This is a genomic window from Streptomyces sp. NPDC043867, assembly GCF_056435845.1.
In genome coordinates this window covers 55,789-150,375 of sequence record NZ_JBWKDS010000021.1, presented here as the reverse complement: position 1 = coordinate 150,375, position 94,587 = coordinate 55,789, and the positions used below count along the sequence as shown (strand labels likewise).

At 72.1% G+C, this 94,587-nt stretch carries 96 protein-coding genes and 1 rRNA gene (1 of these 97 only partly in view); 48 read left to right on the top strand and 49 right to left on the bottom strand.

Annotation, left to right across the window (positions count from 1 at the left end):
• A 5S ribosomal RNA gene (gene rrf, locus AC069T_RS21985) occupies positions 1 to 87 on the top strand; the annotation flags it as partial.
• A 103-nt stretch (positions 88 to 190) separates the two neighbouring features.
• Positions 191 to 736: an N-acetyltransferase family protein gene (locus AC069T_RS21980; RefSeq protein ID WP_478784351.1), complete on the top strand. Its 546-nt coding sequence runs from the start codon at positions 191 to 193 to the stop codon at positions 734 to 736.
• A 33-nt stretch (positions 737 to 769) separates the two neighbouring features.
• Here AC069T_RS21980 and AC069T_RS21975 read toward each other — a convergent pair whose 3' ends face one another.
• From AC069T_RS21975 to AC069T_RS21935, 9 genes are all read right to left on the bottom strand, one after another.
• Entirely contained in the window at positions 770 to 2,284 is a 1,515-nt protein-coding gene (locus AC069T_RS21975) for a type IV secretory system conjugative DNA transfer family protein (protein ID WP_478784350.1), read from the bottom strand.
• A 1-nt stretch (position 2,285) separates the two neighbouring features.
• A complete protein-coding gene (locus tag AC069T_RS21970; RefSeq protein ID WP_478784349.1) occupies positions 2,286 to 3,710 on the bottom strand; it encodes an ATP-binding protein in 1,425 nt (474 codons plus the stop codon).
• A gap of 14 nt (positions 3,711 to 3,724) precedes the next feature.
• Positions 3,725 to 5,266, bottom strand: coding sequence for an SCO6880 family protein (locus tag AC069T_RS21965; protein WP_478784358.1), 1,542 nt, complete (start codon positions 5,264 to 5,266; stop codon positions 3,725 to 3,727).
• 14 nt (positions 5,267 to 5,280) lie between these two features.
• Positions 5,281 to 6,603, bottom strand: a complete 1,323-nt coding sequence (locus AC069T_RS21960; RefSeq protein ID WP_478784348.1) for a hypothetical protein — start codon at positions 6,601 to 6,603, stop codon at positions 5,281 to 5,283.
• Positions 6,593 to 7,438: a DUF8175 domain-containg protein gene (locus AC069T_RS21955; protein ID WP_478784347.1), complete on the bottom strand. Its 846-nt coding sequence runs from the start codon at positions 7,436 to 7,438 to the stop codon at positions 6,593 to 6,595. The genes AC069T_RS21960 and AC069T_RS21955 overlap by 11 nt, the downstream gene beginning before the upstream one ends.
• Before the next feature lie 184 nt (positions 7,439 to 7,622).
• Positions 7,623 to 7,931 (bottom strand): hypothetical protein, encoded by a 309-nt coding sequence (locus AC069T_RS21950; RefSeq protein ID WP_099503752.1) that lies wholly within the window; start codon positions 7,929 to 7,931, stop codon positions 7,623 to 7,625.
• A 418-nt stretch (positions 7,932 to 8,349) separates the two neighbouring features.
• On the bottom strand, positions 8,350 to 9,252 hold the full coding sequence (gene bla / locus AC069T_RS21945) for a class A beta-lactamase (RefSeq protein ID WP_478784357.1): 903 nt from the start codon (positions 9,250 to 9,252) through the stop codon (positions 8,350 to 8,352).
• Positions 9,246 to 9,617 carry a DUF397 domain-containing protein gene (locus AC069T_RS21940; RefSeq protein WP_478784346.1) on the bottom strand — a complete coding sequence of 124 codons (372 nt, stop codon included), beginning with the start codon at positions 9,615 to 9,617 and terminating at the stop codon, positions 9,246 to 9,248. The genes bla and AC069T_RS21940 overlap by 7 nt, the downstream gene beginning before the upstream one ends.
• Before the next feature lie 10 nt (positions 9,618 to 9,627).
• On the bottom strand, positions 9,628 to 10,479 hold the full coding sequence (locus tag AC069T_RS21935) for a helix-turn-helix domain-containing protein (RefSeq protein ID WP_478784345.1): 852 nt from the start codon (positions 10,477 to 10,479) through the stop codon (positions 9,628 to 9,630).
• A gap of 200 nt (positions 10,480 to 10,679) precedes the next feature.
• On the opposite strand from AC069T_RS21935, the gene AC069T_RS21930 reads away from it, so the two are divergent.
• From AC069T_RS21930 to AC069T_RS21915, 4 genes are all read left to right on the top strand, one after another.
• Positions 10,680 to 11,126, top strand: coding sequence for an ATP-binding protein (locus AC069T_RS21930; RefSeq protein ID WP_478784344.1), 447 nt, complete (start codon positions 10,680 to 10,682; stop codon positions 11,124 to 11,126).
• Between the two features lie 90 nt (positions 11,127 to 11,216).
• Positions 11,217 to 11,981 carry a trypsin-like serine peptidase gene (locus AC069T_RS21925; protein ID WP_478784343.1) on the top strand — a complete coding sequence of 255 codons (765 nt, stop codon included), beginning with the start codon at positions 11,217 to 11,219 and terminating at the stop codon, positions 11,979 to 11,981.
• 218 nt (positions 11,982 to 12,199) lie between these two features.
• Entirely contained in the window at positions 12,200 to 13,207 is a 1,008-nt protein-coding gene (locus tag AC069T_RS21920; protein ID WP_478784342.1) for a bifunctional lytic transglycosylase/C40 family peptidase, read from the top strand.
• 225 nt (positions 13,208 to 13,432) lie between these two features.
• Positions 13,433 to 14,137, top strand: coding sequence for a phosphatase PAP2 family protein (locus tag AC069T_RS21915; protein ID WP_478784341.1), 705 nt, complete (start codon positions 13,433 to 13,435; stop codon positions 14,135 to 14,137).
• A gap of 28 nt (positions 14,138 to 14,165) precedes the next feature.
• Here the strand turns inward: AC069T_RS21915 and AC069T_RS21910 are convergent, their stop codons facing one another.
• The gene (locus AC069T_RS21910) at positions 14,166 to 15,737 is read right to left on the bottom strand and encodes an FAD-binding oxidoreductase (protein ID WP_478784340.1); all 1,572 of its coding nucleotides are present in this window, start codon (positions 15,735 to 15,737) and stop codon (positions 14,166 to 14,168) included.
• 523 nt (positions 15,738 to 16,260) lie between these two features.
• Between AC069T_RS21910 and AC069T_RS21905 the strand changes: the two genes are divergently transcribed.
• Both AC069T_RS21905 and AC069T_RS21900 read left to right on the top strand, forming a co-directional pair.
• On the top strand, positions 16,261 to 17,103 hold the full coding sequence (locus AC069T_RS21905) for an SCO4651 family lipoprotein (RefSeq protein ID WP_478784339.1): 843 nt from the start codon (positions 16,261 to 16,263) through the stop codon (positions 17,101 to 17,103).
• Positions 17,104 to 17,222: 119 nt separating this feature from the next.
• Complete coding sequence (locus AC069T_RS21900) at positions 17,223 to 17,447, top strand: hypothetical protein (RefSeq protein ID WP_478784338.1); 225 nt, start codon at positions 17,223 to 17,225, stop codon at positions 17,445 to 17,447.
• Between the two features lie 34 nt (positions 17,448 to 17,481).
• On the opposite strand, the gene AC069T_RS21895 is transcribed toward AC069T_RS21900, so the two are convergent.
• The gene (locus AC069T_RS21895; protein ID WP_358854559.1) at positions 17,482 to 17,838 is read right to left on the bottom strand and encodes a metal-sensitive transcriptional regulator; all 357 of its coding nucleotides are present in this window, start codon (positions 17,836 to 17,838) and stop codon (positions 17,482 to 17,484) included.
• 237 nt (positions 17,839 to 18,075) lie between these two features.
• Between AC069T_RS21895 and AC069T_RS21890 the strand changes: the two genes are divergently transcribed.
• Positions 18,076 to 18,696, top strand: a complete 621-nt coding sequence (locus tag AC069T_RS21890; RefSeq protein ID WP_358854558.1) for a DUF47 domain-containing protein — start codon at positions 18,076 to 18,078, stop codon at positions 18,694 to 18,696.
• Positions 18,697 to 18,703: 7 nt separating this feature from the next.
• Positions 18,704 to 19,702 carry an inorganic phosphate transporter gene (locus AC069T_RS21885; protein ID WP_476754318.1) on the top strand — a complete coding sequence of 333 codons (999 nt, stop codon included), beginning with the start codon at positions 18,704 to 18,706 and terminating at the stop codon, positions 19,700 to 19,702.
• A 169-nt stretch (positions 19,703 to 19,871) separates the two neighbouring features.
• Here the strand turns inward: AC069T_RS21885 and pstB are convergent, their stop codons facing one another.
• From pstB to AC069T_RS21830, 11 genes are all read right to left on the bottom strand, one after another.
• Complete coding sequence (gene pstB, locus AC069T_RS21880; protein WP_358854556.1) at positions 19,872 to 20,648, bottom strand: phosphate ABC transporter ATP-binding protein PstB; 777 nt, start codon at positions 20,646 to 20,648, stop codon at positions 19,872 to 19,874.
• Between the two features lie 45 nt (positions 20,649 to 20,693).
• Entirely contained in the window at positions 20,694 to 21,758 is a 1,065-nt protein-coding gene (gene pstA / locus AC069T_RS21875; RefSeq protein WP_478784337.1) for a phosphate ABC transporter permease PstA, read from the bottom strand.
• On the bottom strand, positions 21,755 to 22,762 hold the full coding sequence (gene pstC, locus AC069T_RS21870; protein ID WP_478784336.1) for a phosphate ABC transporter permease subunit PstC: 1,008 nt from the start codon (positions 22,760 to 22,762) through the stop codon (positions 21,755 to 21,757). Before pstC ends, pstA begins: the two co-directional genes overlap by 4 nt.
• A 101-nt stretch (positions 22,763 to 22,863) precedes the next feature.
• Positions 22,864 to 23,994, bottom strand: coding sequence for a phosphate ABC transporter substrate-binding protein PstS (gene pstS, locus AC069T_RS21865; protein WP_478784335.1), 1,131 nt, complete (start codon positions 23,992 to 23,994; stop codon positions 22,864 to 22,866).
• Positions 23,995 to 24,526: 532 nt separating this feature from the next.
• Entirely contained in the window at positions 24,527 to 24,940 is a 414-nt protein-coding gene (locus AC069T_RS21860; RefSeq protein WP_478784334.1) for an NUDIX hydrolase, read from the bottom strand.
• 65 nt (positions 24,941 to 25,005) lie between these two features.
• On the bottom strand, positions 25,006 to 26,196 hold the full coding sequence (locus AC069T_RS21855) for a CHAD domain-containing protein (protein WP_478784333.1): 1,191 nt from the start codon (positions 26,194 to 26,196) through the stop codon (positions 25,006 to 25,008).
• Positions 26,177 to 28,543, bottom strand: a complete 2,367-nt coding sequence (locus tag AC069T_RS21850; RefSeq protein WP_478784332.1) for an RNA degradosome polyphosphate kinase — start codon at positions 28,541 to 28,543, stop codon at positions 26,177 to 26,179. Before AC069T_RS21850 ends, AC069T_RS21855 begins: the two co-directional genes overlap by 20 nt.
• Before the next feature lie 173 nt (positions 28,544 to 28,716).
• Positions 28,717 to 29,694: a hypothetical protein gene (locus AC069T_RS21845; protein WP_478784331.1), complete on the bottom strand. Its 978-nt coding sequence runs from the start codon at positions 29,692 to 29,694 to the stop codon at positions 28,717 to 28,719.
• Positions 29,691 to 30,716, bottom strand: a complete 1,026-nt coding sequence (locus AC069T_RS21840) for an ABC transporter permease (protein ID WP_478784330.1) — start codon at positions 30,714 to 30,716, stop codon at positions 29,691 to 29,693. Before AC069T_RS21840 ends, AC069T_RS21845 begins: the two co-directional genes overlap by 4 nt.
• The gene (locus AC069T_RS21835) at positions 30,713 to 31,612 is read right to left on the bottom strand and encodes an ABC transporter ATP-binding protein (RefSeq protein WP_478784329.1); all 900 of its coding nucleotides are present in this window, start codon (positions 31,610 to 31,612) and stop codon (positions 30,713 to 30,715) included. Before AC069T_RS21835 ends, AC069T_RS21840 begins: the two co-directional genes overlap by 4 nt.
• Positions 31,609 to 32,025: a GntR family transcriptional regulator gene (locus tag AC069T_RS21830; protein ID WP_478784356.1), complete on the bottom strand. Its 417-nt coding sequence runs from the start codon at positions 32,023 to 32,025 to the stop codon at positions 31,609 to 31,611. Before AC069T_RS21830 ends, AC069T_RS21835 begins: the two co-directional genes overlap by 4 nt.
• A 302-nt stretch (positions 32,026 to 32,327) precedes the next feature.
• Here AC069T_RS21830 and AC069T_RS21825 point away from each other — a divergent pair, with 302 nt between their 5' ends.
• The 5 genes from AC069T_RS21825 to AC069T_RS21805 are packed head-to-tail and all read left to right on the top strand — an operon-like array spanning position 32,328 to position 36,796.
• Complete coding sequence (locus AC069T_RS21825; RefSeq protein ID WP_478784328.1) at positions 32,328 to 32,870, top strand: RNA polymerase sigma factor; 543 nt, start codon at positions 32,328 to 32,330, stop codon at positions 32,868 to 32,870.
• Positions 32,867 to 33,727: a cupin domain-containing protein gene (locus AC069T_RS21820; protein WP_478784327.1), complete on the top strand. Its 861-nt coding sequence runs from the start codon at positions 32,867 to 32,869 to the stop codon at positions 33,725 to 33,727. The genes AC069T_RS21825 and AC069T_RS21820 overlap by 4 nt, the downstream gene beginning before the upstream one ends.
• Positions 33,724 to 34,605: an ABC transporter ATP-binding protein gene (locus AC069T_RS21815; protein ID WP_478784326.1), complete on the top strand. Its 882-nt coding sequence runs from the start codon at positions 33,724 to 33,726 to the stop codon at positions 34,603 to 34,605. Before AC069T_RS21820 ends, AC069T_RS21815 begins: the two co-directional genes overlap by 4 nt.
• On the top strand, positions 34,602 to 36,146 hold the full coding sequence (locus AC069T_RS21810) for an ABC transporter permease (protein WP_478784325.1): 1,545 nt from the start codon (positions 34,602 to 34,604) through the stop codon (positions 36,144 to 36,146). The genes AC069T_RS21815 and AC069T_RS21810 overlap by 4 nt, the downstream gene beginning before the upstream one ends.
• A complete protein-coding gene (locus tag AC069T_RS21805; protein WP_478784355.1) occupies positions 36,143 to 36,796 on the top strand; it encodes an ABC transporter in 654 nt (217 codons plus the stop codon). The genes AC069T_RS21810 and AC069T_RS21805 overlap by 4 nt, the downstream gene beginning before the upstream one ends.
• A 137-nt stretch (positions 36,797 to 36,933) precedes the next feature.
• Here AC069T_RS21805 and mshD read toward each other — a convergent pair whose 3' ends face one another.
• Complete coding sequence (gene mshD, locus AC069T_RS21800; protein WP_478784324.1) at positions 36,934 to 37,860, bottom strand: mycothiol synthase; 927 nt, start codon at positions 37,858 to 37,860, stop codon at positions 36,934 to 36,936.
• A gap of 234 nt (positions 37,861 to 38,094) precedes the next feature.
• Here mshD and AC069T_RS21795 point away from each other — a divergent pair, with 234 nt between their 5' ends.
• From AC069T_RS21795 to AC069T_RS21785, 3 genes are all read left to right on the top strand, one after another.
• Positions 38,095 to 39,894: a bifunctional metallophosphatase/5'-nucleotidase gene (locus AC069T_RS21795; RefSeq protein ID WP_478784323.1), complete on the top strand. Its 1,800-nt coding sequence runs from the start codon at positions 38,095 to 38,097 to the stop codon at positions 39,892 to 39,894.
• 320 nt (positions 39,895 to 40,214) lie between these two features.
• Positions 40,215 to 40,346 carry a hypothetical protein gene (locus AC069T_RS21790; protein WP_478784322.1) on the top strand — a complete coding sequence of 44 codons (132 nt, stop codon included), beginning with the start codon at positions 40,215 to 40,217 and terminating at the stop codon, positions 40,344 to 40,346.
• Between the two features lie 83 nt (positions 40,347 to 40,429).
• Positions 40,430 to 42,199, top strand: a complete 1,770-nt coding sequence (locus AC069T_RS21785) for an ABC transporter ATP-binding protein (RefSeq protein ID WP_478784321.1) — start codon at positions 40,430 to 40,432, stop codon at positions 42,197 to 42,199.
• 19 nt (positions 42,200 to 42,218) lie between these two features.
• Here the strand turns inward: AC069T_RS21785 and AC069T_RS21780 are convergent, their stop codons facing one another.
• From AC069T_RS21780 to AC069T_RS21750, 7 genes are all read right to left on the bottom strand, one after another.
• The gene (locus tag AC069T_RS21780; protein ID WP_478784320.1) at positions 42,219 to 43,079 is read right to left on the bottom strand and encodes an immunity 49 family protein; all 861 of its coding nucleotides are present in this window, start codon (positions 43,077 to 43,079) and stop codon (positions 42,219 to 42,221) included.
• Positions 43,079 to 45,658 carry a hypothetical protein gene (locus AC069T_RS21775; RefSeq protein WP_478784319.1) on the bottom strand — a complete coding sequence of 860 codons (2,580 nt, stop codon included), beginning with the start codon at positions 45,656 to 45,658 and terminating at the stop codon, positions 43,079 to 43,081. Before AC069T_RS21775 ends, AC069T_RS21780 begins: the two co-directional genes overlap by 1 nt.
• Positions 45,655 to 46,077: a DUF6507 family protein gene (locus AC069T_RS21770; protein WP_476754338.1), complete on the bottom strand. Its 423-nt coding sequence runs from the start codon at positions 46,075 to 46,077 to the stop codon at positions 45,655 to 45,657. The genes AC069T_RS21775 and AC069T_RS21770 overlap by 4 nt, the downstream gene beginning before the upstream one ends.
• A 116-nt stretch (positions 46,078 to 46,193) precedes the next feature.
• A complete protein-coding gene (locus tag AC069T_RS21765; RefSeq protein ID WP_478784318.1) occupies positions 46,194 to 47,636 on the bottom strand; it encodes a HAMP domain-containing sensor histidine kinase in 1,443 nt (480 codons plus the stop codon).
• On the bottom strand, positions 47,633 to 48,364 hold the full coding sequence (locus tag AC069T_RS21760; protein WP_478784317.1) for a response regulator transcription factor: 732 nt from the start codon (positions 48,362 to 48,364) through the stop codon (positions 47,633 to 47,635). Before AC069T_RS21760 ends, AC069T_RS21765 begins: the two co-directional genes overlap by 4 nt.
• 115 nt (positions 48,365 to 48,479) lie before the next feature.
• Positions 48,480 to 48,671: a hypothetical protein gene (locus tag AC069T_RS21755; RefSeq protein WP_478784316.1), complete on the bottom strand. Its 192-nt coding sequence runs from the start codon at positions 48,669 to 48,671 to the stop codon at positions 48,480 to 48,482.
• A gap of 38 nt (positions 48,672 to 48,709) precedes the next feature.
• Positions 48,710 to 49,888 carry a S1C family serine protease gene (locus AC069T_RS21750; RefSeq protein WP_478784315.1) on the bottom strand — a complete coding sequence of 393 codons (1,179 nt, stop codon included), beginning with the start codon at positions 49,886 to 49,888 and terminating at the stop codon, positions 48,710 to 48,712.
• Between the two features lie 371 nt (positions 49,889 to 50,259).
• Here AC069T_RS21750 and AC069T_RS21745 point away from each other — a divergent pair, with 371 nt between their 5' ends.
• Positions 50,260 to 52,017 (top strand): trypsin-like serine protease, encoded by a 1,758-nt coding sequence (locus tag AC069T_RS21745; protein ID WP_478784314.1) that lies wholly within the window; start codon positions 50,260 to 50,262, stop codon positions 52,015 to 52,017.
• Between the two features lie 52 nt (positions 52,018 to 52,069).
• Here the strand turns inward: AC069T_RS21745 and AC069T_RS21740 are convergent, their stop codons facing one another.
• Positions 52,070 to 53,092: a LacI family DNA-binding transcriptional regulator gene (locus AC069T_RS21740; RefSeq protein WP_478784313.1), complete on the bottom strand. Its 1,023-nt coding sequence runs from the start codon at positions 53,090 to 53,092 to the stop codon at positions 52,070 to 52,072.
• 23 nt (positions 53,093 to 53,115) lie between these two features.
• Positions 53,116 to 53,922: a winged helix-turn-helix transcriptional regulator gene (locus tag AC069T_RS21735; protein WP_478784312.1), complete on the bottom strand. Its 807-nt coding sequence runs from the start codon at positions 53,920 to 53,922 to the stop codon at positions 53,116 to 53,118.
• 278 nt (positions 53,923 to 54,200) lie between these two features.
• On the opposite strand from AC069T_RS21735, the gene AC069T_RS21730 reads away from it, so the two are divergent.
• The 8 genes from AC069T_RS21730 to AC069T_RS21695 all read left to right on the top strand — a co-directional run bounded on the left by AC069T_RS21730 (position 54,201) and on the right by AC069T_RS21695 (position 59,920).
• Positions 54,201 to 55,061 (top strand): alpha/beta hydrolase, encoded by an 861-nt coding sequence (locus AC069T_RS21730; protein WP_478784311.1) that lies wholly within the window; start codon positions 54,201 to 54,203, stop codon positions 55,059 to 55,061.
• Between the two features lie 98 nt (positions 55,062 to 55,159).
• Entirely contained in the window at positions 55,160 to 55,414 is a 255-nt protein-coding gene (locus tag AC069T_RS21725) for a MoaD/ThiS family protein (RefSeq protein ID WP_358854177.1), read from the top strand.
• 8 nt (positions 55,415 to 55,422) lie between these two features.
• Positions 55,423 to 57,054 carry a hypothetical protein gene (locus AC069T_RS21720; RefSeq protein ID WP_478784310.1) on the top strand — a complete coding sequence of 544 codons (1,632 nt, stop codon included), beginning with the start codon at positions 55,423 to 55,425 and terminating at the stop codon, positions 57,052 to 57,054.
• 127 nt (positions 57,055 to 57,181) lie between these two features.
• Positions 57,182 to 57,925 (top strand): LmeA family phospholipid-binding protein, encoded by a 744-nt coding sequence (locus AC069T_RS21715; RefSeq protein ID WP_478784309.1) that lies wholly within the window; start codon positions 57,182 to 57,184, stop codon positions 57,923 to 57,925.
• Positions 57,926 to 58,162: 237 nt separating this feature from the next.
• Entirely contained in the window at positions 58,163 to 58,243 is an 81-nt protein-coding gene (locus AC069T_RS21710) for a putative leader peptide (RefSeq protein ID WP_350310325.1), read from the top strand.
• 153 nt (positions 58,244 to 58,396) lie between these two features.
• Complete coding sequence (locus AC069T_RS21705) at positions 58,397 to 59,236, top strand: sulfurtransferase (RefSeq protein ID WP_478784308.1); 840 nt, start codon at positions 58,397 to 58,399, stop codon at positions 59,234 to 59,236.
• 43 nt (positions 59,237 to 59,279) lie between these two features.
• Positions 59,280 to 59,567 (top strand): DUF1416 domain-containing protein, encoded by a 288-nt coding sequence (locus AC069T_RS21700; protein WP_054232391.1) that lies wholly within the window; start codon positions 59,280 to 59,282, stop codon positions 59,565 to 59,567.
• An 89-nt stretch (positions 59,568 to 59,656) separates the two neighbouring features.
• Positions 59,657 to 59,920: a DUF3099 domain-containing protein gene (locus tag AC069T_RS21695; RefSeq protein ID WP_478784307.1), complete on the top strand. Its 264-nt coding sequence runs from the start codon at positions 59,657 to 59,659 to the stop codon at positions 59,918 to 59,920.
• A 57-nt stretch (positions 59,921 to 59,977) separates the two neighbouring features.
• Here the strand turns inward: AC069T_RS21695 and AC069T_RS21690 are convergent, their stop codons facing one another.
• Positions 59,978 to 60,340, bottom strand: coding sequence for a DsrE family protein (locus tag AC069T_RS21690; protein WP_358854172.1), 363 nt, complete (start codon positions 60,338 to 60,340; stop codon positions 59,978 to 59,980).
• Positions 60,341 to 60,650: 310 nt separating this feature from the next.
• Between AC069T_RS21690 and AC069T_RS21685 the strand changes: the two genes are divergently transcribed.
• From AC069T_RS21685 to ygfZ, 3 genes are read left to right on the top strand one after another with little or no spacing between them, the layout of a single operon-like run.
• Positions 60,651 to 61,226 carry a heme-binding beta-barrel domain-containing protein gene (locus tag AC069T_RS21685; RefSeq protein ID WP_476754351.1) on the top strand — a complete coding sequence of 192 codons (576 nt, stop codon included), beginning with the start codon at positions 60,651 to 60,653 and terminating at the stop codon, positions 61,224 to 61,226.
• Positions 61,227 to 61,275: 49 nt separating this feature from the next.
• A complete protein-coding gene (locus AC069T_RS21680) occupies positions 61,276 to 61,713 on the top strand; it encodes a Fur family transcriptional regulator (protein WP_478784306.1) in 438 nt (145 codons plus the stop codon).
• Between the two features lie 10 nt (positions 61,714 to 61,723).
• Positions 61,724 to 62,698 carry a CAF17-like 4Fe-4S cluster assembly/insertion protein YgfZ gene (ygfZ, locus tag AC069T_RS21675; protein ID WP_478784305.1) on the top strand — a complete coding sequence of 325 codons (975 nt, stop codon included), beginning with the start codon at positions 61,724 to 61,726 and terminating at the stop codon, positions 62,696 to 62,698.
• 25 nt (positions 62,699 to 62,723) lie between these two features.
• On the opposite strand, the gene dtd is transcribed toward ygfZ, so the two are convergent.
• Entirely contained in the window at positions 62,724 to 63,161 is a 438-nt protein-coding gene (dtd, locus tag AC069T_RS21670) for a D-aminoacyl-tRNA deacylase (protein WP_478784304.1), read from the bottom strand.
• Positions 63,162 to 63,334: 173 nt separating this feature from the next.
• Here dtd and AC069T_RS21665 point away from each other — a divergent pair, with 173 nt between their 5' ends.
• The 4 genes from AC069T_RS21665 to AC069T_RS21650 all read left to right on the top strand — a co-directional run bounded on the left by AC069T_RS21665 (position 63,335) and on the right by AC069T_RS21650 (position 67,447).
• Positions 63,335 to 63,979, top strand: a complete 645-nt coding sequence (locus AC069T_RS21665; RefSeq protein ID WP_478784303.1) for an RsiG family protein — start codon at positions 63,335 to 63,337, stop codon at positions 63,977 to 63,979.
• Positions 63,980 to 64,098: 119 nt separating this feature from the next.
• The gene (locus tag AC069T_RS21660) at positions 64,099 to 65,052 is read left to right on the top strand and encodes an asparaginase (RefSeq protein WP_478784302.1); all 954 of its coding nucleotides are present in this window, start codon (positions 64,099 to 64,101) and stop codon (positions 65,050 to 65,052) included.
• A gap of 204 nt (positions 65,053 to 65,256) precedes the next feature.
• The gene (locus tag AC069T_RS21655; protein WP_478784301.1) at positions 65,257 to 66,513 is read left to right on the top strand and encodes a GNAT family N-acetyltransferase; all 1,257 of its coding nucleotides are present in this window, start codon (positions 65,257 to 65,259) and stop codon (positions 66,511 to 66,513) included.
• 199 nt (positions 66,514 to 66,712) lie between these two features.
• Entirely contained in the window at positions 66,713 to 67,447 is a 735-nt protein-coding gene (locus AC069T_RS21650; RefSeq protein ID WP_478784300.1) for an HAD family hydrolase, read from the top strand.
• Positions 67,448 to 67,466: 19 nt separating this feature from the next.
• Here AC069T_RS21650 and AC069T_RS21645 read toward each other — a convergent pair whose 3' ends face one another.
• On the bottom strand, positions 67,467 to 68,438 hold the full coding sequence (locus AC069T_RS21645; RefSeq protein WP_478784299.1) for a zinc-binding dehydrogenase: 972 nt from the start codon (positions 68,436 to 68,438) through the stop codon (positions 67,467 to 67,469).
• Between the two features lie 118 nt (positions 68,439 to 68,556).
• On the opposite strand from AC069T_RS21645, the gene AC069T_RS21640 reads away from it, so the two are divergent.
• Together AC069T_RS21640 and AC069T_RS21635 are read left to right on the top strand one after the other, a co-directional pair.
• Positions 68,557 to 69,180 carry a TetR family transcriptional regulator gene (locus AC069T_RS21640; RefSeq protein WP_478784298.1) on the top strand — a complete coding sequence of 208 codons (624 nt, stop codon included), beginning with the start codon at positions 68,557 to 68,559 and terminating at the stop codon, positions 69,178 to 69,180.
• A 31-nt stretch (positions 69,181 to 69,211) separates the two neighbouring features.
• Entirely contained in the window at positions 69,212 to 71,278 is a 2,067-nt protein-coding gene (locus AC069T_RS21635) for a HelD family protein (RefSeq protein WP_478784297.1), read from the top strand.
• A 50-nt stretch (positions 71,279 to 71,328) separates the two neighbouring features.
• On the opposite strand, the gene AC069T_RS21630 is transcribed toward AC069T_RS21635, so the two are convergent.
• Positions 71,329 to 72,183, bottom strand: a complete 855-nt coding sequence (locus AC069T_RS21630) for a nitroreductase/quinone reductase family protein (protein ID WP_478784296.1) — start codon at positions 72,181 to 72,183, stop codon at positions 71,329 to 71,331.
• Positions 72,184 to 72,504: 321 nt separating this feature from the next.
• Positions 72,505 to 73,197: a TetR/AcrR family transcriptional regulator gene (locus AC069T_RS21625; RefSeq protein WP_478784295.1), complete on the bottom strand. Its 693-nt coding sequence runs from the start codon at positions 73,195 to 73,197 to the stop codon at positions 72,505 to 72,507.
• 53 nt (positions 73,198 to 73,250) lie between these two features.
• Between AC069T_RS21625 and AC069T_RS21620 the strand changes: the two genes are divergently transcribed.
• From AC069T_RS21620 to AC069T_RS21605, 4 genes are all read left to right on the top strand, one after another.
• Positions 73,251 to 74,375 (top strand): FAD-dependent oxidoreductase, encoded by a 1,125-nt coding sequence (locus AC069T_RS21620; protein WP_478784294.1) that lies wholly within the window; start codon positions 73,251 to 73,253, stop codon positions 74,373 to 74,375.
• 120 nt (positions 74,376 to 74,495) lie between these two features.
• Positions 74,496 to 75,017 carry a helix-turn-helix domain-containing protein gene (locus AC069T_RS21615; protein WP_478784293.1) on the top strand — a complete coding sequence of 174 codons (522 nt, stop codon included), beginning with the start codon at positions 74,496 to 74,498 and terminating at the stop codon, positions 75,015 to 75,017.
• A gap of 72 nt (positions 75,018 to 75,089) precedes the next feature.
• Entirely contained in the window at positions 75,090 to 75,686 is a 597-nt protein-coding gene (locus tag AC069T_RS21610) for a hypothetical protein (protein WP_478784292.1), read from the top strand.
• Positions 75,687 to 75,812: 126 nt separating this feature from the next.
• A complete protein-coding gene (locus AC069T_RS21605; RefSeq protein WP_356169599.1) occupies positions 75,813 to 76,157 on the top strand; it encodes a DUF2516 family protein in 345 nt (114 codons plus the stop codon).
• Between the two features lie 196 nt (positions 76,158 to 76,353).
• Here the strand turns inward: AC069T_RS21605 and AC069T_RS21600 are convergent, their stop codons facing one another.
• The 3 genes from AC069T_RS21600 to AC069T_RS21590 all read right to left on the bottom strand — a co-directional run bounded on the left by AC069T_RS21600 (position 76,354) and on the right by AC069T_RS21590 (position 80,162).
• The gene (locus AC069T_RS21600) at positions 76,354 to 77,658 is read right to left on the bottom strand and encodes a PP2C family protein-serine/threonine phosphatase (protein WP_478784291.1); all 1,305 of its coding nucleotides are present in this window, start codon (positions 77,656 to 77,658) and stop codon (positions 76,354 to 76,356) included.
• Positions 77,659 to 78,049: 391 nt separating this feature from the next.
• A complete protein-coding gene (locus AC069T_RS21595) occupies positions 78,050 to 79,138 on the bottom strand; it encodes a C40 family peptidase (RefSeq protein WP_478784290.1) in 1,089 nt (362 codons plus the stop codon).
• Positions 79,139 to 79,370: 232 nt separating this feature from the next.
• Entirely contained in the window at positions 79,371 to 80,162 is a 792-nt protein-coding gene (locus AC069T_RS21590; protein ID WP_478784354.1) for a class I SAM-dependent methyltransferase, read from the bottom strand.
• A 265-nt stretch (positions 80,163 to 80,427) separates the two neighbouring features.
• Here AC069T_RS21590 and mshA point away from each other — a divergent pair, with 265 nt between their 5' ends.
• Together mshA and AC069T_RS21580 are read left to right on the top strand one after the other, a co-directional pair.
• Positions 80,428 to 81,765, top strand: a complete 1,338-nt coding sequence (gene mshA / locus AC069T_RS21585; protein WP_478784289.1) for a D-inositol-3-phosphate glycosyltransferase — start codon at positions 80,428 to 80,430, stop codon at positions 81,763 to 81,765.
• 194 nt (positions 81,766 to 81,959) lie between these two features.
• Positions 81,960 to 82,451: a type III secretion system chaperone family protein gene (locus tag AC069T_RS21580; protein ID WP_478784288.1), complete on the top strand. Its 492-nt coding sequence runs from the start codon at positions 81,960 to 81,962 to the stop codon at positions 82,449 to 82,451.
• 27 nt (positions 82,452 to 82,478) lie between these two features.
• Here AC069T_RS21580 and AC069T_RS21575 read toward each other — a convergent pair whose 3' ends face one another.
• The gene (locus tag AC069T_RS21575; RefSeq protein ID WP_478784287.1) at positions 82,479 to 83,276 is read right to left on the bottom strand and encodes an AraC family transcriptional regulator; all 798 of its coding nucleotides are present in this window, start codon (positions 83,274 to 83,276) and stop codon (positions 82,479 to 82,481) included.
• Positions 83,277 to 83,325: 49 nt separating this feature from the next.
• Between AC069T_RS21575 and AC069T_RS21570 the strand changes: the two genes are divergently transcribed.
• On the top strand, positions 83,326 to 83,814 hold the full coding sequence (locus AC069T_RS21570) for a DUF2000 family protein (RefSeq protein WP_478784286.1): 489 nt from the start codon (positions 83,326 to 83,328) through the stop codon (positions 83,812 to 83,814).
• Between the two features lie 64 nt (positions 83,815 to 83,878).
• Here AC069T_RS21570 and AC069T_RS21565 read toward each other — a convergent pair whose 3' ends face one another.
• Complete coding sequence (locus AC069T_RS21565; RefSeq protein ID WP_478784285.1) at positions 83,879 to 85,432, bottom strand: MDR family MFS transporter; 1,554 nt, start codon at positions 85,430 to 85,432, stop codon at positions 83,879 to 83,881.
• A 148-nt stretch (positions 85,433 to 85,580) separates the two neighbouring features.
• Between AC069T_RS21565 and AC069T_RS21560 the strand changes: the two genes are divergently transcribed.
• Positions 85,581 to 86,339, top strand: coding sequence for a phosphoglyceromutase (locus AC069T_RS21560; RefSeq protein ID WP_478784284.1), 759 nt, complete (start codon positions 85,581 to 85,583; stop codon positions 86,337 to 86,339).
• Between the two features lie 589 nt (positions 86,340 to 86,928).
• On the opposite strand, the gene AC069T_RS21555 is transcribed toward AC069T_RS21560, so the two are convergent.
• From AC069T_RS21555 to AC069T_RS21540, 4 genes are all read right to left on the bottom strand, one after another.
• On the bottom strand, positions 86,929 to 87,249 hold the full coding sequence (locus AC069T_RS21555) for a type II toxin-antitoxin system PemK/MazF family toxin (RefSeq protein ID WP_478784283.1): 321 nt from the start codon (positions 87,247 to 87,249) through the stop codon (positions 86,929 to 86,931).
• Positions 87,246 to 87,695: a hypothetical protein gene (locus AC069T_RS21550; protein WP_478784282.1), complete on the bottom strand. Its 450-nt coding sequence runs from the start codon at positions 87,693 to 87,695 to the stop codon at positions 87,246 to 87,248. The genes AC069T_RS21555 and AC069T_RS21550 overlap by 4 nt, the downstream gene beginning before the upstream one ends.
• Before the next feature lie 232 nt (positions 87,696 to 87,927).
• On the bottom strand, positions 87,928 to 88,638 hold the full coding sequence (locus AC069T_RS21545; protein ID WP_478784281.1) for a DUF2637 domain-containing protein: 711 nt from the start codon (positions 88,636 to 88,638) through the stop codon (positions 87,928 to 87,930).
• A gap of 129 nt (positions 88,639 to 88,767) precedes the next feature.
• On the bottom strand, positions 88,768 to 88,989 hold the full coding sequence (locus tag AC069T_RS21540) for a hypothetical protein (RefSeq protein WP_478784280.1): 222 nt from the start codon (positions 88,987 to 88,989) through the stop codon (positions 88,768 to 88,770).
• A gap of 410 nt (positions 88,990 to 89,399) precedes the next feature.
• On the opposite strand from AC069T_RS21540, the gene AC069T_RS21535 reads away from it, so the two are divergent.
• A complete protein-coding gene (locus AC069T_RS21535) occupies positions 89,400 to 89,777 on the top strand; it encodes a hypothetical protein (protein ID WP_478784279.1) in 378 nt (125 codons plus the stop codon).
• Positions 89,778 to 89,838: 61 nt separating this feature from the next.
• On the opposite strand, the gene AC069T_RS21530 is transcribed toward AC069T_RS21535, so the two are convergent.
• Together AC069T_RS21530 and phoU are read right to left on the bottom strand one after the other, a co-directional pair.
• A complete protein-coding gene (locus AC069T_RS21530; protein ID WP_478784278.1) occupies positions 89,839 to 89,991 on the bottom strand; it encodes a hypothetical protein in 153 nt (50 codons plus the stop codon).
• Positions 89,992 to 90,169: 178 nt separating this feature from the next.
• On the bottom strand, positions 90,170 to 90,859 hold the full coding sequence (gene phoU, locus AC069T_RS21525; RefSeq protein ID WP_476754395.1) for a phosphate signaling complex protein PhoU: 690 nt from the start codon (positions 90,857 to 90,859) through the stop codon (positions 90,170 to 90,172).
• A 224-nt stretch (positions 90,860 to 91,083) separates the two neighbouring features.
• Between phoU and phoR the strand changes: the two genes are divergently transcribed.
• Positions 91,084 to 92,364, top strand: a complete 1,281-nt coding sequence (gene phoR / locus AC069T_RS21520; RefSeq protein WP_478784277.1) for a two-component system sensor histidine kinase PhoR — start codon at positions 91,084 to 91,086, stop codon at positions 92,362 to 92,364.
• 5 nt (positions 92,365 to 92,369) lie between these two features.
• Complete coding sequence (gene phoP / locus AC069T_RS21515; RefSeq protein ID WP_478784353.1) at positions 92,370 to 93,041, top strand: two-component system response regulator PhoP; 672 nt, start codon at positions 92,370 to 92,372, stop codon at positions 93,039 to 93,041.
• 106 nt (positions 93,042 to 93,147) lie between these two features.
• Here phoP and AC069T_RS21510 read toward each other — a convergent pair whose 3' ends face one another.
• Positions 93,148 to 93,807: a copper chaperone PCu(A)C domain-containing protein gene (locus AC069T_RS21510; protein WP_478784276.1), complete on the bottom strand. Its 660-nt coding sequence runs from the start codon at positions 93,805 to 93,807 to the stop codon at positions 93,148 to 93,150.
• A 732-nt stretch (positions 93,808 to 94,539) separates the two neighbouring features.
• On the opposite strand from AC069T_RS21510, the gene AC069T_RS21505 reads away from it, so the two are divergent.
• On the top strand, positions 94,540 to 94,587 hold the 5' end (the start) of the coding sequence (locus tag AC069T_RS21505; RefSeq protein WP_003953493.1) for a CarD family transcriptional regulator. The gene runs 435 nt beyond the window's last position; only the first 48 of its 483 coding nucleotides appear in the window; the start codon lies at positions 94,540 to 94,542; its stop codon lies off the right edge, out of view.

Sequence of the window (94,587 nt, the reverse complement as noted above, 5' to 3'; positions counted from 1 at the left end):
GGTTACATTCCGAACCCGGAAGCTAAGCCTTACAGCGCCGATGGTACTGCAGGGGGGACCCTGTGGGAGAGTAGGACGCCGCCGAACAAATTTTGGAGAAAACCCCCGTACCGGGATACCGGTACGGGGGTTTTCTGCGTTGTGCGGAAATCGTTTCCCGTTCCGGGGCGTCGGCATTACGGTGGCCCGCATGAACCACGTGATCCGGCCCATCCGTGCGGACGAGTGGCGTGCCGTGAAGGCGCTCCGGCTTGTCGCTCTCCAGGATCCCGCCGCCTCCATCGCGTTCCTGGAGACGTACGAGGACGCCGTGGCGCGGCCCGACTCGTACTGGCAGGAGCGGGCGGCCGGCGCCGCCGAAGGGACGAAGGAACGGCAGCAGTTCGTCGCGGAAGGACCGGACGGTCAGTGGGCCGGCTCTGTCACCGTGCTCGTCGAACAGGCCGGGACGCGTGATCCCTTCGGGGGGCCGGTCGAGCGGGCCCAGGGGCACGTGGTCGGGGTGTTCGTGCGGACCGGGCAGCGCGGGAACGGGCTGATCGGCGCGCTGCTCGACGCGGCCCTGGAATGGTCCTGGGGACTCGGTCTGGAGCGCGTGCGGCTCTTCGTCCACGAGCGGAACTCCCGTGCCGACGCCGCCTACCGCAAGGCCGGGTTCGCGCCGACCGGAGTGAGCGCGACCATGCCCGGGAGCACCGATGAGCTGGAGCTGGAGTTCGCGGTCGAGCGTCCCTGACGGCGCCGGCGGCCTCGCCGCCGTCCGGAGCCCTCAGACCGGCAGGTCGTACTGCGGCCAGCGCGCGCGGCTCTGTTCCTGGGAGCGCAGAAGCGCCAGGGTGGGCAGGCCCCGGTCCGCTCCGCCGGTCAGCAGCTCCGGGAGCTGGGGGAGCGGGGCGACCGCGGCCACGTCGTCCAGGACGAGCGAGAATGGTGGGTCGAGGCGACCGGAGGATGACCGTTCGGCCATGCGCCGGCCGCGCTCGACCACGCTCGAGGCGAGGGCCGTCAGGAGCGGCATCGCGCCGGGATTCGCCTTGGGGTCCTCGATGGGTTCACCGACCACATAAAGCGTGCCCCCTTCGTTGACGAAGGAATCCAAGGTGAGCGCATCAGTTCGGTTGGGAGTGCAGGACTCGCGGACGTTGACCGTGAAGAGCGAGGACAGCGCGCGTGCGGTCAACTCCTGTGCGATGTCGCGGCGTTCGGGGTGCGAGGTGAGCGCCGCCTCCAGCTCGCCCGCGGAGCCTCCGGCGGCCTTCGGGTTGGTACGGAGAGTTCGTACGGCGTCCTGGACCTGACTGCCCTGTGCCCAGCGGTGGACGTGACGCAGAGCCCTGCCCTCCACCGCGGCGGCGTGCAGATAGCTCCGCAGGAGGATTTCCGCGACGTCCGCCATCGCCTGGTCCACCTTCGCGCCCGGGCGTACCGGGGCGAGGAGGGCGGCGGCTCTCGCCGTGGCCGTGGCGCGGTCCTCGCAGCCGGCGACGGGGGACCAGTGGAGGCGGGCCGGGGTGTCGCACAGGTGCGCGGGGTCGTACAGGAGGACGGGGCCGAGTTTGGCGCGGGCGTCCTTGGTCTCCGACCAGACGGCCGGGTTGGAGGTGACGACCAGGGCCGGGCCCTCCGCGTCTCGGACCGCCTGGACGGCGAGGGGGTGGCGGGTGGCCGGGGGGCCCAGCACCACGGGGGCGCGTTGGAGCGGTACCAAGGAGGGCTGGGGGGCCCAGGCCCCGGGTTCTGCCGTCTTTTCTGGCTGCGGCTCCGCCTGGGGGATTTCCCGCCCGCCCACCCGTTCGGTCTGTTCAAGCGGCTGCGCCGCCACCGTTGAGGAGTTTTCCCGCCCGCCTGCCCGTTCGGCCCGTTCGGCCCGTTCCAGCGGCTGCGCCGCCGCCGTCACAGCGGCGTTCTCCGTCCTCCGGTTTGTTCTGCCCGCTCTCCACCGGGCCACCGTGCTTATGACGAAGACGGACAGCACCAGCAGGATCATCAGCTGGCCGATGAACAGGCCCCAGACGAGGCCGTAGCCGGAGAGACCGTCGGCGGGGGTGTCGGGCCAGGCGCCCGGGATGTCGTGGGGCCGTGCGACCAGGCGGCGCATGGCCAGCGGCGTACGGCCGAAGGTGACGCCCTCCGGCCAGCTGCCGTGGGCGAACAGACCGGCGAGGCCCGTGGCCGTCCACACCATCAGCGTCATGCCGAGGAGGAACGCGAGCAGCCCGACCAGCAGGCCGTCCGGGATGCCTCCGTCGGGCTCCGGGCGGCGCGCCTTCTCGTCCCGTCCCATGTCAGGCCACCGTGGACTCGGACGAGTCGTCGAGGTCGTTCAGGTGCTGCTCCATGAAGGCCGCCGCCCGCTCCTCCGCCTCCAGTTCCGCGGCACGCAACGCGTCGTGCGCGAGGTGGTCCTCGGACGACTCGGTCATCGCGCGGTCCGTGAAGACGAGCGGCCGTTCGGTCTCCGTGATCAGGTGCTTGACCACCTGGACGTTGCCGTTCACGTCCCAGACGGCGATGCCGGGTGTCAGGCTCGGGATGATCTCGACGGCCCACCGGGGCAGCCCCAGAACCCGGCCCGTCATCCGGGCCTCGTCCGCCTTCTGGGCGTAGATGGTCCGGGTCGAGGCCATCTTCAGGATCGCCGCGGCCTCCTTGGCCGCCGCCCCGTCCACCACGTCGGACAGGTGGTGGACCACCGCCACGAAGGACAGGCCCAGCCGGCGGCCGAACTTCAGCAGGCGCTGGAAGAGCTGCGCGACGAACGGGCTGTTGATGATGTGCCAGGCCTCTTCGACCAGGAAGATGCGCTTCTTGCGGTCCGGCCGGATCCACGTGTGCTCCAGCCACACACCCACGATGGCCATCAGGATCGGCATCGCGATGGAGTTCCGGTCGATGTGGGACAGGTCGAAGACGATGAGCGGGGCGTCCAGGTCGATGCCGACCGTCGTCGGACCGTCGAACATGCCCCGCAGGTCACCGTCGACCAGCCGGTCCAGGACCAGGGCGACGTCGAGGCCCCAGGCGCGTACGTCGTCTATGGCGACGTTCATCGCCTCCGCCGACTCCGGCTCGGGGTGGCGCAGTTGCTCGACGATGTCGGTGAGCACCGGCTGGCGCTCGACGATCGTCTCGTTCACATAGGCGTGCGCGACCTTCAGCGCGAAGCCGGACCGTTCGTCGAGGCTGTGGCCCATCGCGACCTCGATGATCGTCCGGAGCAGCGCGAGCTGCCCGGTCGTCGTGATCGCCGGGTCGAGCGGGTTGAGCCTGATGCCCATGTCCAGGGCGGCCGTCGGGTCGAGCCGGATGGGGGTTATACCCAGCTCCTCGGCGATGAGGTTCCACTCGCCGACGCCGTCCTCACCCTGGGCGTCGAGGACGACGACCTGCCGGTCGCGGAACCGCAACTGGCGCATGACGTACGTCTTCTCGAGCGCCGACTTGCCGTTTCCGGACTCGCCGAGCACCAGCCAGTGCGGAGCCGGGAGCTGCTGCCCGTACATCTGGAAGGGGTCGTAGATGTAGCCCTTGCCGGAGTACACCTCGCGGCCGATGATCACACCGGAGTCGCCGAGTCCGGGTGCGGCGGTCGGCAGGTAGACCGCCTGGGCCTGGCCCGTCGACGTACGCACCGGGAGGCGGGTCGTCTCGACCTTGCCGAAGAGGAAGGACGTGAAGGCGTCCGTGAGGACGGAGAGCGGATCCCGCATCAGTGCATCAGCCCCTACCTGCGGATTCCGGTGGCGAACGGCAGTGTGTTCACGAAGGCGCGGTGGTGCTCGCGGTCGCACCACTCCAGCTTGAGGTACGACTTGCCGGCCGAGGCGCGGATCGTCCGCTTGTCGCGGGCGAGCGCCTCGGGGTTGCGCGAGGAGACGGTGATGTAGCCGACGAGGTTCACGCCGGCGGCACCGCTCGCGAGGTCCTCGCCGCGCTGGTCGAGCCGGTTGTGGGAGGCGATGTCCCGCGGGTCCACGGTCCGGTTCATCTTGGCGGCGCGGCTGGCGTCGGCCTGGTCGTTCGTCTTCTCGGTCAGCATGCGCTCGATGGCGACCTCGGTGGGTTCGAGGTCCATCGTGACGGCCACGGTCCGGATGACGTCCGGGGTGTGGACCAGCAGCGGGGCGAGGAAGTTGACGCCGACCGGGGTCATCGGCCACTCCTTCACCCAGGCCGTGGCATGGCACCAGGGGGCGCGGGTGGAGGACTCGCGGGTCTTCGCCTGGAGGTACGTCGCCTCCATCGCGTCCAGCTCGGCCGGCCAGGCGTTGCGCTTCGTCATCGCCTGGATGTGGTCGATCGGGTGGTCCGGGTCGTACATGGAGTGCAGGAGCGAGGCGAGGCGGCCCTGTCCGAGCGGCTGCCGTACGCGGATGTCGGCCTCCTGGAGCCGGGAGCAGATGTCGGTCAGCTCACGTGCCATGACGACGGCGAGCCCCGCGTCCCGGTCGAGCTTGCGGCCGCCTTGCGGCCGGGCGGCCCGCGCCATGGCCTGGGCCTCGGCGGCGAGCTCGCGGGAGTAGTGCATGCAGGCGACGAGGTACGCGCGGTGCTGCTCGCTGCTAGTGGACACCATCGACTGGAGCTGGTCGTACGACTGCTGGAGCCAGCCGGGGGCCCGGTCGTCACCGCGGGTGGCGACGTCCTTGGCGTGGGCGTCGGGGTCGGCGGGGAGGGTGCGGGCGAGCATCTGGATCCTGGTGACGAAGCCGTCGCCGTTCGCGACGTGCTTGAGCAGGGTCCCGAAGCGGTCGACGAGGGCTTCCTGGTCCTCGCTGTCCCGCAGGCCGACGCCCGGGCCCTCGATCTCGATCGCGGCCGTGACCGTACGGCGGTCGGCGTGCAGCAGTACGGCGATCTCGTCCGGTCCGAAGGGGGCGGCGAGCCAGTTGATCCGGCCGATGCCGGGCGGGGGGCCGACCTCGACCTCGCGCCCGTCGATGTGGGTGCCGGCCTCCATCACGGGGGACCGGTAGGCGGCCCCGCGGCGCAGCGACCGCTTGTAGCTCCGGTTGATCTCGAACCACTTGTAGAACGTCCGCCGCTTGTACGGGACGTACACCGCGGCGAGCGCCAGCAGCGGGAAGCCCATCAGGAGCACGATGCGCAGGGAGAGGACGGGGACGAGGAGCCCGCACATCATGCCCAGGAACGCGCCCACGATGATGAGCGCGATCTCGCCTGACTCGCGGTTCCGGCCGACGATCGCGTTCGGCCGGGCGCGGCCGATCAGATATGTACGGCGGGGCGTGACCGGATGGGACATGTGGGACTCGGTCGTCAACGCCCTTCACCTCCCGTGCGGTTGGTACTGCTGTTGCGGGTGTTGCCGGCGTGCGGGGTGTTGGCCGGGCTGGTGCGCGGCGGGGGTGCGGCGGAGGGGACGGATCCGCCGCCGCCCGACGGCGTACGGGTGCTGTGCGCGGCCATACCGCCGCTCGCCTGGTTGGCGGGCCGGGCGGCGGACGACTGGCCGCCGCCTCCGCCGCCGTTGTCGGCGCGGGTGCTGTGGGTCTTGATGCCCTGGGCGACGAGCGTGGCCGGGGAGCTCATCACGGCCGCGGCCTTGCCTTCGGCGCCCTGCATGATGCGGTTGTTGCGGGAGTTCGCGATCTCGTCGCCGAAGCCGGGGACGAAGCGGTAGATCATGCCGCTGGCGAAGATGGCGAGCAGGATGATGGCGAGGCCGGAGACGATCGCGGCGACCGAGTCGGGGCCGTTGTCGGAGGCGAGGGCGCCGGCGAGGCCGAGGACGATCACGATCACGGGCTTGACGAGGATGACCGCGATCATCACTCCCGCCCAGCGGCGGACGTGTCCCCAGAGGTTCTTGTCGACGAGGCCCGCGTAGACGACGACGCCGAGCAGGGCGCCGACGTACAGCAGGACCGCCCGGAGGTACAGCTCCAGGTAGAGGACTCCGGCGGCGACGATGGAGACCAGGGACACCAGCATCAGCATGATGGGGCCGCCGCCGACGTCGTCGCCCTTGTCCAGGGCCTCGGAGAACGTGCCGAAGAACGCGTCCGTCTGATTGCCCGTCGCCTTCGCCAGGACCTCGCTGACGCCGTCCGTCGCCGAGACGACGGTGTAGAGGATCAGCGGGGTGAACGCCGACGCCAGCACCGTCAGCCAGAGGAAGCCGACCGCTTCCGACAGGGCGGTGGTGAGCGGGACACCCCGCACCGCCCGCTTCGCGACCGCGAGCAGCCACAGCAGGAGGGTGAGGATCGTCGACGCGGCGAACACGACGGCGTACTGCTGGAGGAACTTGGGGTTCGTGTAGTCGACGTTCGCCGTTTCCTTCACGGCGTCCGACAGCTTGTCGACGGTCCAGGAAGCGGCGTCGGCGCAGCCCTTGGCCAGGGAGGAGAGGGGGTCGAGGGTCGTGGTGAGATCGTTCGGCTCACTGCTCGGGGCCCGCCGGGTGTTGCTGCCTCGCTCGCAGTACTGCTTGGCGGGGCCGGCGATCAGGGAGCAGGGGTCGTCCGAGGGTTTCGGCGTGGGAGCCGCATAGGCGTGCGACGCCATCAGTACGGCTGTGGTCTGTACGGCCGCTACGACGCCGGTGAGCTTGAATGCGCGGTGCGAGCTACCGGGCATACGTGAACCCTCCGAACTCCTCGACCGCCTTGCCGATCTCGTCGGCTCCGGAGACGGGGTTGTCTCCGTTGACGGGGGTTGGGCCGGTCCTCTGGCTGGTTTCCAGGACCTTCCAGTCGCCGTTCCAGTGCAGCTTCATGGTCACGGTGAACCAGCTGCTGGTCACGGGCTTGGTGGAGCGCTCACCGGTGAGCCCGAAGAGGCTGTTGCACCAGACCTCGACCGTGGCCGCGGTATCGCCGAACGACGTGACCTTGGTGCCCACGGGCAGCGTGCGGTAGACGAATGTGTTGCCCGCGGGTGCGCTGCCGTTGTCGTTGAGGCCGATCTTCTTCAGCAGGTCCTTCGAGTAGTCCGCGTCGAAACCGGACTGCAGTTGGGTCACCGCTGTGGGATCTGCGATCGTCTGCACGATGTCGTGACGCTGGGCCGTGGTGAACATGTCGTCAGACCCCAGCGCCACCGCGTAGTTCGCCGCCGCGCTCTGGGCGCCCAGAGCGCTGTGGCTGTACCCCGACGGGATCGCGCCCGTTTTCGACCGGACCGGGCGTTCTCCGGACGGTGCCGTCGGCGCGGACTCCGCCTTGTCGCCGCCGTCCACCCCCGCAGAGGCATCGTCCTCGCCGCGGTTCGCGAAGGCGATCGCCGCGATCAGCAGGACGACGACACCGACGACGGTGATCAGGCTCCGGGACGAGGACCGGCCCCGCCGGGCACCGCCGTAGACGTCACCGCCCCGGTCCGGCAGCCGCGTGCGGGTCTGCCCCGACCCGCCGTACCCGCCGTCGTCACCGCGCGAAGTGTCACCGTAACCATGATCGTCACCGAGACTCATACCGCGCACGCCCCCTCGATCTCGTACCGAAACGCCTCGTACCGAAACGCGTGACAGTACGACGGTAGCCGTGCTGGTTCCCGCGCGGGCGCGGTGTGGTGACTCGACATCAGGGAAACGCAACCTCAGCCGGTGAGCACGACGGACAGGTGGGTCGGGGGGCACCGGGCGTGCCCGGCCGGGCCTACACAGCCATGCCGTACACGATGGTGAAGAGCGTGCCGAGGGAGCCGATGATGAAGACTCCGGTCAGGCCCGCGATGATGAGGCCCTTGCCCTGTTCGGCGCTGAAGGTGTCGCGCAGCGCCGTCGCGCCGATGCGCTGCTTCGCGGCACCCCAGATCGCGATGCCGAGGCACAGCAGGATGGCGACCGCCATCACGACCTCGATCATCACCTTCGCCTCGTTGCCCAGGCTGCCGAAGGGCCCCCAGTCCGGAGCGATCCCGCCGATGATCGTGGTGATGTCGCCCTTTTCGGCTGCGAAAAGCATGTAAGTCACCGCCCCTTGTGGGTAGTTCTCCACCCCCTGCCACTGCGCGCAGGGGTCAGCTCATTCTCGCCGACAAAGACGCTGTCGTATGTCGACTTGACGTCATTGGTTGGCGGGTTTCGTGCGAATCCCTTGCCGCCGCCCCGCGGGGCACCCTCTCGGGAGCGCGGGACGGGTAGGCGTGGGGTCGTATGGTCACTCTGTGTATCACGGCAGGTCACGCCGGGCAATGAAGGCGAACCGGAACCTGTCGTGTGGTTCTGTCGTTAACCCCTTTTATGCCTCGGTGGCCCTCCCGGGCGATCCTGGGTGCGGACGGCACCGGTCCGTCCCGTTCCGGGCGGTGTCTGTCCGATACAGAGGTTATCTCCGTACCCGGGTCCGGACGACCCGGGTACGGAACCTCCTTGACGCCGGCTCAGGTCACGGCGTCCGCCAGGACCGACGCCGTCCTCGCGACCAGCGCGTCGTCGGGGGTGGCGTCCCGGTCGGGTTTCGTGGTGAGGACGGCGAGGACGACCGGGTCGCCGTCCTCGGTCCAGGCGATGCCCACGTCGTTCGCGGTGCCGTACGAACCGGTGCCGGTCTTGTCCGCGATCGACCAGGTGTCGGGCAGGCCCTCGTGGAAGCGCTTGGCGCTGGTGGTGTTGCCGAGCAGCCAGGCCGTCAGCCGCGCGCGGTCCCCGGCGTCCAGAGCTGCGCCCAGCGTGAGACGGGCGTACGTACGGGCGACGGCCGCCGGCGTCGTCGTGTCCTGCCGCTGCCACGGCTCCGCCGAGTTCAGCTCCGGTTCCCAGCGGTCCAGGCGGGTTCTCGGGTCCCCGACCGAGCGGCAGAAGCGGGTGACGGCCGCGGGGCCGCCGAGTTCCCGCAGGAGCAGGTTGGCGGCCAGGTTGTCGCTGTACCGGATCGCCGCGTCGCACAGCTCGGCGATCGTCAGGCCGGCGGCCACGTTCTCCGGCTTGCCGGTGATCGCTCCGCCCCCGGCGGCCTTTACGTCCGCCGCCGTGTAGTGCAGGCGCCTGGCCAGCGTCTCGCCGTCGCGGTCCAGGTCCCGCAGCACGGCGGCGACCGCCAGGGTCTTGAACACCGAGCACATGGGGAAGCGCTCCCCGGCCCGGTGGCTCATCGTCCTCCCGGTGCCCAGGTGGTGCGCGTACGCGCCCACTCTCGCGCCGTGCCGGTCCTCCAGCTCCCGCAGGCGGGCGCGGGCGTCCCGCGTACGGGCGTCCGCGTGCGCGGGGCCCGCGGTCAGTGCGAGGGCGGCCGTGGACGCGGCCGTGGTGAGCAGTGTGCGGCGGGTCGTCGTCGAACCTAAGATCGCTCTTCCTCCTGTACCTGCGCGAAGTGGTCGAACTCGCCTGCCCGTACGCCCCGTACGAACGCGTCCCACTTCTCCTGAGTGGTAGTGACGACCGTCTTGGGGTCACCGGTTTCACACAGGTGTACGAGGCCGGTGTCCCCGGTGGTCAGGTGGATCCCGGAGTCGGTGCGCACGGCCGCGCCGGGGGACTTGAGGGCCCGGAGGAAGGTGCGGAAGGTGTCGGGGGCGGCGGTGAGTATCGCGCCGGTGGGGTCACCGCTCTCGGTGAGACGGATCGTTCCGGCGGCGGTGTCGCCGGCCACGTGGACGCAGGAGTTGCCTTCGGGGCAGTAGGACGACTTCTGCCAGGTGAGCGCGGGCATTGGGGTCTCCTCATAGGTCCTTGGCGACGGTGTGGATGAAGGTCTGCGACTTCTCGGTGCTGAGGGCGGCGGACTCCATGCGGTCCAGCAGCACGCGGTACTTGCGCAGCTGGGCCTCGGCGTCCAGGAACACCGGGCCGTGCGACTGATCGAGGTTCACCGTGTCCAGTTGCGGCACGGGTCCCTCCACGTAGTAGATCGACTGGCCGGAGCCCGGGAGGACACCGGTCTCGAACGGGATCACCTGGATCTCCACGTGCTCCCGCTCGTTCATGTCCAACAGGTACTTCAGCTGCGCGCGGGTGACGTCCGCACCGCCGAACCTCATCCGCAGAGCGGCCTCGTGGATGAAGATCTGATGCGGTGTCGGAGGGTCACGGAACAGGATGGTCTGCCGCTTGAGCCGGAAGGAGACCCGGTGCTCGATGTCGGGCTGCGGCAGTTCGGGTACGGCCTGGCGGAAGATCTCGCGGGCGTACTCCGTGGTCTGCACGAGGCCGGGGATGTGGATCGTGACGGCACTGCGCAGTCGGGTGGCGTGGTGCTCCAGCTCGGCGAGGTCCAGCAGCCCGGCGGGCAGGATCTCGCGGTACTCCTCCCACCAGCCCCGCTTCCGCTCGCCCGTCATGCCTGCGATGGCCTCGATGAGGGCCTTGTCCGAGCAGTCGTAGTGACAGGCCAGGGTGCGTACGCGCTCGGCGCTGACCCCTAGGCGACCGGTCTCCATATTGCTGACCTGCGCCTGCTTCATGCCGAGCAGTTGAGCGGCGCCGGTCGAGGTCAGGCCCGCCTGCTCGCGGAGTTTGCGCAGTTCCGCGCCGAAGCGGAGCTGCCGCCCTGTCGGGTTGGTTCTCACGGGCATCCCCGCCGCTCCTCCGCAGCTTTGTCACCCACACGGGTGGTTGCTTTTAGTATCGCCCTGAAACGGGTCAAGAATATATCCAGCACCGCTACTGTGAAGCGCAGGCGCCTCGCCCCAGAAGCACCCCGCTCGACGGAGCGGCATGGTCACTGGGCCACGTAACCAAACCACCCAACTCCCCTCCGAACCGGGAGACTTCCATGGCAACCGTATCCCCGTCCTGGGACTACACCCTGCACCTTCCGCACGATCCCCGTGCCCCCGGCATCGCCCGCGCCACCCTGCGCACCGTGCTGGCCGCCCACGAGTTCACCGAGCTGACGCCCACCGCCGAACTGCTCGCCGCCGAGCTGCTCACCAACGCGCATCTGCACACGCGAGGCCCGTACGCGCTCCGGGTGCGGTCGGCCGGGCCGGACCGGCTGGTGGTGGCGGTCTGGGACACCGACCCGCGGGTCCCGGCCGGGTTCCGGGCGGACGTCCCCGCCGACGTCCCCCCGGACGACGCGGAGAACGGCCGGGGTCTGCACCTCGTGCGGGCCTGCGCGGACGCGTGGGGCGTTTCCGTGCTGCGGGAGCTGGGCGCGTCGAAGGGCGGGAAGCTGCTGTGGGCGGAGTGCGCGCGGACGGGCCTGTCAGGGGCGTGAGGCGCCGAAGGGGCTTACCCGGACCGCGCAGGCCTTTGCCTGCCGGGTCCCGGAGATTTTTCCGGGGCCGTGGGTCACAGTGGACGGGTGATGCGGCGCACCACTCGTCCCGGGAGACCACGGCGGCACACCCTGTCCGCCGTGGTCCTGCTGCTGGCCGCCACGACCTCCTCGGTGGCGGCGGCCGACGACGGGACCGGACCGCTCGGAGTGACGGCGGAGGCCACCAGGGGCCTGCCGAGCGCCCGCGTGGGCGCCCTCTTCGGCGGTTCCGGCGACCTCGTGGGCGGGCACTTCTGCACGGCGTCCGTGGTGCACAGCGCGGGACGGAACCTGATCGTCACCGCCGCGCACTGCCTGGACGGCGGCGGGGCGTTCCGGTTCGTGCCCGGCTACCGGGACGGCAGGGCGCCGTACGGGGTCTGGAGGGTGGCGAAGACGTACGTCTCCGAGGTGTGGCGACGGGACCGGGACGAGGACGGCGACCTCGCCTTCGCCGTCGTCGACGACCTGGCGGCCGGGCCGGCCCTGGAGGACGTCGTCGGCGGCAACTCCCTGGCCACCGGGCAGGCCACCGGGGCGACGGCCGTGACGGTCACCGGATACCCCAGGTCCCGTGAGGTGCCGATCACGTGCACCAACAGGCCGACCGCGCACAGCGCCACCCAGCAGCGCATCGCGTGCCCCGCCTTCACCGGCGGCACGAGCGGCAGCCCCTGGGTGAACGGGGACGGGCAGGTCGTCGGCGTCATCGGCGGCCACGAGGAGGGCGGCGACACGGCCGACGTCTCCTACAGCGCGGTCCTCGGCGAGGAAGCCGCCGCGCTCCACCGCCGGGCCACCGCCGAGGAGTGACCCCCGGGGGTTCGGCGCGGTGAACCGGCTTCGGCCATCGGCGCGCTTCGGGCGGTTTTGGCGCGTAACCGTCTTGTGCGGCACGGGGGTTGCTCTCGGCGAGCCGAGGGCGCCGCCCACCGGTCGCCACGTGCGGCTTCTTCTTGCGCGTGATCATCCCGCGGCGGCGGGGCCGCCTCTACACTGACGTCGGCGGACTCCTGTGCGGTGAGGGGCGGTTGACGGTGCGTAAGGCGTTGATCCTGGCGACCGCTGCCGCGGGGGCGGGACTGGGCTTCGTGATGCTGCTCGTCGTCGGCGTCTACATGGTCGCCGGCAACCTCACCAACGGCGTCGGCGGCGGCTCGGTCGGACTGGCCAAGGGAGCCGTGCCGGCCGCGTACCAGCCGCTCGTCAAGAAGTGGGGCAACCTCTGCGGAGCGATCAACCCCGCGCTGCTGGCCGCCCAGCTGTACCAGGAGAGCGGGTTCAACCCGCGGGCGAAGAGCCCGGCCGCCGCCCAGGGGATAGCGCAGTTCATCCCCGGCACCTGGGCCACGCACGGGATCGACGGCGACGGGGACGGTGACCGGGACGTCTGGGATCCGAACGACGCCATCCCGTCGGCGGCCTCGTACGACTGCCAGCTCGCCTCGTACGTGAAGGACGCTCCCGGGAACCAGACCGAGAACATGCTCGCCGCCTACAACGCGGGCGCGTACGCGGTCATCAAGTACGGAGGCGTGCCGCCGTACAGGGAAACCCAGAACTACGTGAAGACGATCACCACGCTGCAGAAGAGCTTCGCCGCGCCGGTCACCCGCGTGGATCCCTCCAAGCAGGCCGCCGGGGCCATCTACTACGCGCAGAAGAAGCTCGGCACGCCCTATCTGTGGGGCGGCACCGGCACCGCCGACCAGGGCGGACGCTTCGACTGCTCGGGGCTGACGAAGGCCGCGTACGAGAGCGTGGGCGTCACGCTGCCCCGCGTCGCCAACGACCAGTACAACGCCGGGCCGCACCCCAGCCGTGACGAGCTGCTGCCGGGGGACCTGGTCTTCTTCTCGGACGACCTGACCAATTCGCGGGCCATCCGGCACGTGGGCATCTACGTCGGTGGCGGCTACATGATCGACGCGCCGAGGACGGGTGCCGTGATCCGCTTCGACCCCGTCGACACCCCGGACTACTTCGGGGCGACGCGGGTGACCGAGGATGGCGCGAAAGCACTCCCCACGACGGTCTGAAGCCTGCCGGAAACCGCCCCCTGAGCTGCGGTGATGGATCTCTCTTCGATAACGTCTGCGTGATCATTCGGTGGAGGGTGGAACGTAGTGAAGGGGAGTGTGCGTTCCTGTTAGACGTAGCCCGGGCCAGGCAAGCGGAACGCGGTTCTACGACCACGGGGGTGGCACTGAGCGGCGCACGAGCGTGTGCGGTCGCGGTAAAGACGACGAAGGGGCCGCAGCGCAATGGCTGGACTCGCCGATTCCGGTTCGAACCCCGACGTCAGCCTGCTCTACGACATCAATGGCCTGGCCAAGGACGCCCCGCACTGGTTCGACCGCGGCATGGAGTTCGTGGGTGAGTACGGGCTCCTGCTCGCCATGGTGCTGCTCGTGCTGTGGTGCTGGTGGACGGTACGGCGGCGCGGCGGGGAGAACGCGGCGCCGTCCGTGGCCGCGCTCGTCTGGGCGCCGCTCGCGGCGGGCATCGCCGTCCTGGTGAACGTGCCGATACGCGGTTTCGTCGAGCGTCCCCGGCCCTTCGTCGACCACCGGGGCCTGGAGGTCCTGGTCTCCGGCAAGAACGACTTCTCGTTCGTCAGCGACCACGCCACGCTCACGATGGCGATGGGCGTCGGACTGTTCGTCGCGAACCGCAGGTTCGGGCTCGCCGGCATCGGGCTCGCGCTCCTCGAAGGCTTCTGCCGGGTCTACATGGGCGTGCACTACCCGACGGACGTCGTCGGCGGCTTCGCGCTCGGCACCGCGGTCGTCCTGCTGCTTTCGCCGCTCGCCATGGCCCTGCTGACGCCCGTCGTCCGGGCGGTGGAGCGGTCCCCGCGGGCCGGCCGGCTGGTCCGGGCGCGCGGCGCGCTCCCCGCGGAGCAGGACGCGCTCCTCCCCGGGACGGCCGTCACCGAGCGGCCCGAGGACCGGGACCTGGCGGCCTGAGCGCCCGTGGCCCCGGCCGGGGCAGCCCTCAGAGAGCCTGCGGGAAGGTGAAGAAGCGGTCGGGGTCGTACTGCTTCTTGACCGCCGTGAGGCGGGTGGCCGCGTCGCCGTAGTACGCCTTGCGCCAGTTCGTGAGGGTCGGGTCGGTGTAGTTCTGGTAGGCGGCGCCCGAGGCGTGCCGCGCCATCGCCCGGTGAGCGGTGTCCAGCCACGCCTGGGCGGTGGTTCCTGAGGTGCCCGCCCGCCACGAGGCGATGTACTGGGCGAGCATCCGTGAGCGGCGGTGGACGAAGGCCGTCGCGGTGGGCGAGACACGGTTCACGGCTCCGCCGAGCGCGGTGAACGCGATGCTGCCGGAGCCGCCGCGCACGCCCGACATCTGGTTCAGGAGCGCCTGGATCCCCGCCGAGGACACCGAGCGGTCGAAGAAGTCCGAGCGGGCCGCGTAGGTCTCCCGGCCGAGGGCGCCCTGCGGGCTGCGGCCCGGGGTCGAGCCCGGCAGATGGCACATGGCGTCCTCGGCGTACGCCGAGCACCCCGCGTACACCTCCATCGACTCCTCGTACGAGCGCCTCTTGAGGGACACGCTGCGGGCGGGCGCGCCGATCCTGTCGGCCAGCCGGTCCACGGCGTTCTGCAGCTCGCCGTAGGTGCCCAGGGAGAACGCGGAGACGGAGACCGTGGGGGTGCCGCCCGCCGCGCTGGCGAGGTGGCACGAGGACCAGATCTCGTCCGCCTGGGCCGGCCCCCACTCCTGCCAGGCCTTCACCACGGCGGCGGCCCGCGACCACGGCCAGGACATGTACGCCGTCACGGCCTGGGGCGCCGGGTGCGTTGTGAAGCGCAGCTCGGTGACGACGCCGAAGTTGCCGTTGCCCGCGCCGCGCAGGGCCCAGAAGAGGTCCTTGTGCTCCGTCGCGTTCACGGTGAGCCGCTTGCCGTCGGCCGTGATCACGGTCGCCCCGGTGAGGCTGTCGCACGTCAGGCCGTACGCCCGGGAGACGACGCCGTGGCCGCCGCCGAGGGTGAGGCCCGAGACGCCGACGGTCGGGCAGGAACCGGCGGGGATCGTGACCCCCTTCGCGGCGAGCGCGCGGTACACGTCGATCAGCTTGGCGCCGGCACCGATGACGGCCTCGCCGCCCGAGGCCCGGATCCGGCTCAGCCGGGAGACGTCGAGGACGAGCCTGCCGTTGCCGGAGGACCAGCCGGCGTAGGAGTGGCCGCCGTTGCGGATCGACACCTTGACGCCGTGGGCGCGGGCGTAGGAGAGGGCGCTGCGGATGTCGTCGGTGTGGGCCGCGTACGCGACGGCGGCGGGCTTCAGGGAGTCGAAGCGGGTGTTGTAGAGCTGGTGGGCGGTCGGCCAGGAGCCGTCGCCCGGGCGTATCAGGGGGCCGTCGAGGTCCCGGGCCAGGGCGGTCCAGTCGGCCGCGGTGGCGGCCGCGGCGCGGGTGGCCGTGGTGGGGGAGGCGGCGCCGGCCCGGCGGGTGGCCTTCGTGGTGCCGCCCGCCGGTGCGCCGTCGTCGCCGTTGCAGGCGGTGGTGGCCGTGGCCGTGAGTGCGGCGGTGGCTCCGCCTATGAACGTGCGCCGGTGCATGTGTGCCTCCCGTTGGCTCCCGTTGGCTCCCGTGGGACGAGACGGGGTGGCGGATCCGGGGGTTCCCTCCAGGACGGTACGGGTGCCGCCGCGAGGTGTTTTCGCCCCCTCCGCCCCTTCCCGTCCCGTCCCGGCCCGGGGGCTCCGCCCCGGGCCCCCGTGCCGCGCTGCGCGCTCGTCCTCGAAATGCCGGACGGGGTGAATACGTCTCGGCCGGCTGCATACGTCCCGCCGGGCTAGAAGGGGGCTTCCGCGTGCGTCTGCGCGTCGGTTCTCGCCAGGCTGCGGGCTCTTCTTGCCGGGCCGCGCCAGCCGCAGGTGCAACGGGCCAGGCAGAAGGGGCCCTGTTCGATCGTCGTCGTGCGGTGTTCCGAGGGAGTGTCCATCTCGCTCTGCTGCGCCACGCGACAACGTTACCCAAGGCAAGTGAACGGTTGGAGTACGCGTGACGGGGACTGGTACCGGTCGTTAACCGGCACAGGGGGCCCGTGGACGGACGGACCGGCTTGGGGGTAGGCAGGCGATGGTGGAGCGGGAGCACAGGCGGACCCGACCGGCGCTCGTCGCCGCCCTGGCCGCGCTCGGGATCGGGGTCTGCGGTACGGGATGTTCGGGCGGCGGAGCGGCGGCGGAGGACGGGCGCGCCGGTGCCGACGCCGTGCGGGTGCTCCACCGGTCCGCCGCCACGCTGGTGCGGGCGGGCAGCTCCAAGACCCGTACGTCCATGCAGATGGCCACCGGCGGCACCCGCGTCACCATCCGCGGCGAGGGGGTGTACGACTTCGAAGGGCGCCTGGGGCAGCTGAAGGTGATGCTCCCTCAGGACCCGGCCGGGACCGCCCGGCACCGGCCCATCACCGAACTCCTCGCCCCTGGCGCCCTGTTCATGAAGAACCGGGGTGCCGGGGTGCCCGCCGACAAGTGGGTGCGCGTGGACACGGCCACCCTCTCCGACGGGAATCTGGTGACGGGCGGCGCCACCGACCCTTTCGCCGCGGCCGAGTTGCTGCGCGGGACGCGTAAGGCGACGTACGTCGGGGAGACCGAGGTCGCCGGGACCAGGGTCCGGCACTACCGCGGCACCGCCGACCTGGGTGTCGCCGCGAAGGGCGCCTCCGACGGGCACCGGCAGGCGCTGGCGGCGGCGGCGAAGGGGTTCGCCACGGTCGAGGTCCCGTTCGACGCCTACCTCGACGAGCAGGGCCGCATCCGCAAGGTCCGGCACCGGTTCAGCTTCGTCAACGGCGTGCGCAAGGACGCGGTCGCGGTCGCCTCGACGACTCTGCTGTACGACTTCGGGGTCCCCGTCGACGTACGGCTTCCCGGGCCGGCCGACATCTTCGCGGGCAAGATCGCCGAGCCGTAGGACGCCGTTCCTGGGCGGGAAAGGCCGGAATGTGCGGGGCCGGAAATGGTCCGTTGGTGCCATGCGCGTTGCGTAGGCCGCTCCCTACTCTAGGAAGCCGGTGACGGCGGGAAGAGGTGGTGTACGTGGCTCCGGTCGGCGGTACGGCGGTTCAGGACCACGTGGCCCTCGCCGAGATCGAGCTGTGCGGTGACCTGATCATCGCCGCGTCGGCCGCCGGGGAGGACCGGCTCAGCATGGAGAGCATCGACGAGGTGCTGAAGGTGGCGGAGGAACGCGTCCGCGGCAGAGAGGCGCGCTCCTCCCAGGGCCTGTCCGACGGCGAAGTCCGCTCTCGGTGCTGATGTCCGCCGGGCCGCTTGCCCGGCGCCCGCGCGCTCAGGTGCGCAGCAGGCGGCCGATGGCCTTCGTGGCCTCCTCCACCTTCGCGTCGATCTCGGAGCCGCCCTTGACGGCCGCGTCCGCGACGCAGTGGCGCAGGTGCTCCTCGAGAAGCTGGAGCGCGAAGGACTGCAGAGCCTTGGTGGAGGCGGAGACCTGGGTGAGTATGTCGATGCAGTAGACGTCCTCGTCGACCATGCGCTGCAGGCCGCGGATCTGGCCCTCGATGCGGCGCAGCCGCTTGAGGTGCTCGTCCTTCTGCTTGTGGTACCCGTGCACACCCCGGTCGTGGTCCGTCACGGTCTCCCGCGGCTGGCCGGAGGGCGCCGTCGCGCCGGCCTCGGTGGTCGTCATCGCGTCCTCCTGCTGCTCCGGCGGCAAACCTGTCTGGTTCGCCGCTTACATATACCCCTGGTGGGTATATGGTATCGAACTTCGCCGGGTATGTGGCCCTTGCCCGGCGCCGGGACCGGGACCCCGTGCCGAGCACTGTGCATGATGGGCGACACTGGGGGACGGCCGGTTAGCCGTGGCCGGATGATGCGCCTAGCATCAGCCTGACCGAAACAAAAGGACCCCGAGGACCCCACCGTGCGCTTTCGTCTGACCCCCAGGGAGACGAGCTTCTACGACATGTTCGCCGCGTCCGCGGACAACATCGTCACTGGCTCGAAGCTCCTCATGGAACTGCTCGGGGCGGACTCCTCCGCCAGGGCCGAGATCGCAGAGCGTATGCGGGCCGCGGAACACGCCGGTGACGACGCCACGCACGCGATCTTCCACCAGCTGAACTCCTCGTTCATCACGCCCTTCGACCGCGAGGACATCTACAACCTCGCCTCGTCCCTCGACGACATCATGGACTTCATGGAGGAGGCCGTCGACCTGGTCGTGCTGTACCAGGTCGAGGAACTCCCCAAGGGTGTGGAGCAGCAGATCGAGGTGCTGGCCCGCGCGGCGGAGCTGACCGCCGAGGCCATGCCGCACCTGCGGACCATGGACAACCTGACCGAGTACTGGATCGAGGTCAACCGCCTCGAGAACCAGGCCGACCAGATCCACCGCAAGCTGCTCGCCCAGCTCTTCAACGGCAAGTACGAGGCCATCGAGGTGCTGAAGCTGAAGCAGATCGTGGACGTGCTGGAGGAGGCGGCGGACGCGTTCGAGCACGTGGCGAACACGGTCGAGACCATCGCCGTCAAGGAGTCCTGACCTCTTCATGGACACCTTCGCACTGATCGTGACCATCGGGGTCGCGCTCGGATTCACGTACACGAACGGCTTCCACGACTCGGCGAACGCCATCGCCACGTCGGTGTCGACGCGGGCGCTGACCCCGCGGGCGGCGCTCGCCATGGCCGCGGTGATGAACCTCGCGGGCGCGTTCCTCGGCAGCGGGGTCGCCAAGACGGTCAGTGAGGGGCTGATCCAGACCCCCGAGGGCTCGAAGGGGATGGGCATCCTCTTCGCGGCACTCATCGGCGCGATCACCTGGAACCTGATCACCTGGTACTTCGGCCTGCCGTCGTCGTCCTCGCACGCGCTGTTCGGCGGCATGGTCGGCGCGGCACTGGCCGGCGGCACGGAGGTCTACTGGCACGGCGTGGTCGACAAGGTCATCATCCCGATGTTCGTGTCGCCGGTGGTCGGTCTGGTCGCCGGTTATCTGGTGATGACCGCGATCATGTGGATGTTCCGCCGGTCCAACCCGCACAAGGCCAAGCGCGGTTTCCGGATCGCGCAGACCGTGTCGGCGGCCGGTATGGCGCTCGGTCACGGTCTTCAGGACGCGCAGAAGACGATGGGCATCGTGGTGATGGCGCTGGTCATCGCCGACGTGCAGGGACCGGGCGATCCGATCCCGGTCTGGGTGAAGATCGTCTGTGCGGCGATGCTGTCGCTCGGCACGTACGCCGGCGGGTGGCGCATCATGCGGACGCTGGGGCGGAAGATCATCGAGCTCGACCCGCCGCAGGGGTTCGCCGCGGAGACGACCGGTGCGTCGATCATGTTCGCGTCGGCCTACCTCTTCAAGGCGCCGATCTCCACGACGCACGTCATCACGTCCGCGATCATGGGTGTCGGTGCCACCAAGCGCGTCAACGCGGTGCGGTGGGGTGTCGCCAAGAACATCATCCTGGGGTGGTTCATCACCATGCCGGCGGCCGGGGCCGTGGCCGCGGTGAGCTTCTGGATCGTGAATCTGGCGGTGCTGTAGCCCCCCTTCGCGCCGAGCGCTCGTCCTCGGACGCAGGACGGGCCGGAAGATCCGCGCCGGACGTGCTGCACGCAGCAAGCGGGCCCTTCCCTGGATACAGGGGAGGGCCCGCTTTCTTTGGCCTCGCGGTGGCACCGCCATGCAGCACCGCGAGGGGCTGGGGGGCGGCTCAGCCGAAGCGGCCGGAGATGTAGTCCTCGGTGGCCTGGACGGACGGGTTGGAGAAGATGCGCTCCGTGTCGTCGATCTCGACGAGGTTGCCGGGGCGGCCGACCGCGGCCAGGTTGAAGAAGGCGGTGCGGTCGGAGACGCGGGCGGCCTGCTGCATGTTGTGCGTCACGATGACGATCGTGAAGCGCTCCTTGAGCTCGCCGATCAGGTCCTCGATGGCGAGGGTGGAGATCGGGTCCAGGGCCGAGCAGGGCTCGTCCATCAGCAGGACCTGGGGCTCGACCGCGATGGCGCGGGCGATGCACAGGCGCTGCTGCTGACCGCCGGAGAGGCCGGAGCCGGGCTTGTTCAGGCGGTCCTTGACCTCGTTCCAGAGGTTCGCGCCCTTGAGGGACTTCTCGACGACGTCGTTCAGCTCGGACTTCTTGTACGAGCCGTTCAGACGCAGGCCCGCAGCCACGTTGTCGAAGATGGACATCGTGGGGAAGGGGTTGGGGCGCTGGAAGACCATGCCGACCGTGCGGCGCACGGCGACCGGGTCGATGCCCTGCCCGTACAGGTCCTCGTCGTCCAGGAGGACCTTGCCCTCGACACGGCCGCCGGGGGTGACCTCGTGCATCCGGTTCAGGGTGCGCAGGAAGGTCGACTTGCCGCAGCCGGAGGGGCCGATGAACGCCGTCACCGAGCGCGGCTCGACCGTCATCGAGATGTCTTCGATCGCCTTGTGGGCGCCGTAGTAGGCGGTCAGCCCGCTTACGTCGATTCGCTTGGCCATGAGGATCACTGCTTCTTTCGAGGGTTCGGGTCGCTGATGGCCGCGTCAGCGGCCCGTCTTCGGGGCCTTCCAGCGGGCGATGCCGCGGGCCGCGAGGTTCAGGATCATGACGAAGGCGATGAGGGCGAGTGCCGCCGCCCAGGCCCGGTCGTAGGCCGCGCCGGAACCGGCGCTGTTCGCGTACTGCTGGTAGATGTACAGCGGCAGCGAGGCCTGCGGGTCCTGGAAGGGGTTGGTGTTGATGAACCCGGTACCCCACACCAGGAGCAGCACGGGAGCGGTCTCACCGGTGATGCGGGCCACCGCGAGCATCACGCCCGTGATGATGCCGCCGATGGAGGTCGGCAGGACCACCTTGATGATGGTGCGCCACTTCGGGACGCCCAGCGCGAGGGAGGCCTCGCGCAGCTCGTTCGGGACGAGCTTGAGCATCTCCTCCGTGGAGCGGACCACCACGGGCATCATCAGGATGGACAGGGCGAGCGCGCCGGCGAAGCCGGAGTAGCCCATGTCCAGGATCAGGATCCAGAAGCTGAGGACGAAGAGGCCGGCCACGATCGACGGGATGCCCGTCATGACGTCGACGAAGAAGGTGACGGCCTTGGCGAGCCCGCCCCGCCCGTACTCGACCAGGTAGATCGCGGTGAGGACACCGACCGGCACGGCGATCAGGGTGGCGATGCCGACCTGCTCCAGGGTGCCGAGGATGGCGTGGTAGATACCGCCGCCGGGCTCGGTGTCGGTGACCACGCCCATCGAGTGGGTCAGGAAGTAGACGTCGAAGACCTTGATGCCGCGCTTGGCGGTCTCCCACATCAGGGAGGCCAGCGGGATGACGGCGATCAGGAAGCAGACCCAGACCAGGCTGGTGGCGACGCGGTCCTTGGCCTGGCGGCGGCCCTCGACGCGCGCGGCGATGACGTACGTGCCGAGGACGAACAGGAGCGCGGCGATCAGGCCCCACTGGACCCGGCTGTCGAGGCCGCCGGCCAGGCCGATGACCGCGGCGAGGGCGACCGAGCCCGCGGCGATCCCCCACGGGGACCACTTCGGCAGCTGCGCGCCGCGCAGGGTGGCCGGGCGCTTGCCGGTGACGGGTGCGTGGCTCATGCGTTGGCCCCCGAGTACTCCTTGCGGCGGTTGATGATCATGCGCGCCGCGCCGTTGACCAGCAGGGTGATGACGAACAGGACCAGACCGGACGCGATCAGCGCGTCCTGTCCGAGTTCGGTGGCCTCGCTGAACTTGCTGGCGATGTTCTGGGCGAAGGTGCCGCCGCCCGGGTCGAGCAGGCTGGCGTCGATGTCGAAGGTCGGCGAGAGGACCGTGGCGACGGCCATCGTCTCGCCGAGCGCGCGGCCGAGACCGAGCATCGAGGCCGAGATCACACCGGAGCGGCCGAAGGGCAGCACCGACATGCGGATGACCTCCCAGCGCGTGGCGCCGAGGGCCAGCGCGGCCTCCTCGTGCATCTGCGGGACCTGCCGGAAGACCTCACGGCTCACGTTGGTGATGATCGGCAGGATCATGATCGCGAGCAGGATGCCGACGGTGAGCATCGAGCGCGGGGCGCCGCCCTGCCACTCGAAGACGCCGGTCCAGCCGAAGTAGTGGTCGAGCCAGCCGAACAGGCCGTTCATGTGCGGCACCAGGACGAGGGCGCCCCACAGGCCGTACACGATGGACGGGACGGCGGCGAGCAGGTCGATCACGTACGCGATGGTCCCGCCGAGCTTGCGCGGCGCGTAGTGCGTGATGAACAGCGCGATGCCGACCGCCACCGGGACCGCGAGGGCCATGGCGATGATCGCCGAGACGACCGTGCCGAAGGCCAGCACCGCGATGCCGAAGACCGGCGGCTGGAGGTTGGTGTTCCACTCGAACGTGGTGAAGAAGTTGCCGTGGTCCTCGCTGATCGCGAGGGACGCGCGGTAGGTGAGGAAGGCCGCGATGGCGGCCATGATCACCAGGAGGAAGATGCCGGACCCGCGGGAGAGGCCGAGGAAGATCCGGTCTCCGGCGCGGGTGGCGCCGCGGGCGGCGTTCTTCTGCTCGGCCGCGGAAGGCTGGGGGGCAGGAGGCGGTGCCTCTGCGGTACGTGTCGATATGTCCATCAGGATTCTCCGGTCTGCGGAGCCGGATCGGGTGGCGGCTCCAGGCGGCGGTGCACCGGACGGTGCGGCCCGCCTCGGGGGAGGCGGGCCGCACACTCAGGTCAGCTCAGGCCCGAGATGGTCTCGCGGACCTTCGTGATGATCTCGTCGGGGATCGGCGCGTACTTGGCCTCGGCCAGCTGCTGCTGTCCGGCCTCGCTCGCGACGTAGGTGAGGAAGGACTTGGTGGCGGCCAGGGTGTTGGCCTTGTTGCCCTTCTCGCAGACGATCTCGTACGTGACCAGGGTGAGCGGGTAGGCGCCCTCCTCGGTCGGCTTGTAGTTCAGCTCCAGCGCCAGGTCCTTGCCGGTGCCGGCGACCTTGGCGGTGGCGATGGCCTTGGTGGCGTTCTCCACGGTGGCCTTGACGGGCTCGGCGGCCTCGGTCTTGAGGTCGACGGTGTTGATGCCGTCACCGGCGTAGGAGAGCTCGAAGTACGAGATGGCGCCCTCGGTCTGCTTCACCTGCTGGGCCAGGCCGGAGGAGCCCTGCGCGGACTGGCCGCCCTTGGCCTGCCAGGCCTTGCCGCCCGAGTACTTCCAGTCGGAGGGCGCGACGGCCTTCAGGTACTTGGTGAAGTTGTCCGTGGTGCCGGAGTCGTCCGAGCGGTGGAACGTCTGGATCTTGGTGCTCGGCAGCTTGGCGTCGGCGTTCAGCTTGGCGATCGCCGCGTCGTTCCACTTGGTGATCTTGCCGTCGAAGATCTGGGCGAGCGTGGCGGCGTCCAGGGTCAGGCTGTCGACACCCGGGACGTTGTAGCCGACCGCGATCGGGCCGCCGACCATCGGCAGGTCGATGGCCGCGTTGTTGTTGCAGGCCTTCTTGGCGGCCGTGACCTCTTCGGGCTTGAGCGGCGAGTCGGAGCCGGCGAAGGCCGTCTGGCCCTGCGTGAACGCCGTGATGCCGGCGCCCGAGCCCGTCGGGTTGTAGTTGATCTGGACGCCCTTGCAGGAGGCCGAGTACGCCTTGATCCAGGCGTCGATCGCGTTCTTCTGCGCGGAGGACCCGGAGGCCTGCAGCTGTCCCTTGGCGTCGTCGCACTTGATGGCGCTGTTGCCGGCCGTGGCCGAGCTGCCGCCGTCACTGCTCTTGCCGGTGTCGTCCGAGCCGCACGCCGTGAGGGCCAGGGCGCCGGAGACGGCGACAGCACCGAGGGAGAGGGCGCGGAGCCGGTTCTTGCGCTGAAGCTTCACTTTCGGGAGTTCCTTCCAAAGGCCGCCCACAGATGGCGGCGCGCGAAGTCGGTGTATGCGGGCGCCACATCCAGAAAGGCGTTCCGCACCGGGTAAGGCCGAAATTAGGCAGAACAGGTGAAGCCGCCGACTGGCGTGAGTGAACGGGGGGTGAACCCCTGAGGGCGGTGTGGTGAGGTCACGGAACGCTTACGTCGAGGACACGGGCCGGTTTCGGACAACTCGGGTGACAACGGTCGCCCTGGTAACAGTAGGCATCCGGACGGCGTCGTCCGGGTTTCCACGCACACCGACGGCCTCGGACACCTCCGAATGCCTGCGGGCGCGCGCCGTACGCGGACACGGTCTAGGGCCTGTCGTTTGGATCAGGCTGGCTGTGACCGACGGTTGGTCCTGACCGACCCGAGCGGGGTCTGGCGCGTGCAGCTGCAAGGCGGAGGAGGGAGTCGACGCGGAGCGTCGGCGACCGACGACAACGCCGCAGATGTGCGTGCCGGACCCCGCGACGCCGGCGTGATCCAAACGACAGGCCCTAGGGCAGGCGCAGGGCGGCGAGCAGGGCGTCGACCAGGTCGCGGTCGCGCGGCTGGGTGAGGTGCTCGCGGGCCGCGGCCGGGGAGAGCCACAGGATCCGGTCGACCTCGCGGTTCGGCGTGAAGCCGCCCCGTGTCGCCTCGGCGGCCCAGTAGCGGACCTCCTTGGGGCGGTCGTCGACCACGTAGTGCTGGACGGGCAGCACGGCGCCCGGCTCGGCGGCGTACCCCGTCTCCTCCCCGACCTCGCGCAGCGCGCCGGCCAGGGGGTCCTCGCCGGGCTTCAGCTTGCCCTTCGGGTGGGACCAGTCGTCGTACTTCGGCCGGTGGACCAGGCAGAGCCGCAGTTCGCCGGTGCCGGGCGCGCGGCGCCACAGGACGCAGCCCGCCGCCCGGATCGTGGTGTCCGTCATGGGGTGCTCGGCCTCCTTCCGCCCGCCGCGGCCGGTGCGGCCGTGCGCGGCTCGGGTCTCCGCGGTCAGGCGGTGCCCACCGCGGTCTTCTGCCAGGACTGCTGGAACGCGAACCGGGCCGCCTCCACCTCGTGCCGCTGGTCGGCGTGGAGCACCCCGAGGGCGTACGCCGTCGCCGGGGCGATGCGCGGGGTGCGGGCCGCCGTCGCCGCGGCCGCGGCCGCCTCCGCCGCGTCCCGGTGCTGGTTCAGGGCCCGGCCCGCGTTCAGCAGGCGGACGTCCACCGGGCCCTGCGCGCCGTACAGGACCTCACGCGCGTAGCGGTGCAGCCGCAGCAGCAGGCGCACCTGGTGCCAGGGGGCGTCCTGCGGCTGGGGCGCGGTGTCGGCGGACAGGCCGTGCACGAGGGCCTCGGCGTTGTAGGGGTGGCCCGCGGTGATCAGGGGCAGCGCGGTGACCGCGTCGCACAGCCGCTCCTCGGCGGCGGCGGCCGGGCGGCGCAGGTCGGCCGCCGCCGCCCCGGGTGTCAGCGGGACCTCGCTGGCGAGGACGGCGACGTGGTCGGCGACCGCGTGGAAGCGGCTCGAACCGAGCGCCTGGAGGGCCGCCGAGTGGGCCCTCGTCCGGGCGAGGGTCAGCTGGCGCTCCAGCAGCGCGCCCGCCTTCGCGGCGCCCACGGTGAGGTGGCCGCGCTCCGGGACGCCGGGGCTCGGGACGACCTGGCCTGCGGCACCCTCCGGGCTCCCCGCGGGCCGGCCCGCCACGGCGGCGGTGGCCGGCCTGGCGGAGTGGGCCGGCGCAGGGAAGGCCGCCGAGCCCGAGAGGCGGTGCAGGGCAAGGAGCAGGCGCTCCAGCCGGGCCGCGTACGCGTGCTCGTGGGCCAGGGTGCCGGACAGCCAGGCGAGTTCGGGGCGCATGGACTCGGACCACTCGGCGTCGAGCAGCGGCCGGAAGGTGTGCAGGGTGCCGCTGATGCGGCGGGCCGAGCGGCGCAGGGCGCGCGCCGCGTCGACGGAGTCCTGCGAGCCGTTCTCCGCGCCCTTCGGCCGCGCCCGTGCCGCGGGGCCGCCGTCGCCGCCGGCTTCCCGGTGCTGGCGCAGCGAGCGCAGGAACTCCGTGGCCTGGGCCCGCAGATAGCCCGCGAGGGCCTCCCCGGTGGGGGCGCCCCGCAGCTCGTCGAGGTCCCCGCCCGCGGGGGCCGGGCGTGCGGAGGGCCCGGTGGCGGGCCCTGCGGGGTCAAGGTGTCGCTGTGCCACGCCGGCGCCTCCGGGCGTCTATGAGCATCTCCTGGACGTTGCGCAGGGGCTGGCCGTCCGCGTCGGTCGCGTGCCGGGTCCACTCGCCGTCGGGGCCCAGGTGCCAGGAGGAGGTCGTGTCGGACATCCCGGTCTCCAGCAGCCGGTTCAGGGCCGCCCGGTGGGCCGGGTCGGTGACCCGGACCAGCGCCTCGATCCGGCGGTCGAGGTTACGGTGCATCATGTCGGCGCTGCCGATCCACACCTCGGGTTCGCCGCCGTTGCCGAAGCCGAACACCCGGGAGTGTTCGAGGAAGCGGCCGAGTATGGAGCGGACCCGGATGTTCTCGGAGAGTCCGGGGACGCCCGGGCGGACGGCGCAGATGCCGCGGACCCACACGTCGACCGGGACTCCGGCCTGCGACGCGCGGTACAGGGCGTCGATGAGTGCCTCGTCCACCATCGAGTTGACCTTGATGCGGATGTGGGCGGGACGTCCGGCGTTGTGGTGCTGGACCTCCTTGTTGATCCGCGAGATCAGGCCGTCGCGCAGGGACTTGGGGGCGACGAGGAGCCGGCGGTAGGTCTCGCGGCGCGAGTAGCCCGAGAGGCGGTTGAAGAGGTCCGAGAGGTCCGCGCCGACCTGCGGGTCCGCGGTCAGCAGCCCGAGGTCCTCGTACAGGCGGGCCGTCTTCGGGTGGTAGTTGCCGGTGCCGACGTGGGAGTAGCGCCGGAGCGTGTCGCCCTCCTGCCGGACCACCAGCGACAGCTTGCAGTGGGTCTTCAGCCCGACGAGCCCGTAGACCACGTGGCAGCCCGACTCCTCCAGCTTGCGGGCCCACTTGATGTTGGCCTGCTCGTCGAAGCGGGCCTTGATCTCCACCAGGACGAGGACCTGCTTGCCGGACTCGGCCGCGTCTATCAGCGCGTCCACGATCGGCGAGTCGCCCGACGTCCGGTACAGGGTCTGCTTGATCGCCAGCACGTCCGGGTCGCCCGCCGCCTGCTCCAGGAAGGCCTGGACGGAGGTGGAGAAGGAGTCGTACGGGTGGTGCAGGAGGACGTCGCGCTCGCGCAGGGCGGCGAAGATGTCGGGCGCGGACGCCGACTCGACCTCCGCGAGGTCGCGGTGGGTGCCCGCGATGAACTTCTGGTACTTCAGCTCGGGCCGGTCCAGGTGGCTGATGCCGAAGAGGCCGGTGAGGTCCAGGGGGCCGGGCAGCGGGTACACCTCCGCCTCGCTGATCTTCAGCTCCCGGAGCAGGAGGTCGAGCACGTACCGGTCGATGGACTCCTCGACCTCCAGGCGCACCGGCGGCCCGAAGCGGCGCCGCATCAGCTCCTTCTCCAGGGCCTGGAGGAGGTTCTCGGTGTCGTCCTCCTCGACCTCCAGGTCCTCGTTGCGGGTGAGCCGGAAGGTGTGGTGCTCCAGGACCTCCATGCCCGGGAAGAGCTCTTCCAGGTGCGCGGCGATGACGTCCTCGATGGGGACGTAGCGGTCCGGGGAGGCCTCGAGGAAGCGGGAGAGCAGCGGCGGGACCTTGACGCGGGCGAAGTGGCGGTGCCCGCTGACCGGGTTGCGCACGATCACCGCGAGGTTCAGGGAGAGGCCCGAGATGTACGGGAAGGGGTGTGCCGGGTCGACCGCGAGGGGGGTCAGGACCGGGAAGATCTGGTGGCGGAACAGCGTGAAGAGGCGGGCCTGCTCCTTCTCGGTCAGTTCGCTCCAGCGGACCAGGTGGATGCCCTCCTCGGCCAGCGCCGGGGCGACGTCCTCCTGGTAGCAGGCCGCGTGCCGGGCCATGAGCTCGCGCGAGCGGGCCCAGATCATCTCCAGCACCTCGCGGGGCTGGAGGCCGGAGGCGGAGCGGGTGGCGACGCCGGTGGCGATCCGGCGCTTGAGGCCGGCCACCCGGACCATGAAGAACTCGTCCAGGTTGCTGGCGAAGATCGCCAGGAAGTTCGCGCGTTCCAGGAGCGGCGTGTTCGGGTCCTCGGCGAGTTCGAGGACCCGCTCGTTGAACGCCAGCCAGCTGCGCTCCCGGTCCAGGAACCGGCCCTGGGGCAGCTGGATGCCGTCCTGCACGGTGTCCTCGTAGACGTCGAGATCGGCGTCGAGGTCCGGTTCGAGGTCCGAGACGTTCGCCGCGACGGTGTGCGGCCGGTGGGCGGCGATGGAGCCGACGGAGGGCTGCGGGTGCTGGACCTGTGCCTTGGCGCTGGACTGGTTCATGGACCCATTCTTCCGCGCCGGGGGCGGGACGGGCGCGTCGGAGCGGGCGGGCGGGAGCGTGAGCGCGAAACGGCTGCTCCCCCGGGCCTTCCCGTTCTCCGGGGGAGGCGAGGGCTCGGGCACGGAGGGGTTCATTCGGTGAGGGTCGCAAGCCTGTCTGAATCGATGGTTACGGCGACATGACGTGCGGGATATCGCGGGGCGGCTCCCGGACGTCCGCGCGGACGGGAACAGGTGCCGCGGGGGCCCGTGAGCCCGGGTGCGTCCCGTCTCCGTGCGGGGCGTGCGGGACGTACGGGCGGGAGGGCTCAGGCCGTCCGGTGCCTGAGCACCGCGTGGGCCGCGGCCACCGCCAGGGCGGCGAGCGCGAGGACGATCCCGGACTCCACGAGCTGGAGGGGCCAGAAATGGGACGGGGGGTGGTAGGTGACCCAGAAGTCGCTGATCCGGCTGTTCGCCATGCAGCGTTTGATCTCGGCCGGGTCGCCGTACCGCGTGCAGGCGGTGTTGTTGCCGATGCGGGTGCCGTCCGTGGTGATCACGCCGTGTTCGAGGGTCTGGACGCCCGCAGGCGGGTCGAGGGCGCCCCGGCCGGTGAGGGTGTCGGTGGGCCACAGGCTCGGGCGGTACGCGTTGCCAAGGACGTACACGACGAGCAGGGCGGCGAGGGCGGCGGCCAGGGCGGGCAGCGAGCGGCGCAGCAGCAGGCCCGCGAGGGCGCCGAGGGCCAGGCCGCACAGGGCGTGGGCGACCGTCACGGTTCCGTTGGCGTGGAAGGCGTCGGCGTCGTACCAGAAGACCCCGAGCCATCGCAGTTCCCCGCCGCCGCTCCACATCGTCCGGTGCAGCAGGACCAGGAGCGTGGTTCCTGCGGTGACGAGGAGAGCCGGGACGGCGAGCTTGGCGGTCAGCCAGCGGGCCGGGGTGACCGACTGGGTCCAGGCGAGCTGCGCGGTGCCGCTCTCCAGCTCCCGGGCGGTCAGCGTGGCGCCGGCCCACACGGCGACCAGCAGCGGCAGGCAGCCGACCGTGAGGGTGCTGACCGCCATGACGGCATGGTACGGGTCGAGCCAGGGTCCGGAGACGTCGTCGCACAGGTCCGTCGCGGCGGGACAGGCGGTGCGGTCCCTCGCGAGGGCGCTGTCGAAGCCGGGTCCGCGGGCCCACAGCATCGCCGCGGAGACCACGGTGACCAGCCCCAGCCAGCACCACAGCGCGGGGCGGTGCAGCCGCAGCACGGTCCAGGGCAGGCCACGGACGGTGCCCCGGACCGTGGACGCGCTCATGCGGCGGCCTCCGCAGTGATGGCACCGGTGCCTGCCGTGCGCCGCTTCAGCACCCGGAAGGCGGCGAGGGCCGTGAGCCCGGCGAGGGCGAGGGCGGCGCCGGTCGCCGTGAGCTGGAGGAGCCAGTAGTGCGAGGCGGGCTGGACGTCGCTGTAGTAGCCGGTGACGTGGAGCCGCTCGAAGGTGTCCGCGCAGGCCCGGGCGGGGTCCCAGGCCGAGGTGCAGCGCGGCAGGGGCAGCCGGGCGCCGGCGGAGTCGAGGACGCCGCGGCCGGTGGCGAGGCCGCCGTACCAGGGGCCCTCCTCCAGGGAGGTGGTTCGCGTGACGGGCGGCCAGAACCAGGCGCGGTATCCGTTGAGCGCCCACCACAGGGCGCCGGTGGCCGCGGTGGTGACGGCGAGGGCGGCCAGGGAGCGGCGCAGCAGCAGACCGGTGAGGGCGCCCGCGGCCAGGGCGAACAGGGCCAGCGCGACCGTGGTCGGGCCGTTGGCCTGGAAGACCAGGAGGTCGTGCCAGGCGAGGCCGTTGCCGCCGCGTCCCGCGTCCCACATCAGGTGGTGCAGCAGGACCAGGAGCGTGGTTCCTGCGGTGACGAGCAGGGCAGGGACGGCGAGCTTGGCGGTCAGCCAGCGGGCCGGGGTGACCGACTGGGTCCAGGCGAGCTGCGTGGTGCCGTTCTCCAGGTCCCGGGCGGTCAGCACGGCACCCGCCCAGGCCGCGACGAGCAGCGGCAGGAACGTGACGGTGTAGTGCGCGTACAGGGAGACGTCCTTGAAGGCCAGGTACGCGCCCTGGTCGTACGCGCAGGTGTAGTCGCAGGCCTGGAGGCGCCGGTACGCGGCGACCGCGGGGCCGGCGAGCGCGGCGTACGCCCACACCATCAGCGCGGCGGCGGCGGTGACCAGGGCCGCCCACCCGTACAGGGCGGCCCGGTGCAGGCGCAGCACGGCGCGCGCGGTGCCGAGGCGGAGGGCCGCGGGAGGCGGGGCGGCGGGGGTTTTGGCGGTGGTGAGCGCGGTCATGCGGCGGGCTCCCGGTCTGTGGTGTGGGGGAAGGGGCCGAGGAGCAGGTCGGGTGCCTCGGGGTTGCGCAGGTGCGCGAGCAGCAGTTCCTCCAGGGAGGGGACGCTGGTCTCGCCGCCGTCGGTGAGCGCGCCCCGCGGGCGGACGAGGGCGGTCAGCTGCCGTCCGGTGGTGCGGGAATCGATCACGGTGTGCGGGGCGAGATCGCGGTCCGGGCCGGTGGTGAGGACGTGCGCGGCCACGAGGTCGTCCAGGTCGCCCGCCAGCCGTACCCGGCCGCCGCCGAGCAGGACCAGGTGGTCGCAGGAGTTCTCCAGTTCGGCGACCACGTGCGAGGACATGACCACGCCGGTGCCCCGCTCGGCGGACTCCGCCAGCAGGACGCCCATCAGCTCGTGGCGGGCCAGCGGGTCGAGGTCCGCCATCGGCTCGTCCAGGAGCAGGAGTTCGGGCCGCTTGCCGAGCGCGAGGGCGAGGGCGACCCGGGTGCGCTGGCCGCCGGAGAGGGAGCGGATGCGGGCCTTCGGGGCGAGGTCGCCGGCCGCGGTGATCCGCTCGGCGGCCGAGGCGTCCCAGCGGCCCGGGTTCAGCTCGCGGCCCAGGCGCAGTGTCTCGGCGACCGTGAGCTGCGGGTACAGCGGCTTGTGCTGGGCGACGTACGCGATGCGTCCGCGGGCCGCCGCGGGGCTCGTGCCGAGCACTGTGAGCGTGCCCTCGGTCGGCCCGAGCACGCCGGCCGCGAGGGCGAGCAGGGTCGACTTGCCCGCGCCGTTCGGGCCGACGACGGCGCAGACGCGTCCGGCGGGCAGCCGCAGCGCGCACTCCCGCAGGGCCCACCCTCCCCGGCGCCCGAACCGCTTGCCCAGTCCGGCCGCCTCGATGGCGGTGTCGGTCATCTCGGGTCCCCCTCGGTGCTCATGTGCCGTGCTTCCCCGGTGTTCGTGAACTGCTCGAGTACGGAAGTGAAGAGCGCCGCCACGTCGTCCCGGTCCAGGCCGGCCGCGCGGGCCCGGGCCGCCCAGTCCTCCAGCTCGGCCCGCAGCGGCGAGTCGGCCGGGGCGGCGCCCAGCGAGCGCCGGACGAAGGTGCCGAGGCCCCGGCGGGCCTCGACCAGACCCTCGCGCTCCAGCTCGCGGTAGGCCTTGAGGACGGTGTTCGGGTTGATCGCCGTGGCCTCGACGACCTCGCGGGCCGTGGGGAGCCGGTCGCCCGGTTCGAGCAGGCCGAGGCGCAGGGCCTGCTTGGTCTGCTGGACGATCTGCATGTAGGTGGCGACGCCGCTGCGCCGGTCGATGCGGTACTCGACCACTGGGACAACCACCCTTTCACTAATTGAGTAGTGAAAGGGTGGTACAAGGGTGCGGCCGGTGTCAAGCGCGACCGCGGGCGGACGGCGTCCCGACGTGCGCGGACCGGACCGGCGGACGGCGCCGCGGGGCGCGCGGACCGGCGGGCGGACGGCGTCCCGACGTGCGCGGACCGGCCCGGCGGACGGCGCCGCGGGGTGCGCGGACCGGCGGGCGGACGGCGTCCCGACGTGCGCGGACCGGCCCGGGAGAACTCCTCGCCTCCGTCGTGAACCGATCCGGGGGGCTCGTCCGATGATGGGGCGTGAGGGATACGAGAAGCGACGGGGAGCTGCTGCGGGCCATCGCGGCGGACGCGGACCGCCGCGCCTTCGAGGAGCTGTACCGGCGGTTCGCGCCGTGGCTGACCGCGCGGCTGCGCGGCCGCTGCGCCGACGCCGCCGTGGTCGACGACGTCGTGCAGGAGACGTTCCTCGCCGTGTGGCGCGGCACCGCCCGCTACCGCGAGGAGGGGGACCCGGCCGGCTGGCTGTGGCGTGTCGGCTCACGCCGACTGATCGACACCCTGCGCGGCGACGGGGCGCGCGGGCGGCTGCGGCAGGCACTGGCCCGGCTGCGGCACCGGGACGAGGCCTCCGCCGAGGAGCGGGTGCTGGCGGGCGTCGAGCACGGCGACCTGGCCGGCGCGCTGACCCGGCTCTCACCCGAACTGCGGGCGGTCCTCCAGGCCACCGTCATCGACGGACTCACGACCCGGGAGGCGGCCGTCCTGCTCGGCATCCCGCCCGGCACGGTCAAGACACGGGCCTCACGCGCCCGCAAGCAGCTGAGGGAGGCGCTGGCATGAGCGGACACGACACCACCTGGCACGTGCCGGAGGAGGACCTGCGGGCCTACGCCCGAGGTGAGCTGACGGCGCCCCGGCTGTGGTCCGCCGACGCCCACCTCGCCGCCTGCGCGCGATGCCGGGAGGCCCTCGGCGAGGCCGTCGGACCGGCCGCGCTGGACGCCGGATGGGCCCGCCTGGACGCCGAACTCGACGCCCCGCGGCCCGGACTCCTGGAATCCCTGCTGGTACGGGCCGGCGTCGCCGACCACACGGCACGGCTGCTCGCCGCCACCCCGGTGCTGCGGCGCGCCTGGCTCGTCGCCGTCGTCGCCGTCCTGATGACGACCCTCGCGGCGGCGACCGCGCTGCGCACCGCGCAGTCACCCACCCTGTTCCTCGCCCTCGCGCCGCTGCTCCCGCTCGCCGGGGTCGCGCTGTCGTACGGGCCCGCCCTCGACCCGACGTACGAGATGGCCGTCGTCACCCCGACCCACGGATTCCGGCTGCTGATGATCCGCACCGTCGCGGTGCTGGCCACCGGCACCGGGCTCAACGGCCTGGCCACACTCGCGCTGCCCTCGTACGGACTGCGCGCGGTCGCCTGGCTGCTGCCCGCGCTCGCCCTCACCGCCCTCGCCCTCTCGCTGACCCCCCGGCTCGGGCCGGTCGCCGCGCCCGTCCTGACCGGCGGGGCGTGGGTGGGGCTGCTGCTGGTGGCCGACCGCAGGACCGAGGGCGTCCTCGCGCCGTTCACCGCGGCCGGCCAGGGCGTCGCCGCGGGCGTCGCCCTGCTCGCCGCCGGACTGCTGTACGCCGTCCGCGACCGTTTCGACTCGTCCACCGTCTCCACCCCGACCCACAGGAGCGCCGCATGACCTCCGCCTTCCCGGGGGCCGCCCCCACCGTGTCGGCCGCCGGGCTGACCGTGCGCTACGGCAGCACCCCCGCCCTCGACGACGTGTCGCTGCGGCTCGGGGACGGCGTCACCGGGCTCCTCGGGCCCAACGGCGCCGGCAAGACCACCCTGCTGCGGGTGCTCGCCACCGCCCTGCCCGCCGACCGCGGCTCCTTCACGGTGCTCGGCCACGACCCGAGCACGACGGCCGGCCGGCAGGACGCGCGCCGCGCGCTCGGCTACCTGCCGCAGACCCCCGGCTTCCACCCCGACTTCACCGCCTTCGAGTTCGTCGACTACGTGGCGATCCTGAAGGAACTGACGGACCGCGCCGCCCGGCACGCCGAGGTGCGGCGGGTGCTCGACGCCGTCGACCTGTCCGACGTCCGCGCCCGGCGCATCAAGAAGCTCTCCGGCGGGATGCGGCAGCGGGTCGCCCTGGCCGCCGCGCTCGTCGGCGACCCCGGTTTCCTCGTCCTGGACGAGCCGACCGTCGGCCTCGACCCCGAACAGCGCATGCGCTTCCGGGAACTGATCGCCGGGGCGGGGGAGGGGCGGACGGTCCTGCTGTCCACCCACCAGACCGAGGACGTGGCGATGCTCTGCCACCGGGTGATCGTCATGGCCCGCGGCCGGATCCTCTTCGAGGGCACCCCCGCCGAACTGGCCGCACGCGCGGCGGGCCGGGTGTGGAGCAGCGCGGAACGCGCCCCGCACGCGAAGGCCGGCTGGCGTACGGGCACCGGCACCTTCCGCAACGTCGGTGACCCGCCGCCCGGCGCGGACCTGCTCGAACCGACCCTGGAGGACGGCTACTTGCTCACGCTCGACGGCGAGCCGGCGGAGGTCGCGGCATGAGCGCCACGGTCACGGAAAAAGTTCCCGCGGGGACCGCGCCCACCACCCCGGACGGCCGGCGCCCCCGCACCGCGGCGGTGCTCGCGCTGGCCCGGTTCGAGGCACGCGAACTGTTCCTCCAGATACCGGTGTTCGCCATGCTCGTCCTTTACCTCGCCTACACCTGCTGGCAGTTGTGGTCCGGCCGCGAGCCCATGGACGACTTCCCGGCCCTCCAGGACGCCGACCGGGCCACGCAGGACCGGCCCGCGCTCCTCGCCGTCGGCGTCCTCGTCTGCGCCAACCGGGCCGTCCTGCGCTCGCGTCGGCGCGGCACCGACCAGTCCTTCGGCGTGCTGCTGATGGAGCCGTGGCGGCGTACGGCGGCCCACGCGCTGTCCGTCGTCCCCGTCGCCGCGGTCACCGCGCTGGTGGTCGCCCTCGACTTCACCTGCACGGCGCTGAAGCCCGGCGCGGTCGGTCACGGCTCGCCCGCCGAGCTGGCCGTCGGCCCGCTGACGGTCCTGCTGGCGGGCGTCCTCGGCGTGCTGCTCGCCCGCCTGGTCCCCTCCGCCTTCGCCGCCCCGCTGCTCGTGGTCGGCGGACTGGTCCTCGCCACCCTCCTGTCCGCCGGTCTGAGCGACGCCGCCTGGCTGCGCTGGCTGTGGCCGGCCGTCACCGACGCCGGCACCGAACCGCTCCCGTCCGACCTGCTGGGCCGCCCGGCCGCCTGGCACGCCCTGTACCTGGCGGGCCTCGCCGCGGCCCTGGCCTGCGCGGCGGTCCTCGCCGCCGGCGGCCGCACCCGGCTGCTCGCCGCGGTGACGGTCGCCGCACTCGCCGCCACCGGCGCCGGGGTGGCCGGACAGTCGTCCGGCGAGCCCGCCGGGCTGATCGCGGCCCGGGAGAAGGCGTCCGTCAGCCCGGAGAAGGTGCAGTCCTGCCGCACCCACGGCCGGGACGCGTACTGCGCCTACCCCGAGTGGACCGGCCGGACGGCCGAGTGGGCCGAGGTCGTGAAACGCGTGCGGTCCCTCGCGGGCGGCGGCGCGGCGGGCACCCGGCTGACCGTACGGCAGAGCCTCGACGCCCGGTACGGCCTGGACGCCGACACCGCGCTGGAGCCGTCCCGCACGCCCGGCCGGGTCACCGTCGGCACGCGCTGGGGCGGCACCCGGGTGCCCGAGTTCGCCGTCGCCGTCGCCTCGGTCCTGGTGGCGGGCGACGAGAACGCCATGAGCGAGGCCTGCGACGCCCGCGTGGTGACGGTCATGTGGCTCGCGCTGGGCGCCGAGTCCGACCCGATGGCCGCGTTCCGGCGCGTCCGCCTCGACGACCGCACGAGCGGCTCGGGCATCGCGCTCACCCCGACGAACCCGCTCGGTATGACCGCCCAGCAGGCCGACGTGGTCCGCGAGCTGCTCGAGAAGCCGCGCTACGGCATCACCGCCAAGGTGAAGGCGCACTGGGCGGAGCTGGTCTCCCCGAAGACCACCACGGCACGGGCGGCGGAACTGCTGGACGTGCCGGTGCCCAAGGGAGCCGACGAGTGCCGGGCATGACCCGGGCCCTGGTCCGGCCCGTGTCGCGGACCCTGCCGTGGCGGTCACTGGCGGCGGGCGGGGGAGTGGGGCTGCTGCTCGCGGGCGTGCCCCGGATGCTCTCCGGGCCGCCCGACGAGCGGCTGTCCCTGACGCTGCTGCGGGCCGCGATGCTCGCCTGCGCCCTCGGGCTGGTGTTCCTCCTCGACGACCCCGCCCGGCACACCACCGCGGCCGTCCCGGCGCCGCGCCCGCTGCGCACCGGCCTGCGCGTCGCGCTCGTCGCACCGCTCGCCGCGGCCTGGTGGGCGGCGGCCCTCGCCCTCGTGCCGGACGCGGGGCGCCCGCCGGTGGGCGCCGTCAGCCTGGAGGCGGCCGCCGTCGTCGTCCTCGCGCTGGCCGCGGCCGCGGCGGGGGTACGCCTCTCGGACGAGGCCGAGCCCGGTACGGCGGCGGCCGTCGCGGTCCTGGTGACGGCGATCGCCGCGCCGCTGCTGGTGCCGCACCGGTGGAGCCCGTTCGTCTCCGTGGCCGACGACCGCTGGAGCGCGGCCCACCACCAGTGGGCGCTGCTCCTGGCCGCCGGGGCCGTCGCCTGGGTGACCTGTGCGCGGGAACCCCGGCGCAGGCGGGCCGGGTCCGGCCTCCGGCGGGCCGCCCCGGCCGGGTAGTCCCGGCTGCCCGGTGGGGGTGGCCTCCTCGCCGGGCGGGGTGTCAGGACTCCGGCCCCGGTGGGGGTGGCCTCCTCGCCGGGCGGGGTGTCAGGACTCCGGCCCCGGTGGGGGTGGCCTCCTCGCCGGGCGGGGTGTCAGGACTCCGTGCGGTACATCAGGTCCGTCTCGTAGGTCGTGAAGCCGAGCCGCTCGTACACGGTCACCGCCGCCTTGTTGTCCGCGTCGACGTACAGCATGGCGGTCGGCAGGCCCTGTGCGGCCAGGTGGCGGAGTCCGATCGTCGTCAGGGCCCTGCCGAGGCCGCCGCCCTGCGCGCCGGGGCGCACCCCGACGACGTACACCTCGCCGAGGCGCTCCTCGGCGTGCGCCTTCGTCCAGTGGAAGCCGGCGAGTTCACCGTCGCGGAAGGCGAGGAAGAACCCCGCCGGGTCGAACCACGGCTGCGCCGTCCGGTCGTCCAGGTCCCGCTGGGTGAGGGAGCCCTGCTCGGGGTGGTGCGCGAAGGCCTCGGCGTTCGCCGCGAGCCAGGCCGTGTCGTCCCGGCCCGGCACGAAGGTGCGGACGGTGACCCCGTCGGGCAGCACCGGCTCGGGCAGGTCGAGACCGGTCAACGGCCGCCGCATCTGGCGCAGTTCACGGAAGAGGGACAGTCCGAGCACCTGCGCGAGGTGCCGGGCGGCCGAGTGCGCGCCGTGCGCCCACACCCGCAGCCGCTTGCCGGAGGCGGCCAGCAGCGCCGTACCCAGCGCGCGCCCGTGCCCGCGCCCCCGGTGCGACGGGTGCACGACCAGTTCCGCCGCCGGTGCCTCCACGGGGTCGGTGTCCTCCAACTGCGCGTATCCGACGAGCGTGTCGCCCACCGTCAGCAGCAGATGCCTCACGCCCTCGCGCTCGCCGCCGCTCAGCCGCAGCCGCCCCTGCTCGGACACCGCCTGCTGACCGTCGGCCTGCGCGGCCTCGGCGAGCAGGTCGAGCACGGCCCGGGCCTGGCCGGGGGAGAGCTCCGCGCAGGTCTCGATGGAGCGGGAGAAGGCTGCGGGTGCGGTGTCGTCGCTGGTCATGGATACGAGGGTACGGCGCGAGGATATCCGGACAAGGAGCCGGGCGCGGCCGATCCGTTCGTGGCGCCGCCGGGCCGCCCACCGGCTCGGGAGGGCCGCCGCGCGGGGGACGATCCGGGCAGCCGGGAAGCGATGGCAACCAGTCCGTAACCCGAACCCCCCTGTTGCGCTACGCGCGTTGATCCTAGGCTGCGCCCAAGCCACAGCCGTACCACGCTCCCACAGGGGGAACCCATGCTGCCGACGCCCCGGCACAGAAGTACTCGCCGCATGCTCGCCGCCGCCGCAGGCCTCGCCACCGTCGGTGCGCTGACCGCCGCGCTGCCCGCGAGCGCCGGCCAGGACACCGCGACCGCCCGCCACCACCACGGCAGCGGCCGTTACCAGGACGTGCAGCTGCTGTCCTTCAACGACCTGCACGGCAACCTGGAGCCGCCGACCGGCTCCTCCGGCCGGGTCACGCACCTGAACGCGGACGGCACCACCAAGACCATCGACGCGGGCGGTGTCGAGTACCTCGCCACCCACCTGCGGGACGCCCGCAAGGGCAACACGTACTCGATCACGGCCGCCGCGGGCGACATGGTCGGCGCCTCGCCGCTGATCTCCGGTCTCTTCCACGACGAGCCCACGATCGACGCGCTGAACAAGCTCGACCTCGACGTGACGAGCGTCGGCAACCACGAGTTCGACGAGGGCGCCGCGGAACTGGCCCGCCTCCAGAACGGCGGCTGCCACCCGAAGGACGGCTGCTACGACGACAGTCAGGAGTTCGAGGGCGCCGACTTCCCCTACCTGGCGGCGAACGTCACCAAGGAGACGACCGGCAAGCCGCTCCTCAAGCCCTACTGGGTCTGGAAGAAGAACGGCGTCAAGGTCGGCTTCATCGGCGTGACCCTGGAGGGCACCCCGAACATCGTGTCCGCCGAGGGTGTGAAGGGCCTGAAGTTCGGCGACGAGGTCGAGACGATCAACAAGTACGCCAAGGTGCTCAGGAAGCAGGGCGTGAAGTCGATCGTCGCGCTGATCCACGAGGGCGGCGTGCCCGCCTCGACGGCGTACAACTACGACTGCGACAGCCCCGGCGCCGGCGACGGCATCTCCGGGCCGATCGCCGACATCGCGAAGAACGTCACCCCGGCCGTGGACGCGCTGGTCACCGGCCACACCCACCAGGCCTACGCCTGCACGATCCCCGACCCGGCGGGCAACCCGCGCATGGTCACCTCGGCCGCGTCCTTCGGCCGCCTCTACACGGACACCACGCTGACGTACGACCGCTGGACGGGCGACATCGCGCGTACGGCGGTGAAGTCCGCGAACCACGTGGTCACCCGTGACGTGGCCAAGGCCGCCGACCTGACCGGCCTGATCACCAAGTGGAAGACCCTGGCCGCCCCGGTCGCCTCCCGCCCGATCGGATACATCGCCGGTGAGATCCCCAACTCCGGCACGGAGTCCCCGCTCGGCGACCTGATCGCGGACGCGCAGCTCGCCTACGCCAAGTCCGTCGACCCCGAGGCCGACGTCGCGCTGATGAACCCGGGCGGCATCCGGGCCGGGCTCACCTTCGCGTCGAGCGCGGGCGAGGGCGACGGCGTGGTGACGTACGGAGAGGCGTACACGGTCCAGCCGTTCGCCAACACCGTCAACCTGGTCGACCTCACCGGCGCCCAGCTGATCACCGGTCTCCGGCAGCAGGTCAGCGGGGCGAACGAGAGCGCCCCGAAGATCCTCCAGGTCTCCGGGGGCCTGACCTACACCCTGGACCTGACCAAGTCCGGTGCCGCGCGCGTGGTGGCCGACTCGGTCAAGCTCAACGGGGCCCCGGTCGACTCGGCCGCCACCTACCGCGTCGCGATGAACTCCTTCCTCGCAGGCGGCGGCGACGGCTTCACCGAGCTCGGCAAGGGCGGCAACGTGCGGGTCGGCGGCGACGACCTGGCGGCGCTCGAGGCGTACCTCACGGCCAACTCCTCGGCCGCGGCGCCCTACTCGGTGCCGACGGCCGACCGGATCACGGTCGTGAAGTAGGACCGAGGGGTCCGCGGATCACGGTCGTGAAGTAGGACCGAGGGGTCCGCGCATCGCGGGCTCGGGGGCCCGCACATCGCGGGCCCCCTTTCTCTTTTCCTGTCCAATTCCCCGGTAAATTCCAGGTGAGGTCCTTCATAAAGTCTGTGTGAGTGGCGAATTGGTTCCGCAGGTCTCCTGAAAATGCACTCAGCCGCAATTCATCGAGGTCTCAGCGGAATTGGTTCTTTCCGGCTCCCCGGTCCCGTAACGTTTTCCTTGTCGAAAGCGAACAGCGCTCACGGCAAAGGAAATCCACCCGCAGGGAAAAGGAGAACACCATGAGCTTCCACAAGATCGCCCCCGTCAGCAAGCACCGGAAGGCCGCTCCGAAGAAGGCGCACCAGCCCGCCAAGCCGGCGCCGAAGGCCAAGGGCGCCCCGCGCCGCCCGGTGAGCCGTCAGGGCCGCTGACCGCCGCCCGCCACGAGGCGGGGCCCCGGATCCGTCCGGCGGCCCCGCCTCGGCCATTTCGCGACCCGGGAAAGGAAGTCGACATGCGGGACGTGCGGGACACCTTCGCGCGGTTCTGGCCGCTGACCCGCGGCGACCGCACCTGGCTGGCGCTCGTCGTGGCCTGCGTGGTGATGTCCGCGCTCACCGAGACGGCGTCCATCCTGCTCGTCGCGGACCTCACCGACGGCGCGCTGGCCGACGGCTCGCTCTCCGCGTTCTGGGGGCCCGCCGGTGCCTGGCTCGGCGTGGCCGTGCTCGGCGCGGCCGTCGGCTACCTCGGCAACTCACTGGCCGTGTGGACCGCCGAGAGATTCGTCCTGCGCCTGCGCGCGAACGCCTTCCGGCACCTCCAGGACCTGCCGCCGCACTTCTTCCAGCGGCACCGCCGGGGCGACCTGGTCGAACGGCTCACCGGCGACGTCGAGGCCATCGAACAGATGGTCGTCTCCGGCGTGGTCGGCACGGTCTCGGCCGTCTTCTCGGCCCTCTTCTACGCCGCCGCCGCGCTCTGGCTGCGCTGGGACCTGGCGCTCGCCACCTTCGTCCTCGCCCCCCTCTTCCTGATCGCCGCCCGCAGCTTCGCCGGCAGGATCAGGCATGCCTCCCAGGACGAGCGCGCCGCCGACGGGGCGATCACCTCCGTCGTCGAGGAGTCCCTCGCCAACATCGTGCTGACCCAGGCGTACAACCGCCGCCGCGCCGAAGAGCAGCGGCTCGACCGCGAGGCACACGCCTGGCTGCGCGCGTCGGTGCGCGGGGCGCGGGCGAGCGAGATGTACGAGCAGTTCGTCGAGGTCGTCGAGACGCTGTGCGTGCTCGCCGTGATCGGCCTCGGCGCCTGGGAGATCGGCCGGGGCCGCATGTCCCTGGGCGAGTTGCTCGCCTTCGCCGCCTTCCTCGGCTACCTCTACCCGCCCGTCCGCAACCTCGGCGGGCTCGGCCTGACGCTCACCGCCGCCACGGCCGGCGCGGCTCGGATCCAGGAGATCCTCGACGCCGAACCGGCCGTCACCGACCCCGCCGACCCCGTGAAACCCTGGCCCGTGCGCGGCCACGTCGGCTTCCACGGCGTGTCCTTCCGCCACCCCGGCGCCGGCCGCGACTGCCTGCACGACGTGCACCTCACCGCGCACGCCGGCGAACTCGTCCTGGTCACCGGCCCGAGCGGCGCCGGGAAGTCGACGCTCGCGGCGCTGCTGACCCGCTTCCACGACCCCACCGCGGGCGTCATCCGCCTGGACGGCGTCCCGCTCACCGGCGTACCGCTGGAGTTCCTGCGCGAGAACATCGCGCTGCTGCCCCAGGAGACGCTCGTCCTGCGCGGCACGATCCGCGAGAACATCGCGTGCGGCAGGCCCGGGGCGACGGACGCCGACATCGAGCGGGCCGCGCGGGAGGCGGCCGCCCACGACTTCGTCACCGCGCTGCCCCGCGGGTACGACACCGTGATCGCCCCCGGCACGGCGACCCTGTCCGGAGGCCAGCTCCAGCGGATCGCCATCGCCCGCGCCATGCTCCGCGCGGCGCCCGTCCTCGTCCTCGACGAACCGACCGCCGGCCTCGACCCGGTCGCCGCCCGCCGGGTCGTCCGGCCGCTGCGCCGGCTCATGTCCGGACGCACGACGATCATGATCACCCATGATCTGGGGCCGGCCCCCGACGCGGACCGCATCCTGGTCGTGGACGGCGGCCGGCTGGTGGAGACGGGCACCCACGACGAACTGCTGGCCCGGGACGGGGTTTACGCGCGACTGGCGGCGCCGGGGCGGGCACCGGATCCGGCGCCCGCCCCGGTCGCCGGCGGCGCGTAGCCCCGCTCCGGGGAACACCTCAGGTGGGGAACTCCCCGAGCCAGCTGCGCGTCAGCAGATGTCTGGGCAGGTACTCGGACTCGACCTCGACGGGCATGCCGACGTCCAGGGCGAGGCAGGCGACGGCCAGCGGGCCGAGTGCCACCGCGCCGTCGGTGGACAGCCTGCGGTCCTCGTCCTTGGTCCAGTACTCCTTGTGCAGCCGCAGCGCCTGGACGAGCCCGGCGTTGAACTGCTCCACGTCCCGCTTCAGGAACTGCAGGAACAGGTTGAGCGGAGGGTAGAGGATCTTCAGCATCAGCTCCCGGTCGGCGACCCGGAGGCCGTCCGGATCCGTCCCGCGGAAGGCGGCGGAGAACTTCTCGCCGAGCCCGGGCCGTTCCGCCCAGTACGTCTGGAGCGCGTCGACCCAGTCGTAGATGTAGTCGTCGTAGACCGCGCCGGACGCGCGCAGCACGTCGACGGGCACGTCGGAGAGCTGTGTCATCCGGTTCTGGTCGCGGCAGACGATCGCCAGCCAGAACGCCGTGATCCAGTTGCCCGCATCGGTGAAGTGCTTCGGGCCGGTGGCCGGGATCGTCCGCGTCTTGTGCGCGATGACGCATTCAACGGTGTCCGTACCGGCGGTGGCCGCCGCGAACAGGGCGGAGCCGACCTGCATCGCGGCGACCCAGGCCTCCCAGGTCTCGGAGGTGTTGGCAGTGGGGTCGTGGAGGCAGTGGAGCGCCGCGGTGCTCAGGGTGCTGCTGAAGGTCAGCCCGAACATCTCCGGCGCCTCTTCGAGGTCCTCGATCTGTTCGATCGCGCCCTGGTCGCTCATTTCGAGGATCCGGGTGGGATCCCCACCGGGAAACTCGTGACGAGGCACTCGTGTGGACATCAGTTACTCCCGGGCTTGCCTATGTCGAACTGCTTCATCTGGTAGCCAGCGTACTTACCGGCCTTGGTGGCGTCGGCCTTCACCAGCACGTAATCCACGTCACCGGATTTGAGTGCCCGGCGGAGGTCCTGTGCCAGGGCCATCTCGTCCGCGTTGTTCGAGGCCTGGGCGCGCTTCTCCATTTCGTGCAGGATCGTCTGGAAGTACTCCCGCGTCCCCTGCTGCACCCGGTTGCCCAGGTGGCTCGTCCGCTCACCGAGGCCGGCCCTGGTCGAGCCCTTGGCCTCGACGACGACGTACCTGCCGTCGGACGTCCGGTAGACCTGGTCGAAGCGGTTGTTGCCGAACGCGCCGTCGTCCACGCGGGTCGCGTTCGGGTAGTGCTCGGGTATGGCGTGCGTCTCCGCGACGTTCTCGCCGAACAGCTCGCTCTGCTTCAGCATGTCGCCGTGCAGCGGCGAGTGCGCGGCCTCGGCCAGGTCCCGGGCGGCCGCCAGCTCCGGTGTGGGATGCGCCTTGTACGCCTTCTCGGCCGACTCCAGGCTCGCCTCGGCGGTGTTGTCGGCCGTGATGGCCTGCTGGCGCGTGTGCGCCCATTCGTCGAGCCGGCGCAGTGTGCCGGGCGGGACGTCGACACGCGAACCGACCGTGGGGTTGGGGTCGAGGTACTTCGCCGGGGTCGCGGGCGGCAGGTCGCTCTTGGAGATCCACGTGCCGGGGTGGGCGGGATCGGGCACCAGGGTGGGCAGCCGCTGGCCGAAGACCTCCTGGTCCGCGAACCTGCGGTAGCCGTTGGACCGGTAGTGCTCCTTGAACCAGGCCGGGTCGTTGTTGGCGAGGTCGACGTGGCGCCGCATGATCTCGCGCGGTCCGGTCTCCGCCGGGCGCCCGCCCCCGGGCTCGCCGGGGGTGTGGTCGCCGCCGGTGGGAGTAGAGGCGTCGTCCGCGTTCCGGCCGGCGTCGAGGGCGTCGTCGCCGTGGCCCAGGCTGTCGAGATCGTCCAGGCCGCCCGGTCCGCCCGTGCCGCCGGTGTCGTGCCCGCGGGGCGGCAGCGTATCGGTGGTGTGGCTCCCCGGCAGATGACCGCCGGTGCCGCCGGTGCCGCGGGGACCGCCCGTGCCGCCGACGGGGTCGCCGCCACGGCCCACGGTGCCCGCCGTGTCCGCGGAGTGCGCGCCGACGCCCGCGAGTTCGCGCCCGCCCGTGCCGGGCGCCGCGTGCTCGGAAGTGACGCGCTCGGCGGCCGTGCCCTCGTGCGCGATGTCCGCGAGGGACTCCCGCACGGTGCCGTCCGCGTTGTGCATGACCAGCGTCTTGGTGTCGAGGTAGACGACCTCGCCCTTCGGGGTCTCCATGCGGACCGTGTTCTCGGGCGTCAGGCCCGCGGGCAGGACGTCGGTCTTCAGCGGCTGATCGGTGATCTTGAACGTGCTGTCGGCGAGCTTGATGTACGTGCCGTTGGTGACGGCCTTGAGGCTGGCCATCACGTCCCCGAGCCGCGTGACACCGGCGCCGATGCCCTTGGCGACGTACGTCATCGGGTCCACGATGCGGCCGGCCTTGCCCGCGAAGGAGATGGCCTTGGCGATGGCGCCGGTCTTCGCGGCGGTGCCCGCACCGCCGGTGAAGACGGTGGTGAGGACGTTGAAGGTGACGGCGCCCGCAGCGCGCGAGGGATTCTTGCCCCACTCGTCGTAGGCGATCAGAGCCTTGCCGGTCTCCACGACCGCGGTGCGGGAGTCGCGCAGCCACGACGGCAGCTTGTCGTCGGGAGCCAGCCAGTAGGCGCTGCCGACGATGGGCATGCCGGTGATGACGAGGCCGGTGAGCAGCTTGCCCAGACCGGTCCAGGCCTGGCCCGCCGCGTCCCACCCGTCGAAGCCGACGAGCGTGCCGAGGCCCTTGACGGTGCCCCACACGCCGTCGACGAAGAAGCCCTTGGTGAAGTCCCACAGGTGCTCGTGGATCTGGTACCAGGGCGTGGACTCCTCGACCGGGTCGCCCCAGGGCAGACCCTGGGCGTTGTTGAGGTCCTCGGCCCGGTAGCCGTACATGCCCTCCTTGTTGGACCCGTCGTTCAGGGTGAGCGGGGCGCCGCCGATCAGGGCGACGATCTTGCCGTAGCAGGTGCGCTCGGCGGCCTGGAACGCCGCCCAGGCCGCGTTGACCTCGCCTCGCCGGGCGTTGTTCTCGTCGACGAGGTCGGCGTCCTCGCGCCAGTCGTCGTCGTCCGCGATGCTGCTCGCGAAGGCGGCCGCGTCGTGGCGCAGGCTCTCGAACTTGGCGACGAGGGGACGGACCTCCGTCGCGTAGGCGGAGAGCGCGGAGGCGACCGTGCCCACCTCGGTGCGCAGTTCGTCACCCGCCTTGGCCACCGGAGCGGTGGTGGCGAACAGCTTCTCCGCCTCGGGCGCCTCGTAGTGGGCGGAGAGCCCCTTGAAGCGGGTGTCGATGTGGGATCCGGCCTCCCACAGGTGGGTCGCGTCCTTGCCCAGCGCGGAGACGTCCTTCTCCAACTGCTCCAGGCTGCCGGTGAACTTCGGTATCTCGTCCGGGTTCAGTGCGGTCTGGTCGCTCACTTGGCACCGCCCGCGGGAGCGCCCGGAAGGTCGATCTTCGGTTCCTTGAGCGCCGCCGCCTGGGCGTCGGCGGCCATGTCCAGGTCACCCTTGTTGTACGCGTTGGTCGCCTCCACCGCGCCTCGCATCGAGTTCGCGGTCCGCTGCGCCATGAACGCCAGCTTCTTCTGCCGCTCCTCCAGGTACTGGCTCAGCGCGGCGGCGACCGGACCCACCGGTACGCGCGGTGTGCCGGCCGGCACCGGGCCGATCATCGGCCCGTGGAACTGCCCTCCGGGCACGGCCGTCCCCGCCGAGGACGCCGCGCTCGCCATGTTCGTCACCAGCGAGGTGGCGGCCTTCTCCAGGTCCCCGCCCGCCTCGCCGGTCGTCGTCAGCGTGGCCTGCACGCCGACGGGATCGATGTCCCAAGCTGTCATTCCAGCCCCCGTAAAGCCTTTGACAGTCACGTTCATCAGACACGTATTCGGCCGATCATTCGTACCAAAGAGACGCATCCGACGGCAACGCAGTTCCGCGCCGAGGCAGTTGGGGTCTACGGCGCTTCCGGCGGGGGCGTCGGCGCGCCGGGCAGCCGGACGGTCGCGACGGTGCCGCCGCCCTCCGCGGGCGTCAGCGAGACCTCGCCGCCGGACCGCTGGACCGTGCGGGCCACGATGGACAGGCCGAGGCCCGAGCCCGGGAGCGCGCGGGCCGACGGGGAACGCCAGAACCGGTCGAAGACGTACGGGAGTTCGTCGGCGGGGATGCCGGGGCCGTGGTCCCGGACGGTGAGGACACCCCCGTCGAGGACGACCTCGACGGTGCCGCCCTCGGGGCTGAACTTGACCGCGTTGTCGAGCACGTTCACGATCGCCCGCTCCAGCGCGGCCGGCTCCGCCCGGACGAACCAGGGGTGGAGGTCCGCCGAGATCGTCAGCTCCGGCCCGCGCAGCCTCGCGCGGCGCAGCGCCGCGTCCACGGTGTCCTGCAACGCGATCACCTGGACGCGGTCCCCCGACTGGCCCGAGTCCGTCCGCGACAGCGTCTGCAGGTCGCCGATCAGCGCCGCCAGTTCGGTCATCTGCGCGGTGACGGAGGCGAGCAGCGCCTTGCGGTCCGCCGGGGGAATCGCGCGGCCCGTCTCCTCGCTGCGGGCGAGCAGTTCGATGTTCGTACGGAGCGAGGTGAGCGGCGTGCGCAGCTCGTGGCCGGCGTCCGCGATCAGCTGTTGCTGCACCTCGCGGGAGTTCGCCAGCGACGCGGTCATCGAGTTGAACGAGCGGGACAGCCGCGCGATCTCGTCCTCGCCGTCCTCCTCCACGGGGATGCGGATGCCGAGGTCCTCGGTCCGCGCGACGTGCTCCACGGCCTCGGTGAGCTTGTCGACGGGACGCAGGCCGGCGCGGGCGACGGCCAGTCCGGCGGCCCCGGCACCCACCACTCCGATGCCGGAGACGAGGAGGAGGACGAGGGCCAGGTCCTTGAGGGTCTTCTGGGTGTCCTCGAGCGAGACGCCGACCATCAGCGCGACGCCCGGGTAGGGCTGCGACGCGGGTCCGGGGCCGACCATGACCGGGAGGGTCGCCACCCGCACGGCACGGCCGTCCGCGTCGGTGCTGTCGTGCAGGGTGCGCACGCCAGGGTCGGGGTTCGCGGCCACGGCCTCGTCCTCGCCGGTGGCCTTCACGATGCCCGCGGAGTCGGGGAACACGCAGGTCTTGCCGCTCGCCGTGACCAGCTGCGTGTAGTACGGCGTCCGCAGCTTGCCCGAGGACGTGTCCGTGCAGCTCGCAATCAGGGCCGTCACGTCGGTGCCGCGCAGGTTGTTGTCGATGTTGTCGAGCGAGGCGTTCACCTGCTCGTCGAGCTTCCCCCGCACGATGAACCAGCACGTCACCGAAACCGCCGCCACCCCGAACGCCACCGCCGCCGCGACCAGCAGGGCCAGCCGGGACCGGATCGGCAGGGACCGGAAACGGCGCAGGGCTCGGCTCACTCCGCGCCGCCCGAGCGGAGCACGTACCCCACGCCCCGCACCGTGTGGACGAGGCGCGGCTCGCCGCCCGCCTCGGTCTTGCGCCGCAGGTACATGACGTACACGTCCAGGGAGTTGGAGCTCGGCTCGAAGTCGAAGCCCCAGACCGCCTTCAGGATCTGCTCGCGGGTGAGGACCTGGCGCGGGTGGGCGAGGAACATCTCCAAGAGAGTGAACTCCGTGCGGGTCAGCTCGACCTGCCGCCCGCCCCGGGTGACCTCCCGGGTCGCCAAATCCATGCGCAGGTCGCCGAACGTGAGCGCGTCGTCCCCGGGGGCGCCGGGCGCGGTGGCCGCGTACGAGCTGCGCCGCAGCAACGCCCGGATGCGGGCGAAGAGTTCGTCCAGTTCGAAGGGCTTGACCAGGTAGTCGTCGGCGCCCGCGTCGAGCCCGGTGACCCGGTCGCCGACGGTGTCGCGGGCGGTGAGCATCAGGATCGGCGTGGTCGTGCCGGCGCCGCGCATCCGGCGGGCCGCCGTCAGGCCGTCCATCCGGGGCATCTGGATGTCCAGGACGACCAGGTCGGGCTGGTAGGCGGTCGCCTTCTCCAGCGCGTCCGCGCCGTCGACGGCGACCTCGGTGCCGTACCCCTCGAAGGCGAGGCTGCGCTGGAGTGCTTCGCGCACCGCCGGCTCGTCGTCGACGATCAGAATGCGCTGGGGTTCACGGTCGCCTTCGGCGGGGCTCATCGGCGTTCTGTTCCTCGGATGCGGTGGGACGGTTGCGGGGACTTTCAGCCTCGCACGTTTCCGGGCCGCTCAGCGGGGACCGGCCTCGTACGAGACCGTCGTACGGCGGCCGGTGTCAGCCGCGGACGGCGGCGCGACGGCGGTCCCGGGCCCGGCGGGCGGCCCGGGCGGCGACCGGCGGCATCTCGGGGGCCCGGGCCGGGGGCGGGTGCAGCTCCCCGGTGACCGCGAGGGCGAGGCGGAGCCCGGCCGGGCCGCCGGCCGTGACGGTGTGGGTGACCTGCCGGAACGGAACCTGCTGGATCATGTCGACCTCCTCGGTCACTGGTCCCCGGGCGGGGCGGCTCAGCTGTCCGAGCCGCCGGCGCGCAGGGTGTCCAGGTCGGACTTGACGGTGTTGACCGGGATGGCGAAGCCGAGGCCGACGCTGCCCGCGCCCGACGAACCGGACGAGGAGTCCGAGGCGGCCGAGTACATCGCGGAGTTGATGCCGATGATGTTGCCGTTCATGTCGATCAGCGCGCCGCCGGAGTTGCCCGGGTTCAGCGAGGCGTCCGTCTGGAGCGCCTTGTACGTCGTCGTGGACGAGCCGGTGTCGCCGTTGAACTGCCGGCCGCCGTACTCGAAGGGCCACTGCCCGCTGCCGCCGCCCTCCTGCCGGCCCTGGCTCTCGTCCGTGGAGACGGTCACGTCGCGGTCGAGCGCGGAGACGATGCCGCTGGTGACGGTGCCGGTCAGCCCTTCGGGGGACCCGATCGCGACGACCTCGTCGCCGACCCGGACGGCGGAGGAGTCGCCGAGCGTGGCGGTCTTCAGGCCGGACGGCGCGTTCTGGAGTCTGATCAGCGCGAGGTCCTTCTTGCTGTCGGTGCCGACGACCTTCGCGGTGTACGACCTGCCGTCGTTCGTCGTCACCTTGATCGAGGAGGCGCCGGAGATGACGTGGTTGTTGGTGATGATCTCGCCGCCGCCGGTGATGATCACGCCCGAGCCGGTGGACTCGCCGGCGTTCGAGGTGGCGCTGATCTCCACGATGCTCGGGCTGACCGCCGAGGCGACCTGGGCGACGGTCCCCTTCTTGCCGGCGGGCACCACGTTCGTGCTCGTGCTGGACGTCGCCACGGTGTCCTGGCCGGTCAGCTCCTGGAAGGCGTACGCGGTGCCGCCGCCCACGGCCGCCGCCGCGATCGCCACCGCCGCGAGCAGGCCCAGCGGGCCCCGGGCGCGCCTGCGGGGAGCCGCGGCTGCCCCGCCGTGGAAGGGCTCGGCGGCCGGTCCGGCGTGGCCCCCCGCGCCGCCGCCGGCACCGTTCCCGCCCGTGCCGGGCCACACCGTGGTGCCCGGCGCGACCGGGACCGGCGTGCCCGGCTCGTACGCCGGCGGGGGCGGCCACTCGGGGTTCACGGGGGAGGAGGCGTGCTGCTGCCGGGGGTACGCGGGCTGCTGGTCGCCCTGGACGTACCCGGACTGGTCGCCCTGCTGGGGGTGCTCGTACTCGCCGCTGCGGCGGAAGCTCTCGGTCATGGGACGAGACTCGCCCCTCATCATGAGAGCTCCCTGAGGGGCCGCTGAGAAGCCCGACAGAACCTCGTATGCCCGATATAAAGACGCCCGGGCCCGGCGAACACCGGGTGGCGCGGACGTGAGGGCACGGATGGCGCCGGACGAACACTTGTCCGCGGGCTGTGCGACCCGTGTGCGGGCCGGGGCGCGCGGCCTACGATCACCGCGCCGGAGGGGGGCTCCGCGGTTTCGCCCGACTGCTGCGCGCAGTGCGGGCCGGTGCGTCGTACGCCCTTCTCGGGTTCCGCCACGCTTCCCGGATCCTCCCGGGGCCCGCGCTCCGACCCGTTCGGACGGGCCCCGGGACGACACCACCACCCCAGGAGCCCTGAGTGATACGTGCCCTGCGCGGCCGTACCGAACGTCTGGTCACGGCGTTGCCCGCGGCCGCCCTCGCGCTGGCGCTGAGCTGCGCCGGCGCCCTCGCCGCCCAGCCCGCCGCCGCGGCCGGCGACCCGTCCGGACTGCCCGACGCGAACGTCGCCCGTTCCGCCGCCCCGGCCCCGGCCGCCTCCGCCCGGGAGCTGCGCCACCGGGTGGTCGAGGCCGCCGAGGACCGGGCGACTCCCGCGACGGCCGCCGCGAAGAAGACCCCGTTCGTCATCGGCGGCAGCCAGACCACCATCGCGAGCGCCCCCTGGATGGTGCAGCTCGCCTACTACGACGACGCCACCGGCGACGGCTACTTCTGCGGCGGCACCCTCGTCGCCCCGAACAAGGTCCTCACCGCCGCCCACTGCGTCGCGGGCCTCGACTGGGCGAAGAACGGCGCCGTCCTGGCCGGCACCACCGACCTGTACGACGACACCAACGGCACGGTCGCGGGCGTCTGGCAGCAGTGGAACCACCCGCGCTACGACGAGGCGACTGTCCGGAACGACATCGCGGTCCTCACCCTCGACCGCCCGCTGGAGCAGCCGTGGATGCGGCTCGCGGCCGCCAACGACACCCCCTGGTACACGCCCGGTCTGACCGGCACGGTCTACGGCTGGGGACTGACGTCCGGCGCCGACGGCGCCCAGCTGTCCACGAAGCTGCGACGGGCGGCCCTGCCGCTGGTCGACGACGCCACCTGCGACTCCGCGATGCGGTCGGTCCTCGGTGAGGACGCCTTCGCCGAGGGCTCGATGTTCTGCGCGGGCACCCCGGCGAGCGGGACCGACGAGGGCACCGAGAGTCCCTGCAACGGCGACTCCGGCGGACCGGTGATCGTCAGCGGCAAGATCGTCGGCATCGTGTCCTGGGGCGTCGCGGGCTGCACCGCCAAGGGCGCCTACCCGGTCTTCACCAAGGTGTCCTCGTACACCTGGGCGGCCCAGCCGCGCATCGACGACGCCGACCAGTCCTTCGACGGCCGCGCCGACGTGCTGGCCCGTACGCCGTCCGGCGGGCTCTTCGAGCAGGACAGCAAGGGCACCTCGCTCAGCCGGCGGAAGTACGTGGGCGCCGACTGGCAGGGCGTCAGCTGGGGTCTCCAGGCCGACCTGGACCGCGACTGGTTCCAGGACCTCATCGTCCGCGACAAGACCGACGGCAAGCTCTACCGCAGCTACCTCGACCACCCGTCCGGCGAGTACACCTGGATGCAGATCAGCTCGGTGTGGGGCGGCTACAAGTCCTATGCGGTGCCCGGCGACCTGACCGGCGACGCCCGCCCCGACCTCGTCGCGGTGGACGCCGACGGCTCGGTCTACCTCTACCCGGGCAAGGGCACCGGCCAGTTCTACGGCCGGGTCAAGGTCGTCGACAAGGCCTGGAAGAACGTGAAGATCTTCGGCCACGGCGACCTGTCCGGCGACGGCCGGGCCGACCTGCTGGTCCGCGACAGCTCCGGCGTCCTCTACCTCTACCGGGGCACACAGCAGGAGAAGACGCCCTGGTCGGCGCGGATCCAGGCCCGTACCGGCTGGAACTTCACCTCGTACGTGGCGAACGGCGACGTGACGGGCGACGGCATCGCGGACGTCGTCACGCGCGACTCGGGCGGCACTCTCTGGCTCTACCCGGGCACCAACAAGGCGTCCAGCTCCCTGTTCGGCTCACGGGTGAGCCTGGGCACCGGCTTCAACCAGTACAACCTGCTGTTCTAGCGACGGGCCCCAGGGGATCCGCGACGGCCGCGACAGGCCCCGCGGGTCCCCGCTACGCGCAGCCGCAGGAGCGTCGTACGACCAGTCGCGAGGGGAACTGCTTCAGCCGCTCCCGCCGCGACCCGGCGACCCGCAGCCCGTCGTCGAGGACGAGGTCGACGGCCGCGCGGGCCATCGCGGACCGGTCGGACGCGATCGTCGTCAGCGGCGGATCCGTCAGCGCCGCCTCCTTGACGTCGTCGAAGCCGGCCACGGCCAGCTCGCCCGGCACGTCGATGCGCAGCTCGCGCGCGGCGCGCAGCACGCCGATCGCCTGGTCGTCGGTGGAGCAGAAGATGGCCGGCGGGCGGTCGGGCCCGGCCAGCAGCCGAAGGCCGACCTGATAGGCGTCGTAGCGGTTGTAAGGGGCCTCGAAGAGGCGGCCCTCGGTGGGGATGCCGGCCTCCTGCATCGCCCGCCGCCAGCCCTCGACGTGGTCGGAGACGGGGTCTCCCACGGCGGGCGTCTCGGCGGTGCCGCCCAGACAGGCGACGTACGCGTGGCCGTGCTCCAGCAGGTGGCGGGTGGCGAGCTGGGCGCCGCCGGTGTCGTCCGTGACCACCGCGACGTCGTCGATGGCCTCGGGCCGCTCGTGCAGCAGGACCACGCGGGCGTCCCAGGCCTCGATCTCGGCGGCGGCGTTGTCGTTGAGGGCGTGGCTCACCAGGATGAGCCCGGAGACCCGCATACCGAGGAAGGCCCGCAGATAGTGGACCTCGCGCTCCGCGATGTAGTCCGAGTTGCCGACCAGCACCATCTTCCCGCGCTCGGCGGCGGCCTGTTCGACCGCGTGCGCCATCTCCCCGAAGAAGGGCTGGCGGGCGTCCGGCACGATCAGGCCTATGAGCTCGGTCTTGCGCGAGGCCATGGCCTGGGCGACCCGGTCGGGCCGGTACGCCAGCTCCTTGATCGCGGCGAGGACACGCTCGCGCGTGGCCGGGGCGACCGGCCGGGGTCCGTTGTTGATGACATAGCTCACGACGGCGGTGGAGGTACCCGCCAGTCGCGCCACGTCATCCCGAGTCACCTTGGCCACGCGCGGAGTCTACGCGGATGGACCTACCTCTGGGCAGGCCGTACGGCGGCTTCCTGCGCCTCCGCCGCAGCCTCCGCAGCGTCCGCGGTGTCCGGGTGTGCCGCCTCGTCCGCCTCGTCCGGCTTTGGCCGGGCCGCCTTCTCCGCGGCCCGCTCCACCTTCTCCGGCGTAACGAATCGATAACCGACGTTCCGGACGGTCCCGATCAGCGACTCGTGCTCCGGGCCGAGCTTCGCGCGCAGCCGCCGTACGTGGACGTCGACCGTGCGCGTACCGCCGAAGTAGTCGTAGCCCCAGACCTCCTGGAGCAGCTGGGCGCGCGTGAACACGCGGCCGGGGTGCTGCGCCAGGTACTTCAGGAGTTCGAACTCCTTGAAGGTCAGGTCCAGGACCCGGCCCTTGAGCTTCGCGCTGTACGTCGCCTCGTCCACGGAGAGATCGCCGTTGCGGATCTCCATGGGGGAGTCGTCGCTGACGATCTGCTGGCGGCCCATGGCCAGCCGCAGCCGCGCCTCGACCTCGGCCGGCCCCGCGGTGTCGAGCAGCACGTCGTCGATGCCCCAGTCGGCGGTGACGGCGGCGAGGCCGCCCTCGGTCACGACGAGGACGAGCGGACAGCCGGGCCCGGTGGAGCGCAGCAGCTGGCACAGGCTGCGGACCTGCGGGAGGTCACGGCGGCCGTCGACGAGGATGACGTCGGCACCGGGGGTGTCGACGAGTGCGGGGCCCTCCGCCGGAGCCACGCGCACGTTGTGCAGCAGCAGGCCGAGAGCGGGGAGCACCTCCGTCGACGGCTGAAGGGCATTGGTCAGGAGCAGCAGAGAACTCATCGCGCCCCACCTGCCTGGGGCGTCCTGCGTTCGTGCACGGTTCGCTCGCCCATAACGTCTGGTTCCTCCTCGGTCCCTGCATGGGGCACCTCCCACGTCCGTGAGGCCGTGGGGGAGTTGCGGCACTGCTTCTTACTGCGGTGCGGATCCCGCGCCCCGGGGTCCACTGCGCCGCTCCGGACCGCTTCGTATACCGGCTTCGTATACAACGCTCCGGAAAGCGCAAAAGGACCCGGGGGCTTCACTGCCCGAGTCCTCTGCCCAGCAGAATAGCCCACATGAGCTCAGGTCCGGCAGGTCGTGTGACCCGATCTTCCAGAATTCCACCAGGTGAGACAGGCCCCCGCACCCCGGTGCGGACGTTCCTGCGCACGGCCGACGGGGTCACCGTCGACGCCGCGTACACCCCCGGAAGGGGTACGTCCGACGACCTGGTGATCGTCGTCGCGCACGGTTTCACGGGTGACCTGGAACGCCCGCACCTGCGCCGGGCGGCGGACGCCTTCGCCCGGTACGCGGCCGTCGTGACCTTCTCCTTCCGCGGCCACGGCGCCTCCGGCGGCCGGTCCACGGTCGGCGACCGGGAGGTCCTCGACCTCGCGGCCGCGGTGGCGTGGGCACGTGAACTCGGGCACACCCGGGTGGCCACGGTCGGCTTCTCGATGGGCGGCTCGGTGGTGCTGCGCCACGCCGCGCTCGCGGACGGTCCGAAGGCCCCGGAGCACGAGGGGCGCACGGAGGCGCGCGTCGACGCCGTGGTGGCCGTGAGCGCCCCGGCCCGGTGGTACTACCGCGGTACGGCCCCCATGCGGCGCCTGCACTGGCTGGTGACCCGTCCGGTGGGCCGTGCCGTCGGCCGCTACGGCCTGCGCACCCGCATCCACCACCGCGACTGGGACCCGGTACCCCCGTCCCCGGTCGAGTCGGTGCCCCTGATCGCGCCGACCCCGCTGCTGATCGTGCACGGCGACCGGGACGGCTACTTCCCGGTCGACCACCCGAAGATGCTGGCGGAGGCGGCCCGGGGCCACGCCGAACTGTGGCTGGAGCACGGGATGGGCCACGCCGAGAACGCGGCCGGGGACGAACTGCTGGCCCGCATCGGGCGCTGGGCCGCGGCGCACGCGGGCCAGGTCTGATGATCACGAGCGTTGTCGACACCGGCCGGGGCACTAGCCTGACGGTGTCGACGCCACGACGGCGCCGGCACCGACTTCAGTACTGATCGAGGGACCAGATGGCAAAGGGCACGGTGCGGTACTGGGCCGCCGCCAAGGCCGCGGCCGGCGTCGCCGAGGAGCCGTACGAGGCGACGACGCTCGCCGAGGCGCTCGACGCGGCGCGCGAGCGCCACCCCGGCGAACTCACCGGGGTCCTGCGGCGATGCTCCTTCCTCATCGACGGTGACCCCGTGGGCACCCGCGGACATGAGACGGTACGGCTGGCCGAGGGCGGCACGGTCGAGGTGCTCCCGCCGTTCGCAGGAGGGTGACCCAGAGCATGAGCAACCAGCCCCACGAGCCGTACGAGCCCCCGTACGAGGGGTACGACCCGTACCGGCAGGACCGGCCGCGGACTCCGGACCGGCCGCAGTCCGGCTGGCCCGGGCAGCAGGGGTACGACGAGGCGCAGCAGCAGTCCCACCAGTACACCCAGCAGTGGGAGGGGCAGACCTGGGAGACCCAGGCGCAGCCGCAGGCCTCCGCCGCGGACACGGCGTACCTGCCGCCGCAGGGGTACGCCGAGCCGTCCCCGTACGGCACGGCGGGCGGACCGCTGCCGCCCGAGGCCCCCGCCGCCCCGTGGAACGGGCCCGCCGACCCCGGCGCCCGGTGGACCGCGGCCTCCGCGTCCGACGCCGGGTGGAACGGCGGCTCCGCCGAAGCACAGGGGAACGGCGCCTACGCGTCCGACGCCGGGTGGAACGGCGGCTCCTTTGCCGGGCAGGCGGACGGCGGCTACGCGTCCGACGGCCAGTGGGCCGGTGCCGCGGACTCCGGCGAGGGCCGGTGGAACGCGTCGGCCGACCCCGGCCACGGCACCGGCCACGGCACCGGCCACGCCGATTCGGGCTACGGCTCCGCGCCCGGCGGTACCGGTCATGGCTCCGCGCCGGCCGGTTCCGGCTACGGTTCCGCGCCGGCCGGTTCCGGCTACGGTTCCGCGCCGGCCGGTTCCGGGTACGGTTCCGCGCCCGCTGATGCCGGGTACGGTTCCACGCCCGCCGTTTCCGGTTACGGCGTCGCCTCCGCAGACTCCGTTCACCCGGTGCCGGGGGGCGCCGAGGCGGCGCCGCTCGTCGGCGGGGCCGTTCCTGGCGGTGGCGGCGACGCCGGTTCCGGCTACGGTCCGCCGACCGTCACAGGCAACCCGCGGATCACCGACGCCCAGCGGGCCCGGGCCGAGGGCCGGTCGCCCATCATCGAGCCGGGGATGCAACCCGCGGCCCTCACGGCCCTGCTCGGGCTGCTGCTCGCCGGTGCCGCGACGGTCGGGCCGTACGCGCTCGTCGTCCCCCTGGTGCTGCTCCAGGCCGTCACCGCGGCCGGCTGGTTCCGGCTGAACGGCATGTGGCCGGCCAGGCAGGGCATCGCGCTGGCCTTCGCCGGGGCGCTGGTCGCGGACACCGCGCTGCTCGCCGTGGGGCGGGAGAACGCGCCCGCCGCGATCCTCGGCACCCTCGGCGTGTGGGTGCTGCTCACCCTGGTGCTCCAGCTGCGCAGCCACGCCGACCCGGACACCCGGATGTACGGCCTGACGGCGACCGTGGTCTCGGCGGCGCTGGCGATCGTCGCGGCCGGACACCTCGCCGCCGAGCCGGACGCGGTGACCGTCGGGGCCGCGGCGGTCGCCGTGGCGGTCCTGGCCCGCGCCCTGCCGCTGCCCACGGCGGCGTCCGTGGTGGTGGCGCTGCTGGCGGCCGCGGGTGCGGGCGTCGCGGTGGGCGGACTGACGGACCTCGGTGCCCAGGGCGCCTTCCTGGGGCTCGGCGCGGGTGTCTGCGCGCTGATCGGCCACCGGGTCGCCAGCTACGACTACCCGTCCCGCTTCGTCCACATGACGGCCGGCGTGGCCCTGCCGCTCGCCGCGGCGGCTCCGGCGGTCTACCTCCTGGGCCGGGCGCTCGGCTAGCACGGATGTTCGTCACAGCTGATCGACAACCCCGTGGGGCCCTCCGGTCCCGGGTCCCGCGGGGCTAGGCTCACGGAGGACGGCCGCCCAGGTCGTCGGCCGGCCGCCGAGTGGGGGAACACCGAGCATGCGCGCACTGCGAATACTTCTGATCGTCGTCGTGATCCTGGGCGGTCTCTTCGTGATCGCGGACCGCGTCGCGGTCGGTTTCGCCGAGGACGAGGCGGCCGACCGGATCAAGAGCAGTGAGGGCCTGACCGACACCCCCGACGTGTCCATCAAGGGCTTCCCCTTCCTCACCCAGGTCGCCGGCGGCGAGCTCGACGACGTCGAGGTCGGCATCAGGAACTACCAGGCCTCGACGGGCGGTACGGCCGCGGCCACCGACTCGATCCGCATCGACGACCTGAACGCCGAGATGCACGGCGTCGCCTTCAGCGGCGACTACAGCTCCGCGACGGCGGACCGCGCCACGGGCACCGCCACCATCTCCTACGACGAGCTGCTCAAGGCCGCCAAGTCCGAGCCCGTCCAGGTCGCCCCCGGTGTCACCGCCCGGGTGGTCGGCCTCTCGGACGGCGGCAACGGCAAGATCAAGGTCAAGGTCGAGGCGACCGTCCTCGGCACCAAGCTGCCCCAGCCGGTCTCCGTGCTCAGCTCGGCCAGCGTGGCGGGCGACACCGTCAAGGTGCACGCCGACAGCCTGCCCAAGCTGGGCGTCGAGCTCGCCGAGGGCAAGATCCGCACGATCACCGACTTCGAGCAGAAGATCGACGAACTCCCCGGCGGCATCGCGCTCGACAAGGTCGAGGCCGCGAAGAACGGCGTCGACATCAAGGTGAAGGGCTCGAACGTCAAGCTGGTCGGCTGAGGGCCGCAGACCGACGAAGCGGGACGGGCCCGGGGACGGGACGCCCGGCGGCGGTCGGACAGATGTCCGAAGGGCGAGACGCCCGGTCCGTCCGGCGGGCGGGACGGGGGACGGGGCGCCCGGGAACCGGGCCGCGGCGGCACCGGCGGGCGACTGCTTCTCACATCGCGGACGATCGCGTCTCAAAATGCGACACGCCGGTGACATCCGCGCCTGTCCGTCCCTACGATCGCTGTCATGAAGCGACAGGCGGATCTCACGAAGCGGCGGGCAGTAGACCTGTGCCGCGTCGCCGCCATGCTCTGTCGCACCTTCTGAGCGGAAGCCCGCGTACTTCCGCATTCCCGGCCCGTGGACCATCCCCGTCAGGGCCACGCGTGCGCCGCGTACACCACCGCTGTCGTGACCGTGTACCGCGCACCCCCTCTACACCGCACAGCCCCGCCGCACCTGCCCCGGAGGAGAACGAGCATGAGCCGCAGCGATGTCCTGGTAGACGCCGACTGGGTCCAAGAGCATCTGGACGACCCGAACGTGGCCGTCGTCGAGGTCGACGAGGACACGTCCGCGTACGAGAAGAACCACATCCGCAACGCGATCCGGATCGACTGGACCAAGGACCTCCAGGACCCGGTCCGCCGTGACTTCGTCGACCAGGAGGGCTTCGAGAAGCTCCTGTCGGAGAAGGGCATCGCCAACGACACGCTGGTGGTCCTCTACGGCGGCAACAACAACTGGTTCGCCTCGTACGCCTACTGGTACTTCAAGCTCTACGGCCACGAGAACGTGAAGCTCCTCGACGGCGGCCGCAAGAAGTGGGAGCTCGACTCCCGCGACCTGGTCGCCGAGGTCCCGGCCCGCCCGAGGACCGAGTACCGGGCCAAGCCGCAGAACACGGCGATCCGCGCCTTCCGTGACGACGTCGTCGCCGCGATCGGCTCGCAGAACCTGGTCGACGTGCGGTCGCCCGACGAGTTCTCCGGCAAGCTGCTCGCCCCGGCCCACCTCCCGCAGGAGCAGTCGCAGCGCCCGGGCCACGTCCCGAGCGCCCGCAACATCCCGTGGTCGAAGAACGCCAACGACGACGGCACCTTCAAGTCGGACGAGGAGCTCAAGGAGCTCTACGCCGCCGAGCAGGTCGACCTCGCCAAGGACACCATCGCGTACTGCCGCATCGGTGAGCGTTCCGCGCTGACCTGGTTCGTGCTGCACGAGCTGCTCGGTGTCGAGAACGTCAAGAACTACGACGGCTCCTGGACCGAGTACGGCTCCCTCGTCGGTGTGCCGATCGAGCTCGGCGCCAACAAGTAATCCGCGGCCTCCGCGACCCCTCATCACCCGAAGGACAGAACTTATGTGTGGAGCGAAGGCCGGCGGCCCCGACGCGTCGACGATCAAGCCCGGTGAGACCACCATCCAGGGTCAGGTGACCCGCGACGGCGAGCCCGTCACCGGTTACGTCCGTCTGCTGGACTCGACGGGCGAGTTCACCGCCGAGGTTCCGACCTCGGCGACCGGACAGTTCCGCTTCTACGCGGCCGAGGGCACCTGGACCGTCCGGGCCCTGGTCCCCGGTGGCACCGCGGACCGTACGGTCGTCGCGCAGACGGGCGGCCTCGCCGAGGTCGCGATCGCCGTCTGACGGCGGCACCCGAACGGCCGCAGGGCCGCACCCCAGGGTTGGACGCTCGGGGTGCGGCCCTTCGGCTGTCCGCGGCCTACGCTGGAGGTATGTACGCGCGACGGCGGCACGCCTACTTCGCCCTGATGGCGACGTGCATCGGCCTCTTCGTCCTGGCCTGGGCGGTCGTGCGGATCTGGTCGGTTCCCGCGGCCGTCGGGATGTGTGTGGTGGCGATGGTGATCCCGCCGGTGGCCGCGATGGTGGCCAACCGGCGCGGGCCCGAGGACCGGTGGTGGGACGACCCCTCGGGGGACCCGAAGTCCGACGAGTGGTGGGACGAGCTGGACGGGAAGAGGCGCCGGCCGCAGTAGTGGCGGCCACCGCGCCGCCCGGCCCGGCATCCGTGCCCGCCGCTCCCGGGGCGCGTCTCAGTAGACGAGCGCCTGCGTCCCGTCGGCCATCGCCTCCTGCACGAACACCTGGGCGCCCGCGATGCGGACGCCCTCGAGGACGTCCTTCTCCGTGATGTCCCGGCGGGCCGCGCACTGGGTGCACAGGGTGATGCGGCCGGCCGCCATGATCGAGTGGATCAGCTCGGGCAGCGGCGCCGCGTGCGGGAGCTCGAACTCCGCCGCCCGGCCCGGCAGCGCGAACCACGCGGACTCCCCGGTCAGCCAGAGGGAGACGTCGACACCGCTGGCCACCGCCACCGCCGCGACGGTGAACGCCTGCGAGCAGCGCTCGGGGGCATCGGCCCCCGCGGTCACCTTGATCACGAGCTTCTTCGCCATGGCCGCATGGTAGTCCGCGTCGTGATCAACGTATCGAGGACATCAGCGGACGGTGACCCCGAGGGCGACCTCACAGAGAGAGCCGGGTCCCCGCCCACTAAGCTGGGACCCGGCTCTTGTACTTCCACCCCGCTCAATCGAGGAGCACCCCGTGCTTGAGGCATTCTTCGAAGCCCTGCTGGTCCTGGTCTGCGTCGGCGTCCTCGCCTTCGCCGGACTGACCGTGAAGAAGCTGTACCAGGGCCAGCGCTGACCCCGCGTCGTCCCTGACCTCCGCGACGTCCCCGACGCCCCCGACGAAAAGCTGCTCATGATCGAGATCCCGTCCGACCTCCACAAGGACCTCGTCCCGCTCGCCTTCCTGCTCGGCAGCTGGGCCGGCGCCGGCGTCCACGACTTCCCCGGTTCCGAGAAGTGCAACTTCGGGCAGGAGGTCTCCTTCAGCCACGACGGCCGGGACTTCCTGGAGTACCACTCCCGCACCTGGGTCCTCGACACCGACGGGAACAAGGTCAGGCCGCTGGAGACCGAGTCCGGCTTCTGGCGCATCGACGGCAACCGCAAGGTCGAGGTCGTCATGACCCGCGACGACGGCGTCGTCGAGATCTGGTACGGCGAGCTGGCCGCCAAGAAGCCGCAGATCGACCTGGTCACCGACGCCGTGGCCCGCACGGCGGCCTCCGGTCCGTACACCGGCGGCAAGCGGCTGTACGGCTACGTGAAGAGCGACCTGATGTGGGTCGGCGAGAAGCAGACCCCCGAGGTCGAGCTGCGCCCCTACCTGTCGGCGCACCTGAAGAAGGTCGTCACCCCGGAGGACGTCGAGCGCTGGGCCAAGGCCCTGCCGGACGACATGCCGGACGACGGGATCGCCTTCTTCAAGTAGGCCGACCGAGTCCCCGGCGGCTCCGGCCGGGTGGCCATACACTTCCGGTGTGGTGAGCACCGACTGGAAGAGCGACCTGAGGCAGCGCGGCTACCGGCTGACGCCGCAGCGCCAGCTTGTCCTCGAAGCCGTGGACACCCTGGAGCACGCGACCCCCGACGACATCCTCATCGAGGTGAGGAAGACGGCGTCGGGGGTCAACATTTCCACCGTCTACCGGACGCTGGAGCTCCTGGAGGAGCTCGGTCTGGTCAGTCACGCCCACCTCGGGCACGGTGCCCCGACGTACCACCTGGCCGACCGGCACCACCACATCCACCTGGTCTGCCGTGACTGCACGAACGTCATCGAGGCCGACGTCGAGGTGGCCGCCGAGTTCACCGCCAAACTGCGGGACACCTTCGGCTTCGACACGGACCTGAAGCACTTCGCGATCTTCGGGCGCTGCCAGAGCTGCACGCTCAAGACTTCAATTACCGAGTCGTAGGGTTAGGCGTATGAAGAGCCCCCTGCTGTCCCTGCCCGGCGCCGTGCCCGCCGAGGGTGTGGACGAAGGTGTCGCAGCCCACTACGGCGACCTGTTCCGCGAGCAGCGGACCCTCGCCGACGGCACCGGCTTCGTCGACCTCTCGCACCGCGGCGTCGTCGCCGTCTTTGGCCCGGACCGGCTGAGCTGGCTGCACCTGCTGCTCACCCAGCACGTCAGCGACCTCCCCGCCGGCCGTGCCACCGAGGCGCTGATCCTCTCCGCCAACGGCCACATCGAACACGCGCTGTACCTCGTCGACGACGGCGAGACGGTGTGGATGCACACCGAGCCCGGCACCCAGGACGCCCTGATCGCGTACCTGGAGTCCATGAAGTTCTTCTACCGCGTCGACGTCGCCGACCGGACGGGGGAGATCGCGGTCGTGCACCTGCCGGCCGGTTCCATCGCCGAGGTCCCGCAGGGCGTCGTCGTCCGCGAGACCCCCCACGGGCGCGACCTCTTCCTGCCGCGCGCCGGGCTGGAGGCGTTCGCGGCGGACACCGGCGGCCACGGACCGGCGGTCGGACTGCTGGCGTACGAGGCGCTGCGCGTCGAACACCATCGCCCGCGGCTCGGCTTCGAGACCGACCACCGCACCATCCCGCACGAACTGGGCTGGATCGGCAGCGCCGTCCACCTCCAGAAGGGCTGCTACCGCGGCCAGGAGACGGTCGCCCGCGTCCACAACCTGGGCAAGCCCCCGCGCCGGCTGGTCTTCCTGCACCTGGACGGCAGCGAGGTCCATCTGCCGCCGCACGGCACGGAACTGCGCATCGCGGACGAGGGTCCCGACGGCCGCAAGATCGGCTTCGTGACGACGTCCGTACGCCACTACGAGCTGGGCCCCATCGCGCTGGCCCTGGTGAAGCGGAACGTTCCGCCAACCGCGCGGCTCCTCGCCGACACGACGGCGGCGGCCCAGGAGGTCGTCGTCGAACCGTAGAGGTCCGGGGTGCGGGCCGTGGGCGTCACATCTCCAGCAGGACCGTGAACGGGCCGTCGTTCGTCAGCGAGACCCGCATCGACGCGCCGAACCGGCCCGTCGCCACCGTGGCGCCCAGCGACCGGAGCTGGGCGACCACCTCGTCGACCAGGGGCTCGGCGACCTCACCGGGCGCGGCCGCGTTCCAGGTGGGGCGGCGGCCCTTGCGGGCGTCGCCGTAGAGCGTGAACTGGCTGACGACCAGCAGCGGCGCGTCGATGTCCGAGCAGGAACGCTCCTCGCTGAGCATCCGGACCGACCAGAGCTTGCGCGCCAGTTGGGCCGCCTTCTCCTTGGTGTCGTCATGGGTGACGCCCACCAGGACGCACAGCCCCTCGCCGCTGATCCCGCCGACCGTCTCCGGGCCGTCCGCCCCGTCCACGACGACGCTCGCGCCGTCCACTCTCTGCACCACCGCACGCATGCGGACCATCATGCCGTGCGGGCCCTTCGCGTGATTTACGGGGGGTTCGAACCCCCCATCCGGGGCCGTTCGGGGGCACTCGGTCACATAGCGGGCTCCGGGGGTGGCACCATGCAGGTACCGCGAAGCTCATACGCGGTGGACCGCACCGGTCGAGGGGACGGCAGAGGCACATGAGCACACCGAGCAGTACCGGGCGCCCGCCCGGGACCGTGTCATTGACCCGTAACAGCCCGCGCGGGAGCGGCGACGGCGCGGGCGCCCCTCACCGGCCGCCCGTGCAGCGCACCGACAGCCCGCTGGCCGTGGACCCGCCCGAGCCCGAACTCGCCGTGCTGGGCCTGCCCGAGCTGCGCACCCTGCGCCGGGACGCCCAGCGGGACGAGGCCGACCTCAGCTATGTGCGGCGGCTGCTCCAGGGCCGTATCGACATCCTGCGGGCCGAGCTCGCCCGCCGCGGGGGCCTGCCGGCGCCGCCCGGACTCGTCGCGGTGCCCTCGCTCATGGACCGGCTCCCCGAGATCCTCACGGACGCGCCCGCCCGGCACCGCTCGTCGGCCCGGCACGTGACGGTCGGCACACCGCGCGGCGAGGAGTACCGGCGGCTGGCCGCCGACATGCTGTCCGAGGTCGAGCTGTCGGACCTCGAGGCCCGTACGGACGACGAGCTGAACGACGGGATGGGCCGGCTGGTGCGCTACGAGCAGCAGGTCTCCCGGCGGCGCCAGCGGCTCCAGCGCACCGCCGACGATTGCAGCGCGGAGATCGCCCGCAGGTACCGTGAGGGAGAAGCACAAGTAGACGACCTGCTCATGTGACGCGGTGGCCCCGGTGATCCCGGGCGTCCCGGCCGGAGTGACCCCGGCGCCCCGACCGGGTGCCCGCGGAGCGCGCCCGCCGTCGCCGGGGCGGGTCCCGCCCCGGAAGGCCCGCGCACATGTCCGTCCCCGCCATACCCCCCGTCCTCGCCGAGATCGTCCGTTCCGGCTTCGTCGAGGGCCGTCACCGGGGCAGCCTGGTGCTGCTGGCCGCGGACGGATCGGTGGACCTGGCTCTGGGAGACGTGCGTGCCCCCGTCTTCCCCCGGTCCTCCAACAAGCCGATGCAGGCGGCCGGTGTCCTGCGGGCGGGCCTCGACCTCGCGGGCGAGCGCCTGGCGCTGGCCGCCGCCAGCCACTCGGGCGAGCCCTTCCACCGTGACCTCGTCCAGAAGATGCTGACCGAGCACGGACTCACCCCGGAGCAGCTGCAGTGCCCCGCGGACCTGCCGCTGGACCCCGTCGAGGCCGAGACGTACCTGGCCGCCGGCGCGGTCCGGGACCGGGTGACCATGAACTGCTCCGGCAAGCACGCCGCCATGCTCGCCGTCTGCCGCCTGCGCGACTGGCCGCTGGACTCCTACCTGGACCCCGGCCATCCCCTCCAGCGGCTGATCCACTCCGTGGTGGAGGACGCGGCCGGCGAGCAGGTGGCCGCGGTCGGCACGGACGGCTGCGGCGCCCCGCTGATGGCGATCACGCTGACCGGTCTGGCCCGCGCCTTCCGCTCCTTCGTGCTGGCCGCGCCCGGCACCGCCGAGCGCCGGGTCGCCGACGCGATGCGCGCCCACCCGGAGTACGTCGCCGGCACCCGCCGTCCCGACACCTGGCTCATGCGGGAGGTGCCCGGCACGCTGTCGAAGATGGGCGCCGAGGCCGTCCAGGCGGTCGCCCTGCCCGACGGCCGCGCCCTCGCCTTCAAGATCGACGACGGCTCGGTCCGGGCGCTGGGCCCCGTCCTGGCCCGAGCCCTCGCCCTCCTCGGTGTGGACGCCCCGGTGGTGTCCCGCATCGGGCACGCGCCCCTGCTGGGTGCCGGCCGGGAGGTCGGGGAGATCCGCCCGGCGTTCTGAGCGCCGGAGGCCATCGGCACGCCCCTGCTGGGTGCCGGCCGGGAGGTCGGGGAGATCCGCCCGGCGTTCTGAGCGCCGGAGGCCATCGGCGTGACACGGGCGTGGACCGCGCGTGGAGCACCCGCGGGACGGGACGGTCGGGGCAGGGGCGCAGGGGGCGAAAACCCGGCGACACCCGCCCCGCCAGGGACCTAGCGTGACCTCATGACCCATCGTGACGACACCGACGTACGAGCGATCACGGAGGCCGAGATCCCCGACTGGATCCGCGCCCTGAACACCGGCTTCCTCCGGTCGCCGGCCGTGTCGGAGCAGGAGGTCGCCGACCGGTCTTCGTACATCGTCCCGGAGCGGACCCTGGGCGCCTTCGACGGTTCCCGGTGCGTGGCGACGTTCCGGTCGTTCCCGCAGGAGCTCACGGCGGTCGGCGGCGCCCCCGTACCCGCCGACGCCATCTCGAACGTGACCGTGACCGCCACGCACCGCCGCCGGGGACTGCTCACCCGCATGATGGCCCGGGACCTCGCGGCGGCGAAGGAGCGCGGCGACGTGGTGGCGACGCTGATCGCCGCCGAGTACCCGATCTACGGGCGGTACGGCTTCGGTGCCGCGACCACCGCCGCCGAGTGGACGGTCGACGTGCCGCGGACGGGCCTCGACCCCCGCTGGTCGGGCCCGGCCGACGGCGGCCGCATCGACCTCGTGGACGCCGAGGACGTACGCAAGAGCGGGCCCGAGCTGCACGAGAGGCTCCGGCGCGTCCAGCCCGGTGCCGTCAGCCGGGACGAGCGCTGGTGGCAGGTGAACACCGGCGCGCTGGTCCTGGACCGCGCGCCGTGGACCGAGCCCTTCTACGCCCTCTACCGCTCGGCGGCCGGTGAGGTCGAGGGCCTGGTCTCCTACGCGTCGGACGACAACTGGGGCGACGCGAAGCAGCCGCTCAACACGGCGTCGGTGAACTGGCTGATCGCGGTGACCCCGGCCGCGGAGCGGGCCCTGTGGCAGTACCTCTGCTCGATCGACTGGATCGCCCGCGTCAAGTCGGGCCGGCGGGCCCCGGACGACCTGCTGCCGCACCTCCTGCCCGACCCCCGCGCCGCCCGCATCACCACCCGGGCCGACTGGCTGTGGGTGCGGATCCTGGATGTCGTACGGGCCCTGGAGGCGCGTACGTACGACGGGACCGGGTCGCTGGTCCTCGAGGTCACCGACCGGGACGGGCTGTCGGCCGGACGGTACCTGCTCGACGCGGCGCCGGACGGCGCGTCCTGTGTCCCGACCGGGCGGGACGCGGAACTCACACTGGAGGCAGGCGAGTTGGCTTCCCTGTGGCTGGGCGACGAGTCGGCGGTGCGGCTCGCGGCGCTCGGCCGGGTGCGGGAGGAACGGGCGGGCGCCGCCTCCGTCGCCGACGCGCTGCTGCGCACCTCCAGGCGGCCGTGGTGCCCGGACGTCTTCTGACATCGCCCGAGCCCGTGACCAACGCCGATGGTGCTGACTCCACTTGGGGGTCCCGCCTGATCCCTCCTGCCTGACCCGGGCCCCCGCCTTCGGCCCGGCCACGGGCGGTTGCCGAGAAGCGGGACGCCGTCGTGGAGGAATCGCGGAAGTGGTCCGACGCCCTCTGGGCAACCATCGCGAGGGACCTGACACTCTCCTGGTGACTTCTGACGCGTCGAAGCGGACTGTCCGGGTGACGGAAGAGGCGCGGGTCCTGCGGGAGCTGACCGGCCGGGCACGCTTCGTGCTGCTCGGTTTCGACGGGCCGCTCTGCACGCTCTTCACCGTCCACAAGGCGGAACGAGTCGCCGGCGACCTCGTGAGGTGGCTGGAGGGACGCGGCCCGCGCGGTCTGCTGACGCAGGCGGAGCGCGAGTCCCCGGACCCGTACGGGCTCCTGCGCGCGGTCGGCCGCCGCCGCCCCGGTGACGGCCTCGTCGCGGAGCTGGAGGAGCGGCTCACGCGGGAGGAACTGCGCGCCGTGTCCTCGGCGATGCCCACGCCGTACGCGGATCCGCTGGTCCGCACGTGGACCGCGGTGGGCGTGCGGCTCGCCGTCGCCACGAACAGCTCCCCGCGCGTGGTCCGCGCTTACCTCGAATCCCGCGGGCTGCTCGCCTGCTTCGAGCCCCACATCCACGGCCGGACCCAGGAGCCGCACCTTCGCGAGCCCGACCCGCGCTGCCTCCCCCGGGCCCTCGCCGCACTGGGGGCCGACCCCGCCGCCGCCCTGATGATCGGCGACACCCCGTCCGACTTCCTGGCGGCCGGGCAGGCGGGTGTCCCCTTCCTCGGCCACGCCCGCAACGAGGCCAGGGACACGTGCCTGCGGGAGGCCGGCGCGGAGGTCACGGTGAACTCCCTGGAGCCGGTGCTGGCGGCGGTGCGGGGGTAGGCCCTGTCCCCCCGGTCCTTCACACCTTCAGGACGACCTTGCCCACCAGTTCCCGGCTCTCGACGGCCGCGTGGGCGTCGGCCGCCCGGTTCAGGGGGAACGTCCCGCCGATCACGGGGCGCAGGCGGCCCGCCGCGGCCTCGGTGAGGGCGGTGGTCGCGAGGCGGGTCCGGGCGGCGGTGTCGAACTGAAGGTCGCCGATGCCGAGGAGGGTGATGCCGCGGCGGGCCGCCTCCTCCCGGTCGACCGGGGCGAAGCCGCCGGTGGGGGCGCCGTGGGCCGAGAAGCGGCCGCCGTCCGCCGTCACCGGGAAGGCGGCCGAGCCGAGCTGTCCGCCGACGCCGTCGAGGACCACGTCGGCGGCGCGGTCGTCACCGCCGAGGGCCGCGGCGGCTGCCGCCGGCCAGTCGGGGAGCGTGGCGTCGACGGCCGCGTCGGCTCCCAGTTCCCGTACCAGGGCGAGCTTTCCGGCGCCCCGGGCGACCGCCACCACGCGGGCGTCCCGGGCGTGGGCCAGCTGGACGAGGAGCGTGCCCATGCCTCCGGAGGCGCCCAGGACCAGGACGCGGTCGGTGGCCCGGACCTCCGTCAGTTCCATCAGGCCGGCCGCGGTCACGCCGTCGTGGACCAGGGCGGCGGCCGTACGGAGGCCGACGCCGTCCGGGACGCAGACCAGGGCGGGGACCGGGGCGACGGCGCGCTCCGCGTAGCTGCCCGTCACGAAGGCGGTCACCCGTCGGCCCGGCCAGCGCCCGGGCACCCCGGGGCCCACGGCGCTCACCACCCCGGCCACCCCGCCGCCCGGCACGTACGGCGGGGTCACCGGGAAGAACTCGCGGCCCCAGCCGCCCCTGATCTGGGTCTCCACGAAGATCGTGTCCACGTAGGCGACGTCGATCACCACCTCGCCCGGGCCGGGGACCGGGTCGGGAACCTCCCCGGGCACCAGGACCTCCGGGCCGCCGAACGTCGTCACCTGTACTGCCAGCATCGTGCTCTCCTCGTGGACCGGCGCTACCGCGGATCGGTGCGGACGCACGGCAGTGTTCGGCCTCAAGCGCGCTTGAGGTCAAGGGTGCCGGGGCGGCCGGGGTGCGTAGGCTCGGGGCATGGCTGAAACGGGGCTGCGCGAGCGCAAGAAGCAGCGGATGTACCAGGCTGTCTCCGACATCGCGATCGGGCTCTTCCTGGACAGGGGGTTCGACGAGGTGTCCGTCGCCGAGGTGGCCGCCGCCGCGGAGATCTCCAAGCCGACCCTCTTCCGGTACTTCCCGGCCAAGGAGGACCTCGTCCTCCACCGGTTCGCCGACCACGAGGACGAGGCGGCGCGGGTGGTCGCCGGGCGTCCGGCGGGGGAGTCCGCGACCGGGGCGCTGCGGAGGCACTTCGTCGCGGGCCTGGAGCGGTTCGATCCCGTCACCGGGCTCAACGACGACCCCCGCGTCCTCGCCTTCCACCGGCTGCTCTACGGGACGCCGTCGCTCGCGGGACGCCTGCACGCGTACCTGGAGCGCTCGGAGTCGGCGCTCGCCGAGGCGCTCGGCGGCGACCTCGACGCCCGGCTCGCCGCCGGGCAGGTCATCGCCGTACAGCGCGTCCTCGCCCTGGAGAACTGGCGGCGGATGGCGGCCGGCGAACCGGCCGCGGAGGTCCGCGGCGAAGCCGTCGCCGCCGCCGAGCGGGCCTTCGGCCGACTGGAGCGGGCCCTGATCGCAACCGAGGCAAATATGTAACCGAGTAAAGTTATCCGTTACGCTCGATGGAATGACGTCACCCGACCAGTCCCCCGGCCCCGCCCGCGCCCTCACCCGTGAACGCGCCCACCACGAGATCTGCCGCGCCGCTCTCGCCGCCATGGCCGAGGGCGCCCGGGAACAGGTCGTCACCGGCGAGGACGTGTCCGCGTCCGGCGCCGACGCCGAAGTCCTCGGACACCGGTTCCGCAGCCGTGCCAAGGAACTGCGCGAGCTTCCCGAGGGCCCGCTGTTCTTCGGGCGGCTCGACTTCGACGCGAGCGGGGGCGAGCACGCCGGGGCGAGCTACCACATCGGCCGCCTCCGGATCACCGAGCAGCCCTCCGCCCCACCGCTCGTCGTCGACTGGCGCGCCCCCGTCTCGCGGGCCTTCTACCAGGCGAGCACCCGTGATCCGCAGGGCGTCGCCGTGCGCCGGCGGTTCGGCTGGGCACCCGGCAGCCGCGGGGACTCCGCCGACCTCACCGGCCTGGAGGACGAGCCCCTGACGGGCGGCGGCCCGGACGGTCACGGCGCACCCCGGGCGCCCGGGCAGGGCAGCGCCATCCTCGCCGACGAGATCGAACGTCCCCGTGTCGGGCCCATGCGGGACATCGCCGCGACCATCCAGCCCGAACAGGACGACCTCGTCCGGGGCGATCCGACGGTCTCGGTGTGCGTGCAGGGCGCGCCCGGCACCGGCAAGACGGCGGTCGGGCTGCACCGCGCCGCGTACCTCCTCTACACCTGCCCGCAGCGGGTCCGGCGCGGCGGCCTGCTGATCCTCGGACCCAACCGCACCTTCCTGTCGTACATCTCCGAGGTGCTGCCCGCCCTCGGCGAGACGGGGGTACGCCAGTCGACCGTCGGTGACGAGATCGCCCGGCACCCCGTCACCGCCGAGGACGACGAACGGGCCGCGGTCGTCAAGCACGACGCCCGGATGGCGCGGGTGCTGCACCGCGCCCTGTACGCGCGGGTGACGCCGGGCCGCGCCGACTCCCTGGCCGTGCCGGACGGCTCCTACCGGTGGCGGATCCCGGCCGCCGCCCTCGAACGGATCGTGGCGGGCGTACGGGCCGAGGAGCCGCCGTACGCGACCGGACGGGAGCGGGTGCGGACGCGGGCCGTGCGGTGTCTCCAGGCACAGGCGGAGCGGCGCGCCGGGCCGCGGACCGACGCCTGGGTGCAGAGGATCTCCCGGGCCCGGGCGATGAGCGCGTACGTCGACGCGGTCTGGCCCCGGGTGCGGGCCGAGGAGGTCGTGGCGGAGCTGCTCACCGATCCGCGGGCGCTCGCGGCGGCGGCGGACGGGATCCTCGACGCGGACGAGCAGCAGGCGCTCCTGTGGGCGAGAGCGCCGAGGTCGTACAGGTCGGCACGGTGGTCGGCCGCGGACCTCGTCCTTCTCGACGAGGTCGCGGGCATCCTCGAACACCCGCGGGGCTACGGCCACGTGGTGGTCGACGAGGCGCAGGACCTGTCACCGATGGAGTGCCGGGCGATCGCGCGGCGGGCGTCCTTCGGGTCGCTGACGGTGCTCGGGGACCTGGCGCAGGGCACGACCCCCTGGGCCGCCCGCACCTGGCCCGAGCTGCTGGCGCAGCTGGGCAAGCCGGACGCCCGGGTGGTGCCGCTGACCACCGGCTTCCGGGTGCCGGAGGCGGTGGTCGGGCTCGCCAACCGGCTCCTCGAACGGCTGGAGGTGGACGTGCCGAGGGCGCGGTCGCTGCGCAGGGACGGGGAGCTGACGGTCCGGCCGGCCGCCGATGTGCTCCCGGAGACGGTCGCCGCCGTGCGGGACGCCCTCGCCCACGAGGGGTCCGTCGGCGTCATCGAGGCCGACGCGGAGACCGTACGGGTACGGGAGGCGCTCGACGCCGGGGGCATCCCGTACGCCGGTCCTGGCGAGCCGGGCGCCCGGGTCACGGTGCTGGCCGCCTCCCTCGCCAAGGGCCTCGAGTACGACCATGTCGTGGCCGTCGAGCCGGCGGCGATCGCGGAGGCCGAGGCACGCGGTCTGCACCGGCTGTACGTGGTGCTGACCCGGGCGGTCTCGCGGCTGGACGTGGTGCACGCCCGCCCGCTGCCCTGGTGAGGCGGCACTCCGGCGCACCGGGACAGGGGCGGTCGGCCGGGCGGCCGTGATCAGGAAGCGGCCGCCGACGCGGCCTCCAGGACGGGGACCAGTACCTCCTCCTCGTAGGCCAGGTGTGCTTCGAGTTCGCCGGTGAGGCGGTCCACCTCGGCGAGCACGGTGCGGGGGTCCGCGTCCTCGGCGGAGACGGCCCGGCGCAGCTCTTCGAGGAGGGCGGCGATCCGCTCGTGCTCGTCGCGCAGGCGGTCCAGGGCCGGCGCGAGTCCGGGGTCGCGGCCGGCGGCGAACGGGAACAGTGCCGTGTCCTCGCCGGTGTGGTGAACGTGCAGCCCCTGGCAGAGGGTGAGGCAGTTGATGCGGAGCTGGGCGCCCAGGGCGGTGCCCGAGGCGGCGAACTCCTGCCGGATGAGGCCGAGTTCGTGCCGGACGGCCCGGTGGACCAGCTTCACGGCCTCGCCGGGGGAACTCGCCGCGAAGCTCGGCGGGCCGGCCACGGGGATCTCGCGGAGGGCGACGACGGGGATGACGCGTTCCGTCTTCGCCTGGTACTCCGCCCAGCCCGGGTCGGCCTCGACGGCGCGCGCGAAGACGTCGTCCCGCTCGGCGCCCTCCAGGACGAGGGCTTCGGCCTCGTACGTGAAGACGCCGTTCTCCACCGTGACGCGCGGGTGGGCGACCAGGTTGCGGTACCAGTCGGGGTGCCGGGGCGAGCCGCCGGCCGAGGCGATGACCAGGACCCGGCCGGCGCCGTCGGGGTAGTAACCGACGGGCGTCGTGTGCGGGGTGCCGGTCCGGGCGCCGGTGGTGGTCAGCAGGAGCAGGCGTGCTCCCTCGAAAGGACCGCCGACGCGGCCGCCGTTGGCACGGAACTCTTCGATGATCTGCTGGTTGAAGGGGTTGGGCATGCGCTGCTTTCGTCCGTGGGCCTGGATTCCTTCCTCTTCCGTGGTCCTCCCGACGCCTTTCCCCCGTTTCCGGGCAGGGGAGACCGCCACGGAGTGCGGACGCGCGCACCCGCGGTGAGGCGGAGAGGAGAAGAAAAAGAAGGGCGGACTCCTGGCCCGCCCGGGCCTCACTCGGAGGCCGGGCACCCAACTCGCTCACGGCACAAGGCCGACCCGGCAGTCATGCGGACGAACGTAGTGCGGGGCACGGCAGTTGGGCAATGTCCGGGGGAGCTGGTGATCCGGGCAGGGGCATATGGGGCTTTCGGCCAGAGCGGGGCTTCACGTCGGAGGTGGGGTGAGTTTGCTGGCCACGGCGTCGAGGACCCAGTCCAGGCCGGTTGCGAAGGATGTCTCGGCGTCCACGTCCGTGCCGTCGTACACGGCCTTGGCCAGCGCCGGGAAGCGGCCGGTGGCCAGTATTTTCGTCAGGTGCGGGCCGTAGGCGCGCTGCCAGTCGTGCTTGGACAGGCCCGTGGCGCGCTCGGCCCGCAGATTCGCGATCTCGCGCCTGATCGCGCCAATGAAGTAGGCGCTGACAGTCTCCACGGCGCGCATGACGGTGTCGACATCCGCGAGGCCGTCGAAGGCGGCCAGCGTGGCCTCGGCCACGGCGAGGCCGTTCGGACCCAGGGCCGGGCGGCCCCCGAGCAGGTCGGCCAGCCATTCGTGACGGAGAGCGGCCTGCCTGGTGCGCTGGGCGAGGGTGCGCAGCGCCTCCCGCCAGTCACCGGGCTGTTCCGCGGGGAGGATCTCGGCCTGGACCTCGTCCACCATGAGGTCGAACAGCTCCTCCTTGGTGGAGATGTGTCTGTACAGCCGCATCGGGCCGGCGTCCAGGCGGGCCGCGACCTTGCGCACCGACACCGCCTCAAGCCCGCCCTCGTCAGCCAGTGCGATGGCGGCGGCGACGATCCGCTCCCGGTCGAGCGGCACGGGTTGAGTCGGCGGTTCCGGCCGGTCCCAGACAGTCATGCCCACACCGTACCGTTGCAATACATCGTATGCGATCAATACAGTGTATTGACATGAGACATCGCATCGCAGTGGTCGGGAGCGGTCCTGCCGGCCTTACCCTCGCCCGCGTCCTGCACCGCCATGGCCACCCCGTCACCGTCCTCGAACGCGACCCCGCCCCCGACGCCCGCCCCCCGGGCGGCACCCTGGACCTGCATGAAGGGATGGGCCAGCGCGCGCTGGACAAGGCGGGGCTGCGGGAAGAGTTCCGGGCGCTGTCCCGTCCCGAGGGGCAGGCCATGCGCATCCTTGACACGGACGGGACCAACCTGCGCGACTGGCGACCCCGTCCGGACGACCGGGCCAATCCCGAGATCGACCGCGGGCAACTCCGTGACCTGCTGCTCGGCCCTCTCGACGTCCAGTGGGGCCGGGGCGTGACGCGGGTGGTGCCAGGGACCCGGGACGGCGTACTGGTCCATTTCGCGGACGGCCGACAGGAGGCGTTCGACCTCGTGGTCGGCGCTGACGGCGCCTGGTCCCGGACCCGTCCGGCCGTCTCGTCGGCGACACCGCAGTACACCGGCGTCACCTATGTCGAGACCTCCCTCGACGACGTCGACACCCGCCACCCCGACCTCGCCCGGCTGATCGGCGACGGTTCCGTGGCTGTGTACGGCGTGAACCGCGGACTCGTCGCCCAGCGCAACAGCGGCGGCCACGTCAAGGTCTACGCCCAGTTCCGGGCGCCGCTGGACTGGCACACGCACCTGGACCCGGCCGATGTCGAGGCCGTGCGGTCGAGCCTGCTGGCCCTGTTCGACGGCTGGGCCGCTCCCGTCCTCGACCTCCTCCGTCACGGCGCCGCTTTCGTCCACCGCCCCCTCTACGTCCTGCCCGTGTCCCACACCTGGACCCACGTCCCCGGGGTGACGCTCCTGGGCGACGCCGCCCACCTGATGCCCCCACTGGGGGCGGGCGCGAACCTCGCGATGCTGGAAGGCGCCGAACTCGCCGAGTCCATCGCCGCCGCCTCCGGTCCTGGACATCTGGACGAATCCGTCCGCGCCTTCGAGGAGCAGATGTGGGCACGGGCCGGCAGATGGGCGAAGATCACGACGGCCGGTCTGGAACGCCTCGTGAGCCCGGACCCCGCCGAAGCCCTCACACTCTTCGACCAAGTCCAGCCATCCTGACCGCCCGGTGGGGCTGCTCGCCGGGTCACGGGGGCGGCCCGGTGCCCCGGGGGAGTGGCGTGGCGCACTTTTGCAAGCGGACGCTTGCAATTGTTAGCAGGGGTGGGGCAAGGTAGCGGCATGGCATCGCTCAACGTCGGCAATCTCGGTGAGTACCTGCGCGAGCAGCGGCGCAACGCGCAGCTGTCGCTGCGGCAGCTCGCCGACGCCGCCGGGGTGTCCAATCCGTATCTGAGCCAGATCGAGCGCGGGCTGCGCAAGCCGAGCGCGGAGGTGTTGCAGCAGGTCGCCAAGGCCCTGCGGATCTCCGCCGAGACGCTGTACGTGCGGGCCGGCATCCTCGACGCCGAGCGGGACCGGGACGAGGTGGAGACGCGCGCCGTCATCCTCGCCGATCCCACGCTGACCGAGCGGCAGAAGCAGGTGCTGCTCCAGATCTACGAGTCCTTCCGCAAGGAGAACGGGTTCGAGATAGCCGTGGCCGCCGAGGGCGTTCGGGAGACCGCCGTTCGGGACACCGACGCGCAGGCGGCCCCCGGCACGCAGCACACCCAAGACATACCTGATGTAACGGACACCACCCGCCGCGGCCCCCGCACGGCCGACGGCAGCGATGCCGGCCCGCAGCAGACGGCCGGTTGAGAACCCGCGGGCCTTCTCCGCAGCGGACCACCCACACCCTCAGTCGACAGCCGATCCGGGAGGACCACCCTCATGGCCATCACCGACGACATCCGCAAGGCCGCCACCGACCCGACGCCGCTGTACTTCCTGGCCGGCACCGCCGACCTCGCCGTCCAGCAGGCCAAGAAGGTGCCGGCGCTCGTGGAGCAGCTCCGCGCCGAGGCCCCGGCGCGGATCGAGACCGTGCGCAACATCGATCCGGCCGCCGTCCAGGAGAGGGCCGGCGCCCGTGCCAAGGAGGCGCAGGCGACCCTCCAGACCAAGGTGACCGGCCTCATCGGCACCTTCGACACCGACCTGAAGAAGATCGGTGAGTCCGCCCAGGACCTCGCGCTGCGCGGTGTCGGCGTCGCCGCCGAGTACGCGGTGAAGGCCCGCGAGGCGTACGAGAAGGTCGCCGAGCACGGTGAGCAGACCGTGAAGACCTGGCGCGGCGAGGCGGCCGACAGCATCGAGGAGCTGGCCGTGGCCGTCGAGCCGAAGGCCGAGCCGGGCGAGATCAAGGTCGAGGACAAGCCCGCCGGGACCGGCCCCGTGGCCGCCGCGCCCGTGCAGGCCGCGCCGGCGGCGAAGAAGGCCCCGGCCAAGAAGAGCACCGCCAAGAAGACGACCCCGCCCGTCAAGTAGCACGGTCCGCGACCGCCCCCGGGCGGTCGGAGGAGCGGTGAGCGGAGCCGGGCACCCTCGGGGTGCCCGGCCCGTTCTCCGGGTACGGTTGCCGCGTTGATGTCGTAGGAACGGGCGGTGGGCAGCATGTTGATGTTGGGCTTCGCGGGGTTGTTGGGACTGCTGAAGATCGTCCTCATGGCCCTCGCCGCCTTCGGGCTGTTCGACGCGGCCTTCCGTCGCGAGGACGCGTTCCGAGCGGCGGACAAGCAGACGAAGCCGTTCTGGCTGATCATCCTGGGGCTCGCCCTGGTGGTGAGCTACCTCTTCTCGATCCTGTCGTTCCTGCCGATCATCGGCGTCATCGCCAGCATCGTCTACATCGTCGACGTCCGGCCCGCGGTGCGTACGGCCTCCGGCGGTGGCGGCGGCCGCGGTCGCCGCGGTTCCAGCAGCGACGGCCCGTACGGCCCGTACAACGGCGGTCGCTGAACGGCCCAGCACCTGCCTCGTACCGCGCGCCGGCCCTGCTTCGGCCTCCGCCGGCCGGCAGGGCGCGCGGCATTCCGACACCGGCCCCCGCCACGCGAACTCGAACCCCGTCATGGAGAGTCGAGCAGCGTCGGCGGGGGCTTCGTCATGCGCGCGCCGCACGGCCGGCGGGCCCGGGGCAGCCGGCCGGCGTCCGTCAGACGGTGCGGTCGAGCAGGAGGACCGCCACGTCGTCGGTCAGCTCACCGCCGTTGAGGTCCCTGACCTCGTTCACCGTCACGCGCAGCAGCTCCTCGCCCTCCAGGCCCTCGGCGATCCGGCGGCGCACCAGCTCCACCATGCCGTCCTGGCCGAGCCGCTCCTTGCCGTCGCCGACGCGGCCCTCGATCAGACCGTCGGTGTAGAGCATCAGGCTCCAGGCGGCGCCCAGCTCCACCTGCATGCGCGGCCAGCGGGCCTGGGGCAGCAGACCGAGTGCCGGACCGCCGTACTCGTACGGCAGCAGCCGCGCCGGGCGTCCCGGGCGGGCGATCAGGGGGGAGGGGTGACCGGCCAGGCACAGGCCGGCCCGGCGGCCGTCCGGCGCGATGTCCACCGTGCAGAGGGTCGCGAAGATCTCGTCGTTGTCGCGCTCGTGCTCCAGCACCTGCTGGAGCGTCGAGAGCAGCTCGTCCCCGCACAGTCCGGCCAGCGTCAGCGCCCGCCACGCGATGCGCAGCTCCACGCCGAGCGCCGCCTCGTCGGGGCCGTGCCCGCAGACGTCGCCGATCATGGCGTGCACCGTGCCGTCGGGGGTGCGGACGGTGTCGTAGAAGTCGCCGCCGAGCAGCGCGCGGGAGCGTCCCGGGCGGTAGCGGGCCGCGAAACGCAGCGAGGAGCCGTCCAGCAGCGGTGTCGGCAGGAGCCCGCGCTCCAGCCGGGCGTTCTCCTGGGCGCGCAGCCGGGACTCGGTCAGCCGGCGCTCGGCCGTGTCGGAACGCTTCCGCTCCACCGCGTACCGGATGGCACGGCTCAGCAGCCGTCCGTCGAGTTCCTCGCGCAGGAGGTAGTCCTGGGCGCCCACCCGGACCGCCTCGGCGCCGCGCTCGGCGTCGCCGGACCCGGTGAGGGCCAGGACCGCGTGCCGGGGCGCCAGCTGGAGGACGTGCTTGAGGGTGGCCAGCTCGTCGCCGCTCCCGGCGGCGCGGCCGGGCGCGGGCAGTGTCAGGTCGAGCAGGATGCAGTGGACGTCGTCGGTGAGCAGCCGCTCGGCCTCGGTGAGGTTGCGCGCGGTGCGGATGCGGATGGGCTTGCCGGCCGCGTCCAGCATCCGGGGCACGCTCAGCGCACCCGCCGGGTCGTCCTCGATCACCAGCAGGGTGAGAGGGGTGGCGCCGTCGGCGGGAGCCGTGGGGCCGGCCGCCGGTGCGCTCGCGAACGGGGCAACGGGTGAGGACGCGGCCTGAGCCTGACCACTCTCCACGGCCGGGATCGCTCTCTGCCGCGGTACGGGTGCGGGCATCGTTGTGGGTTCCTTCCCTCCCCCCGAGGGTGTGGTGGGGCGAAGGTCCGACCCACCGACGGGGACCATAGCGGTAGCCGGCGCCGCAGCGGAATGGTGCGCGGAAAACGGCCTCCGTCATATGCCGCATCCCGTACCGCAATTGGGCACGGGACCGTCACGCGGGTAATGACGAAGGTCACGTCGCGCGGGTTGCCCGGCCGCACGGACGTGACTCATCCCACGTGCGGTGGGTCACGTCCCGTCCGGCACACCCGCCCGCACGCCCGCACAGGGCGTCCCCGGGGTCCGTCCGCGCGACGTCTCCGAAACGCGCCCCGCCCGCCCCGTCCCGTCCCCGTCCCGCTTCCGTCCCGTACGACAGGGGTACCGGTGCTTGCCCGGACCGCCCCTACTTGTCGGGGCGTACGACGCCGAGTATCGGCATCGAGCCGGCGCCCGCGATCGTCACCGAGCGTCCCGGCCGCGGGGCGTGGACGATCGCGCCGTCGCCGATGTACATCCCGACGTGGCTGGCGTCGTCGAAGTAGATGACCAGGTCACCGGGGCGCATGTCCCGCACGTCGACGCGCGTGAGCTGCTTCCACTGCTCCTGGGAGGTGCGCGGGATGCCCAGCCCGGCGGCGGCCCACGCCTGGGACGTCAGCCCCGAGCAGTCGTACGCATTCGGCCCCTCGGCACCCCACACGTACGGCTTGCCGACCTGGGCGGTCGCGTACCGCACGGCCTTCCTGCCCTGTGCGGACGCCTTGCCGGCGACCTCCGCGAGGACGCCGGAGCCGAGCCACGCGGTCTGCGCCGCGTGCGCCGCGTCCTCCTCCAGCTTCGCGAGCCGCTTCTTCTCCTCGGCCGCGAGCTGCGACTCGAGCTTCTCGGCGGCGGCGATCCGCTGCCTGATCTTCTTCTTGGCGGCCGCCTTGGCCTTGCGGTTGGCCTCCAGCCGCCGCCACTGCGCGGAAGCGTCCTTCGTGTACTGCGCCAGATCCTTCTGCGTGCGCCCCAGTTCGCCGAGCAGGCCCTTGGTCGCGTGCTCGCCCTGACGCACCCGGCCCGCGCCGTCGAGATACTCCTGCGGGTTGTCGCTCAGCCACAGCCGGGCGTTCGGCGGCAGTCCGCCGCCGCGGTACTGGGCACGGGCCGCCGCGCCCGCCCGGTCCTGCAGCTTGTCCAGCTTCGCCTGGCCCTTGACGATCTCCCGGGCCAGCTCGACGAGCTGCGTCGACTGCTTCTCGGTCTTCTCCTCGGCGGCGTTGTACGCGTCCGTGGCGACCGCCGCCTCGTGGTAGAGCTTCTCCAGCTTCTCGCGGACCTCTTCAAGGTCCCTGCCGCTCCTGGGGGTCGCGCCGGACGACGGCGCGGGTGCCGGAGTGGGGCCCGGGTCCGCCGGGCTCGCGAACGCCGTGCCCGGGGCGCTCAACACGGTGACCGCGCAGACGAGAGCCACGGCCGCAGTGGTCAGGCTGCGCTTGCCGGATCCCATACTTCGCCCCCAAAGCTGATTTACCGTCAGTAACTTACGGTCGCCTGGGGGATCGTGCCACGCCGACGCGCGGTACGACAGAGGCGGGCAGCAACTCCCTACCCCTCTTCCCCGCTTCGATTCCCCCCGAGGCGATCTCCCCGCCTGTGTGACGAGCGACTCACGGAGTTCGTTCCCCGCGGGCCGGACGCCTCACGGCCGCCGGGTCCGCGCCCGCGACCCCGTGGACCCGTCACGTCCGCGGCGCCAACGCCTCCCAGAGCACCGTCACTTCACCCTGCCGCCAGCGCCCCGCTCCGTCCGCCACGGGCCAGCCGGCCGTCAGGGCGCGGACCGCGCGTATCCAGCGCTGCCGGGCGCCGTACGCGGCGTAGGGCGCGGCGGCGGCCCAGGCACGGTCGAAGTCCCGCAGGAAGGCGTGCACCGGCTCGCCCGGCACATTGCGGTGGATGAGCGCCTTCGGGAGCCGTTCGGCGAGGTCCGACGGGCGGTCCAGGGAGCCCAGACGGGCGGCGAACGTGACCGTGCGCGGGCCCTCGGGGCCGAGGGCGACCCAGACGTGACGGCGGCCGATCTCGTCGCAGGTGCCCTCGACGAGCAGCCCGCCGCGGGAGCCCCTCGGCGGGTCGGCGGGCGTGAGCCGCGCGCACATCAGCTCCCAGGCGGCGGCCACCTCGTCCTCGTCGTACTGGCGCAGGACGTTCGCCGCGCGGATCAGCGACACCCGGCCCGGCACCGGGACCTCGAAGCCGCCCCGCCGGAAGACGAGACCCTCGCGCTCGTACGGCCGGGCGACCGCGACGCGCTCCGGCTCGATCTCCACGCCCACCACGCGGGCCCGCGGCGCGGCGGTGCGCAGCCGCTCCAGCAGCTCGACCGCCGTCCACGGGGCCGCCCCGTACCCGAGGTCGACCGCGACGGGGTCGGCGGCGCGGCGCAGTTCGGCGCCGTGGGCCGCGGCGATCCAGCGGTCCATGCGGCGCAGGCGGTTGGGGTTCGTCGTCCCGCGCGTCACCGCTCCCACGATGGGGACCCCCGCGCGCGAGCGGGGCCGAGAGTGCGCGAGGGACGCGGCGCGGGCTGTCATGCGTACGAGGGTATGCGGCGGGCGCGGGCGGGCGGGATGCCTGTGGACAACGGCCGCGTACGCAGACCGTCCTCGAACGGTTGAGCGATGAGCGGTAATGATTCGGCAAAGAGGAAATGAGGCGGACTGCGCTGGCGTTCCCCACGGTGAAGGGCGACGTGCGCCCTTCGGACGGCACGCCCGCAGCGAGGAGGACCGCCACGTGAGCCAGTACGCCGGCAGGCTCGGGCGTCGCTCGGCGACCGCCCCCTCGAGGCTCAGGCTGCACCGCAAGCCCCGGCGCGTCGCCATGCTCTCCGTCCACACCTCACCGCTGCACCAGCCCGGCACGGGCGACGCCGGCGGCATGAACGTCTACATCGTGGAGCTCGCCCAGCGGCTGGCCGCGATCAACATCGAGGTGGAGATCTTCACCCGCGCGACGACCGGGGCCCTGCCGCCCGCCGTCGAGCTGGCCCCCGGCGTGCTCGTGCGGCACGTCGACGCGGGCCCCTACGAAGGCCTCTCCAAGGAGGACCTGCCCGCCCAGCTGTGCGCCTTCACGCACGGCGTCATGCAGGCCTGGGCAGGACACCGCCCCGGCTACTACGACCTCGTGCACTCGCACTACTGGCTCTCCGGCCACGTGGGCTGGCTGGCCGCCGAGCGCTGGGGCGCTCCCCTGGTGCACGCGATGCACACCATGGCCAAGGTCAAGAACGCGGCTCTCGCCGAGGGCGACACCCCCGAGCCCGCCGCCCGGGTCATCGGTGAGACCCAGATCGTGCGCGCCGCGTCCCGGCTCATCGCCAACACCGCCGAGGAGGCCGACGAGCTCGTACGCCACTACGACGCCGAGCCCGGCAAGGTCGCCGTCGTCCACCCGGGCGTCAACCTGGAGCGCTTCTGCCCCGCCGACGGCCGTGCCGCCGCCCGCGCCCGCCTCGGTCTGCCGCAGGACGCCCTGATCCCCCTCTTCGCGGGCCGCATACAGCCGCTGAAGGCGCCCGACGTGCTGCTGCGCGCGGTGGCCGTGCTGCTGGACCAGCGGCCCGAGCTGCGCTCGAAGATCCTGGTTCCCGTGGTGGGCGGCCCCAGCGGCAGCGGTCTCGCCAGGCCCGAGGGGCTGCAGAAGCTGGCGGCCCGGCTCGGCATCGCCGACGTCGTGCGGTTCCGGCCACCCGTCGGCCAGGACGAGCTCGCGGACTGGTTCAGGGCCGCGTCGGTGCTGGTCATGCCGTCGTACAGCGAGTCGTTCGGGCTGGTCGCCATCGAGGCGCAGGCAGCCGGTACACCGGTGCTCGCGGCGGCGGTCGGCGGCCTCCCGGTGGCCGTGCGCGACCAGCGGACCGGTTTCCTGGTGCGGGGGCACGACCCCGCCGCCTACGCGCGCGTGCTGCGTGATTTCGCCGACGACACCGAGCTGTCCGCCCGCATGGGCGCGGCGGCGGCGCGGCACGCGCAGGGCTTCGGCTGGGACACGGCGGCAGCCGCGACGGCGGACGTGTACACCGCGGCGGCGCAGGCCCACCGCCGCCACCTGCGCGGGCACCACGGCTGATCGCGGCGGCCCCGTAGCCCCCGTCCTGCGCGGATGTCGCAGCTGATCGTGGGCCCCGTGACCGCCGTCCTGCGCGGGCATCCCGGCTGATCGCGGCGGCCGAACCGGACGAGTGCCGGGGAGCGGTCCTGAGCGTCCGGGCAGCGCCGCGGCCTCCCGCGCGGGGCGCCGGGCCGCTGACGTACGCTCGCCTCATGGCTGACGCAGCGTCGATCGTGGAGCAGGCACTCACCGAGGCCGAACTGGAGTGGGAGAGCCCCCAACCGGGGTCGTACGTGGTGAAGCTGCCCGGGACGCGCAAGCTGTCGACGACCCTGTCGCTGATCGTCGGCAAGCACTCGCTCTCGCTGAACGCCTTCGTGATCCGCCACCCCGACGAGAACGAGGAAGCGGTCCACCGCTGGCTCCTGGAGCGCAACCTCAAGCTCTACGGCGTCGGTTACGCGGTCGACCGGCTCGGTGACGTGTACCTGGTCGGCAAGCTGCCGCTGGCCGCGGTGACGCCGGACGAGATCGACCGTCTCCTCGGCTCGGTGCTCGAAGCCGCGGACGGTTCGTTCAACACCCTCCTGGAGCTCGGTTTCGCGTCCTCGATCCGCAAGGAGTACGCGTGGCGGGTGTCCCGCGGTGAGTCGACCCGCAACCTGGACGCGTTCACCCACCTGACCCGGCCCTCGTCCGGCTGACCGGGGCGATGCCACCCACCGGGACGTTCAGCGGGAGCTGACGCGGTAGCGGCCGGGGGCCACGCCGACCAGCCGCTTGAAGTGACGGGTCAGATGGGACTGGTCGTAGAAACCGGTCGCCGCCGCCACCTCGGCCGGCCGCCCGCCCGCCAGCAGGAGCCGGCGGGCCCGGTCCACCCGGCGGGACATCAGGTACTGGTGCGGGGCGATGCCGTAGGCGGCCCCGAACGCCCGTACGAGGTGGGCGGGGTGGGCGTGCAGCAGCAGCGCCGCCTCGTCGAGGGCGATGCCCCGCACCACGTGCTCGTCGAGGAGCTCGCGCAGCCGGCGGGCGAGCGGACCGTCCGGCCGCCGCACCCCGGTGGCCGCGCCGGGCCGCAGATGCGTGCGCAGCCGCTCGCCGACCAGCGTCAGCCGGCTCTCCGCCTCCAGCTCGTCGCCCGTCCGTGCAAGGGCCGCGTGCACCTGCCCCACGCGGTGGCGCAGCACCGGGTCGACCAGGTCGGGCCTGTCGACCGCCGGCCCGATGAAGCTCTCGTCGAGCCGGCTCAGATCCAGGTAGAGGACCCGCTTGCGGAAGCCGTCCGCGGTCGCGGGCGAACCGTTGTGCGGGACGTGCGGCGGGAGCAGCGAGACCGTGTCGTGCGGGGTGCCGTGCTCGTGCCGGTCCAGGTCGTACCGTACGGCGCCGGCGTCGACGATCAGCAGCGTCCACGCGTCGTGCACGTGCATCGGGTACGCGTACTCGGTGTAGTGGGCGTGGAAGACCTCCACGACACCCGGGACGCGCGGGCGCCACGCGGAGATCTCGCGCTGGGCCACCATGCAAGAAACGTACAAGACCGCGGGCGCTCCCGGTCGGCAGTCTCGAGGCATGAGCAGCGAGAACACGCAGGGCACCGTCTCTCCCGGCACCGATTTCGGGGACGCGGGTCCCACGGCCGCCGGACCCGTCCGCTTCGACACCAGGATCGCTGTGCTGCTGCGCGACGACCTGGAGCCGTGGCAGCGCCTGAACGTCACCGCGTTCCTGGTCAGCGGCCTCGGGGCGAGCGTCCCCGAGGTGGTCGGCGAGCCGTACGAGGACGCGGACGGTGTGCCGTACCTGCCGATGTTCCGTCAGCCGGTGCTGATCTTCGAGGGCTCCAAGGAGACCCTGACCGCCGCGCACACCCGCGCCCTCACCCGGGCCCTGCCGCGCGCCGTCTTCACCGCCGACCTCTTCACCACCGGCAACGACCGGGACAACCGGGCGGCCGTACGGGCCGTACCGACGGCCGACCTGGACCTGGTGGGACTCGCCGTGTACGGCCCGCGGAACGGGGTGGACAAGGTGCTGAAGGGGTCCCGGATGCATCCGTGAGGCGGTGGGGCGGGTGACCGGGCGGCTCAGACGGCGGTCACCCCGGGGGAGGCGTCCGGGCGGCTCAGACGGCGGTCACCCCGGGGCGGGTGTCCGGAGCGGGACCGGCGGTCGCTGCCACCGTCGTCCTCCCGCCGGTCCCCTCCGACAGGCCGGCCGAACGGCCGTCCGCGTTACCCTCCGCGGCCGTACCGCCGTGCAGTCCCGTGGACGGTGCCGCGGTCGTACCACCGTGCACTCCCGTGGACGGTGCCGCGGCCGTACCACCGTGCACTCCCGTGGACGGCGCCACGGGCAACTCCGCCGGCAGTCCCGCGGACGGGTCCGTGGGCAGGCCGGACGACAGACCCGCGAGGGATTCCGCGGGCAGGCCGGACGGCAGGCCCGCGACCGGTTTCACGGCCGGACCCACCGGCGCCCGGGGCGGCAGGCGTCGCATCAGGGCGCTGTACCCGGCGGCCGCCACCGTGCCCACGACCGCGCACATCGCCCACAGCCAGGCCGCGCCGAACCGGTCGATCACCACGCCGGACATCACCGGCGCCACGAGGGCGGCGAGCGACCAGGACATGGTGTACATGCCCTGGTAGCGGCCCCGCCCGTGCACCGGGGAGAGCCCGACGACCAGCCCCGTCTGCGTGGGCGCGTTGACGATCTCGGCCAGCGTCCACACGCACACCGTCAGCGCGAAGAGGCCGACCGACCCGGCGAACGCGGTGAGCCCGAAGCCGTACCCCGCGAGCAGCGACGAGATCACCAGCAGCCGCCTCGGGTCCCGGTGCTCGATGAAACGGGTGACCGGGATCTGCAGGACGACGATGAGGACGCCGTTGACGGCGATCGCCAGCCCGTAGTCCGCCGCGCTGAAGCCCGCCTCGCCCATCGCCACCGGCAGCCCCACCGAACCCTGCTGGAAGATCAGGGCGACCAGGAAGGACAGCCCGACGACGCTCATGAAGCGGCCGTCGCGCAGGACGGCGCCGAGACCGGCCTCCGGTTCCGAGGCCGCCTTGGCCGTGGGCACCGGCCTGGACTCCGGCAGCTTGGCGAAGACGACGAGCGCGCAGACCAGGGTCATGCCCGCCTCGATGAGGAAGCCGGCCAGGTAACTGAACTCGGCGATGAACCCGGCGGCCGTCGAGGAGACGGCGAAGCCGAGGTTGATGGCCCAGTAGTTCAGGGAGAACGCCCGTACGCGGTCCTCGGGGCGGACGATGTCGGCCATCATCGCCTGCACGGCGGGCCGGGAGGCGTTGCTCGCCATGCCGACGACGAAGGCGACACCGGCGATCGCGACCGGGTCGTGGACGAAGCCGAGCACCGCGACGGACACCGCCGTCGAGGTCTGCGCCACGAGCAGGGTGGGCCGCCGCCCGAGCCGGTCGGTCATCACCCCCGCGCCGAGCGAGGAGATGACCCCGCCGAGGCCGTGCAGGGAGGCGACGAGACCGGCGTACGAGGCGGAGTAGCCGCGGTCCAGCGTCAGGTAGAGCGCCATGAACGTGGCGACGAACGCGCCGAGGCGGTTGACGAGGGTGCTGGTCCACAGCCACCAGAACTCGCGGGGGAGTCCCGAGACGGTTTCTCGGACGGCGCGTCTCATGACGGCGAGCGGCATCGGATCCCCCACAGGTAAGCGGCTCAGGCGGTGAGCACAACTTACGAGCGGCCGGGGTCGCGGAGCCAGTCGATTAACAGATGCCGTCAAGTGTCCGGCTTCCGGGCAGGCGAGCGAGGGGACGAAGGCTTCGATTACGCTCGGAGCCATGGCCGACGCACCGTACAAGCTGATCCTCCTCCGCCACGGCGAGAGCGAGTGGAACGAGAAGAACCTGTTCACCGGCTGGGTGGACGTCAACCTCACCGCGAAGGGCGAGAAGGAGGCGACGCGCGGCGGCGAGCTGCTCAAGGACGCCGGCCTGCTTCCCGACGTGGTCCACACGTCTCTCCAGAAGCGCGCGATCCGCACCGCGCAGCTCGCCCTGGAATCCGCCGACCGCCTCTGGATCCCGGTCCACCGCAGCTGGCGCCTGAACGAGCGCCACTACGGCGCCCTCCAGGGCAAGGACAAGGCGCAGACGCTCGCGGAGTTCGGTGAGGAGCAGTTCATGCTCTGGCGCCGCTCGTACGACACCCCGCCGCCGGCGCTGGACCGCGACGCCGAGTACTCCCAGTTCAACGACGCCCGCTACGCGGCCCTGCCGCCGGAGCTGCGCCCGCAGACGGAGTGCCTGAAGGACGTCGTCGTGCGCATGCTGCCGTACTGGTTCGACGGCATCGTCCCGGACCTGCTGACCGGCCGCACGGTCCTGGTCGCCGCCCACGGCAACTCGCTGCGCGCCCTGGTCAAGCACCTGGACGGCGTCTCGGACGCCGACATCGCGGGCCTCAACATCCCGACGGGCATCCCCCTCTCCTACGAGCTGGACGCCGACCTCAAGCCCGTGAACCCCGGCGGCACGTACCTCGACCCGGACGCTGCGGCGGCGGCCATCGAGGCAGTGAAGAACCAGGGCAAGAAGTAGTAAGCGGTACTGATCGAGCCCCCTGCCTGCGGGTTCTCCGCCGGTAGGGGGCCTGTTTTTGTGTCTGGGCCGTCTCTGGGCCGTCTCTGGGCCGTCTCTGGGCCGTTGGGTGCGGCGACGCCAACGGCGGACCCGGATGTCGAGGACGATCAGCAGCGCAACGGGGACGGCGATCTCGGCAGGGGCATCAGCTCAGAGGGCGAGCGCACCGTCGGCCGTGCCGATGAGCTCGATGGGCATGTCGCGGGACAGATGTCGACGGTGACACCTGTGCGTGGGACCATCTGGCCTCCATCTGTGCTCGGTTCCTGGCCAGGGTTTCCGAGTGCCTCCACCGAGTGCTTCTCCGCCTCGTCGACCGCGAACTGCCAGCGCATTTCGGTGGCCACCCGGTCCGTCACATACATGCAGCGGTCCCCGGCGAACGGGGACAGATCCGCGGCAACGGCCACTCCGAACGCGAGTCGGCCTGCGACCAAGAAGGTCGGGAAGCGCCGGCCTCTTCGGCGAGGAGGTCTCGGCGGCACCGACGAGTAGGCGTAGACGCACGAAGGCGCCCGAGACAATGTGCCGGGCGCCTTCGCGTCAGTCAGTCGAGTCCCAGATAGATGCCCAGGATGTCCCCGATGACCTCCATCTCGTCGTGCGTCAGGTAATGCTCGAGGCCACCCGTCACGTACTTCGTGTCGATAGAGCGGATCTGATCGATGAGCAGCCGCGTGGACACTCCGTTGAACTCGATCTCGGGGCGAAACTCGGCCGGCTGGGCTCTGGTGGACGTGGGGATGACGGTCACCACCGACCAGTGATCCCGCTGGATGCTGACGACCAAGCCGTAGCGTCGGCCAGCCTGTTCGCAACCGCGCTTGGGCTCACCGAGATCGATGGGGTAGATGCCGCCACGGATCACGACGCTGACCGGGTGGCGCGCAGATCGACGGGCTTGCCGCTGTCGTCATAGCCCCAGTCGTCCGGCTCGTCACTGAGATCTTCGTCGGCCAGACGCGCCATGTCGGCATACATGCGGTCGCGCGCAGCCTCACGTTCCAGACGCCGCAGTGCGCGGCGCAGCAGGTCGGAGGCGGATTCGCCTTCACGGATCAGCGCGCCAATGATGCGCTTGTCCTCGTCGTTGGTGCGGAACGCCACCGTGGCCGCCACGGCTTCGGTCTTCTTCGTAATGGTCTTCGTCGGCTTCGCGCGCTTTTGCGGCTGAGGGTGGATGCCGGAGCCGTCGCCGGCCTTCTTCCTATTGGAACGGGACGTCGCCTTCTTGATCGTCCCGGCAGCCGCCTGCGTCGTCTTCTTCTTGGGGGGCGTGGCGGCAGTTGCTCGATTTGCCTTCGTCGTCGCCATACGTCCCACCGTACGATCCTGTTAAACAACTGTCAAACAGGATCCAACTGAGACCAAGCCGCGGAGCACAGAGGCGCTGCCTGCTCCTAGGCTTCCTCAGTCGCACGCGCACATGCACCGCCGTATTCACCTGCAACCTGGGCGGCAATGGCGGAGCGTCTCCGTCGCAGGTCAACATGAGCCCAGAAGAACGCGTGTCCGGTGCGGGCGACCGGGGACCTGGGGCGTGGGTTCACGGGGAGGCGTGGTGGTGCCGGCGGTGGCGGGGGGTTTCCTGGCGTGGTGGCAGAGTGAGGGTGATCTGGCGGACGAGTTGCTGGAAGCATGCCAGCGACGCGACGGCGGGTAACGCGGCTGCGGCGATTCCGGTGACGGTCCTCTCGGCCTGCACCACGCACAGCATCATCGCGATGGACGAGAACAGCAGAACGATGAACCACGAGTGGAGTGCGCGGCGCCTGTGCAGGGCGCTTCGCAGGATGGAGAGAGAGGCGACCATCCAGGGGCCGTACACGAGAATGGGCCACCAGGGAATCAGCGCGCTCTTCGTGCCGGACGTGATGTTCTGAAGGGGTCTGTGGGCGACCATTCCGCCGAAGACGCTCACCATCGCCGCAAGGACGGCGACGAAAGCCACGATCAGGAAGCTGCCGGTCTGCAGCCACTTGATCCGAATCTTCCGTACTCGCCTCTTACGGTGCCCGGCGGAAGAGCTTCGGGCGGGTGGCACCCGGTAGCTCTCATCGGGGCCCGCGGCCGCAGCCGTGGTCCGCGAAAGGCGCTCCGCCGGATCGGTGAAGTCGACGCCCGGTGCGAACTCGCTGCGAGGCGGCGGGACCTTGGCCACCGGCTCCGCAGGAACGGCCTCCTGCAAGAGATAGGTGAGCTCCTCGACCGGGTCCCAGCCCGAGTCGGGGGGCGCCAGGGGAACCCCTGTGTGCACGGGACCCCCGGTGTGCACGGCATCGGCAGGACCGCCTCGCCAACCGGTACCCGCCGAGTCGGGGTAGGGGTCGGAGGACCATTCACTCCGCCCGAAGGAGGGATCCGCGTAGTTGTGATTCACGGACCATCACCTCCGTCGCGCACGATCCGCGTAGAAGTCGGAGATCCCCTGGCCGTTCCACCGCTGATTGAGTTCATCCTGGGCCACCCCGAGCAGGGCGAGGAAATCACGGAGCAGTGAATCAGTGACGCAGAGTTCGACTCGCGCGCCGTCCCCGTGCAGACTGCCACGCATCTGGAGCGTCGAGTCCGCCACGCCGGGCGTACAGATGTATTTACCCGCTGTCACGGCACGGGCCGCAAGCAGATCACCCTGTCCCGCATCGCGGTGAGGCGAGCCACTTGCCCTTGCTTTCGTCATATTCCTCTAACGCGACTCCTGCTCCCCTGATGCGCGGCAAAGGAGTGAATGTGGCGTAGCGGAAAGTTTAGGAGATCTGCTCTTCATTTAAGCCCGGACGTCTGCATTCAAGCCCGGAGCAGTCCCTTCGCCGCGCTCGACGCGGCCGGTGTCCCGGCAGCTTGCGTGCCCGCGTTCGGCGGGCGTCGAAGACGCGGCGCCCCGCCTGGCGCGGTGCGAGCCCGCATCGCGCGCCGGATGTCATTGGGCTGGATGGGCGTGAGCAGGTTTGACCGGAACGTCCCCGGTCCATGGCTGTTGACGACCCTTCAACCCCCAAAAAGGGAGTCTTCATGCGCATGCGCACCATTGTCGCCGCCGTGGTCCTGTCCGCCGGTTGTGTGCTGGGCGGTTCCGCCCAGGCCATGGCAGGCGACTGGGGCGGTCAGGGCGACAACGACGGCAACGTGTCCGGCTGCGGGATCGTCGCCGGCGCCGGTGGCGGTTACGCCTACTACGCCGAGGGATGTCTGAAGATCGACGGCGGCAACCACTACGGCGATGACGAGGGTCAGGACGACGGCCGCAACAACGGTCACGACGAGGGCCGCTACAACGGTCACGACGAGGGCCGCTACAACGGTCACGACGACGGCCGCAACAACGGTCACGACGGCCACGACAAGGGTTACGCGGGCATGTCGGACCCGCTGCACCTCGGTGGCGTCCAGCGCTGACGCCCGGAGAACGGGAGGGGCCCCGCCCGACCAGGCGGGGCCCCTTCGGTGTCGTACCCGGTCAGCCGCACTGGCAGGGGTTGCCGGACTGGCAGCCGCAGCCGCAGCCGGAGCCGCACCCGCAGGCACCGAACAACGGAAGACTCTTGATCTCGGCGGGCTGCTGGGTCTCGCGGTCCTGCGTGGGATCGGACGTGCTGGGAGATTCGGCCATGGGTCCCTCCTTCGGACACGAAGGTGTGTGGTGCGGTGCGCGGCACACGCCGCACCGCACAGCTTCCGTTCTCCCATTGCACGCCCACCCGGGCGGGCGCATCAACGGCGCACGGAGGCTTCCCGGTGCCCCCGGGAGCCGGCGCGCCAGGACTTCCGGGCGCCCCCGGGAGCCGGGCTCAGGCCCCCTCGGTGCCCGTGACCGGCTGGATGTCCGTCAGGAGGTCGTCCGCGTGCTCACCCGTGACCAGGTACACCACCCGCTTGGCGACGGACACCGCGTGGTCGGCGAAGCGCTCGTAGTAGCGCCCGAGCAGGGTGACGTCGACCGCCGTCTCGATGCCGTGCTTCCACTTGTCGTCCAGCAGGTGCTGGAAGAGGGTGCGGTGCAGCAGGTCCATCTCGTCGTCGTCCTGCTCCAGCTGGAGGGCGAGGTCGACGTCCTTGGTGATGATGACCTCGGCCGCCTTGGCCATGAGGCGCTGCGCCAGCTGGCCCATCTCCAGGATCGTGGCGTGCAGGTCGTGCGGGATGGCCCGCTCGGGGAAGCGCAGCCGGGCGAGCTTGGCGACGTGCTGCGCCAGGTCGCCGGACCGCTCCAGGTCCGCCGACATCCGCAGCGACGTCACGACGATCCGCAGATCCGTGGCCACCGGCTGCTGGCGGGCGAGCAGTGCTATCGCCCGGGCCTCCAGCTCGTGCTGCAGATCATCGACCTTCTCGTCGGCCGCGATCACGCTCTCGGCCAGCTTCAGGTCGGAGTCGAGGATGGCCGTCGTGGCGCGCCCGATCGCCGACCCGACAAGCCGGGCCATCTCGACCAGGCCCTCGCCGATCGAGTCCAGTTCCTCGTGGTACGCGTCCCGCATCAGGATGTCCCTCTCTCACGTCTTCTCGGGGGTTCCGGGGGCTGGGCCCAGACCGCCGGACAGGCCCTGTGAACCCCACGCTCCCACGGTCTGCCCCGTACGCGTCCGTTTCCGTCACCCCAAATGAACCATCACTGGCTCCCAGGTGAACTCTGGGCGACGAGTGTTCGAGGTCGCACTCGGATGGCTGTGGCCCGGAGCGGCGACATGCCTAACCTGGGGGCATGGACGTGAACGCGGCGGTCGCCGCAGCGGCAGCGATCGCCGGAGTACTCACCGGTGTCATCGCCATGCTGGCGTTCCGCTGGAGCGAGCGCGACCAGAAACGACCCACCAGGACCTCTCTGCACACCGATCCCGTGCTTCCCCCCGGCGTGGACACGGTGCTGTCCGTGCTCCGGTCCTCCGCCGTCGTGCTCGACGAGGCGGACGCCGTGGTGAAGGCCAGCTCCGCCGCGTACGCCCTCGGGCTGGTGCGGGGCGGGAAGCTGGCCGTCGAGCCGATGATGCAGATGGCCCGCGACACCCGCCGCGACGGTGAGATACGGCAGGTGGAGCTGGATCTGCCCCGGCGCGGCACCGGCCGGGGAGAGGCGCTCGCCGTGTCCGCACGGGTGGCGCCGCTCGGCTCCCGGCTCGTGCTCCTGCTGGTCGAGGACCTCACCGAGGCGCGCCGGATCGAGGCGGTACGACGCGACTTCGTCGCGAACGTGAGCCATGAGCTCAAGACGCCCGTGGGAGCGCTGTCCCTGCTCTCCGAGGCCGTCATGGGCGCCTCCGACGATCCCGAGGCCGTCGAGCGTTTCGCCGGCCGGATGCAGATCGAGGCCACCCGCCTCACCAACCTCGTACAGGAACTCATCGACCTGTCGAGGGTGCAGAACGACGATCCCCTCGAGGACTCGGAGCCGGTCCGCGTGGACGAACTGGTGGCCGAGGCGATCGACCGCTGCCGCCATCAGGCGGGGGCGAAGCAGATCACCATGGCCTCCGGCGGCACCGCCGAGCTGCGCGTGTGGGGAAACCGCGGTCAGCTGGCCGCCGCCCTCGGCAACCTGGTGGAGAACGCCGTCAACTACTCGCCGGCCCGCACCCGGGTCGGCATAGCCGCGCGCCGGGTGACCGCGCCCGGCGGAGACCTCATCGAGGTGGCCGTGACCGATCAGGGCATCGGCATCTCGGACAAGGACAAGGAGCGCATCTTCGAGCGCTTCTACCGCGTGGACCCGGCCCGTTCCCGTGCCACCGGCGGCACCGGCCTCGGACTCGCGATCGTCAAGCACGTGGCCGCCTCGCACGGCGGGGAGGTCACGGTGTGGAGCTCCGAGGGCCAGGGCTCCACCTTCACCCTGCGACTGCCGGAGGCGGGCGCCGCCGCCCGCGACCGCCCGACCGATCACCACATGCCCGGACTCGACGAAGACGACGAGAACGAGCAGCCCCACGGGACGACCACCGTCTCATCCCCGTACGAACCGCTTCCTGCCCCGGAGGTCCTTCCGTGACCCGAGTGCTCGTCGTCGAGGACGAGGAGTCCTTCTCCGACGCCCTGTCGTACATGCTCCGCAAGGAGGGCTTCGAGGTCGCCATCGCGTCCACCGGGCCCGACGGTCTCGACGAGTTCGAGCGCAACGGCGCCGACCTCGTCCTGCTCGACCTGATGCTGCCCGGCCTGCCGGGCACGGAGGTCTGCCGTCAGCTGCGCGGACGTTCCAACGTTCCGGTGATCATGGTCACCGCCAAGGACAGCGAGATCGACAAGGTCGTCGGACTGGAGATAGGGGCGGACGACTACGTCACCAAGCCCTTCTCCTCCCGCGAGCTGGTCGCCCGGATCCGGGCCGTCCTGCGCCGTCGCGGCGAGCCCGAGGAGGTCGCGCCCGCCGCGCTGGAGGCCGGACCGGTCCGGATGGACGTCGACCGCCACGTCGTCACCGTCGCGGGCTCCAAGATCGACCTCCCGCTGAAGGAGTTCGACCTCCTGGAGATGCTCCTGCGCAACGCGGGCCGCGTGCTCACCCGCATGCAGCTCATCGACCGGGTCTGGGGCGCCGACTACGTCGGTGACACCAAGACCCTCGACGTGCACGTCAAGCGGCTGCGCGCCAAGATCGAGCCCGACCCGGGCGCGCCGCGGTACCTGGTGACGGTACGAGGACTCGGCTACAAGTTCGAGCCGTAAACCGGCACAGCTCCGACGCACGAAGGGCGGCACCCCGCGCAGGGGTGCCGCCCTCTGTCGTGTCCGAGCCGTTCGTCCCGGTCGGGCGACCCGTGAGAGCCGCCCGTCAGTGACCCGCGGCCGAGTGGGAGGCCGGCGCGCTCGCCGACGCGGCGTCGGAGGCGCCCTCGGACGGCGAGGCCGACGCGCCGGGCGACTTCGACGGCTTGCCGCTCGTGGAGGGGGACGCGGAGGCGCCGGGCGCCGCCGGGACCTCGGTCGGACCCCACTCGGTGAAGTAGCTCTCGGCCGGGACGACGAAGGCCCGCAGGCTCACGTCCCCGGTCTTGCTGAAGCTGAAGGTGATCTTCTGCGCGTTGCCGTTCTTGACGGCCTCGGGAGTGCTCTCCAGGGCCGCGGAGGCGTTGCCCTTGCCGCCGAGGATGACGGAGCCGCCCGCCGGGATGGTCAGCTTGCCGGAACCCTTGGCGGGCTTGATCTTGGCGGACTCACCGGTGCCCGCGACGGTGACCGAGTCCAGGGTCTGCGCGGTGCGGCCGCCGTTGAAGACGGTCGCGGAGATGACGGCCGGGCCGGTCGACTCCTGGTCCGGCTGGGTGATGACAAGGGCGTTCTGCACCTTGATGTCACCGACGCTGGTGGCCGGGTTGTCCGGCTTGACCTGCAGTGTCTCGGCATTGTTGCCGGCACCGCACGCGGCGAGCGAGGCGATCGAGAACGCGATGGCGGCGGCGGCGAGGGCGCCGCGTCGAAGGCTGCTGCTCACGGCGGCGGCAACTCCTAGAACGTGGGCGTACGAGGGGCGGGCGGCCGTACGGCTGTAAAGCCGCCCTAAGGGTCTGTCAGCGGGCTTAGGTTACCGAGCCGTTCCCGCACCGTCGCACCCGACCCGCCTCTAGGGCCGGCCCGGTCGGTCTTCGCGGCGGCGACGCGCGAAGGCCGGCCGGGCGGGGCCGGGGGCGTGGCCCGGACGGGGTCGCGGGCCGGTCCGGGCTGCGTCCAGGTGCCGCGAGCGGCCGGTGGCGGCCCTCGGGCCCGGTCTCCCGCCCGGCACGGCGGGTAGTTGGACGGTGCACCGGTTCGCCTTTCACATAACCGCCACCAGTCGTGACTTGCGGATTTTCGGATCGGCATCGGTAACGGCGGGCAAGGAATGCGGAGGGCGCCGAAATAGTGATCACCGACCGCGATGATCAATTCGGGAAACGTCTCGTACCCGACTCCGCACACCGAACGGAGTAGCGGAAGTCGACCTTGTGGAGTCGGACAAAAGAGGACGTTCAGGCCTCTGGTGGCGACTTGGGGGGCATGTGACGTACCCGTTTCGCTCGGCCTGGACAGCGGCTCCCACCTGCGAATACCCTCTTCGGCTCGCCCCTCGCAGCACGTTCCTGTTGCGCTTGTCAAGCCCCGAGATATGCCCTGACCTGCGAAAACGCCATTCAGAAGACGCCGTATCCGTGTTACTCTGGATAGCCACGGAAGGGGTACCTGTCACATGACGTTCAAGGTTGGCGACACCGTGGTCTATCCCCATCACGGGGCC

Excerpts from the sequence above, each read along its gene's own strand:
- AC069T_RS21970 (WP_478784349.1), bottom strand. The coding sequence starts at position 3,710 with ATGCGGGATCCGCTCTCCGTCCTCACGGACGCCTTCACGTCCTTCCTC.
- AC069T_RS21640 (WP_478784298.1), top strand. The coding sequence starts at position 68,557 with ATGGCTGAAACGGGGCTGCGCGAGCGCAAGAAGCAGCGGATGTACCAG.
- AC069T_RS21715 (WP_478784309.1), top strand. The coding sequence starts at position 57,182 with ATGCGCGCACTGCGAATACTTCTGATCGTCGTCGTGATCCTGGGCGGT.
- AC069T_RS21935 (WP_478784345.1), bottom strand. The coding sequence starts at position 10,479 with ATGCCCGTGAGAACCAACCCGACAGGGCGGCAGCTCCGCTTCGGCGCG.
- AC069T_RS21885 (WP_476754318.1), top strand. The coding sequence starts at position 18,704 with ATGGACACCTTCGCACTGATCGTGACCATCGGGGTCGCGCTCGGATTC.
- AC069T_RS21840 (WP_478784330.1), bottom strand. The coding sequence starts at position 30,716 with ATGACCGCGCTCACCACCGCCAAAACCCCCGCCGCCCCGCCTCCCGCG.
- AC069T_RS21535 (WP_478784279.1), top strand. The coding sequence starts at position 89,400 with ATGCGCACCATTGTCGCCGCCGTGGTCCTGTCCGCCGGTTGTGTGCTG.
- AC069T_RS21950 (WP_099503752.1), bottom strand. The coding sequence starts at position 7,931 with ATGCTTTTCGCAGCCGAAAAGGGCGACATCACCACGATCATCGGCGGG.
- pstC (WP_478784336.1), bottom strand. The coding sequence starts at position 22,762 with ATGGACATATCGACACGTACCGCAGAGGCACCGCCTCCTGCCCCCCAG.
- AC069T_RS21630 (WP_478784296.1), bottom strand. The coding sequence starts at position 72,183 with ATGCCCAACCCCTTCAACCAGCAGATCATCGAAGAGTTCCGTGCCAAC.
- AC069T_RS21930 (WP_478784344.1), top strand. The coding sequence starts at position 10,680 with ATGGCAACCGTATCCCCGTCCTGGGACTACACCCTGCACCTTCCGCAC.
- AC069T_RS21965 (WP_478784358.1), bottom strand. The coding sequence starts at position 5,266 with ATGTCCCATCCGGTCACGCCCCGCCGTACATATCTGATCGGCCGCGCC.
- AC069T_RS21595 (WP_478784290.1), bottom strand. The coding sequence starts at position 79,138 with ATGGGATCCGGCAAGCGCAGCCTGACCACTGCGGCCGTGGCTCTCGTC.
- AC069T_RS21550 (WP_478784282.1), bottom strand. The coding sequence starts at position 87,695 with ATGGCGACGACGAAGGCAAATCGAGCAACTGCCGCCACGCCCCCCAAG.
- AC069T_RS21565 (WP_478784285.1), bottom strand. The coding sequence starts at position 85,432 with ATGCCGCTCGCCGTCATGAGACGCGCCGTCCGAGAAACCGTCTCGGGA.
- AC069T_RS21655 (WP_478784301.1), top strand. The coding sequence starts at position 65,257 with ATGACCCATCGTGACGACACCGACGTACGAGCGATCACGGAGGCCGAG.
- AC069T_RS21620 (WP_478784294.1), top strand. The coding sequence starts at position 73,251 with ATGAGACATCGCATCGCAGTGGTCGGGAGCGGTCCTGCCGGCCTTACC.
- AC069T_RS21605 (WP_356169599.1), top strand. The coding sequence starts at position 75,813 with ATGTTGATGTTGGGCTTCGCGGGGTTGTTGGGACTGCTGAAGATCGTC.
- AC069T_RS21780 (WP_478784320.1), bottom strand. The coding sequence starts at position 43,079 with ATGTCCACACGAGTGCCTCGTCACGAGTTTCCCGGTGGGGATCCCACC.
- pstB (WP_358854556.1), bottom strand. The coding sequence starts at position 20,648 with ATGGCCAAGCGAATCGACGTAAGCGGGCTGACCGCCTACTACGGCGCC.
- AC069T_RS21815 (WP_478784326.1), top strand. The coding sequence starts at position 33,724 with ATGACCTCCGCCTTCCCGGGGGCCGCCCCCACCGTGTCGGCCGCCGGG.
- AC069T_RS21975 (WP_478784350.1), bottom strand. The coding sequence starts at position 2,284 with ATGGGACGGGACGAGAAGGCGCGCCGCCCGGAGCCCGACGGAGGCATC.
- AC069T_RS21530 (WP_478784278.1), bottom strand. The coding sequence starts at position 89,991 with ATGGCCGAATCTCCCAGCACGTCCGATCCCACGCAGGACCGCGAGACC.
- AC069T_RS21785 (WP_478784321.1), top strand. The coding sequence starts at position 40,430 with ATGCGGGACGTGCGGGACACCTTCGCGCGGTTCTGGCCGCTGACCCGC.
- AC069T_RS21790 (WP_478784322.1), top strand. The coding sequence starts at position 40,215 with ATGAGCTTCCACAAGATCGCCCCCGTCAGCAAGCACCGGAAGGCCGCT.
- AC069T_RS21720 (WP_478784310.1), top strand. The coding sequence starts at position 55,423 with ATGAGCAACCAGCCCCACGAGCCGTACGAGCCCCCGTACGAGGGGTAC.
- AC069T_RS21895 (WP_358854559.1), bottom strand. The coding sequence starts at position 17,838 with ATGACGACCACCGAGGCCGGCGCGACGGCGCCCTCCGGCCAGCCGCGG.
- AC069T_RS21940 (WP_478784346.1), bottom strand. The coding sequence starts at position 9,617 with ATGCCCGCGCTCACCTGGCAGAAGTCGTCCTACTGCCCCGAAGGCAAC.
- AC069T_RS21695 (WP_478784307.1), top strand. The coding sequence starts at position 59,657 with ATGTACGCGCGACGGCGGCACGCCTACTTCGCCCTGATGGCGACGTGC.
- AC069T_RS21570 (WP_478784286.1), top strand. The coding sequence starts at position 83,326 with ATGAGCAGCGAGAACACGCAGGGCACCGTCTCTCCCGGCACCGATTTC.
- AC069T_RS21610 (WP_478784292.1), top strand. The coding sequence starts at position 75,090 with ATGGCCATCACCGACGACATCCGCAAGGCCGCCACCGACCCGACGCCG.
- AC069T_RS21575 (WP_478784287.1), bottom strand. The coding sequence starts at position 83,276 with ATGGTGGCCCAGCGCGAGATCTCCGCGTGGCGCCCGCGCGTCCCGGGT.
- phoU (WP_476754395.1), bottom strand. The coding sequence starts at position 90,859 with ATGCGGGACGCGTACCACGAGGAACTGGACTCGATCGGCGAGGGCCTG.
- AC069T_RS21805 (WP_478784355.1), top strand. The coding sequence starts at position 36,143 with ATGACCCGGGCCCTGGTCCGGCCCGTGTCGCGGACCCTGCCGTGGCGG.
- AC069T_RS21820 (WP_478784327.1), top strand. The coding sequence starts at position 32,867 with ATGAGCGGACACGACACCACCTGGCACGTGCCGGAGGAGGACCTGCGG.
- AC069T_RS21705 (WP_478784308.1), top strand. The coding sequence starts at position 58,397 with ATGAGCCGCAGCGATGTCCTGGTAGACGCCGACTGGGTCCAAGAGCAT.
- AC069T_RS21660 (WP_478784302.1), top strand. The coding sequence starts at position 64,099 with ATGTCCGTCCCCGCCATACCCCCCGTCCTCGCCGAGATCGTCCGTTCC.
- AC069T_RS21600 (WP_478784291.1), bottom strand. The coding sequence starts at position 77,658 with ATGCCCGCACCCGTACCGCGGCAGAGAGCGATCCCGGCCGTGGAGAGT.
- AC069T_RS21795 (WP_478784323.1), top strand. The coding sequence starts at position 38,095 with ATGCTGCCGACGCCCCGGCACAGAAGTACTCGCCGCATGCTCGCCGCC.
- phoR (WP_478784277.1), top strand. The coding sequence starts at position 91,084 with ATGGACGTGAACGCGGCGGTCGCCGCAGCGGCAGCGATCGCCGGAGTA.
- AC069T_RS21910 (WP_478784340.1), bottom strand. The coding sequence starts at position 15,737 with ATGCACCGGCGCACGTTCATAGGCGGAGCCACCGCCGCACTCACGGCC.
- AC069T_RS21770 (WP_476754338.1), bottom strand. The coding sequence starts at position 46,077 with ATGACAGCTTGGGACATCGATCCCGTCGGCGTGCAGGCCACGCTGACG.
- AC069T_RS21625 (WP_478784295.1), bottom strand. The coding sequence starts at position 73,197 with ATGACTGTCTGGGACCGGCCGGAACCGCCGACTCAACCCGTGCCGCTC.
- AC069T_RS21580 (WP_478784288.1), top strand. The coding sequence starts at position 81,960 with ATGGCTGACGCAGCGTCGATCGTGGAGCAGGCACTCACCGAGGCCGAA.
- dtd (WP_478784304.1), bottom strand. The coding sequence starts at position 63,161 with ATGCGTGCGGTGGTGCAGAGAGTGGACGGCGCGAGCGTCGTCGTGGAC.
- AC069T_RS21905 (WP_478784339.1), top strand. The coding sequence starts at position 16,261 with ATGGTGGAGCGGGAGCACAGGCGGACCCGACCGGCGCTCGTCGCCGCC.
- AC069T_RS21725 (WP_358854177.1), top strand. The coding sequence starts at position 55,160 with ATGGCAAAGGGCACGGTGCGGTACTGGGCCGCCGCCAAGGCCGCGGCC.
- AC069T_RS21810 (WP_478784325.1), top strand. The coding sequence starts at position 34,602 with ATGAGCGCCACGGTCACGGAAAAAGTTCCCGCGGGGACCGCGCCCACC.
- AC069T_RS21615 (WP_478784293.1), top strand. The coding sequence starts at position 74,496 with ATGGCATCGCTCAACGTCGGCAATCTCGGTGAGTACCTGCGCGAGCAG.
- pstA (WP_478784337.1), bottom strand. The coding sequence starts at position 21,758 with ATGAGCCACGCACCCGTCACCGGCAAGCGCCCGGCCACCCTGCGCGGC.
- AC069T_RS21850 (WP_478784332.1), bottom strand. The coding sequence starts at position 28,543 with ATGAACCCCTCCGTGCCCGAGCCCTCGCCTCCCCCGGAGAACGGGAAG.
- AC069T_RS21645 (WP_478784299.1), bottom strand. The coding sequence starts at position 68,438 with ATGCTGGCAGTACAGGTGACGACGTTCGGCGGCCCGGAGGTCCTGGTG.
- AC069T_RS21685 (WP_476754351.1), top strand. The coding sequence starts at position 60,651 with ATGATCGAGATCCCGTCCGACCTCCACAAGGACCTCGTCCCGCTCGCC.
- AC069T_RS21700 (WP_054232391.1), top strand. The coding sequence starts at position 59,280 with ATGTGTGGAGCGAAGGCCGGCGGCCCCGACGCGTCGACGATCAAGCCC.
- AC069T_RS21560 (WP_478784284.1), top strand. The coding sequence starts at position 85,581 with ATGGCCGACGCACCGTACAAGCTGATCCTCCTCCGCCACGGCGAGAGC.
- AC069T_RS21955 (WP_478784347.1), bottom strand. The coding sequence starts at position 7,438 with ATGAGTCTCGGTGACGATCATGGTTACGGTGACACTTCGCGCGGTGAC.
- AC069T_RS21730 (WP_478784311.1), top strand. The coding sequence starts at position 54,201 with ATGAGCTCAGGTCCGGCAGGTCGTGTGACCCGATCTTCCAGAATTCCA.
- AC069T_RS21960 (WP_478784348.1), bottom strand. The coding sequence starts at position 6,603 with ATGCCCGGTAGCTCGCACCGCGCATTCAAGCTCACCGGCGTCGTAGCG.
- AC069T_RS21760 (WP_478784317.1), bottom strand. The coding sequence starts at position 48,364 with ATGAGCCCCGCCGAAGGCGACCGTGAACCCCAGCGCATTCTGATCGTC.
- mshD (WP_478784324.1), bottom strand. The coding sequence starts at position 37,860 with ATGACCAGCGACGACACCGCACCCGCAGCCTTCTCCCGCTCCATCGAG.
- AC069T_RS21845 (WP_478784331.1), bottom strand. The coding sequence starts at position 29,694 with ATGAGCGCGTCCACGGTCCGGGGCACCGTCCGTGGCCTGCCCTGGACC.
- AC069T_RS21665 (WP_478784303.1), top strand. The coding sequence starts at position 63,335 with ATGAGCACACCGAGCAGTACCGGGCGCCCGCCCGGGACCGTGTCATTG.
- AC069T_RS21690 (WP_358854172.1), bottom strand. The coding sequence starts at position 60,340 with ATGGCGAAGAAGCTCGTGATCAAGGTGACCGCGGGGGCCGATGCCCCC.
- AC069T_RS21710 (WP_350310325.1), top strand. The coding sequence starts at position 58,163 with ATGAAGCGACAGGCGGATCTCACGAAGCGGCGGGCAGTAGACCTGTGC.
- AC069T_RS21915 (WP_478784341.1), top strand. The coding sequence starts at position 13,433 with ATGGCTGGACTCGCCGATTCCGGTTCGAACCCCGACGTCAGCCTGCTC.
- AC069T_RS21835 (WP_478784329.1), bottom strand. The coding sequence starts at position 31,612 with ATGACCGACACCGCCATCGAGGCGGCCGGACTGGGCAAGCGGTTCGGG.
- AC069T_RS21735 (WP_478784312.1), bottom strand. The coding sequence starts at position 53,922 with ATGAGTTCTCTGCTGCTCCTGACCAATGCCCTTCAGCCGTCGACGGAG.
- AC069T_RS21750 (WP_478784315.1), bottom strand. The coding sequence starts at position 49,888 with ATGACCGAGAGCTTCCGCCGCAGCGGCGAGTACGAGCACCCCCAGCAG.
- AC069T_RS21755 (WP_478784316.1), bottom strand. The coding sequence starts at position 48,671 with ATGATCCAGCAGGTTCCGTTCCGGCAGGTCACCCACACCGTCACGGCC.
- AC069T_RS21980 (WP_478784351.1), top strand. The coding sequence starts at position 191 with ATGAACCACGTGATCCGGCCCATCCGTGCGGACGAGTGGCGTGCCGTG.
- ygfZ (WP_478784305.1), top strand. The coding sequence starts at position 61,724 with ATGAAGAGCCCCCTGCTGTCCCTGCCCGGCGCCGTGCCCGCCGAGGGT.
- AC069T_RS21860 (WP_478784334.1), bottom strand. The coding sequence starts at position 24,940 with ATGACGGACACCACGATCCGGGCGGCGGGCTGCGTCCTGTGGCGCCGC.
- AC069T_RS21635 (WP_478784297.1), top strand. The coding sequence starts at position 69,212 with ATGACGTCACCCGACCAGTCCCCCGGCCCCGCCCGCGCCCTCACCCGT.
- AC069T_RS21925 (WP_478784343.1), top strand. The coding sequence starts at position 11,217 with ATGCGGCGCACCACTCGTCCCGGGAGACCACGGCGGCACACCCTGTCC.